Below are 111,609 nucleotides of genomic sequence, written 5' to 3' on the forward strand. Positions count from 1 at the left end.
CGCGACGATCTCGACAGGCGCCGCGCCGCCGAGGAACCGCGCGACCTCGTCGATCGGACGCACGGTGGCCGACAGGCCGATGCGCTGTGCGGGTTCGTCGTGGCCGTGGGTGCGACGCAGCGCATCGAGACGCTCGAGGCTCACCGCGAGGTGGGCTCCGCGCTTGGTCGCGGCGACCGCATGCACCTCGTCGATGATGACCGTGTGCACATCGCGCAGCGTCTCGCCGGCGCGACTGGTGAGCATCAGATACAGCGACTCGGGGGTCGTGATGAGGATGTCGGGCGGATCGGAGACCAGCTTGCGGCGATCGCTCGAGGTCGTGTCGCCCGAGCGCACGCCGACCGTCACCGAAGGGGCCTCCACACCCAGTCGCCTGGCCGACTGGCCGATGCCGATGAGAGGCGAGCGCAGGTTGCGCTCCACGTCGACGCCGAGCGCCTTCAGCGGCGAGATGTAGAGGATGCGCGTGCGCGAGGCGTCGGCGGCCTTCGTGCGCTTCGCGGGAGGGGTGGGCTGCTCGATGCGTTCGCGGAACACGCTGTCGATCGCCCAGAGGAAGGCCGAGAGCGTCTTGCCCGAGCCGGTCGGTGCGACGACGAGCGCGTGCTTTCCGGCCGAGATCGCATTCCAGGCGCCCGACTGGGCCGGCGTGGGTTCGGGAAACGCACCCCGGAACCAGTCTTGCGTGGCAGGGGTGAAGCGTTCGAGCACGTCGCTCATCCCTCCATCATCACCCGTGCCACCGACATCGGGGTCGGCATTGTCCGAGGGTGCGGGCATGCTGTAGGCATGGCGACGCACACCACGAACTACGCGAGCACGTTCATCGAGGTCGCAGAAGACTGTCCCCTCGACCACGCCGAAGAGCCGCCGACGGGTGAGAGGCCCACGATCGCCGCACTGCACTATCGACTGATCGCGCAGGAGCCGTATGCGCGCACCTCCGACGACGTGATCTTCACCACGCATGCGCTGCGTGCCGGGATCGACCCCGACGACTCCGCCGCACGCGAGGCGTTCTTCTCGAAGGGGCAGCCCTGCCTGCGCTCATCACCGCTGGGAAAACGCTACGGGTGGGGGATCGCCCACGACGCCGAGGGGCGGGTCGCGCTCGTCCCTCGAGAATCCGCGGACTACACCCTGCTCGCCGCCGACCCGCGATCGCCCATACCCGGGCGATGCGGAGCCGACGGGCGTGAGCTCACCTCGCGGTCAGTGAGCCGTCGACGTCGATCTCGAGCGTGAGTCCCAGGTCGAGACGCGCGAGGAACGCATCGTCATGACTCACGACCAGCACCGCCCCGCGGTATGCCCGGAGCGCCTCGACCAGCTGATCGACCGTGTCGATGTCGAGGTTGTTCGTCGGCTCGTCCAGCACCACGAGGTGGGGTGCGGGGTCCGAGAGCAGCAGTTTCGCCAGAGCCACGCGGAACCGCTCCCCGCCTGACAGAGCGGCGACAGGTCGCTCCGCGGTGGCCCCTCGGATGAGGAACCGTGCGAGGCGATTGCGCAACTCCTTCTCGGGCACCTGCGGTGCGGCATCCGCGATGTTCTCGAATACCGACCGGTTCTCGTCGAGCCCGTCGACGCGCTGCGGCAGGTAGCCGATCCGGTCGGTGAGAGCTGTCGCGACGAGGCGCGCTCCGGAGCTCCGGAGATCCGCGTCGTCACCTGACGGATCGGGCCGGTCCGCGTCGAGCGGCAGCGCTTCTCCGGAGTCGTGGCCGACGTCGGCCACGAGCCGTTCGAGCAGCGTGGTCTTTCCGGCGCCGTTGCGCCCGATCAGCGCGACCCGGTCGGGGCCCTGGATGATCCACGACCTCTCGCCGTCGCCGATCGTCGCGATGCGACGACTGCGTGACACCTGCGGATCCGGCAGCTCGATCTTCATCGACGCGTCGGACCTCAGGCGCCGCCCCGCCTCGTCGAGCGCGGTGCGGGCGGCATCCTCCTTCGCCCCGACCTCCGTGCGCAGCCTGCCCGCCGACACCTCGGCCGCCATCTTGCGCCCGTGGGCCACGATCTTCGGCACGCGCTTCTCGATCTCGGCCTTCTTGGCGGTGCGCGCTCGGTGGGCGAGCTTGACCTCGGCCTCGATGCGCTGGCGCTTCTCCTTGCGGAACTCCTGTTTCGCCGTCACCTCCGCCTGCCTCGCGGCATCCTGCTCGGCGTCCAACCAGGCGCGCCATTCGGAGTACGGCCCGCCGAACACGCTCAGCGTCTGGGCGTAGAGCTCGGCGGTGTCGTCCATCAGTTCGAGCAGCGACAGGTCGTGGCTGACAACGATGAGTGTGCCCTTCCACGAGCGGACCATCGCCGCGAGTCTCGCGCGGGCGTCGCGGTCGAGATTGTTGGTCGGTTCGTCGAGCAGGGTGATCGGCGCGCGCCGGAGACGGATGCCGGCGATCGCGACCAGCACGGCCTCACCACCCGACAGCTCGCCGACCCTCCGGTCGAGGAACTCGGGGGCGAGCCCGGCGTCTGCCAGGGACATCTCGGCGCGCGCTTCGATGTCCCACTCGTCGCCGACCGTGTCGAAGTGCACCTGATCGACGTCGCCCGCGCCGATCGCACGGACGGCATCGAGGGCGGGAGCCACTCCGAGAAGATCGGCGACCCGGCGGTCGACGTCGAGTGTGAGCTGCTGCGGCAGGTAGGCGACCTCGCCGGTGGTGGTGAGGTGCCCGGCCGTCGGGGTCAGCTCGCCCGCCATCAGCCGCAGCAGCGTGGACTTGCCGGCGCCGTTGCGACCGACGAGGCCGGTGCGACCGGAGCCGAATGATCCGGAGACCGAGTCGAGCGCTGACGTGCCGTCGGGCCAGGTGAAGGTGAGTCGATCGAGGGTGACCGATGAATGAAGAGTGGGGACTGACATGGTGTCTCCTGTCCAGTGCGAGGGTGCACTGACACCGGTCGCCCGATGGGCCCGTCTGAGCGGGTCGCTGTCGAAGGACAGCGGGCGGTGGTCTGCCGTGGAGTCGGCGATCGTCGGGTCAGCGCGCGGAAAGATGAGCGCGGAGGCGACGGATCAGATCAAAGGACTTCCAGACACGGCGGACAGGACTCAACGACGATACCCGGGCGTGTCGGAGTTTCGCAACCCCGGGCGTGTCGCGGCTGCGTGCGGGGGCGGTCACGCCTCGACGGCGCGCTCCAACCACTTCGTGAGGAACGCGCGCACGTCTCGGAGCTCCTCCTCCGAGATGCTGTGCGTGAGCCCGGTGTAGACGCGTCCGGACAACTCGGAGTGCGCCGGAAGCCACTCGGCGGTGTGCGCGACCAGCGCCTGGGGGATCACCTGGTCGTTCGTGCCTCGGCCCCAGAAGACGTGCGGTCGCGCCTCGGTCAGCGCATCGTCGCCCGGCAGCTCGCCGTGCGCGGCGTAACCGCTGAGGGCCACCACGGTGTCGATGCTCCCGGGCGCGAGTCGCATGGCCTGCAGGGCGACGGCGGCACCCTGCGAGAACCCGAGAAGGGCCACGGCAGGGGCGTCGGCCATGACATCGTCGAGCCAGCGCAGGAACGCCTCTGCCGCGACGGTGACGGATGCCGAGCTGCGGCCGTCGAGACCCTCGATGGCGTACCACGAGCGCCCGGGCATCGGCCACGGGGGAGTGAGCGGGGCGGCGACGGACGCGACCACGATGCCGTCCGGCAGGTAGGGGACGAGCCCGAACAGGTCGTGCTCGTCGGCGCCGTATCCGTGCAGCAGCACCAGCAGCGGCATCCCCGCGCGATCTTCCGTCGACCAGCGCGTGAGGAGCCCGTCGATCATCAGTTCTTCGCTCACGGTCCCATCCTGCCAGCGCCGTCCGACACCCGCAGGAGACGATCATCGGATCGTATGCCGGTCGTGGCCTCAAGTCGGTGTTCGCCGGAGGGCGCTGCTGGTAGAAAGGAGACATGGCCGTCCGCACACCTGATCCCGACCCCGAGCCCGACGACGGCATGGAGGGCTTCGGCGCCGCACAGCCCTCGCGTGACTCCAACCCGGGGTGGTTGAGCGACTTCGAGCTGGCGGAGGCGAGACGCCATCTGCCCATGCTCTACGTCGAGGCGATCCCGGTGAGGACCGATGGCTCCGGGCAGGTGACCGAGATCGGCATCCTGCTGCGTTCGACGCCCATGGGCGAGATGACGCGCACCATCGTCTCGGGCCGAGTGCGGTTCGGCGAGACGATCCGCGATGCGCTGTTCCGCCATGTCGAGAACGATCTGGGCCCGATGGCGTTCCCCCTGCTGCCGCCGCAGCCGCTGCCCTTCACGGTCGCCGAGTACTTCCCGATCCCGGGGGTCAGCGCCTACCACGATGACCGTCAGCATGCCGTCTCGCTCGCATTCGTGGTGCCGGTCACCGGCACGTGCGAGCCGCGCCAAGATGCACTCGAGGTCACCTGGTTCTCGCCCGAGGCCGCGGCCTCGGACGCCGTCGCCGCCGAGATGGAGGGCGGGCGAGGCACCCTCATCCGCCTGGCGCTCGCGAACCTCGGTCTGCTGCGCTAGCCGCTCCGCTCAGTTCCGCTCAGCTCAGCGTGTCGTGAGGCGCGCGAGCTCTGCGACGAACTCGTCGACGTCGGACTCCTCGGTGTCGAAGCCGCACATCCACCGCACCTCGTTGCGCGCGGCATCCCAGTCGTAGAAGCGGAACTTCTCGCGCAGCTGGTCGGCGATGCCATCGGGCAGCTGCGCGAACACGCCGTTCGCCTGGGTCGGCTGCGTGAACGAGACGCCGGTGATCTCACCGGCCGCGATGCCCGCCTCGATCGCCCCGCGCAGCCGCTGCGCCATGGCGTTCGCGTGCTGGGCGTTGCGCAGCCACAGGTCTCCTTCGAGCAGCGCGATGAGCTGGGCGGAGACGAAGCGCATCTTCGACGACAGCTGCATGTTGAACTTGCGGGAGTACTGCAGTCCGTTCGATGCCTCGGGGTTCAGCACCACGATGGCCTCGCCGAGCATGGCGCCGTTCTTCGTGCCGCCGAAGCTGAGCACGTCGACGCCGGCGTCGCGGGTGAACGCGCGCAGCGGCACGTCGAGGGCTGCGGCCGCGTTCGAGATGCGCGCGCCGTCGAGGTGCAGGGTCATGCCGCGTTCGTGCGCGTGATCGGCGAGAGCCCGGATCTCGTCGACGGAGTAGAGGGTGCCGAGCTCGGTCGACTGCGTGATCGAGACCACGAGCGGCTGCGCGCGGTGCTCGTCGCCCCAGCCCCAGGCCTCGCGGTCGACGAGCTCGGGCGTGAGCTTGCCGTCGTCGGTCGGGACGGCGAGGATCTTGAATCCGCCGATCTTCTCTGGCGCTCCGCCCTCGTCGACGTTGATGTGCGCGGAGGATGCCGCGATGACGGCTCCCCAGCGGGGCAGCATCGACTGCAGGCCGGTGACGTTCGCACCCGTGCCGTTGAACACCGGGAACGCCTGGACGCCCTCGCCGAAGTGGGCGCGGAACACCTCCTGCAGACGGGCGGTGTAGGCGTCCTCGCCGTACGCGACCTGGTGGCCGCCGTTCGCCGCTGCGATGGCCGCGAGGACCTCGGGGTGGACGCCGGAATAGTTGTCGCTGGCGAAGCCCCGGACCGCGGGGTCATGCTGAATAGTCACCGCACAAGCCTACGGGCGGATGCCGAGCCCGGCGTCCCCCGGCCGGCATACCGCTCTAGCGAATGTCCGAGGCCCCGCCTACCCTCTAATTCATGGAGCGCAGCGCTGCGAAGACCGCCTTCGCGAACGTCCTCGTCAACACGCTCATCGCGAACGTGACGACGAGCTTTCTGTGGTTCGCGCTGACCTTCTGGGTCTACATCGAGACGCAGTCCGTGCTCGCGACCGGCGTCATCGGCGGCGCGTACATGCTGTTCATCGCCTTCTTCGCGATGATCTTCGGCACCATCGTCGACCGCAATCGCAAACACACGGTGATGCTGCTCTCGAGCGTCATCTCGGCGGTCGCCTTCCTGATCGCCGGCGTTCTCTACGTCTGGCAGCCGGAGGCGGCGCTGCTCGACCTCGGCGGTCCGTGGTTCTGGCTGTTCTCGGCGATCATCCTGTTCGGCGGGGTGATCGAGCAGCTCCGCAACATCGCGCTCTCGACGACCGTCACGCTGCTCGTCCCCGAAGATCGACGGGCCAACGCCAACGGCCTGGTCGGCACGGTGCAGGGTCTGGCCTTCCTCGTGACCAGCGTCTTCTCCGGGCTGTCCATCGGCTTCCTGGGCATGGGGTGGACGCTCGCGATCGCGATCGGCGCGATGGTGCTGACCTTCGTGCACCTGCTCTTCATCCGCATCCCCGAGGGGGCGCCGCAGCCAGACCCCGATGCGAAGAGCGCCCTCGACTTCCGCGGCAGTGTGGCGGCGATCCGGCTGGCCCCCGGACTGTTCGCGCTGATCATCTTCTCGACGTTCAACAACCTCATCGGCGGCGTGTACATGGCGCTGATGGATCCGTACGGTCTCACGCTCTTCGACGCGCAGATGTGGGGCTTCGCGCTGGCGTTCGCGTCGACCGGGTTCCTGATCGGCGGCGGGCTCGTGGCGAAGTTCGGCCTCGGGGCGAAACCCATGCGCACCCTGCTGCTCGTCGTGATCGCGATGGGCATCCTGGGGTCGGTGTTCATGCTGCGCGAATGGTGGCCGCTCTACGTCGTCGGCATGTGGATCTACATGGCCCTCGTGCCGCCCGTCGAGGCGGCCGAGCAGACCATCATCCAGAAGGTCGTCCGCTATGACAGGCAGGGGCGTGTGTTCGGCGTCGCCGCGGCGATGGAGGCCGCAGCCGCTCCGATCACGGCATTCCTCATCGCGCCGATCGCGGAGTTCCTGATCATCCCGTACATGAGGACGCCCGAGGGGCAGCAGCAGTGGGAATGGCTGCTGGGTGAGGGTGAGGCTCGGGGCATCGCCCTGATCTGCCTGTTCGCGGGCATCATCATGGTGATCGCCGCGACGCTGGCCTTCTTCACGAAGTCGTATCGCAAGCTCACCGAGCGCTACGCGAACGCGCCGGAGCAGAATCCCGGCGACGGCGAGCCCGACGGCGACGGCGACGGCGCACCGGACGACGCAGGCGAGAACACGGGCGGCGGCACGGGCACCGGCGCCGAGTGGAACGCGGACGCGGTGGCCGAGGGCCGAGCTGATTCCGCGGAGGACCGCAGCGTCGATGCGCGCGTCGCGGATGCTCCGCCGCCCCTCCGAGGGCTCCCTCCTGAGGTGCCGGAGGCGCGCCGCTAGCGGAACGGCGTCACCAGCCGAACGCGTCGGCAGCGGAACGGGCTGCGGCGTTCAGTCGAGCGTGATGATCCGGTCGTTGAGATCGGCGGCGTCCGCATCCCACAGCGCGAGCACCTGCGGCGCGAGCGAGTCCGGGTCCAGTGCCTTGGCGCGGAAGACGACCGATGCCGCGCGCAGGGGCTCGACGGCATCCCGCGCTGCCTTCGCGAAGCCCTGCGCCACCGCGCGCGTCCACCCCTCGCTCGCGGCCTTGACGGCGGCGTAGTTCGCGCCTCCCGCCAGAGGGCGACCGACCGCTGTCGACGAGACGATCGCGAAACGTCCGGCGTCAGAGGCGCGCAGCAGGGAGTCGAAGGCGCGGCTGGTGGCGCGCACCGCATCGAACGCGGGCATAAGCGCGTGCAGGTCGTCGTCGGTCTGCCCGGCGAGGCCCCCTCCGCCGCGCCAGCCGCCGACCAGCGGGATCACGGCGTCGATCGCCTGCAGGCGGGAAGCGAGTTCCGTCATCGACGCCAGCGAGGTCGCGTCGGCCACCTCGACCTGTGCGCCGAGTGCGTCGAGCGCGTGCAGCCGTTCTGAGGATCGGCCGGTGGCGACGACGCGCGCCCCGGCGTCGACGAGTGCTCGCGCCAGGGCGAGGCCAGACGGGCTGGTGGCTCCGGCGAGGAGGATCGTGCGGTCGGTGACGCTCATGTGCTCAACTCTCGTGAAGAAACAGTTCTGCGGCCACCCCGGGCAGGAATGGCCGCAGACGCTGCGTCCGGTCGCACCACACGATCGGACCCCAGAAATGCGCGATTCGAGTCAGTCGTCGGTGCCCCGGATGCCGACGGTCGACTCGATGACCGCCTTCATCTTCTTGTCGAGGGTCTCGAAGAACATCGACAGCGGGAACTCGTCGTCCATCACGGCATCCGTGTAACCCTTCGGCGCGCCGGCGAGGATCTCGTCCGACAACCCGCGGGCCCACTGCGATGCCGGGTGCGGCGTGAGCGTGCCGCGCACGAGGTCGTACGCGGCGAGCCAGTGCGCGACCTTCGGGCGGTCGATCGAGTGCCAGTACAGGTCGTCGATCGCGTCGCCCAGAGCCACGACGGCATCCGGCACGTTGTCCCAGTCGAAGGTGAGCGCCGTGTCGGTCCAGTGCAGCACGCCGCGCTGGTGCAGCCAGGCGAACAGCAGCTGTCCGCCGACGGCGTCGTAGTTGCGCGTGCGGGTGCCGGTGATCGAGAAGCGGAAGATCCGGTCGAAGATCACCGCGTACTGCACGAGGTGCGCGTAGTCGTGCATCTCCTGCTCGGTCTCGGTGAGCTCCTCACCCGCGGCGATGCGGGCCGCGAGGGTGCGCTCGATGTTCACCGACTCGCGGAACGCCGTCATGTCGCAGCGCATCTCCTCGAGCGAGTAGAGGAAGAACGGCATCCGCTGCTTGATCATGAACGGGTCGAAGGGCAGGTCGCCGCGCATGTGGGTGCGGTCGTGGATGATGTCCCACATGACGAAGGTCTTCTCAGCCACCTGCTGATCGTCGAGCATCGCGCTCGCGCGCTCAGGCAGGTCGAGGTTGGTGATCGCGGCAGCGGCGCGGGTGACCCGGCGGTAGCGTGCGGCCTCGCGGTCCTGGAAGATCGCGCCCCATGTGAACGAGGGGATCTCGCGCATCGCGACGGTCTCGGGGAACAGCACGGCCGAGTTGGTGTCGTAGCCGGGCGTGAAGTCGACCAGACGCAGCGAGACGAACAGCTTGTTGCCGTAGTCGCCGGCCTCGAGGGCGGCGATGAACTCGGGCCAGATCGTCTCGACGATCAGCGCCTCGACGAGTCGGTCGCTCGATCCGTTCTGCGTGTACATCGGGAAGACGACCAGGTGGCGGATGCCGTCGACGCGGTGCTGCTGCGGCTGGAACGCCAGGAGCGAGTCGAGGAAGTCCGGCACGCCGAAGCCCTCCGAGACCCAGCGGTCGAAGTCGACGACGGAGGCGGCGAGGTACTCGGCGTCGTGCGGGAAGGCGGGAGCGAGTGCGCGGATGCCGGCGGTGATCGCGGCGACGAGGTCGCGCGCCGCGGCGTGGTGCGCGGCATCCGGGATCGATCCGTCCTTGATCTGCATCTCGCGGATCGCGATCGCGGCGTCCTTGAGCTGAGCCCAGGCGACGCTCTGCTCGGCGATCGATGCGTCCTCGACGACCTCGGGTTCGCCGACGATGGCCTGAACAGCGGTGCTGTGGGCAGAAATGATGGACATCGGGACCTCCGATCGGAGAGTTTGACGGAAAGATTCCGGCATATACGGAATCCTGACGATAATATTACATCTATGGATGACTCTGTCGACCGCGCGATCCTGGCCGAGATCTCACGAGACGGCCGTGCGACACTGTCCCAGTTGTCCGATGCTGTCGGCCTCTCCGTGTCGGCCGTGCAATCACGTCTGCGTCGCCTCGAGACGCGCGGGATCATCACCGGCTACCGCGCGATCCTCGACCCCGAACTCGTCGGCACGCCCCTGTCCGCCTTCATCGAGATCACGCCGCTCGACCCGGCGCAGCCCGACAACGCCCCCGAGCTTCTCGAACACCTCGACGCGATCGAGGCGTGCCACTCGATCGCGGGAGACGCCAGCTACATGCTGTTCGTGCGGGTCGCCTCGCCCCGCGCGCTGGAAGAGCTCGTGCGCGACATCCGGCTGGCCGCGAACGTGAGCACCCGCACCACGGTCGTGCTGCAGACCTACTACGAGCACCGGCCGATCATCTCGGTCGCGCCGGACGCATCCGCATAGCGCGGACGCGCGGTGCTCACAGTGCGGCGCCGACCATCGCCTCGCCGAGGGGCGTGCGCAGATGCAGCATCCTCGCGCCGTCGCGCTCGCTCGAGATCAGTCCTGCGTCGCGCAGCACGGTGAGGTGGTGGGATGCGGTCGACACCGCGATTCCCGCGTCCTGAGCGACCTGCGAGGTCGTGCGGGACGTGCCGGCTCCCAGGAGGATGCCGGCGCGAGCGGGGCCGAGGAGGGCGCCCAGCGCCCCGGAGATCTCGGCGGCGTCCCTCGACCAGCCGGCGGTCACCCCGCGCGCCGGGTAGAACAGCGTGGGTTGCGCCGGCGGCTCGGTGAGCACCATGCACCCCCATGTCGACATCACCGACGGAACGAGCACCAGCCCGCTTCCGTGGCAGTCGACGACCTCGCTGTGGCGGCGCAGCGAGACGCGCACGGCCCCGTCGCCCCAGGTCACCTTCGGGTGGAGGCCCCCGGCCATCTCTCTGATCCCCGACGTGGCGATCACTCGCGATCGGACCGCGATGTCGGCTCGCAGCAGCCGATCCAGCTGCGGCCAGACCGGCGCCAGTGCGGCATCCCACATCTCCGACCAGGCGTCTGCGATCATCGCCCGCGCTCGTTCGGGCTGCTGCTGCATGTCGCGCAGTGCGCGTCGGCGAGCGCCGGTCGAGCGGATGACCATCTTGCCGAGGTCGACGCGCAGTGGATCGAGGGGTGCGCTGCGCAGCGCCGACAGCTCGGTCTCCGGTGTCATGTCCCATGCGGGGGCGGTCGTGAAGAAGTCGGGAAGATAGCCGTCATCGCCGACGACGACGGCGAGCAGGCGGAAGCTCTCGCGAGGCAGCCGATCGCGCACGGCGCGCAGCCATCCCCACTGCAGGGGATGCTGGGCCGGCCGCAGCAGCACGCGCACGGCGTGGGCGAGCTCATGCCCGGGGGATATGCCGAATCGCACCGCCTGGATGTCTCCGGGGCTCAGAAGGAACTCCACGCGGTGGTCGGGGTGCTCGACGCCCTCGCGTGGCGTGCCGGCACCTGCGACGACAGAGTTTCGATCCACATCGAAACTCTAGGTCGTCCATCGCGGCCTGTCGAGACTGGGCTCATGAACACCACGTCATCTGCTCTCGCAGCCGTCGCCGCAGCGGACATCCGCATCGGAACCGGGAACAGCCGACGCTTCGTCGGCGCGGATCACGGTGCGGCCATCTCCTACTTCTACGTCGAGAATCAGCCCGGCGACGGGCCCGGGCTGCACTGGCATCCCTACCCCGAGACGTGGGTGGTGCTCGAAGGCACGGCGCGCATCACGGTGGGCGCGGACACGATCGTCGCCTCCGCCGGTGACACGGCCACGGGCCCGGCCTTCGTGCCACACTCCTTCACGAACATCGGTCGCGGAACGCTGCGCCTCATCGGCATCCATGCGTCCGCCACGATCATCCAGACCTTCCTCTCCGACGACTGACCCACGACACACCAGGAGCACCCATGTCCTTCCAGGCATACCTCGACAAGGTCGAGACGCAGACCGGCCTCACCCCGCGGCAGTTCATCGAACTGGCGAAGGAGCAGGGCTTCGACGAGACGACCAAGTCCACCGTCGTCCTCAACTGGCTCAAGCAGGACTACGGCCTCGGGCACGGGCATGCCCAGGCGATGGTCCACGTGATCCTCAAGGGGCCGAAGATCAGCGACAAGCATGTCGGCAAGGGCGGCGCGCACGGCGATGCGTCCGACACGCTCTGGCTCGACGGCAAGGACAGCAACCCCGACGGCTGATCCCGCCCGCCACCGCACGACCGAGAACACCCAGAACACCGCACCGAGGAGCCCACATGGCAGTCCGCATCGATCTCAACGTCTCTCTCGACGGATTCGCGACGACCACCGACCAATCACCCGAGAATCCGTTCGGCGAGGACTGGTCGCGTCTGGTCGCGGCGTACACCGCGACACGGACGTTCCGCAGCCGCGTGCTCGGCGACACGTCGGGTGCCGGCACGACCGGCGTCGACGAGAGATACGCCCAGGAGTACTTCGAGGGCGTCGGCGCCGAGATCATGGGTGCCGGGATGTTCGGTCTGCACCAGAACCCCGATGACACCGAGTGGCGCGGATGGTGGGGCGACGAGCCGCCGTTCGAGGTGCCGGTCTTCGTGCTCACGCATGCACGGCGCGAGCCGATCGAGTTCGCCAACGGGACCGTCTTCCACTTCCTCGAGACGACCCCGGAGGAGGCGCTCGCCCGGGCTGCCGCGGTGGCCGGCGACCGGGACGTGCGCGTCGGCGGCGGCATCGACGTCGTGCGGCAGTTCCTGCGCAGGGGCCTGGTCGACCGGCTGCACCTTGCGGTCAACCCGCTCGTGATCGGCAGCGGGCAGCGCATCTGGGACGGACTGCGCGGCATCGAGAACGACTACGAGCTGCGTTCCGAGGTGGCCGAGAGCGGTGTCATCCATCTGAACTTCCGCCGAGACTGAGGCGCAGAGGGGGCGTCCATCGGCGCCCCCAGTAGGATTCCCTGCGTGGCAGCATCCTCGAAGCGCAAGAAGAATCAGCCCCGTGTGAGCGGCAATCCCGCGAAGCGGGCGAGCGGCAATCCGGCGACCCAGACCGCCATCGACGCCGGGCCCGTCACAGTCCGCGACTGGATCGGCGCCGCACGGCTGCGCACTCTTCCGCTCGCCGTCGCCCCCGTCGTCATCGGCACCGGCGCCGCACGCAGCACCGGTCCGGAGTTCCACTGGGTGATCGCGCTCGCGTGCCTCGCGGTCGCCGTGCTGCTGCAGGTCGGCGTCAACTTCGCGAACGACTACAGCGACGGCATCCGGGGCACCGATGCCGTGCGCGTCGGCCCGGCCCGCCTGACGGCATCCGGTCGGGTGAAGCCCCGCACCGTGCTCGTCGCCGCGTTGGTCTTCTTCGCGCTCGCTGCGGCGGTCGGCGTCGCGATCGTGGTCCGCACCGAGCAGTGGTGGATGCTGGCCATCGGCGCCGCGTGCATCATCGCCGCGTGGTTCTACACCGGCGGCAAGAGGCCCTACGGGTACAACGCTCTCGGCGAGGTGTTCGTCTTCATCTTCTTCGGCCTCGTCGCGACGCTCGGCACGACGTGGGTGCAGGCGTTCGAACTGCCCCAGCAGGCGTGGCTCGGGGCGATCGCGGCGGGCCTCTTCGCCTGCGCCGTGCTCCTCGCCAACAACCTGCGCGACATCGATCAGGATCGCCTGGTCGGCAAGCGCACGCTGACGGTGCTGATCGGCAAGCGCGCGACCCAGGTGCTCTTCACGCTGTTCGTGATCGTGCCCTTCGGCATCCTCGCGTTCATCGCGCTGCTGTACCCGATCGCGTGGATCGGGCTGCTCGCGCTGCTCGCCGGGCTCCCGGCCATCCTGATCGTCTGGACCTATCGTCAGGCGAAGGAGCTCGTCACGGCCCTGGCGCTGACATCGCTGACCGCACTGCTCTATGCCGGTGCGTTCTTCTGGGCCCTCGCCGGCTGAGCCGCCGATCGAACCGGCTGGCGCTGTGCGTCAGGCCCTCTCGGCGCCGTCGATCGCGTCGTCTTCGACGTCGGCGTCCTTCTGCGCGGCGGAGCTCTTGCCTTCGCGGCGCTCGACGATCCGGGCCGAGGCGTCGGTGAGCGGCCGGCGCAGGAACAGCATCGAGATGCTCACGCCGATGAGCGCGGCGAAGATCGCGGCGAGCCACCAGTACTCGCGGAAGATCGGGAAGAAGAACCACATGATCGCCAGCGGCACGAGGAAGGCCAGCAGACGCAGCACGGTGTAGACGAGGAAAGGTGCACGGTTCTTCACCTGCTCAGTCTACGTTCGCGACCTGAGGGGTCAGCTGTGTCAGCCGTCGATGCCCAGCGTCCGGAACGGGATGCCGCGCACGACGCGCTTCCACGGGTGCTCGCCGAGCGACCACAGCAGCTTCTCGTCGAGGTCGAGTGCGAGGTCCTCGCAGCCGACGGGCAGCGGCACCCGGTCGCGTGCCAGCGAATCGCGGTTCCCCGTCCACAGGACGCCGGGTCGCATGTGATCCGACTGCGAGACGAAGTGCCGGTCACCCCAGCGGACGGCGCCCTGCATGTGCGTGATCCCTGGCGAGAAACGGCTGATCTCGCGGAACTCGTCGCCATCGCCGTCCGGCACGGAGAACTCGCCGATGCGTCCCTCGTCGTCGCGGGTGTATTCGCCGATGAGCACCCTCCGTAGGGGCACTCCCTCGTCGTCGTAGACGCGGCCGAGGTACGAGCAGCGCAGGTCGAGCGGGTGCACGCGGGTGCGCACCGCGACGAGCGCGGTGGCCCGCAGGCCTCGTCCCCGCGCGCCGGCGAGGCGTCGCGCATCCGAGCCCCGGACGCGACGGATGTCGGCGAGGTCGAACTCCCAGATGCCACGGCCGGTGGCTGCGACGAACAGGCGGTCGTCGAACCACGCGAGTCCGCCGGCGTGGATCCGGGCGGGCTGGAGCTCGCCGTCCTCGTCGATCGCGAGCAGCACGTCGAGATGTCGGGAGCGCTCGAGGTCGACGAACGCGACCCGCGATGCCAGATGGTGTCCGTCGAGCTGCTGCCGGAACCAGCTCACGGCGAGAGTCCGACGGCCCTGCCACAGGCCCAGGTCGATGCCCTGCGGGTACCAGCGGCGGGTCCAGGTGCGGGCGCTCAGCCACCGCAGGTCGACCGTGCTGCGGCGCTTCTGCCGCACCGGGCGCCACGTCGTTCCGAACGGCCAGAGCATGCTCCCATCGTCGCCGATCCCCGGGCGCGGTGCGAATCCGGCATCGCCACGCCCGGGTCGACCGAGATCACGTCACCGCGCGTTCACCCGCAGGCCGCCGACCGGCAAGGAGCGCCTGAGAGCATTCCGACACCGTCGACCCGGGGGAGTTCTGTGCGCACACCGCTCGTGACCGTCATCCTGCCCGCCAAGGACGCAGGCGCCTACATCGGCACGACGCTCGAGACGCTGACACGGCAGTTCGACGATCCCGCCGCGCTCAAGCTGGTGGCGATCGACGACGGCTCCCGTGATGACACCGGCATGCTCATGCGTCGATACGCCGAGCGCTTCCCGCACGCCGAGGTCATCGTCAACGCCCGGCCGAAGGGGCTCGCGAGCGCCCGCAATCAGGGGCTCGAGCGGGTCGACGGCGACGCGTTCTGCTTTCTCGACGGCGACGACTGGATGCAGCCGGGGCGGCTCTCGGTGCTGGTGCGCCGACTGCATGAGCTGCGCTGCGACATGCTCCGCACCGATCACGTCACCGTGAAGGACGGCGTGCGCACCCTGGTGCCGGCGCCTCACCCGTGGCGCGAGGCGGTCGGCTCTCCGCGCGACGCGATCCTGCCCGAGAACGAGCCGACCATGGTCGACTATCCGTTCGCGTGGGCCGGCGTCCTGCACCGTCGCCTGATCGACGAGGGAATCGCGGGGTTCACACCCGGCCTGTTCACCGCCGAGGATCGTCCGTGGATCTGGCGTCTGCATCTGCTGGCCCGGTCGTTCGCGGTGGTCGACGCTCCTGCCCTGCTCTACCGCCGGGGGGTGTCGACATCGCTGACCCAGGTGCGCGACCGCCGCCAACTGGACTTCGTGCGGGCGATGGGCGAGGTGCTCGACATCGTCGAGGCGGATGCCGAGGCCGACCGCTTCCTCCCGAAGGCGGTGTGGAGCGTGATGGCCCTCTCGTCCCGGCACCTGGTGCGATCGAGGCGGATGACGCCGTCGCTGCGCGCCGAGATGCGCGCCGGCCTCCGCGGTCTGCTGGCCCGCCTGCCCCAGAGTGAGACGACGGCCGTGCTGTCGCGCCTCGACGGGCCGCGTCGCCGAGTGCTCGCCCCGCTGCTGCGTGCGGTCGGACGTGCGGCATGACCCAGCTCTTCGCGGTGCACAGCGCCTATGGGCTCGCCACCGTCGCCGCCGCGCTCGACGGCGGGCTGCTCGGCGAGCATGGCGAGCGCGTGCTCGTGCCGTTCGTGTCCTCGCGGGTGCCCGAGACGTCCGTGGGCATCGTCGCCGACCCGGCGCTCGCGAGCCTCCGCGACCGGTTCGACCGGATCGAGGATCTCGACGCGCTGCTCGGTCCGCTGCATCCGAGCTCCTGGAAGCCGGATGCCGGCGACCTGCCGCTGCTGCGGCGACTGCTGACGAGGGCATGGGGGATCGACCCCGGCGACCTCGAACTGCTCGTGCAGAGCCCGCAGGTCGCCCCGGCGCGCGTCCTGATGCAGATCTTCCCTCATGCGCATCTCACGATCATCGGCGACGGGCTCATGACGTACTCGCCGATGCGGGTGCGGATGCCGCACACGATCACCGCTCGGATCGGCCGCGTCGTGCACGTCGACGTGGTGCCGGGGGTCACACCGCTGGTGGGCTCGCCCGTCGCGACGCCGGTGCCGGTCTCACCCGATCTGTTCCGGGCGGTGCTCGCCGAGACCGCCGAGGCGGTCGACGACACGGCGGAGCTCGAGAGCGCGCTCGACGGAGAGCCGACCGTGCTCGTCCTCGGCCAGTACCTGTCCGCCCTCGGCCTGGTCGGCGAGCGCGAGGAGATCGCGCTGCAGAAGGAGATGATCGATCGTGCGGCCGGCCGGCGACCGCAGCACATCGTCTTCAAGCCGCACCCCTCGGCGCCGCCTCGGCTCAGCGACGCACTGCGCGACCGAGCAGCGGTCCACGGCATCGACTTCCGCGAGTACCGCGGCGCGCTCGCCGCAGAGGCGCTGGCCGAGCGGGTCGATGCCAGGGCCGTCATCGCCGGATTCTCGACGGCGCTGCCGACCGTCCAGGCCCTGTTCGGTCGAGAGATCGAGGCGGTGGGCACCGACACCGTGCTCGCACGTCTGACCCCGTACGAGAACAGCAACCGGGTGCCTGCGACGATCGTGGACGCGCTGACCAGGCCGGACTCCCCGTATCGCGATCCGGCGCGCATGCAGCTCCTGATCGACGCGGTCGGCTACGTCATGCAGCCCGTCGTCGCCGCACACCTCCGCGAGCGTGCCGAGCAGCTGCTCTCCGGCATCCGCCCGTCCGATCGCGATCGCTACTTCGCGCCCGAGAGGCTGATCGAACTGCGGTTGCCCGGGGCGCCGCGCGAGACGGCGATCCGTCGCGTGCTGCGCCCGGTGGGCGGCATCGGTCGAGTCGAGCAGGTGCGGCTCACCGTGCTCGCCGCGCGGCGCAGACTCTCGCGTGCCTGGCGCGTGCTCAGAGGGCGATGACGGACGATGACGGGCGATGACGGCGAGGGGACGAGCGGCATGATCGAGCAGCAGCAGCAGCAGAGGACGGATGTCGGCAGGGTCGTCGCGATCATCCCGGCACGTGGCGGGTCGAAGGGCGTGCCGCGCAAGAACCTGCGCCGTGTGGGCGGTGTGCCTCTCATCGAACGCGCCGTGCGCACGGCGCTGGAGGCCGAGGGCATCGACCTCGTGGTGGTGTCGACCGACGACGACGAGATCGCGGCGGTGAGCGAGGCGGCCGGGGCGCGAGTCGTGCGGCGTCCGACCGCGATCTCCGGCGACACGGCGTCGTCGGAGTCGGCCATCCTGCATGCTCTCGACGAGCTCGCCGCCGGGGGAGACCGCGCTGACGTGGTGGCCTTCCTGCAGGCGACATCGCCGTTCATCCCGCGCGAGGCCCTGTCTCGTGCCGTGCGCGAGGTGAGCGAGCGTCGGGCGGACAGCGTGTTCGCGGCCCATGAGACCTACGGATTCCTCTGGGCACGCAGCGCGGATGCCGACGCAGCCGTCGCACTCAACCACGACGCCGCGCGTCGCCCGCGTCGCCAGGATCGCGAGCCGCACTACCTCGAGACGGGCGCGTTCTACGTCTTCCGCGCTGACGGCTTCCGTGAGGCGGAGCACCGCTTCTTCGGCCGCATCCGCGTCGCCGAGGTGCCCGAATGGACGGCGATCGAGATCGACGACGAGCAGCAGCTCCGCATCGCCCGAGCGCTCGCCGCCCTTCACGAGAGCCCGGACCGGGTGCCGGTGCGAGCGATCGTGACCGACTTCGACGGCGTGCACACCGACGACACGGCGACGGTCGACGCCGACGGCATCGAACGGGTGCGGGTGAGCCGGGAAGACGGCATGGGGGTGTCGCTGCTGCGGCGGGCCGGCATCCCGATGCTGATCCTCTCCACCGAGGTCAACGCGGTGGTGCGGGCTCGGGCCGACAAGCTGCGCGTTCCGGTGCTGCACGGCATCGACGACAAGGAGTCCGCGCTGCGCGGGTGGGCCGAGGAGGTCGGCATCGCGCTGGCCGACATCGCGTACCTGGGCAACGACGTGAACGACCTGCCGGCGCTGCGCATCGTCGGCTGGCCGGTGGCGGTGGCCGACGCGCATCCGCTGGTGCTCGAGGCCGCCAGGGTCGTGCTGACGCGCCGGGGCGGCCACGGCGCCGTCCGCGAGCTGATCGAACGGGTGTTGCCCGCCTGACCGGTGCCGGTAACCCTCCTGTCGTTCGGCGTTCACCCCCGGCGCGTACTCAGGAGAGAAGGCCATTTCGACGACCGGAGGAACCATGACTGTCAGCATCGGCTCACGCGTGATCGGCGGCGGTCACCCCGCCTATGTCATCGCGGAGATCGGCCTCAACCACAACGGCGACGTCGACCTCGCCAAGCGCCTGATCGACGTCGCGGCGAAGGCGGGAGCCGACGCCGTGAAGTTCCAGAAGCGCACCCCCGAGATCTCCACCCCCGAGCACATGCGCGATGTTCCGCGCGAGACGCCATGGGGCACCATGAGCTACCTCGACTACCGCCGCCGCGTCGAGTTCGGCCGTGACGAGTACATCGCGATCGGCGATCACGCCACGATGCTCGGGCTCGACTGGTTCGCGTCGCCGTGGGACGTGCCGAGCGTCGCCTTCCTCGAAGACCTCAACGTCGTGGCGCACAAGGTCGCCTCCGCGAGCCTGACCGACACCGAGCTGCTCGTCGCGCTGCGCGAGACCGGCAAGCCCGTCATCCTCTCCACCGGCATGTCGACGATCGAGCAGATCGATCGCGCCCTCACGACCCTCGGCACCGACCGGGTGGTGCTGATGCACGCCACCTCGACGTATCCGCTCGAGCCCGAAGAGGCCAACCTGCGCGCGATCGCCACCCTGCGCGACCGCTACCCCGGTGTTCCGGTCGGATACTCGGGCCACGAGCGGGGGCTGCAGATCTCGCTCGCCGCCGTCGCGATCGGAGCGGTGGCCGTCGAACGCCACATCACGCTCGACCGCACGATGTGGGGCTCCGACCATGCGGCATCCCTCGAACCCACCGGACTCGAGCACCTCGTGCGCGACATCCGCGTGATCGAGATGGCTCTGGGCGACGGCGTCAAGCGCGTGTTCGACAGTGAGCGGGCGCCGATGGCCAAGCTGCGCCGCATCCCGGCATGAGCGGATCCGGCTCGCTGCGGGTCGTCGCGATCGCCGACGCCGACTCGTTCGTGAAATGGTCGGCGTCGCTGCTCGGCAGCGTGCCCGGCATCCGTCCGCACCTGCTGCTCGTGCAGACGCCGCTGACCGCCAGCCTCGACCAGCAGCGGAGTGCGCTGGCGGGCACGGGGATGCTGTCCGACGATGTGACCCGCCTGTCCTTCGCGCGCGTGAGCGCCTGGCTCGAGGGGCAGCGTCCTGACGTCGTGCTGCTCGCCGGCCGCGGCCCGTTCGTGCGCCTGTTGGGCCGGGTCGTCGACGGGCTCACCGTGCGACCGGTCGTCGTCGCCGGACTTCCGGGCATGGCCGTTCCCGCGCAGCGCGGTGCCCTCGAGTACCGGCGGAACGCCGATCTGCTCGTCGTGCACTCGCATCGGGAGGAGCGTGCGTTCGCCGAGCTCGGTCGCCGGATCGGCGTGCAGGTGCCGACGGCGCTCGCGACCCTGCCGTTCGCGAGATCCCGATCGCGGATGGTGGCGGCTGATCGGGCACGGGTGATCGCGGCCGAGTCCGGAGGATCGTCCGGAACCCTCGTCGCCGAGAGGCCGGCCGAGCCCCGGGCGGTGCGGATGCCGGCGACCGACATCGTGTTCGCGGCCCAGGCCCTCGTGCCCACCGACCGGGAGGAGCGGGCCGAGATCGCGGCCACTCTCGTGCGCGCGGCGGAAGCGGACCCGAACCGCCGTGTGGTGGTCAAGCTGCGGTCGCGGCCCGGTGAGTCGGAGACGCATCTCGAACGCGACGCGTACCTCGATCTGCTCCCTGCGAGGCGTCCGGAGAACCTCGTCGTCTCGTACGGATCCATGGCACAGGCGCTGTCGACGGCGGCCGGACTCGTCACGGTCAGCTCCACCGCGGCGGTCGAGGCGGTGGCGCAGGGGGTGCCCGTGATCGCCCTCGACTCGTTCGGAGTGAGCAAGAGCCTGTTGAACACGGTGTTCGTCGGCAGCGGTCTGCTGGGCGGGCGCAGCGAGGTCGTGGCCGGGCGCTTCCGGCATCCGCACCCCGTCTGGCTGCGTGACAACTACTTCCACCCCTCGGCCGAATCGACCTGGTGGGAGCACGTCGAACAGCTCGTCGCGCTGCGCCGCGCGGGGGGACTCCCGGCGAAGCGCGTGCCGGCGGCCCGCGGTGGCGCGATGCACGAGGCGTGGCATCGCGCGAGTGTGCTCGGGGCGAACGACCGCACACTCCGCGGAACCGCGGCGCTCGCCGTCGGCGTGCCCGCCACGGCGCTGCTCGGCGCTCTGCGGCGGGGTCGATCGTCGGTGGGCAGCGGCACCTGGGCCGACGCGTCGACCGATTTCACGCTCGAGCCGAACCCCTTCCACGACTCGATCCGGCGCTGAGGGCGCTGCCGACCCCTCACACGGCCGAGCGCCCTCACGCGGCCGACGGTCGAGGCGCGGCGATCGACGGCGGGTTCGGGTCGTTCCACCGCTGGAAGGTCTGCACCCACCAGAACGTGGCGAACAGGATCAGTGCGACGGCCTCGCCGATCAGCACGACCGGAGTCTCACCGAAGGCCTGACGGAAGAGCAGCGCCACCACCAGCAGCACGAGGTCGGCGATCATCAGCCCCGAGATCCACCGATAGATCGTGCGCTGTCGGGGCGTGGGCGGCGTCTCGTCCGGGTCGAGCGGCCCTCCCGCGTAGAGGATCGGGACGGCTGCGAACACTCCGAAGAACAACAGGGTCGCTGCGAAGTGGATGCTGTTGACCGGCCAGAAGTTGAACGGGAAGTGCTCGTTGACCGCCGGAGCGAATGCGAGCGCCACGACCACGACCGCGGTCACGAGCGCGATGATCGAGACGAGCGTCGCCGAGCGATTCGGGGTGCGGGTGCGGCGACGGATCAGCGCCATCGTGACCACGACCGCCACGACCACCACGGCGTAGACGGCGATTCCCGCTTTCGCGCTTGCGACGGCGTCGACGGGGATGCACTCCTGCGCCGTCGGGCACGGCATCCGGTCGACCGCGCGCGGATCGGCGATGCCCACGGGAACGATCGCGATGAGCGGCGCGAACACCGCGCACACGTCGAGCAGGGTCGTCGCGTGACTGCGTCCCGAGAGCGCGAGCAGGGCCACGGATGCCGCGATCAGGGTGCCGACGAAGACGTCGCGGACCGGTGTGTAGAAGGCGTGGCTGATCGAGGGCGGCGGGTTCCAGCCGAAGATCAGGGGTGTCCACGACACGACGACGCTCTGCAGCACGACAGCGAGGATCAGCGCGACGACGATCAGAACCAGCGACAGACGCAGGTAGCGATGCGTCTTCTGTCCGGTCGTGACGGGGGCGTCTGCGGCTGCCATGATCGTGACGGTACACCGCCGGGCTGACGCCGACGTGTGACGCCCCGCGACGGCCCTTGTCATGCGCGGACTCACTCTGTCAATCCCCGCAACGTTCCTGGTCTTCCCGGTCGGGGCCGGGTAGCGTCGTTCCCATCGCGGCGATCCGGGCGGTCCCGGGCCTCAGCTCATACCTGATGGCGTTGCGGGTTCGACTCCCGCCGTCGCGTCCACTTCACCGGTGACGCAGTCAGTCCTCGCCGGTGATCCGCGCTTCGACCGGCGCCCATCCGTTCTCGAGCACGGTGAATCCGGCGGCGAGGATCCCGAGCTGGTCGTCGCTCTCGTTGACGAGCAGCTGCATCTGCAGCACGAACCGCGAGTACACGCGGATCTCCGGGGTGGCCAGGGTCAGTCCCAGTTCGACCGCGATCGCATCCGCGAGCGCGTCCTCGTGTCGCAGCCACATCCGGGCGGCGTATTCACGCAGCGCCGGCGTCTCGTTGAGGAACCGCGAGAAGACCTGCGACACCTCCGCGCCGTGCTCGGCGAGGTTCGCGTGCACCTCGGCCGTGTAGAAGTCGTGGATCGCGCGGTTGATGGTGACGCCCGCGGCGCGGTCGCGAACGGCGGAGACGAGCCGGTCCCGCTGCTCGTCGTCCTCGTCGAAGACGAGCGCCTCCTTCTGCGGAAAGTGCGCGAACACCGTCGTCGGGGAAACGTCGGCTGCGTCCGCGACCTCGCGGATGCTGACGTTGTCGAACCCGCGCTCGAGGAACATCATCGTCGCGACGTCGGAGATGTTCTTGCGCGTCGCGGCCTTCTTGCGCTCGCGGCGACCGATCGGCTCAGCGTTCGTCATGCGTCCACGATATCGCGAACCCGATCCAAAACTGGCTTGACAACAAAACTGGTATTGATACAGTTTCGGAGTGACTTCACTAAACACATCGCTCGCGCGCAGCGACAAGCGCGCCTGGACCATGCTCATCGTGCTGACGATGCTCACCGTCGTCGGCATGACCGTCGTGCTTCCCGTCCTGCCGTTCGTCGTGCTGCAGTACGTGTCGCATGAAGGCGACCTCGCCATCTGGGTCGGCATCCTCGAAGCGATCAACGGCCTGTGCGCCTTCCTGGTCGCCCCCTTCCTCGGTCGCCTGTCCGACCGCTTCGGGCGACGACCGGTGATCATCGCCGCCGCCTTCGGAGCGGCGTTCGCCATGGCGCTGTTCGGCATCGGGGGAGCGATCTGGGTGCTCGTGCTCGCGCGTGTCATCCAGGGACTGACCGCCGGCGACCTTCCGGCCCTCTTCGCCTACCTCGCCGACATCACGCCGCCCGAGAAGCGCGCTCAGCGGTTCGGTCTGCTCGGTGCGCTCTCGGGAATCGGCATGATGATCGGACCCGCGATCGGCGGACTGCTCGCGGCCGTCAGCCTGCAGCTGCCGGTCTTCCTCACCGCAGCCGTCGCCCTCGTGATCGCGATCCTCAGCATCTTCCTGCTGCCCGAGAGCCTCGCGCCCGAGAACCGGATCGAGCGCATCTCGGTGCGCGAGATCCAGCCGTTCGGCGTCTTCAAGGAAGCGTTCGGACGCAAGGAGCTGCGTGGTCTGATGATCGGATTCGGCCTCCTGGCGCTCCCGTTCGGCTTCTTCGTCAACAACTTCAGCGTGCTCGCGCTGGACTCGATCCAGTGGGGGCCGACGCAGATCGGTCTGCTCACGGCAGGCGTCGGCATCATCGACATCCTCATCCAGGGCGTGCTGCTCGGCATCCTGCTTCCTCGCATCGGCGAGCGCGGCGTGATCATCAGCGGCATCGTGGCGCAGGCGATCGGACTGGCCGGGCTCGCTGTCGTCGCGTCGATCTTCGCGCAGCCGTGGGTGTTCATCGTCGGTGCGCTGATGCTCGCTGCAGGGCAGGGCGCCTCGACCGCGGCGATGGACGGAGCCATGTCGAACGCGGTCGGCGACGACGAGCAGGGCTGGCTGGGCGGAGCGACGCAGTCGCTCAACGCCGCGATGAACACGGCGGCCCCTCTGATCGCCGGTGCGCTCTATGTCACGGTCAGCCATGCGGCTCCCTACTGGCTCGGCGTCGCGCTGATGATCGTCGCCGTGATCGTCGTGTCCCGTGCGCACATCGCGAACACGGCGAAGAAGGATGCGCGGACGCAGGATGCAGGGGCAGAAGTGGAGGCAGGCGCGAGAGGCGTCCTGGTCGCGGTCACGGACGCCCGCAGCTGAGACGCAGGCTCCGCAGCCGGGGGATGATGGACACATGCCCAGTCCTCATCGCCCCGGTCTGCGGGTCTCGTCGGGTCTCACGATCCCCGAGGCCGAGCTGTCGTGGCGTTTCTCGCGGTCGTCGGGCCCCGGCGGACAGGGTGTGAACACGGCGGACTCGCGGGTCGAACTCCTCTGGGATGCCGCGGGCAGCACGACGCTCACCCCGCACCAGCGTGATCGCCTCCTCAATCGGCTGAGCGGGCGTCTCGTGAACGGCGTGCTGACCATCGCCGCATCCGAGCACCGCGCCCAGCTGCGCAACCGTGACGCTGCACGTGAACGACTCGCGAGCATCGTCGCCGAGGCGCTGCGTCCGCCGGCGCCGCAGCGCCGCGCGACCAAGCCGAGTCGAGGGTCGAAAGAGCGGCGGCTCAAGGCGAAGCAGCGGCGCACCGATGTCAAGCAGCTGCGCAGGCGCCCGAGCGACTGACCCGCGCATCGCACCGACAAGGTGAGGTCCGCTTTCGCCACCCGCCCTCTGCGGGCACTCTGAGTTCATGACCGCACTCACCATCGGCACACCTCTCGACAGCGGGCTCGGAACCGTCACCCTCGATCCGCGGCGCTTCAACCGGCACACCTTCTGGTGCGGCCAGAGCGGCAGCGGCAAGACCTACGCGCTGGGCGTCGTGCTCGAGCAGCTCCTGCTCGAGACCGAGCTGCCGATGCTGATCCTCGACCCGAACGCCGACTTCGTGCGGCTGCAGAGCACGCGGCCGTCCGCGGCCCCGCATCACGCCGAGCGCATCGCGGACTCCGACATCCGGGTGTTCCGCTCGGGGCGCGTCGACGGCGAGCCGTTGCGCGTGCGCTACATCGATCTGTCGCCGGCATCCAAGGCAGCCGTGCTGCGGATGAGTCCGATCCAGGATGCCGAGGAGTACAACGTCCTCCTCCATCTCGATCAGAACGCGAGGCTGCTCGGCTCGGATCGCATCGTGCCCCACCTGCGCGACGGCGGGCACGACGCCCGCAACCGACTCGCCGACCGCATGGAGAACCTGCAGGTGCTGGAGTGGGAGCTCTGGTCCCGCGGCGAGGCGTCGGTCGTCGACGTGATCGAGCAGCGGCCGCGGGTGACGGTGCTCGACCTCGGCGGATTCGACCACCCCGCCGAACCGAAGGTCGCAGCCCTCGCGGTGCTCGAGCACCTGTGGTCTCGTCGCGAGGAGCGAAAGCCCCTGCTCATCGTGATCGACGAGGCGCACAATCTGTGCCCTCCCGACCCGCGCACCGAGGTCGAGCGGGCGCTCACCGAGCAGCTCGTGCAGATCGCCGCCGAGGGTCGCAAGTTCGGGCTGTGGCTGTTCCTGTCGACACAGCGGCCGACGAAGATCCATCCGAACGTGCTGTCGCAGTGCGACAACCTCGGTCTGATGCGCGTCAACGCGCCGCGCGACCTGGCGGAGCTGGCCGAGGTGTTCGGCTTCGCGCCGGAGGAGGCGATCCGCAGGTCCCAGACCTTCACGCAGGGTCAGGCCCTCTTCGCCGGGGGGTTCATCGCCGAGCCGACCTTCGTGCAGATGGGGGAGCGACTGACGGAGGAAGCGGGCGGCGACGTCTCGGTGCCGCTCCGCTCGACCCCGTAGCGCCACCCCTCGGGTGCGGGATCAGCTCGCCGTGAGCGCGGGGAACGCCCACGTGCCGTCCAGCACTTCGGGTCGAGGTCGGTAGAGACGCACCAGGTAGTTCCACCCTTGCGTGAGGGGAAGCACGTTGGGCAGTGCGGGGTCGCCGCCGAAGCGCACGGTGATCGACCCGTCCGGATCCCGCACGCCCGTCACGCTGTTGACGCTGTATGCACCGGCGTCGTTCGGAGCGAAATAGCCTTCCGCGTCGTACAGCGAGACGGACCAGAAGCCGTCCACCGGCACGTCGCCGACCCGCAGCGTGTACTCGCCGACCGGGAGCCGGGGATCGACGTTGATGTAGAAGGCCTCGTTCTCGGGCAGACCGCCCCAGGCGGCTGCGGTCCCCAGAAGGTGCCGCACGGGGTCGACGTCCTCGGCTCGACCGAAGCAGCGCTCCAGACCGCCGAGGCCCTTCGCGAGGGTGAGGATCGCCTGGCGGGTCTCGGCGAAGCTCGATTCGTCGTAGGACGGCGCAGCGAACTCTCGCGCGCCGGTCGAGCTCACAGCGAGTTCGTCCTGCAGGGCGTTCACGATCGAGACATCATCAGGATCCTCGGAATCCACCAGAATGCGAGTGGCCGCGAGCACGAAATCGGAACCGAGGTCTTCGGCCGAGAGCGAGTGGACGCCGGGCTCATGCAGCACCCGGTCGATGTAGTGACCCTCGTTCACCAGCATCACCGAGACGTACCGGTCGCCGGCATCCGGCACGGTGATCGTCGCCCCTTCGGAGATGTCGATGATCGCAGCGCTGTAGAGGGTGTCGCGATTCATCCTGATCACGGTCTGCTGGTCGATCGGCGTGGGCACTCGATAGTGGTTCCACCGGTTGGAACCGCCGGCCGACGCCGCGATCGCGGCGAACATGCGGGCGGTCTCGATCTCGGCGAAGTTCGCGAACGTGACGGGAACGGAGGTGTCGGTCATGGCTTCATCCTGGCGCTGCCGGTCTCGGCGAGCGCGGAATCATCACCTCAGGAAGGTGAGGCCTCAGTCCTTGCTGCCGCGCACCAGCTCCAGCCCCGCTCCCGCGAACTGCCTCAGCGTCGCATCCGGCAGGAACGCGCGGGTGAGCGCTGTGCCGATCGCCGCGAGATCGCTCTCGTCGCGGAAGAGCAGATACATGGTCTCGTACCGCGGGTGGAACTTCTGCTTGAAGCGGTGCAGCGAGCCGAAGCCGTACACGGGCTCGAGCGCTTCGGCGAGGCGTTCGCTGAGGACGGCGATGATGCCCGCGTCCGGCGGATAGTCGTGCGCGAGCGGAGCACCCGAGAGCGACATGATCTCGGCACCCTCCTCGGAGAACTGCTTCGCGGACGAACCGATCAGGTACTCCATGACCGGTGCGAAGCCGCCGTCGCGGCGGCGCATCAGGTCGAGCGTCCAGCCGCGCACGACGCCGCCTTCGCCATAGACCGGCAGCCACGAGAGGAAGCCGTCGACGTCACCGTTCGGGGCGATCGCGAGAGCGAGTCGCACCTCGCGGTCCTCCGCCTCATCCAGCGTGCCGAGAGTGAACCGCATCTCAGGCAGGTCCTTGTCACCGACCCATGCCTCGGAGATCGCACGCAGCTGCTGCCGTACTCCCCACGATTCGTCCGCCAGGCGCGTCATCCGGAAGGTCATCTCCTCGCGCCCCGCCCGATTGAGAGAGCTGCGCACCGAGTTCCAGCGCTTGCCGGTGAACTCCAGGCCCGGCAGGTCGACGATGGTGTCGTCGGCGACGACCAGGCTGCGCCAGCCGGCGGGCACAGCGGCCCGGGTGGCGTCGTCTGCACTGAAGAAGCACGGGACGAGGCCCACCAGCTCCGCCGTGCGGATGAACTCTGTGACGGCGACTGCGCGGGATGCGGGCGGTCCGATCGGATCCGCGAGCGCGAGCGCCACACCGGCCCGTCGCTGGTAGGCGACGATCCCGGCATCGCTGCGGGCGTAGCTGTTGCCCTCCCAGGTCGTCATCCACGACAGGGTGCCCCCGCCGTGCGCGCGCAGCTCGGTCTTCACGTCGTCGACCGTGGGGGCCGGCTGGATGCCGAGGAGAGACTTGCGCTTCGCCCGGAACGCACGGCGCACGGCGATCAGGTAGACGAGCAGGATCACCCAGAGGAAGCCGTTGGCGAGCGCGAGCTCCGTCTCGCCGTCCCACCGCAGATCGATCTGCGCCTGCGAGAACACCGTGATGAGGATGAGGACCAGAGCTGCGACCAGGATGTTGAAGAGCCCGAGCAGCATCACGAGAACCCACGCCCAGCGACGGCCGCGCAGGAGTCCGTTCACGAGAACGACGATGACGACGAGGTCGAGCGCGAGGTCGATGAACCCGCCCGACGCGGGCTCGGTCGGGCCGAACGGGCCGTCGGTGGCGACGAGAGTCGTGATGATCTCGACCGCTCCGAGCACCATGAGCGAGATCACGGCGATCAGACGCTGCTCTCGCACCGTGGTCCGCTGCACACGCAGGGTGCGGTCGACGACGAGGATGAGCAGCACCGCGAGCAGGTGCTCGAGATCGGCGACCGCACCCCAGAACAGCATCGCGATGAACACGAAACCGAGCAGCACGAGCCAGCCGCGCACTCGCCATGGCGGGCGGAAGAGCCCGATCGCGGCGGCGATGCACGCCATGGTGCCGCCGGAGGCGCCGACATCGAGCGCCTGGGCCTGCTCCTGAGCCCACGCCCAGGGCAGTTGCGAGGCGACGAACAGGACGAGCGCGGTGGCGAGGATCGCGAAGAGCTGTCCGACCCAGTAGTACGCGAGGGCGACCCTGGTGCCACGTCGGTATTCGAGATACGCCATGCCCCAGAATCCCGAGATCGTGAACAGGTACACCCACGGCTCGTTGACGAAGAACGTGCCGGTGAGCGGCGTCCACCACATCCCCTGCGCGAGGTTGGGCAGGCCGTATGCGACGGTGCCGAACAGGTCGGTCTTCTCGAACGGGGTCCACAGGCCCTGCCAGATCACGCCGACGGCGAGGATCACAGCCACCATCGTGAGGGTGGCAGGAATGCGCCGCAGTACGGCGGCGACGCGATGCGATGTGGGGGTTCGCGCCTCGGTCATGCGCTCAGCGTAGCGACCGACCGTCGCCTTCCGGAGTGGAACGTCGTGGCGCGTGATGGCTCCATGCCCAGCGGTAGCCGACGCCGCCGAACGTCATGAAGCCGGCGGCGAGCACCAGTCCGGCGACGATGCCGAGCGCGATCGCCCCGGCGAAAGCGCCGCCACCCGCGATCACGGCCGAGCCGACGAGCATCCCCACGACGCAGGCGTTCACGACGATCAGCAGCATGACCGAGCTGCCGAGCAGGATGCTCAGGCGACGGGGACGGAGGAACGAGTACGTGCGCTTCATCCCCGGTTCGTCGTCGTGCGGCGAGGCGAGGAAGACATCGGCGACCTCCGGATCCAGGTCGACGTACGCGCCGCGGATGCGGTTCATCGCGACGACGTACATCATGTCCTCCTCCGACACGTTCATCACGCGCACCTGGGTCATGAAGCCGATGACCGCGAGGAACGCGAGGATCGCGAGTGACGCGCCGCCGAACCACCCGCCGAAGTCCGACGCCTGCCCCAGCAGTCCGATGGTCACGAGTCCGGCGGAGACGAGGGTCAGGAAGATCGTGATGCGCGACAGCACCTCGCTCTGCGCGGTGCTGCGGGCGGCGAGAAGCCCCCAGTGCTCGGTGGCGAGAAGCTGCGCACGGCGGCCCAGCATCGCATCCGACTCCCCGCTCGTCCGTGGCGGCGCGACATCGTCGTGCGGCCCTGCCGGCCCCTCCGCAGGCACGGGCTGCTCCACGGAAGCGCCCTCGTTCATATCGGTATTGTGCTCCTGCATCCGACTCTCCGAAATGGGTTCATCGGCACGCACACCCGGTCGACGCTGTCGCTCGGCGTCGATTCCGCGTTTGCGCGACGTCGTCGCCGGACCGGACGGCATGCTCTGGGTGCTCACGAACAATACCGACGGACGCGGAAGCCCCTCGCCCGGCGACGACCGCATCCTCCGTCTCGCCGCCGACTGACGGAAGCCGCCCGACGCGGGCCGCCGCTCAGGCGAAGCCGTCGACTCCCGTCGCGGTGACCGAGAGCGCCCACAGCCGCTCGGCGGCCTCGGGATCGATCGCCCAGTGCTTCACGCCGCCGGTCGTCATGTCCGTGTGCTCGGGCGGGACGATGCCCTTGATCGAGCAGTCCTCGCAGTACGCGCCGCTGCGATCGGCCAGCTCGGGAGCCGTCGCGGCCCAGAGACCCGTCGACGCTCCCTCTGCCGGCGTCTTGAAGCGCGGGTTCGGCGTTCCGTCCTCGTCGATCCATCCGCGCGAGATCAGCTCCTCGCGGGGCACGTGCCGCTGCAGGTCGGTCATGATCCCGCCCGGGTGCACCGAGAAGGCGAGGATGCCGCGGGTCGCGCCACGACGGGCCAGCCCGACGGCGAACAGCGCGTTCGCCGTCTTCGACTGCCCGTAGGCGACCCACGGGTCGTAGGGCGTCGTCTCGAAGTCGATGTCCTCGAATCGCACGGGGGAGCGGAAGTGCCCTCCCGAGGAGTAGGAGACGACGCGAGCGCCCTCCGGCAGCAGGTCGGCCACTCCGTTGACCAGGGCGAAGTGGCCGAGGTGGTTGGTGCCGAACTGCGACTCGAAGCCCTGCGCGGTGTGACCGAACGGGGTGGCCATGATGCCGGCGACATCGAGCACGAGATCGATCGGGCGTCCGTCGCGACGGACGGTCTCGGTGAACGCTGCCACCGAGTCGAGGTCGCCGAGGTCGGCGCTGCGGACGTCGACCGCGTCGATCCCTGCGAGCGCCTCCTCGGCGGCGTCGAGGCGACGCGCAGGCACGATCACGCGCACTCCGGCATTCGCGAGCGCACGCACCGTCTCGAGTCCGAGTCCCGAGTACCCGCCCGAGACGATCACGGTCTTGCCCGAGAGGTCGACCTCGGCGATCACCTCGGCCGCAGTGGAGCGATAGCCGAACTCCGAGGCGAGGGGCTGCTGACGGGCGATCATGTCGAGAGGGGGGAGTGCATCTGTCATGCTCCGACCGTACGATCTAGAGTGCACTCGAAGTCAAGGAGGAGTCCTCGTGGAGGATGTGATCGACACGACGCGCACGTTCAGCATCGGCGAGCTCGCCCGTCTGGCCGGCGTGAGCGTGCACACGCTGCGCTGGTACGAGGCAGAAGGGCTCTTCCCTCGCGACGTGCCGCGCACCTCCGGCGGTCGGAGGGTCTACGCCCACGACTCGCTCGCGTGGCTCGCGCTGCTGGCGCGACTGCGCGAATCCGGCGCCCCCATCGCCCTGCTGCGTGAGTACGCCGCCCTGGTGCGCGTCGGCAGCGGCAACGAGGCCGAGCGTCTCGCCCTGCTGCGCGCGCACGAGCGCTCTCTCGACGCGCAGATCGAGACGCTGATCGCCTGCCGTCAGGTCGTCAGCGCGAAGGCGGGCGCGTACCAGGAGGCGCTCCTCGCCCGAGGACTCCTCTGACGACGGCTCTGCTGGCTACCTCTCCACGGCATTCTCCAGAGCCGCTTCGAGGTCCCCCCACGCCTCCAGCGACACGGGCTCGCCGTCGATGAAGAAGCTGGGGGTGCTGCGCACTCCGAGCCGCTCGCCGTCGCTCCTGTCGGCCTCCACTCGATCGAGTGTCGCCGGGTCGGAGATCGCCGCATCGTAGGCGGCCATGTCGAGTCCGAGCTCGGCCGCGATTCCCCGGAACACCTCGGGCGTCTCCTCGGACTTCTCGCCCCACTGGGCCTGCGTCTCGAAGAGGCGGTGGTACATGTCCTCGAAGCGGTCCTGCTGCGCCGCGGCTTCGGCGGCGAGAGCGGCCTGCGTCGAGTTGATGTGACCGGGCAGAGGGAAGTACCGCACGACGTAGGTGATCTCGCCCGAATACTCCTCGCGCAGGTCTTCGACGATCGGATAGAACGCTCCGCAGGCCTCGCATTCGAAGTCGAGGAACTCGACGACGGTGACGGCGTCCGGTCCTCCGTCGTCGAGGACGTGCGAGTCGGTGCGCACGGTCTGCCGCTTCTCGCCCTCGGGCGGCAGGGGGTCTGCGGGGCGCTGCGACAGGGCGTAGGCGACGCCGACGATCGCGAGGACGATCGCGGCGGCGACGGTGATCAGGGCCACCTTGGCAGGGGTCTTCATGGGTTCTCCAACGGTTCGGATCAGGCAGGGTGAGTGAGCCGCGACGAGCGCGGCCGGGGTCGCCGACGAGCGGCGTGCCTGATTCAGGTGCGGGAGACCGAGAGCTGAGCGAGGGTGAGCGCGGGGACGTGCAGACGAGGACCCGCGCGGCTCGGAGCCGATGCACGCACCACCGCAGCGCGACGGATCAGCGGCGCGCCTCTGACGGAGCGCAACGAGAGCAGCACGAGGAGGACGCAGCAGAGCGCCGCGACCATGACGACCCCGACGTCGTCCGATGGAGCGGACTCGACCACGCTCGTCTCGTCGTGGTGCGCCGTGACCGACGCGACGCTCGCGCCCGGAGCGAGGCACAGCGTCGTGTGCGCATCCGCCTTGCCGTGCGACGCCGACCACGCGCCGATGACGAGCAGCAGGGCGAGGCCGAGGGCGAGAGCGACCCGGAGGATCAGCATCCGCTCGACGCCCTGGTGACGCAGCGGCATCGACGGGGCAGGCATGGTCCGCGCAGTCTAACAATCGGGCATCGGCGCCCGCGCTGAGCGCCCAGGCAGATCCACGCGTCACAGACCCGCCTACACTGGAGGGGTGGCGAGACTGTTGATCGTTGGCGGCTTCCTGGCCGCCATATTCTGGGTGTACAGCATCGTCGACTGCGCAGTGCAGCCGCCGACGCGACACCGGGGCGTGCCCAAGGCCGCCTGGATCGCCATCGTCATCCTCATCCCGGTCATCGGGGGCATCCTCTGGTTCACGATCGGCCGACGCCGCGCGAACGACAACGGCGGAGCGATCACGATCATCGCGCCCGACGACGACCCCCAGTTCCTCCGCAGCATCAGCAAGAGCGAGCAGGATGCGCGCATCCGCCGTCTCGAGGAGGAGCTCGCTCGTCTCGAGGACGAGACCGACGACGGAGCCGCACCGGACGGTACGGCGCCGGACGCGCGTCCGTGACCTCATCGCCCGCGACGGATGCTGCGGCATCCCTGATCGCCGACCTGATCGGCCACGGCGTGCGCGATCTCGTGCTCTCGCCGGGGTCTCGATCTCAGGCGCTCGCGCTCGCCGCGGTGCATGCCGCGAATCAGGGGCAGCTGCGTCTGCACGTGCGCATCGACGAGAGGGTCGCAGGATTCACCGCGCTCGGTCTCTCGCGTGAGACGGGTGTGCCCGCGGCGGTGCTCTGCACTTCGGGGACCGCTGCCGCCAACCTCCTTCCCGCAGCGATGGAGGCCTTCCACTCGGGGGTGCCGCTGCTGCTCCTGACGGCCGATCGGCCGCCCGAGCTGCGCGGAGTGGGAGCTAATCAGGCCACCATCCAGCCGGGCATGTTCGCCTCCTGGGTGCGCGAGCAGATCGATGCCCCCGTGCCGGGCGACGGTGACTGGGCGGGTCTCGCGATGCGCGCCGTCGCCGCGGCGATGGGCGCGGATGCCACCCACGGTCTGGCCGGTGTCGCCGGCCCCGTGCACCTGAACCTGCCGTCGCGCGAGCCGCTGTCGGGCGACGTCCCGACCGTCGACATCGTGCCGGGCGACGTGCCCAGACCGGTGGCGGCAGAACCGCTCCTGCTCGAGCGGGGGCCGCGCACGGTCGTCATCGCCGGCGCCGACGCGGGACCGGATGCCGAAGAGATCGCGCACGCCGGATCCTGGCCGTTGATCGCCGAGATCGTCAGCGGTGCGCGCTTCGGCCGCCAGGTCGTGCACGGCTATCGTGCGCTGCTGCGCGACGACGAGCTGGGCGGCCGCATCGAGCGCGCCGTCGTGCTCGGGCACCCGACCCTCAGTCGTGAGGTGGCTCGCCTGCTGTCGCGGCCGGATGTCGACGTGATCGCCGTCCGACGTGGCGGCGAGGCTCTCGATCTCAACGGCCGCACGACGGCCGCGGCGTCCGTGTCGGTCGCACCCGGCGTCGCCGACCGCGAGTGGCTCGGTGCGTGGCTCACGTCATCCGCGGCTCACGCCGTCGATCTCAGCGAGCGGGCGCCCGACCAGGACGGTCTCACGTCGACCGATCCGTCGGCGCGGCGCGACGCGGTGAAGGCCGAGCTGGCGGCGGTGCGCCGGCCGCTCGACCGTGAGCTGCTCGCCGACGCCGTCTGGCGGGCGACCTGGCCGCACGATCGACTCGTCTTCGGCTCGTCGCGGCTCGTGCGGGTGGCCGATGCGGTGCTCGGTGGCAAGAAGGTCCCGGTGCGCGCCAACCGCGGGCTCGCGGGGATCGACGGCACGATCGCCACCGCCACGGGCATCGCGCTCGCCAGTCAGGCCGGGGGAGCGCCCGGGGTCACCCGCGTGCTGCTCGGCGATCTGACCTTCCTGCACGATGTCGGCGCCCTGCTGCTCCCGCCCGACGAGCACGAGCCTCGCATCCAGGTCATCGTGGGCAACGACGGCGGCGGCACGATCTTCGACGGCCTCGAGGTCGCGGGCACGGCGGATCGGGCCGATCTCGATCGCGCGTTCTACACGCCGCACGCGGTGCGGCTCGAGCAGCTGGCACTCGCCTACGGATGGGAGTACCAGCGCGTGACGACCCGCACGGCACTCGACCAGGCCCTCACCACCCCGGCCGGTGGCCGTCAGCTGATCGAGGTCCCGCTGTCCCGCTGAGAACCTTCGCCTCCGCTGCGGATATCCAGTGGCAGGATGAACGCATGACAGCGCATGAGTGGGCCAAGGCCCTCCAGGTCGGCGACGGATTCCGCCTCTCCGACCTCGATCCGCAGAGCACCCCCGGCTACAGCGGCGCGAAAGCCGACGGCAAGCGCGATCTCGAGGCGGGCCTCGACGAGCTCAATCAGCTGCAGGAGCGGCTCTTCGCCGAGAGCCGCGTCGGCGTGGCGAAGGACTCGGTGCTGCTGATCCTGCAGGCGATGGACTCCGCGGGCAAGGGAGGCATCGTGCGCCACGTGGTCGGCGGGGTCGATCCGCAGGGCGTCGCGCTCACGGCGTTCAAGGCGCCGACCGACGAAGAGCTCGAGCACGACTTCCTGTGGCGTGTGTCCAGGCGCCTCCCGGAGCCCGGGTTCATCGGCGTCTTCGACCGCTCGCACTACGAAGACGTGCTGATCGGCCGGGTGCGTTCGCTGGCCCCGGCGGACGAGATCGAGCGCCGGTACGACGCGATCAACGAGTTCGAGGCCGCGGTCGCCGCATCGGGCACGCGCATCGTCAAGGTCATGCTGCACATCTCGCCCGACGAGCAGAAGTCGAGACTGATGGAGCGGCTCGAGCGACCCGACAAGCACTGGAAGTACAACCCGGGCGATGTCGACGAGCGACTGCTGTGGGACGACTACATGGCGGCGTATCAGATCATGTTCGAGCGCACCTCGACCGAGCCGGCTCCGTGGCATGTGATCCCGGCGAACCACAAGTGGTTCGCCCGCCTCGCCGTGCAGGAGCTGCTGCTCGACGCGCTGCAGCGCATCGATCCGCAGTGGCCGGCGGCCGACTTCGATGTCGACGCGGAGAAGGAGCGCCTCGCGGCGAGCTGACCGCGGGCGGTCCGGGCGCGGGTCAGGCGAGCGCGTCGACCAGCGGACGGAACTTGACCCGGGTCTCGAGCAGCTCCGACTCGGGGTCGGAGCCTGCGACGATGCCTGCGCCCGCGTAGGCGGTGACGGCGATGTCGGTCTCGGCGGGGGTGAACTGCGCGCAGCGCAGCGCGATCGCCCACTCGCCGTTGCCGGCCGCGTCGACCCATCCCACCGGACCGGCGTACCGCCCACGGTCGAACGGCTCGAGCTCGCGGATAGCCGCGATCGCCGCAGACGTCGGGGTGCCGGCCACGGCGGCGGTCGGATGCAGGGCCCCGACCAGGTCGAGTGACGAGCCGCCATCGGCCAGCTCGCCCTCGACGTCGGTCGCCAGGTGGAAGAGGTTCGGCAGCTTGAGCAGGAACGGCTGCTCGCTCGCCGCCAGCGCGCGGGTGTGCGGACGCAGCGAGGCCAGCACGCTCTGCACCGCGTACTCATGCTCGTCGAGGTCCTTGGTGCTCGAGGCCAGGTGGCTGGATGCGACGGTGTCGGCATCCGCGTCGGCTCCGCGTCCGATCGTTCCGGCGAGCACGCGGGCGGTGACGGTGCGCTGCTGCACGGTGACGAGGGTCTCGGGACTCGCGCCGATCAGCCCGTCGACCGCGAACGCCCACGTGTCGGGGTATCCGGTCGACAGCGCGCGCACGAGCCGGCGCAGGTCGGAACCGGCCGGGATGCTGCCGGTGAGGTCGCGTGCGAGCACGACCTTGCTGAGCTCGCCGGCGGCGATGCGTTCGAGTGCCTGGCGCACCGAGTCCTGATAGCCCTGCGGGCTCTGGGCACCGGGGCCGACGGTGCCGGCCCAGTGCGGGCCGTAGGCGATCGTCGCCGCCTCAGGCTGCGGCTCGGTTGCGGGTGCCGACGCCGACGACGAACGGATGCGGGTGATCCAGGTGCGCCCGTGGTGTCGACCGATCACGAGCGCCGGCACGACGAGGATGCTGTCGGCGGCGGAGTCCTCGTCGAAGGTCAGCGCACCGAAGGCGACCAGTCCGGAGCCGGGGAGCCCGAGCTCGTCATCGATCTCGGCGTCCTGCGCGAGCTCTCGCCATGCCCGAGCGATCGCAGCGGATCGCAGGGCCGCTGCGCCGGCGGGGATGCGGACCGTCTCGACGATGGCGTCGCCGACGGCGACGATGCCGTCGCCGCGGCGCAGCCAGGCGAGAGGCCGCGACGGGTCGGCGTAGGCCAGGAGATCCTCGACCGGATCGATCTCACGGGTCTCCACGACCAGCCTGCTGCTCACCCCTCCAGCCTAGTTCGTCACCCGTCGACCGGGATGTGACAGGCCACGCCTACGCTGAGTGCATGAGCGACGTCCGCCCCGCACCCGGCACCGAGATGATCTTCCAGTGGCGCAAGTGGGACGGGTCTCCGCACTGGCGTCATGAGTGCGTGTACCTCGGCGCCGACGAGTGGGGCGACTGGCTCGGCCAGCCCGTCGGCTGGTCGAGCGCTCGACCGGGCGCGGGCTACATCGCCGAGGCCCCTAATGTCACGCTCGTGCCGAGGCGGTCCGACTTCGCCCTGACCGTGAACCGTGACCACCCGAAGGGCATGCGGATCTACATCGACATCGGATGGGAGGTGCGCTGGTCGGACGACCCGCTCCTCGCCGTCGGCATCGACATGGACCTCGACGTCGTGCGGGTCGAGGGTCCGCGCGGCACATGGGTCGACGACCGCGACGAGTGGGCCGAGCACAGCGTGAGCTACGGATACCCCGCCGAGATCATGGCCGGACTCGAGGCTCTGGCCCTCGATCTCGAGCGGCGGGTGCGAGATCGCCTCGCCCCTTTCGACGATGCCACGCCGGATCTCTGGCTCGACCGCCTCGACGCGCTGCACCTCGCGCCTAGACTGGGCGTGTGACCTCGAACGAAGCCAACCGCGCCGATCTCGGCAAGGACCCCGCCCGCGTCAGCGGCATGTTCGACCAGGTCGCCGCGGGCTACGACCGGACGAATACGGCGATGACGGTCGGCAACGACGCGCTCTGGCGCGCGGCCACGACGAGGGCCGTCGCCCCGAAGCCGGGGGAGAAGATCCTCGACCTCGGTGCGGGCACCGCGTCCTCGTCGGCATCCCTCGCCCGCAGCGGTGCGCAGGTCGTCGCCGCCGACTTCTCGCCGGGCATGCTCGCCGAGGGGCAGCGCCGCCACGGCAGCATCCGCAATCTCTCGTTCGTGCAGGCGGATGCCACCGATCTGCCGTTCGACGACGGCGAGTTCGACGCCGTCACCATGTCGTACGCGCTGCGCAACGTCAACGACCCGAAGAAGGCGCTGCGTGAGCTGCTGCGCGTCACGAAGCCGGGCGGTCGTCTGGTGATCAACGAGTTCTCGACCCCGCCGGGCTCGGTCTTCCGTGCCGCGTACCGGTTCTACAACTCGCAGGTGCTTCCTCGGGTGGCTCGCGTCGCCGGCACCAACGGCGACGCCTACGACTACCTCAACGAGTCGATCCGTGACTGGCCCGACCAGAAGAAGCTCGCCGCGTGGATCCGCGAGGCCGGGTGGACCGAGGTCGAATACCGCAACCTCTCGTTCGGGATCGTCGCGCTGCACCGGGCGTTCAAGCCCGCGTGAATGCGACGCGCGTACCCGCCCAGCTGACGACGGTAGGCTGAGACCGTGACTTCGAGCCGCGTAGCCCCGGGTTCGCGACTGGCGAGCCGTCTCGGTTTCAGCGACCGTGTCTTCATCGGCACCGCCGGTCGACGCATCGCGCAGGCGATCGAAGACGGGCTCGAGCTCGTCGAGACCGGTCTTGCCGACGACGTGCGTGTGGCCGATCCGCTCGCCGATGCCGCCAGCCGCTATCTGTACGAGGCGGGGGGCAAGCGCATCCGCCCCGTGCTGACGCTGCTCGCGGCCCAGCTCGGCGACGGCAACACCGATCAGGTGATCGATGTCGCGAAGGCGCTCGAGATCACCCATCTCGGCTCGCTGTATCACGACGACGTCATGGACGGTGCGGATCGCCGTCGCGGAGTGCCCGCGGCGCAGACCGTGTGGGGCAACAACATCGCGATCCTGACCGGCGACATCCTCTTCTCCCGTGCGAGCCAGCTGATGTCGCGTCTGGGTGAGCGGGCAATCCGGCTGCAGGCCGACACCTTCGAGCGCCTCGTCCTCGGACAGATGCACGAGACGATCGGCGCTCAGCCCGACGATGATCCCATCGAGTTCTACCTCCAGGTGCTGGCCGACAAGACCGGCTCTCTCATCGCCGCGGCGACGCAGGGCGGCGTGATCTTCTCCAACGCACCGTCGGAGTACGAAGAGCCGCTGCGCGTGTACGGCGAGAAGATCGGCGTCGCCTTCCAGCTGCTCGACGACGTGATCGACCTGTCGGCGAAGCCCGAGGACACCGGCAAGGTGCCGGGCACCGACCTGCGGGCCGGGGTTCCGACGATGCCGTACCTGCTGCTGAAGGCCGAGGCCGATGATGCCTCGATCGGTCTCGCCGCTCGCATCGACGACGGGGTGGCGCGCATCGCCGAAGGGGCCGACCCCGCGATCCTCGACGGACCGCTGACCGAGCTCCGCGACCACGTCGGAACGCAGAAGACCCTCGCGCTCGCGCACTCCTGGACTCAGGATGCGATCGACGCGCTCGCCCCGCTCCCGCGTGGCACCGTGCGCGAAGCGCTCACTCGTTTCGCAGAGACCCTCGTCGAACGCTCCAGCTGATCGCGTCGCGGCCCTCGGCCGCGTGCGCCGGGCGTGACGGCATACGAAAGGACCCCTTATGACCAAGCTCAGACTGGCCATCGTCGGAGCGGGCCCCGCCGGCATCTACGCAGCAGACATCCTGCTGAAGGCCGAGCGCAAGTTCGACGTCTCCATCGATCTCTTCGAGCAGCTCCCCGCCCCCTACGGCCTGGTCCGCTACGGCGTCGCACCCGACCACCCGCGCATCAAGGGCATCGTCAACGCGCTGCGCGATGTGCTCGACCGCGGTGACATCCGGCTGTTCGGCAACGTGCGGTTCGGCGAGGACATCACCCTCGACGACCTGAAGAAGCACTACAACGCGGTCATCTTCGCCACCGGCGCGATCCGCGACACGACGCTCGACATCCCCGGCATCGACGCGGTCGGCGCCTACGGGGCAGCAGACTACGTGAGCTGGTTCGACGGCCACCCCGATGTGCCGCGCGAGTGGCCGCTCGACGCCGCATCCGTCGGTGTGCTGGGCAATGGCAACGTCGCTCTCGACGTCGCCCGCATGCTGGCGAAGCACGCCGAAGACCTGCTCGTCACCGAGGTGCCGGAGAACGTCTACGAGGGTCTCAAGGCGAGCGCCGTCACCGATGTGCACGTGTTCGGACGCCGCGGACCCGCTCAGGTCAAGTTCACCCCGCTCGAGCTGCGTGAGCTCGGCGAGCTGCGTGACGTCGACATGGTCGTCTACGACGAGGACTTCGACTACGACGAGGCGTCGAAAGACGCGGTGGCCAGCAACAAGCAGGTCATGGTGATCGACCGCATCCTGCAGTCGTGGCGCAAGCGCGACTCGGTCAACAATGCGGGAGGCACGGCATCGCGTCGTCTGCACCTGCACTTCTGGGCCCGCCCGGTCGAGGTCCGCAAGGACGACGCCGGTCGTGTCGCGGCCCTCGTCTACGAGCGCACGAAGCCCGACGGGCAGGGCGGTGCCGTGGGCACGGGCGAGATGCGCGAGGTTCCGCTGCAGGCGCTCTACCGCGCCATCGGCTACTTCGGCTCGCCGCTTCCGGGCGTTCCGTTCGACAAGAAGCACGGCGTCATCCCCAACCGCGAGGGCCAGGTGCTGGCCAAGGACTCGAACCAGCAGATGCCCGGCATCTACGCGACAGGGTGGATCAAGCGCGGACCGGTGGGCCTGATCGGCCACACCAAGTCGGATGCCATGGAGACCGTGCGGCACATCATCAACGACCAGGGCTCGTGGTGGCACCCGGAGGACCCGTCTGAAGAGGCGATCCCCGCCCTGCTGCTCGAGCGCGGTGTGAAGTGGACCGACCTCGAAGGCTGGCACCGGCTCGACGAGCACGAGGTCGCTCTCGGTGCGCCGCACGAGCGCGCGCGCGTCAAGGTCGTGCCGCGTGACGAGATGGTGCGCGTCTCCCGCGGAGAGTGACCGACACCGGATCGTTGTCGGCACCCGGTGCGCCTGCGGGGCGGCATCCGTAGGGTGAAGGGATGCGACTGCGATCCCTGATCGTCCTCGGCACCGCCGCTCTGCTGCTGGTGTCAGGGTGCACTGCCGAGCCGGCCGCCGAGCCGAAGCCATCAGGTTCGCCGTCTGCGACGGCGTCGTCGACCGGCACACCGTCCCCGACGCCGGCGCCCATCGTCGAACCGGCGGCGGCGTTCGATGTGACGTGCGACGACGTCGCCGCCACCATGGCCGAACTCGTGGGGGAGCCGTCGACGCCGGTCGCACCGGCGCTGTCGCTGGTGTCTGCGACGGGCTGGCTGCCGGGCCCCGGGCAGTACATGTTCCAGCGCGCAGGGGGGATCGCGTGCTCCGCGGGTGACACGGAGCGCAGCTGGGAGGTCACGATCGTGCCGGATGCCCAGGCTGTGATCGCCGGCGCGACCGAGCGTCAGGGCTTCTGGGGTGAGCAGGCGAGTTGCGAGGACGGGCGCTGCGGCTTCGAGCTTCCCGACGGAGACGTGCTGCTGTCGGCCACCGTCGTCGACCCCGATCTGGGAGCGGATGACACCGCTCCGATCGAAGAGGCGCTGCGTCGGATCGCCGCCTCGGCGGCTGCGAGCCTGCGCGAGGTCGACTACGTCGAGAGCGACATCGTCGGTGCGCCGTGCGAGCGCTTCATCACACCGGAGCAGGTGAATGCCGAATTCGGAGTGACGGATGCCGCGCTCTTCTCGGACTTCGGCGGCTGGGGCATCCCAGCGGAGGTGTACGAGGTCGTCAACGGATCGCGCATCTGCTATTTCAAGTCGGCCGGGAGCGAGTACGAAGGATCCAGCTATCTGATGCTCACGACACTTCCCGCCGGGGCATGGGCGTTCGAGAAAATCGACGGTGAACCCGTCGAACTCGAGGGAGCCGATGCCGCCACGGCGAGCACGGGTGCGAACGGCGAGAAGATCGTCGACGTGCGAGTCGGTCCGGACTGGATCCGGCTGGTGACCTTCGACAACGGAGCCGGGGCCGCTGATCCGGCACCGCTCGCGCAGCAGGTCGTGCGCAGCCTCACGGTCGGACACACCGCTCCCCAGTAGTCGACACCGTTTCGATAGCCTGGCGGCATGCCTGAGTGGATACCGGACGTCCTCGGCGACGAGTTCGAGCAGCTCACGCTCGAGCTCGGCGAGGACGATGAGGGACCGCTCGTCGCCACGCTCGTGCGTGCGGTGCCGCGGGACCGGCCCTGGTGGGACCGGCTGCGCGGGCAGAGCCTCCCGCTGGACGATGTCGACGTGCTCTATGTGCACGGCTGGTCGGATTACTTCTTCCAGAAGCGGCTCGCTCGATTCTGGACGTCTCGCGGGGCGCGCTTCTTCGCGCTCGACCTGCGCAAGTACGGCCGGAGTCTGCGCGATGGGCAGACTCCCGGCTACATCACCGACCTCGTCGCGTACGACGAGGACATCGCCGCGGCTCTGTCCGCGATGGGGCACGGGACTGGAGCCGCGGCATCCCCCCGGCGGCTCGTGCTGCTCGGCCACTCGACCGGCGGACTCACCCTGAGCCTGTGGGCGTCGCGGCACCCCGAGGCGGCGGATGCCGTGATCCTGAACAGCCCCTGGCTCGAGTTCCAGGTCGCTTCCGCCCGCCCGCTCATCGCTCCGGTCGCCGAGCTGCAGGCCAGGTGGGCTCCTCGGGAGGTCGCGCCGCAGGTCGATCTCGGCTTCTACACCCGCGCGCAGCAGGAGGTCGCCGACCCCGACGATCCGGTCGAGGTGAACCTCCTCTGGCGTCCGGCGCAGACGATGGCCGTCCACGCGGGGTGGTTCCACGCGATACTCACCGGACACGCCAAGGTCGCGGCGGGGCTGACGATCGACGCGCCCGTGTGCGTGCTGCTGTCCGCGCGCTCAGCGACGCCCACGCGATGGTCGGAGGACCTCACCCGAGCAGACTCGGTCTTGGTCGTCGACGACATCGCGCGGGCGTCGCTGAAGCTCGGTCCGTCTGTCACTGTCGAGCGCATCGACGGAGCCCTGCACGACGTCTTCCTCTCGCGGCATGGGGCCAGAGAGGAAGCGTATCGCCGCCTCGACCGATGGGTCAGAGGCTGGACGGCCGCGCGCCGACAGTGATCAGGCGCAGTGTCCGACCCAGTGGTCAGACGTAGTGCATCAGACGTGCCTGCTGCTCGGCCTCGTCGGCATCGCCGCGCAGCACCGCGTCGTGGAAGTCCCGGTAGACCTGGAGCATGCGCTCGCGGTCGTTCTCGGGCACGCTCCAGCCGCGGAGATTGCGGAAGAGAGCCATGCTCGCGTCGTTGATCAGCACCTGGTGCTGCGCGTTACGACTGCGCGCGCTGAGGAACGAGAACACCGCCCACCGTGTGTTGGAGATGTGCACGTCGTCATCGAGCGCCGTGTACATCTCCTCGACCAGTGCGGCGAGACTCTCGCGGTCCTGCTGGCTCATCCGCGCGACGCCCATCCGCGCGGCCATCCCCGCCTGATACCCCGCGAACTCGAGCGTCTGCTCGACGGTCTCTGCCGTGACGGCGGTGACCTCGGTGTATCTGCTCGGGTACATCGTCACGAGCCCGAGACGCTCGAGACGCTGTAACGCCTCTCGCACCGGAGTCCGTGACACATGCAGTTCTTCGGCGACGTCGACATCGCGGATGCGATACCCCGGCTCCAGCACACCGTCGACGATCTGCGCGCCGATGTGCTGAAACACCTCCTCCGCCAAGAGCTGCTTGCTTTCTCGAATACTCGTCATCGAGTTGTTGGTGTTCATGGACTGCCCCCAGTTGCTTTCCAGATCCGGGCTCCCCATGATGTGCCCGGACGGCCACTACATCACGAAGTGGATCGCGATGCCAATAATCCACAGACGAGTTTTCCGACGATCACGCAGGCGCTTGTCGTCGGCGCGTCGTCGCAGGATTGAGTACGGGTGATTTTCTGTGGTCGGCGAGTGTTGGGACACTCGCCGACCACAGACGATGGCGTGCACGGAGCTGAACTGCGCCCAGTCCCCACAAGGCGGGAACCGCGATCCGCGAAGCGCGGAACCGTGGTTCGGCAGCGCGTCATGCATCGCCGCATCGTCTGTCGCGTCGGGACGCGACTGCATCCAGTCTCGGTCACTCCGACCCATATATCGGAATGGGATCCGAGGGCACAGAAAAGGGGACGGATGCGGCGGCATCCGTCCCCTGCGTTGTGGGATCAGCGGTAGTTGATGAACTGCAGGTCGAGATCGAGATCCGCGCCCTTGAGCAGCGCGATCACCGACTGGAGGTCGTCACGGCTCTTCGACTGCACGCGCAGCTCGTCGCCCTGGATCTGGCTCTTCACGCCCTTCGGACCCTCGTCGCGGATGAGCTTGTTGATCTTCTTCGCGTTCTCCGAGGAGATGCCGTCCTTGAGGGTCGAGACGATGCGGAACTCCTTGCCGCTGGCGAAGGGTTCGCCCGACTCGAGGCTCTTGAGCGAGATGCCGCGCTTGATGAGCTTCGACTGGAAGACGTCCAGAACGGCCTTCGCGCGCTCCTCGGTGCCGGCGATGATCAGGATCTGCTCGCCGCTCCAGGCGATGGAGGCGCCCGTGCCCTTGAAGTCGTAGCGCTGCTCGATCTCCTTGCGCGCCTGGTTCAGGGCGTTCTCGGCCTCCTGGTGATCCACTTTCGAGACGATGTCAAAGGAACTGTCAGCCATACGCAAAGTGTATCGACACCGCCGTTTTCACGCTCGCTTGGAAGCGCTTCCATCGACTCTCACGCACCAATCCGCGGTTACAGCTTGATATCGAAGGGCTTTTGCATTGCGATTCCCGTCGTTCTCGATGCATACTGTAAGCGCTTGCAGTCCTTGCAGGCCACCAGTACTCAGAGAGGCACACACCAATGAAGGTGAACAAGAGGGGCATCGTCGCCGCCGGCGTCATCGCGATCGTTTCGACTCTTTCCCTGGCCGGTTGCTCGACCGCGACCGACGGCGGCGACGCATCCGAGGGTGAGAACGGCGGCACGCTGACCGTCTGGGTCGACGCCGAGCGCGTCGACGCGCTGCAGAGCGCCGCCGACTCCTACGAGGAGAAGACCGGAGTCAAGGTCGAGCTCGTCGGCAAGTCCGTCGACGACATGAAGGACGACTTCATCCAGCAGGTGCCGACCGGCAAGGGCCCCGATGTGGTCATGGGCGCGCACGACTGGCTCGGAGAGCTCTCGACCAACGGCGTGGTCGCCCCGCTCGAGCTCGGCGACTCGTCGGCCGACTACCTGCCCGTCGCCCTTCAGGCGGCGACCTACGACGGAACCGTCTACATGCTTCCCTACGCGGTCGAGAACATCGCCGTGCTGCGCAACGCCGACATGGTGCCCGCCGCCGCGACGAGCTTCGACGACATGGTCTCGAAGGGCGCGTTCGTCGTCGAGCAGGGCACCGAGGGCAACCCGTACCACCTGTACCCGTTCCAGACGGCGTTCGGCGCTCCGGTCTTCGGCACCGACGACTCGGGCAGCTACGACTCCGCAGATCTGCAGCTCGGCAGCGAGGGCGGAACGGCCTTCGCCGACTGGCTCGCCGCTCAGGGCGCCGCAGGCACGCTGAACACCGACGTCGACGGCGAGATCGCCAAGCAGCAGTTCCTCGACGGCACCGCGTCCTTCTGGCTGACCGGCCCGTGGAACGTCGGCGCCGCAGTCGACGCCGGAATCAACGTCGCGATCGACCCGATCCCCAGCCCCACGGGTGAGACCGCGTCGCCGTTCGCCGGCGTCAAGGGCTTCTTCGTGAGCTCCGAGTCGAAGAACAAGGTCGCCGCGAACGACTTCCTCGTGAACTACATCGGCACCGAAGAGGTGCAGCTCGAGCTGTTCGAGGCCGGCAACATCCTCCCCGCGCTGACGGCCGCCGCCGATTCCGCCGCCTCCGACCCGATCATCGCCGGCTTCCAGGCCGTCGGTGCGGATGCCGTCCCGATGCCCGCGATCCCCGCGATGGGATCGGTCTGGGAGTTCTGGGGCGTGGCCGAGGCCGCGATCATCAACGGCTCCGACCCGGCGTCGACGTGGCAGAAGCTCGTCGACGACGTCACCGCAGCGATCAAGTAAGACACCCAGCACCATCCCTGCCGGGGCGGACCTCGTCCGCCCCGGCAGCTCGACGACGGGGACGAGATGACAGACACCGCCGAGCCCACGGCTCCACTCACCAAGCGCCAGCGCCAGGCCGCCGGCATCGCCGAGGCCGCATCCGGGCCGCTCGGCTGGATGCTCTTGAAGATCCTGCTGCTGGCCATCGTCGACGCCATCGCGCTGTATGCGGCGTTCGTCCTCTTCGGGCAGCAGGAGTGGCTGGTGCTCGGCCTGGTCGTGGCCGTCACCGTGCTCGTCAACTACATCTACTTCTCGCGCAAGCGCATCCCCGCGAAGTACCTCACGCCCGGCATCATCTTCCTGATCATCTTCCAGGTGTTCACGCTGCTGTACACCGGGTACATCGGCTTCACCAACTACGGCACCGGCCACAACGGCACGAAGGACCAGGCGATCTCGTCGCTCCTCGCCTCCGCCCAGGAGCGCGTGGAGGACTCCCCGACGTACCCGGTCACGGTCGTCGAGCAGTTCGGCACCTACGGCCTGCTGGTGACCGATCCCGACTCCGGCGACGCGCTGCTCGGCACGGCCGAGCAGCCCCTGGAGGAGGTCGACGCCGAGTTCGACGGCGACCAGGCTGTGGCCGTCGACGGCTGGACCACGCTGCCCCTCGCGAAGGTGTTCACGCTCTCGGAAGAGCTGGAGAAGCTCTCGGTGCCGTTCAGCGACGACCCCAACGACGGCAGCCTGCGTGCGCCCGACGGCCAGAAGGGCTACCTGTACGTCTCGACGCTCGAGTACGACGCGGATGCCGACACCATCACCGACACCACGACCGGCGCGGTGTACTCCGACACGGGGGAGGGCTCGTTCATCGCCGAGGACGGCACCGAGCTGCTTCCCGGCTGGCAGACCACCGTCGGGTTCGACAACTTCGTGCGCGCGGTGACCGACGACTCGATCCGCGGCCCGCTCATCTCGGTGACGATCTGGACTTTCGTCTTCGCGGTGCTCTCCGTGGCGACGACGTTCTTCCTCGGCCTGCTCCTCGCGCTGGTGTTCAACAACACGCGGATGCGGTTCCGCAACGGGTACCGGATCATCCTGATCCTCCCGTACGCATTCCCCGCGTTCCTCTCCGCCCTCGTCTGGGCCGGGATGATGAACGAGAGCTTCGGCTTCATCAACCAGGTGATCTTCGGGGGAGCGGACATCCCGTGGCTCACCGATCCGAACCTCGCGAAGGTCTCGGTGCTGCTGGTGAACCTCTGGCTCGGCTTCCCCTACATGTTCCTCGTCTGCATGGGCGCCCTCCAGGGCATCCCCGAAGACGTCAACGAGGCCGCGGTGATGGACGGCGCCAACCCGTGGCAGGTCTTCCGGCGCATCAAGCTTCCGCTGCTGCTCGTCACGGTGGCGCCGCTGCTGATCTCGTCGTTCGCGTTCAACTTCAACAACTTCAACCTGATCTACATGCTGACCAAGGGCGGGCCGCGGTTCGACGATGTCAGCATTCCGGTCGGGCACACCGACATCCTGATCTCGATGGTCTATAAGGTGGCTTTCACGGGGCAGTCCCGCGACTACGGCCTCGCCTCCGCGTTCACGATCCTGATCTTCATCGTGGTCGCGACGATCTCGATCATCAGCTTCCGCAAGACCAAGGCCCTCGAGGAGCTGAACTGACATGAGCACCACGGACATCGGCACCGCCGCCCGCACCGTCGCCGTCGAACAGAACCTCGCGCCGCGTCGCCGCAGCTTCGGCGCATGGTTCGCCGACACCGGATGGCGCCATGTGGTCGCCATCGTCGTGAGCGCCTTCGCGCTGTTCCCGCTGCTGTACGTCGTCTCGGCCTCGCTCAATCCGAGAGGAACACTGACCGGATCGAACCAGCTGTTCTCGGCGTTCGGCTTCGACAGCTACGTGCGCATCCTGAGCGACCCGCAGAACCCCTACGGGCTGTGGTTCCTGAACACGCTCGTCATCGCCGTGGTCACGGGAGCCGTGACGGTGTTCATCGGCGCCCTCGCGGCATACGCCTTCTCGCGCATGCGCTTCGCGGGTCGCCGCATCGGCCTCGTCACGATCGTCGTCGTGCAGATGTTCCCGCAGCTCCTCGCCGTGGTCGCGATCTTCCTGCTGATGTCTACGCTGGGGGACTGGTTCCCCGCGATCGGACTGAACACGCACACGGGGTTGATCCTCGTCTACCTCGGCGGCGCGCTCGGGGTGAACACCTATTTGATGTACGGGTTCTTCAACACCCTGCCGATGGAGCTCGATGAAGCGGCGCGCATCGACGGCGCCGGACACGCGCGCATCTTCTTCACGATGATCCTGCCGCTGGTCGCGCCGATCCTCGCGGTCGTCGCGCTGCTGTCGTTCATCGGCACGGTGAACGAGTACGTGATCGCGAGCGTCATGCTCGTCGATGTCGAGCAGCAGACCCTGGTCGTCGGTCTCACCAAGCTCGTCGCCAACCCTCGATACGCGGACTGGTCGGCCTTCTCGGCCGGCGCGGTGATGGCCGCCATCCCGGTGATGATCCTGTTCCTGTTCCTGCAGCGGTACATCGTCGGCGGACTGACCGCGGGCGCCACGAAGGGCTGATCCGCCATCATGGTCGTCGCGTTCGCGGCGTTGCGATCACCCGTCGTGGGACGGCGGCCGTAGCGTGATGGCATGACGCGTGTGGCCGGGCGGAACGTGGCGATCAGCTGGGTCGCCGGAGTGCTGTGCGCGGGAGTGATCGGCGCTCTCGTCTGGTTCTCGATGCCGATCGTGCCGGTCGTCGCATCGTTCGTCGGCGACACCCTCCGTTCGACGCTTCCCTAGCGATCACGGGCTGCACGACACGTCGGCACGCCTCCCTCGGGGTGCGGTCGGGCGGCGGTAATCTCGCAATGCACACATCCGATGAGAGGCGCACCCCCATGAGTGACCCCGAGGTTCCCCAGCCCGAGCGGCCGAAGGACGTCAACGACGTCGTCGACAGCGCGAACGCTGGACTCGACGCCGCCGCCGCAGCGGGTGCAGGCGTGCATGGCACGCCCGCGGACGCTGCGCACGACACGTCGGCTCCGACACCTGCCCAGCCCGCCGTCGACCCGGATCTCGCCGCGTTCGAAGCCGCCGAGAAGGATCACCCCGGCACCTTCGCGACGCCCGAGCTCAACGACCCGAAGTACCTCGACGCAGACGACACGACGACGTCGCGGAACACGGATGCCGACACGACGAAGTCGTTCGGCACGGATGCGGACGCACCCCCCGCCTACACGCCGCCGGTCGCGCACGAGCAGTCCGCTCTCGCCGGAGCCGCGTACTCGTCGGCCGACAACACCGAGACCCGGATCGTCCCGTCCGAGCCTGCCGCCGCCGAACCGGTCATCGCGCCGGTCCAGCAGCAGCCGATCTTCGTCCAGGCTCCCGAGCCGCCCCGCGAGCGGGGAAACCGCGGCACCGCCGGTGCGATCGGTCTGCTCGCTACCGTCGCCTTCGCGATCCTCTACCTGGGTGCGACGCTCGGCCTTCGTGCCGTCGCGGGTGACATCACGGGCGAGAACATCGGCGAAGCGGCTCTCGCTCCGCTGATGACCTGGGGCTTCTGGGTCCCCGTCGTGGTGTTCTTCCTCGGCTTCTGGCTTCTCGGAGCGTTCATCAACCGCGGACGCTGGGGACTCTGGGTGGTCTTCGGCATCATCGTCGGGCTCATCGCCTACGGCGGACACATCCTCGGTGCTCTCTTCGAGGCGCCGTTCTGGCTGCTCACGGCTCGGGAGGGGAGCGAGCTCATCGGAGCCCAGCTCTTCCACCCGCTCGCCATCGCGGCGTTCGTCTTCGGCCGCGAGCTGACCATCTGGTTCGGCGCGTGGGTCGCCCGCAGCGGGGCGCGCAAGACCGAGCTCAACGCCGAGGCGCAGCGTGAGTACGAGCGCACGCTCGAGGCCGGTCCGACGCTCTCGAGGTAATCACGAACATGTCATCGCCGAACCCCCGTGGACCCGCGTCCCCGGGGGTTTCGGTCATCCTGGCTCTGGTTCTCGCCACGATCAGCTTCTTCGCCCTGGCGGTGTTCGGCCTCGGCGCGCTGAGTGTGGCCACAGACCGGGACATCATCGCCGTCCCTGGCCTGGGGCAGGTGCCGGGAGCGGTCGGGATGCTCGCGGCGGTGGTGGCGTTCGCGCTGTCGCTCTGGGGGTCGCTGCGGCGATCGCATCCGTCGTTCCTCGCGGTGCCCGCCGTCGCGCTGGCCACGGCGCTCGCGCATCTGGTCGTCCTCTGGATCGCGGTCGCGGTCGCGAGCGGTGACCTGATCGTCGCGACGGTCGTCGCGGGCGATCTCGTCCGTGGCGGGGCGAGCGCGGTGCTGTTGGCCGCCGGGGCCATCGCCGCCTGGGGCGGCATCGCGCTGCGCCGCACGCGCGCGCAGCAGCCGCAGTGGCCCTGGGAGCGCGACGACGAGGAATGACGCCCCGCCGTCGAGACGAAATCTCGGCAGCAGCGGTGCACGCGCCGTACGCTCTACGTGTGGAGCGCTCGTTGGAGACGCAGGTCGACCAGGCCGTCGAGGCCTGGTTGCGGTGGGTGCCGCGCTGGGAGCCGGCGACGCATCGTGGTCGGGTCGCGCCCTGTCGGCGTTGCCTGGGCTCGCCGATCCTGTCGGCGGCGGGCATCGGATCGAACACGCCGCACGGCGTGCAGCACGGCCTCTCGACCCGGATCAAGACGATCGTCGATCATGCCGTGGCCGAGTACACCGCGAGGAACCTCCCTATGCTGCAGCGCGAGCTCGACCAGCAGGCCGCACGGAACCGGGCGCGCAGCTACCGTCCGGCCGACGGGCTGGATCCGGAGTTCGACGGCCTCCCGCTCGATCCTGAGCCGGTCCCCGGTGCGCCGTTCCTCTTCACGATCGCGGGACTGGCGGACGAGGCGGTCGACGATCTGCCGCCGTTGCCGCCGCTGAGCGACGAGGCGAAGGTGGCGCTGCGACAGGAGGTGGCCCTCGCCGACGAGTACGCGAACATGGTCGGCCGTGAGATCTGTGGCATCCTGCTGCGCCACCGCATCTACATCCAGGCCGCGATCTCGCAGCATGTCGAGCCGCAGATCGAGGCGCTGCTCGCCGAGCTCACCGATTCGCTCGACTCCCCGTTCGACTCGGACCAGGCCTAGCGACCGCCGCTGAGCGGCCTTCATTTGACCACCACGTTACGCGGCATTACACTTGATCAGGTGTGTGCACGTCTCGACGTGCGCGCTGGGCGTCGGCACCATGCCGGTCCGCCCCCACGGCATACCCACCACCACAAAGGCTCGTCGATTCCGGCGTGCCGGTGGGTCACTGATGTGAAACCCATCACGCTGTCACCGTGCAGCATTATGAGGAGAGAACGTGCCAACCATTCAGCAGTTGGTTCGCAAGGGTCGCTCGCCCAAGGTCTCGAAGACCAAGGCGCCTGCACTCAAGTCGAACCCGCAGCAGGCCGGGGTCTGCACCCGCGTCTACACCACCACCCCGAAGAAGCCGAACTCGGCGATGCGCAAGGTCGCTCGTGTGAAGCTCCGCAACGGCACCGAGGTCACCGCCTACATCCCCGGTGAGGGTCACAACCTCCAGGAGCACTCGCTGGTGCTCGTCCGTGGAGGCCGTGTCAAGGACCTCCCCGGTGTCCGTTACAAGATCGTCCGTGGCGCCCTGGACACCCAGGCCGTCAAGAACCGTAAGCAGGCTCGCAGCCGCTACGGCGCAAAGAAGGGCTGAGTCCAATGCCTCGTAAGGGTCCCGCCCCCAAGCGTCCCGTCGTCAACGACCCGGTATACGGCGCTCCGATCGTCAGCCAGCTGGTCAACAAGATCCTGGTCGACGGCAAGAAGTCCCTCGCCGAGTCGATCGTCTACAACGCCCTCCGTGGCGTCGAGGCGAAGAACGGTCAGGACGCCGTCGCCACTCTGAAGAAGGCGCTCGACAACGTGCGCCCGACTCTCGAGGTCAAGAGCCGCCGCGTCGGTGGCTCGACCTACCAGGTTCCGGTCGAGGTCAAGCCGCACCGCGCGAACACCCTCGCGCTGCGCTGGCTCGTCAGCTACGCCAAGGGTCGTCGTGAGAAGACGATGACCGAGCGTCTCCAGAACGAGATCCTCGACGCGTCGAACGGTCTCGGTGCAGCGGTCAAGCGCCGCGAGGACACGCACAAGATGGCCGAGTCGAACCGCGCGTTCGCTCACTACCGCTGGTAAACAGCTTCGCCCGCCCCCGATCACACATCGGGGGCGGGCACCCCCCTCTTCGCAGTACGACTGCACAAAAGATAAGGACACTCCTGTGGCACAAGACGTGCTCACCGACCTGAGCAAGGTTCGGAACATCGGCATCATGGCTCACATCGATGCTGGCAAGACCACCACGACCGAGCGCATCCTGTTCTACACGGGCGTCAACCACAAGCTCGGCGAGACCCACGACGGTGCCTCGACCACCGACTGGATGGAGCAGGAGAAGGAGCGCGGCATCACGATCACGTCTGCCGCCGTGACCTGCTACTGGAACAAGAACCAGATCAACATCATCGACACCCCCGGTCACGTGGACTTCACGGTCGAGGTGGAGCGCTCGCTCCGCGTCCTCGACGGTGCTGTCGCCGTCTTCGACGGCAAGGAGGGCGTCGAGCCCCAGTCCGAGACCGTGTGGCGTCAGGCCGACAAGTACAACGTCCCCCGCATCTGCTTCGTCAACAAGATGGACAAGCTCGGCGCGGACTTCTACTTCACCGTCGACACCATCATCAACCGCCTCGGCGCCAAGCCGCTGGTCATCCAGCTGCCCATCGGTGCGGAGAACGACTTCATCGGCGTCGTCGACCTCGTCGAGATGCGCGCGCTCGTCTGGGCGGGTGACTCCAAGGGTGACGTCACCATGGGTGCCTCCTACGAGATCCAGGAGATCCCGGCCGACCTCAAGGAGAAGGCCGACGAGTACCGTCAGCAGCTCCTCGAGACCGTCGCCGAGACCGACGACGCGCTGCTCGAGAAGTTCTTCGGTGGCGAGGAGCTGACCGTCGCCGAGATCAAGGGCGCGATCCGCAAGCTCACCGTGGCTTCCGAGATCTACCCGGTCCTCTGCGGTTCCGCGTTTAAGAACCGTGGCGTGCAGCCGATGCTGGATGCCGTCGTCGACTACCTCCCGAACCCGCTCGACGTGGGCTCGATCGAGGCGCACGACCCCAAGGACTACGACACGATCATCGAGCGTCACCCCGACGCGAAGGACCCGTTCGCGGCTCTCGCGTTCAAGGTCGCCGTGCACCCGTTCTTCGGTCGCCTGACCTACGTCCGCGTCTACTCGGGACAGCTCGACTCCGGCGCTGCGGTCATCAACTCGACCAAGGGCAAGAAGGAGCGCATCGGGAAGATCTTCCAGATGCACGCCAACAAGGAGATCCCGGTTCCCTCGGTCACCGCCGGCAACATCTACGCCGTCATCGGTCTGAAGGACACCACCACCGGTGACACCCTCACCGACCCGGCCTCGCCGGTCGTCCTCGAGTCGATGACGTTCCCCGAGCCCGTCATCGAGGTCGCGATCGAGCCAAAGACCAAGGCCGACCAGGAGAAGCTGGGTGTCGCCATCCAGAAGCTCGCTGAAGAGGACCCGACCTTCCGCACGGAGCTCAACCCCGAGACCGGTCAGACGACCATCAAGGGCATGGGCGAGCTGCACCTCGACATCCTCGTCGATCGCATGAAGCGCGAGTTCAACGTCGAGGCCAACGTCGGCAAGCCGCAGGTGGCGTACCGCGAGACGATCCGCAAGGGCGTCGAGAAGTACGACTACACGCACAAGAAGCAGACCGGTGGATCGGGTCAGTTCGCGAAGATCCAGTTCAACATCGAGCCGCTCGACCTCGACGACGAGAAGACGTACGAGTTCGTCAACGCGGTCACCGGTGGTCGCATCCCGCGTGAGTACATCGGCTCGATCGATGCCGGCTTCCAGGACGCGATGAACGTCGGCGTGCTCGCCGGATACCCCATCGTGGGTGTCAAGGCGACCATCGTCGATGGTGCTGCTCACGACGTCGACTCCTCGGAGATGGCGTTCAAGATCGCAGGATCGATGGGCATGAAGGAAGCCCTTCGTCGGGCGAACCCGGCGCTGCTCGAGCCGCTCATGGCGGTCGAGGTGCGTACTCCCGAGGAGTACATGGGCGACGTCATCGGCGACCTGAACTCGCGTCGTGGCCAGATCCAGTCGATGGAGGACGCCGCAGGCGTCAAGGTCGTCCGTGCACACGTCCCGCTGTCCGAGATGTTCGGCTACATCGGCGACCTGCGCTCGAAGACCTCGGGCCGCGCCGTCTACTCGATGGAGTTCAACAGCTACGCTGAGGTTCCCCGCGCTGTGGCCGACGAGATCGTCCAGAAGCACCAGGGCGGCGGCGAGTAACACTTTCCTGGGAGCCGGGTTCACGCCCGGCTCCCAGGTCCCCTACAACTTCACATTCCCTCTCTACTAAACTGAGAACCTAACCCGTAGAGATCCGGTCGCAATCCAGTGCCCGGTGACCTCTACACGACGTCCTGAGGAGGACCAAGTGGCTAAGGCCAAGTTCGAGCGGACCAAGCCGCACGTCAACATCGGAACCATCGGTCACGTCGACCACGGCAAGACCACGCTCTCCGCAGCGATCTCGAAGGTGCTTGCTGACAAGTACCCCTCCGACACGAACGTGCAGCGCGACTTCGCTTCCATCGACTCGGCGCCGGAAGAGCGCCAGCGTGGAATCACCATCAACATCTCGCACATCGAGTACGAGACCCCGAAGCGCCACTACGCGCACGTTGACGCTCCCGGCCACGCCGACTACGTCAAGAACATGATCACCGGTGCTGCTCAGATGGACGGCGCGATCCTCGTGGTCGCCGCCACCGACGGCCCGATGGCTCAGACGCGTGAGCACGTGCTGCTCGCCAAGCAGGTCGGCGTCCCTTACCTGCTCGTCGCACTGAACAAGGCCGACATGGTCGACGACGAGGAGATCCTGGAGCTCGTCGAGCTCGAGGTCTCCGAGCTGCTCGCCTCGCAGGGCTTCGCCGAGGACGCTCCTGTCGTCCGCGTCTCCGCTCTGAAGGCACTCGAGGGTGACGAGAAGTGGACCCAGTCCATCCTCGACCTCATGGAGGCCGTCGACAACAACGTTCCCGACCCCGTGCGCGACAAGGACAAGCCGTTCCTCATGCCCGTCGAGGACGTCTTCACGATCACCGGTCGTGGAACCGTCGTCACCGGCCGCGCCGAGCGTGGCACGCTGGCCATCAACTCCGAGGTCGAGATCGTCGGACTCCGTCCGACCGTCAAGACCACGGTCACGGGTATCGAGATGTTCCACAAGCAGCTCGACGAGGCATGGGCCGGCGAGAACTGTGGTCTCCTGCTCCGTGGCACGAAGCGTGAGGACGTCGAGCGCGGTCAGGTCATCGTCAAGCCGGGTTCGGTCACGCCGCACACCGACTTCGCCGGTACCGCGTACATCCTGTCCAAGGATGAGGGTGGGCGTCACAACCCGTTCTACACGAACTACCGCCCGCAGTTCTACTTCCGCACCACCGACGTCACCGGCGTCATCACGCTGCCCGAGGGCACCGAGATGGTCATGCCCGGCGACACCACCGACGTGACGGTCGAGCTGATCCAGCCGATCGCCATGGAGGAGGGCCTCGGCTTCGCCATCCGTGAGGGTGGACGCACCGTCGGCGCCGGTACGGTCACGAAGATCATCAAGTAAGCATCTGCTTCTCGCACAGGGGTCGGGCCTTCGGGTCCGGCCCCTGTGTCGTACCCGGGGCAGTGGGTCTCCGAGGCGGTTTCTCGGTGACTTCGCGGCGAGATGCGATCGACGATCGATAGCATGGCCCGAGTCTGTCCGCAGGCGTCGTCGCCCGGCCCCGGGCATGAGAGGAACGCGACCATGACACAGATCCACGTGGGACCGCCGCCTCCGCGAAGCCATGCGCGGCTGTGGATCTCGACGCTGCTGCTCATCGTCTACTCCGCCTTCGTGCTGCTGGTGACGATGTGGCCGCAGCCCGAGCAGCTCGAGTTCGACAGCATCGCCGGGCGGGTGCTCCGCGCACTGCACAACCTCGGGGTGCCCGAGCGGTTCGGCTACAACGAGCTGGAGTTCGTCGCCAACATCGGCATGTTCGTGCCGCTCGGATTCCTGCTCGGACTCGCGCTCGCGCGCAAGGCCTGGTGGCTCGCGATCTTCCTGCTGCCGGCTTTCTCCGGAGCGATCGAGTTCACGCAGGGCATCGCCCTGGACGAGCGCGTGTCGACCGTTCTCGACGTGCTCGCCAACACGGTCGGCGGATATGCGGGTCTGCTGCTGGCGATGATCCTGAGGGCGATGATCCACGCCAGGGATCGCACGATGATCGAACGCGAGCTGTGGGAGCGTCGCGCCGCCGCGGCCGAACTGCAACGGCAGAACGCGGCGCGAGCGGCGGCTCGTCACGCGTCACCGGTGCAGGCGGCGACGGCGTGGGCCGAGGAGCCCGATCCGGTGACCCGCGTGCTGGACGCGGACTTCTGGGAGACGGGGGACGCGCCTACGGTGCGGATCCCGGTCTAGGTTCTCGAAGAGGCTGCCGTATCCGAGATCTGGAACAGCGTGGGGGTTCAGTTCGACTGCGGGCAGGCCGATAGGATTTCGGGGGCTGGACAACCAGCATCTTGATCGGAGGAACGCCATGAACGCCAGAGATCAAGATCGAGGAACGCTCCCGAGCTGGCGGATCGAGAACGACGTTCTGGTCTCGAGCAGCGGAGTCGCCTTCCTGGCCGGGGGAAATCAGCAGCCTCTCCAATATGCGACCGGCGAGCTGAAACCGGCGCCGGAGTCCGTCCGAGTCTTCTCTCGCAATCTCGAGGCTCGCGCTGCCGACACCTTCGCACGAGGTGTGGGCTACGCGCATGTCGTGTTCCCGGACAAGCAGTCCGTCCTGACGGAAGAATTTCCGTTCCAGCCTGTCGTCAGGTTGGGCGAGACGTATCTCGAGCAGCTTCCAGCGACGATGGTTCCGCGCGTCGTCTACCCCGTGCGCGAGCTTCGCCAGGAGCCGAACAGCTGCCTGCCTCTCGACACCCATCTGTCGCACACAGGCTCGCTCGTCGTCCTGCGCGAGATGGTGGCGGCTGTCGGAGTGGAGGCACCCGAGGCACTCGATCGAGTGGCGAGCCGGATCATGCGACCACGCCGTTGGTCAGGAGACCTCGGGAGCAAGTTGAATCCAGAGCGCTTTCAAGAGGCGCTCCAGCTCCACCCCGATTGGGAGGTGCAGGAGTTCAACAGCGGGGGCGGCTTCAACGATGGGATGATCGACATCCTCCTCAGTCCGGACGCGCCGATCAACAAGACGGTCCTGTTGTTCGGAGATTCCTTCTTCCGGCTGATGCTGAAACACCTGAGCGGAGTCTTCACCCGGGTGGTGTGTCTGAGGACCAGGTTCTATCACCGCGAGATGGTGGAACTGATCGAGCCCGACATCATCTTCACGGGCAACGCCGAGCGCTATCTCTCCCGCGTGTACTCGGATGAGAACGCCCTGCCCTTCGCGCTGTACCGTGCGTCCCGAGGTATCGCAGAGCCCTTCGAGCCCGAGTTCCTGGAGGCCTGGAGAAGCATCAGCTCACCGCGCGCGGCACAGTCCAGAGCCTTCCTCGCGGATCGCCGGGTCCCGCCAGAGCGACGGATCGCATGAGTGGCGATTCCGCCGGAGCGACAGATCGCCGATGCCCGGAGGCAGCGCCGACCATCCCCAACGGTGGACTTCCCCGTAGGTAGGAGCCGTTGTCAGCCGGATCGTCGATCAGACGCTTGATCACACAGCGGGGGAATCGCGCTTGCGCAACGAATCCAGTTCGCGCCGTACGGCGCGCAGCTCCGTTTCGAGTTTGCGTCTCTCGTTGGCGACCTGCCGCAGCTCGAGATGGAGATCGTAGACGTCCGTGTCCCTCGCAAAAGCGGCGTCGTTCCCGGACGCGGCGTCGATGACGAGGTCGGGCGCGTCCGCTACGGGAACGCCGTCGAGCGCGTCGGAAGCGGTGAGATCGACAGGTGTCCCTTTCTGACGCCCGTCGAACAGCACAGCTGCGCCCGACTTCGCGCGCAATATCGTTCGCGCTTCGAGCGTCTCCGTTCCCGCCTCGGCGTTGAACTTGAGCGGGAGCTCATAGCCGTGCGCGTAGCACAGAGATGTCAGGAGTGAATAGAGCCGGGTCATCTTGATCGACGGGATGTCCGCGCGAGCGTCCGTGATGGCGGACCTCGCCTTCTCCTTGTCGAAGTAGTCCCAGAGGGGGCTCGATCCGCATTCGTCGATGATCTGAAGGAAGCGCCGCTGCAAGGGGGACTTGAAGAACAGGGCAGATTGCCAGCCCGACGCCGACACGAGCTGGCGGGTGTTCCGCACGGGAGGCACGTGGACGGCGCTGCACCCCGCATTCAGTTCCAATCCGCCGTGCCAACCGTGCTCGGCGAACGGCAGGTCGACCAGATCGAAACGACTCCGCTTGACGATCTCGTAATGGATACGTTCGTCGTTTCGCCATTCCGGCGGAGCCAGGAAGGAGAGATCGATCAGGTCCGGGTCGTAGAGAGGATGCACGGGGTGGCTCGCCCACAATGCTCCCTGGGAGAACTGTGCGCTCTCCCATGACTGCATGCCCTCGATGCGGAAGACGCCTCCGAGCTGGGCCACGCTCGCGCCGCTGTCGACGTAATAGCGTGCGCGCTCAACCAGCTGTTCCTTGAGGTCTGCGGCAGCGTCCGCCCGCAGGAGATCATTCGGATCGATGTTGGCTCCCGCGAACATCCGCTGAGCGAAATCTTCGGGAGAAGCGTACGGAGTGCTGAACCACTTGTCCCGATACACCTCACCCACGTGACCCTGGAGCAGTACCGCGGGCGAGATGCCCGCGCTCCCTCCGCCATCCCAGATCGGCAGCATTCCGTCGTAGCGGAAGACCGCGCCGAGGCGCTGCCTGAATATGTCTCCCGAGGAGAAGCTCGCGGGCTTGGGAATGTTGTTGGTGAACTCAGCGCCGATCGCCTCGGCGACACTACGGCCCACGACGACATCGGGGTGATCCGGGACACCGTTGGAGAACGCCGCCAGAGTGGCCGGGAGCGGACCGGTCATGGTCGCCAAGGCCGCGATGGCGCGAGAATCGCGGCCACCGGTGAGCGCCAGGTTCACCCTCGCTCCCGTATCGAACACAGCTCGAAGCGAGCCGGCCATCTCGCCGACCACCCGGTCCAACACCGCTTCGGGATCTCGCGCGAGTTCCGCGCGCATCTCGCCGCCGTCTTGACGGTTGAGATAAGAGAGAGGGCGCTCATGGACCAGAACGCCGCTGTCCGTGATTCCGAGCCAGCCACCCTGGGGCACGCGACGAATGCCGCTGACCAGGGTGTCCTCTCCCAAGGGCCAGAATGCGATCGCCTGCCAGGCGAGGCTTCGGTAGTCGAAGTCCAAGTGCGGCATCAGGGCCTGAATCAAACGCGGTCGCGTGGTGACGATGCATGTCCCATCCCCGGCCTCGTGGTAGAAGAGCGGGACCATGGACAGGGGGTCACTCACGAAGGTTGCGTCACTTCCATCGAAGTGACAGATCCCGTAGTCGCCGACGAGGCGTTCGCGCAGAGTCGGCGAGCCTCCGCCCGTGATCTCGCGGGCGATCGCCTCGGCGGTCAGGAGGTGGGCATCGTCCCGCCCGCGCCTGATCGCATGGCCCTTGAGCAGGGTCACCGCGCCGTCTAGGTCCGTGTGCCTCTGATCGCTCGCCCGATAGAGGTGAGTGGAGCGCGAGAAGTGCATGGCCGCCATGCGTCGGTCGGCTGAGACCAAGAGCTCCGCGCCTTCGGAGCGGTATCCGAGCGCCGCGATCAAGGAAGAGGACCGGTTGTTGAGGATCTGTGCACCCTGGCCAGTCCGGTCACTGATGAACACATAGTCGCTCATTGTCCAGCCACTCCCAATCATCTGCGCGCAGGCGCGTCTGCCTTCAGTAGCGTACATGCGCGCGCTCGCGCTGCACTTCTCGGTCTGAGCCGCCCGATATGACGGCGTGGCGACGGGGGCGTGCGGGGACCGGGGCCGCGCGGGGCGTTGCGATATCCTGGCATCGGCTCGTGATCCGCAAAGACAGGTTCTTTCTGCGTGCCGTACTAGGAGGGGTGTGGCTGCCGATATGACAGCACTGGTCGGAGTGATCGACGGGTTCAATGGACGAGGTGTGTTCGGGTGGGCTCGTCGCGACGGCGACGGCTCGAGTCTTCACATCGACATCGAGCTCGACGGCGTGCTCGTCGCGACGAACGTCCCCGCCGACAGGTTCCGGAAGGATCTCGTCTCCGCCGGTGACGCTCATGGCAGGCACGGTTACGTGTGGGAACTCCCCGCCTCCGCGACGTTCGGGGAGCGTGTGAAGGTCGCAGTCCTGGCGAACGGATCGGGCGAACTGATCGCAGAGCGCGAGTTCGCAGCGCCTTTCAGCGGCACGCCCTGGCGCGGTGCCATCCGCGAGCCCAAGAACCGGGCGCTGAACGGTTGGGTGAAGCTGAACGGCAAGAACGACCCTGTCGTCGCTGACATCTATCTCAACGAACACCGCGTCGCTGCAAGTCACAGGTGCGACCTCGCAGTTCCGGAACTCACCACGGGAGCCGGAACAGGATCGTGGGGATTCAGTGTTCCCACCGGCAAGTTCCGCCCCTCGGCAGACTCCGTCGTGGTGTCGCTCCGCGATCCCGCAGACGGGTCGATCATGCTCGAGAGAGAGGTGAGCACCGCCGCCCTCAAAGACTCGTACCGCGGCAGCCTCGAAGGCACCGACGACGCTGACGTGCGCGGATGGGCCATCAATGAGAACTGGCCGGATGACGTCTTCGATGTCGAAGTGCTTCTCGACGGCCATCCATATCTGACGGTCAAGAACTCGCTGCCGCGAAATGACCTGCGCAAAGCCGGCCTCGCCAACGGCCAGGGCGGAGTGAGATTCATCAATCCGCTGCACCGATGGATCTCCGACGGTGCTGAGCACGCACTCTCGCTGCGGTTCCCCGACCAGACGACGAGTAGCGAGTATCGCTTCAGCTCACACCCGCGCCAGTCACAGGGGGGAAGCGTCCGCTTCGAGGAGCCCTCGCGCCGTGGCGTGACCATCATCGTCCCGATCTACAACGCGCCGGACGATGTGGCGGTATGCATCGAGCGTCTCCTGGCTCACACCCCTGAATCCGCACGCATCCTGCTGATCGACGACTGCTCACCCGATGCACGGGTGAGAGAAGTGCTTGCTCGCCACCGCGACGAGACGAGGCTACGGATCCTCGGCAACGAGACGAACATGGGGTTCACGAGGACCGTGAACCGGGGGATCGTCGAAGCAGGGGACGACGACGTCGTGCTCCTGAACTCGGACGCGCGCGTGACGCCCGGATGGCTCGACGGCATGCTCGCGGCCGCCGCCAACTCGCCTCGGACCGCGACAGTGACCGCCATGTCGGACCGAGCCGGCGCGTTCTCGGCGCCGCGAATCGGGAACGACAATCCGCTGCCTGCCGGCGTCGATGAGATCGCGTATGCGCGTGCGTTCCGCCGGGAATCGGTGCGGGTGTATCCGAGAGTCCCCACCGGCAACGGTTTCTGCATGTGGATCAGCCGACTCTGCATCGAGGAGATCGGGCCGCTCGATTCGCAGGCTTTTCCGCGTGGTTATGGCGAGGAGAACGACTTCTGCATGCGCGCGGGCCGCGCCGGTTGGATCCACGTCATCGATGACAGCACCTATGTCTTCCACGATCGATCGAAGAGCTTCGGCGATACCAAGACCGAGCTGCTCGCCGCAGGCCGGGCCGTCGTAGACGCTCGATACCCCGAATACAAGCACGCGATCCGCGTTTTCCGAGAGAGCCCGGAGATCGCGATCGCGCGAAATCGTGCGCACGTCGCGCTGACCGTGGCGTCCAGGAGCGCTGTCGCGCTTCCTCGTGTTCTCTACGTCATCTCGACGACGACGGGTGGGACGCCCCAGACGAATGCGGACCTCATGAACGCGCTCGACGACGCCGTGGAGCCTTGGGTGTTGCGCTGCGATTCGCGCGAGATGACTCTGAGCCGGGTCGTCGACGGCGAGCTTCACGAAGTGTACCGACACGAACTGCATCACGAGCTCGAGCCGATCGGTCACATCTCGCCCGAGTACGACAGCGTGGTCGGGTCGTGGCTCAGACAGTGCGATTTCGACATCGTCCACATCAGGCATCTGCTGTGGCACTCGCTGTCGCTGCCGGGCATCGCGAGCCAGCTCGGGATGAAGGTCGTCGTCTCCTTCCACGACTACTACGCCTTGTCTCCCAACCTGAAGTTGATCGACGATCGGGGCACCTACCTGGGTGACGAGTACGTCGGGTCAGGTTCGGTGTACCGCGACTCCGGCTGGCCGGTGCAGCAATACCCGACACCGACAGGCGAATGGCTGCAATGGTGGCAGGACCGTTTCTGGCGGGCGATCCGGATGTGCGACGCATTCGTCACCACGTCGGACAGCGCCCGCGACCTGATCCTCTACCACTTTCCCGAGATGGATCCCGAGCGGTTCAGTGTCATCGAACACGGTCGGGACTTCGAAGTCCTCCGCTTCGTCGCCGCTCGGCCGGTATATGGCGAGCCCATCAGGATTCTGGTGCCAGGGGGGATCAACGCGGCGAAGGGCGCGGAGATTCTGCGATCGATGGCGGACGCCGATGCCCATGGGCAGATCGAGTGGCACATTCTCGGACCGATAAAAGAGAAGTTCGAATCCAAGGGGTCACGCGTCGTCTACCACGGCGCCTACAAGCGTGAGAACTTCGGCAAACTCGTCGAGAAGATCGCGCCCCATGCGGGAGCGGTGCTCTCGATCTGGGACGAAACCTACTGTCATACCGTCACGGAGATGTGGAGCGTCGGCATCCCCGTCTTCGTTCTCGACTTCCCCAACGTTGCGCAGCGCGTGAGACGCTTCAATGCCGGCTGGGTTCTCGACGGCCTGGACGCCCCCTCCCTGCTCACGCAGATGACGGAGGCGCTCTACGATCGTGAGGCACGCGTGGCGGCTCTGCGTGGTGTCCACGATTGGCAGAACGGTTGGGGCATCGCGTGGACGACGAAGCAGATGGCACTGCGGTACCTCGACGTCTACCGCCGGATTCTCGCCGGATCGGAAGGCGATTCGTCAGACACGCTCCGAGTCGGCGTCCTTTCCCGTTCTTCCCGTGACCTCACGCGAGCCCCCGCATCGACCTATATCCGACTGTGGGAACGCACGCGGAACTCTGTGGCCCGCGATGTGGACTTCGTGCGGGTCGCACCGGACGGCGCGATCGCATCCGTGCGGCAGGGCTTGATCGACGGATTGATCGTGCAGCGCGACGCGGTACCCGCCGCAGCCGTCACGGACCTGATCACGGCACTCAGCGCGGCCGGTGCGGCGCTCGTGATCGAGGAGGACGGCGATCTGATGCCGGCCGATTCCGAAAGCGACGCGCGCCTGAGAGATGTCGCGGATGCACCTGCATCGACGGCGCTGCTGCGCGGCGCGACGGCCTTCTCGGTGTCGACAGAGGCGCGCCGTGACCGATTGGCGGATCTGGATGTTCCGGTTGAGGTCTTCCCTGCCGCGCTGAGTGATCGTCTGTGGAGCGTGCCGGTCAGTCCGCGGGTACGAGATGGGAAGGTCCGCGCGCTGTACCTCGGAGACCGGACGCACCGCGCGGATCTCGACGTGGTGCTCCCGGCGCTCGATGCGTTCGCGGCCACCCGCCCCGACTTCGAACTCGTGTTGATCGGCATCACCGCTGAAGATGAGCTGGAAGAGCTGCGAGACGGCCGGCCCTGGCTGCAGGGCTTCGAGGCGCCGGAGAGCGTTCGGCAGTTCCCGCAGTCCGTCGAATGGCTGCATGAGTGCGCCGAACGAGTCGACTTCGCGATCGCACCGCTGGCGGGCACGGAGCTCGACGCGTCCCGGTCTGACCTCCAGCTCCTCGAACATCTCGCCCTGGGGATGCGTACTGTCGCCAGCGCCGTCGGGCCGTACCGGGAGACCTCGATCCCCGGGGTGACAGCCGTCGCGAACTCGGTCGACACATGGGTCGATGCGCTCCGTCGCACGACCACCGAGGTCGAGTCGGAAGGATCGCGTATCGAGGGCCGCGCCTGGCTGGTCGAGAACGGCATGCTCGCGGGTCAGCAGCCCCGGTTCGATCGGTTCCTGAGATCAGCGGTGGATACCGCGAGAACCCCGCACTAGGACGCAATGATCGCGGTGTGATTCCGTCGGCCCCGCTGCGCGGGGCCGACGGCGAGTGTGTCCGCCTCCTGGCGGACGCGCTGCTAGTGGGCAGCGACCGTCCGGGCAGCGCCCTGCAGTGCCCCTCGAAGCTCAGCCCAGTGATCGTCGATTCTCCGGAGGGCCGGCTCGATATCGACGGGGGTCAGTGCGGTCTGCCGGCCGCCGGCGCTGAGGACCTTCAGGGCCTCGTCCCAGCTCGAGACCAGGCGTTCTTCGGCGTCGAGGTGCGCAAGCAGCCCGCGGAACTTGTGCTGGGCGGCGTGGCTGGCGACGATGAGTCCGGGGACTCCGAACGACGCGGCAGTGATGAACCCGTGCATGGATGAGCCGATGTACGCGCACGAGCGAGAGATCACGTAGGCGATGTCCTCTACGGCCTTCGGCGCTCCGAACACGACCGGGTCAGAGTGCATCTGTGCAGCCACCGTCTCGGCGAAATCGTCGTCGCCGTGACAAGGACCGATGGCGATGAGGACGATCGTCGCTTGGAGCGTCGCGGATAGCTCATCGAGACGTCGGGCGAGCGACGCGACGTCGCCGCCCTTGTAGCGGGCATTGATGTGCACTGCTGCGAACCGGGAGTCCAACGTCTCCGTCAGCCGGGTCGGCGCGTCCAGGTTCGCAGGCGCGCTCGTGGTGAACATGTCGCGGAGTTCCAGTGCGGAATCGGGGACCACGGTGGCTCCCGGGACGCCGATAGACCGCAGTACCTCTTGGCTGTAGGTGTCGCGGACGGAGAGGTAATCGGCTCGGGAGGCGAAGCGACGCATCAGAGGTGCGGCCGTCCTGCCCGGCACCTTGGGAACTCCCGGGGCGTTCACCACCAGAGGGATCCGCTGTCTCGTTGCGAGTTGCGTGGCACCGAGCCACAATCGCGGGTACGCCACGCTTTTCACACTCTTGTAGGTGGCGAGGTTGGTCCCATTGTCATGGATGATGTTCCCGCCCCCGACAACGACGGCGTCGAACTCGGTTCCTGCTCGCTGCACGTCGGCCAGAGAACGGCTGACGGGAACATCCCGATAGATCCGTATGCCGCCTACCGGCGATATATGAACGACCTCATCTGAGATGTCTGCGAGTCGCCATTCCAGAAGACGGGGGAACAGGAGATCGCCGTAGTTGGCGACGTCGAATGTGCCGAAGTGAGCAATTCGCACTAGGTCTCCCAGTCTTCGTGCACGATGCGGGTATTCATGTCAGAGCAAGTCGAGGCGCCGGAGCCGCTCGTCGAACCGGGCGGGTACTCGACGGGCGCGGAACCTTCGGGTGGTCTTCTGACCGGCGACGCTGTCACGAACTATACAAGCGAATCGAGAGAGAAGGCGAGTAGTCGTGGACTCGCCTCGCCGGGGGTCGGGAAGCGTGCCGGCATCCGATGATCGATCCCATTCGGATACCCGGGCTGTGGAGGCGTGGCACGTGCCCTCACGTCAGCTACGCCGCGACAGCGCCGCGTCGAGAAGCGTACGGGCCCGCGAATCGAAGGAGTGATCCGCGCGGATTCTCGAGGCGATCTCGGCCATCCGCTCGGCCGACGGCATCCAGCTTCGATCGGTGACGAGCTCGCGCATGCGCTCCACCGAGTCCGCGACGACCACGGCACCTTCGAAGATCTCCAGGCCGTCGATCGCGTCGCTGATCAGCGGTGTTCCGCAGGCGAGGGCATCGAACGTGCGGTTGTTGATGAAGCCCCACTCCGCCATGTCGGAGAAGTGGTCATTGAGAACGATGTTCGCCGACCTGTAGGCGTGCGGCAGACGATCGGCATCGAGGTACCCGTCGCGCACATAGCGCTCGGGCGCGAACTTGTGCCAGCCGGGGCCCCAGAGGCCGACCGGAGCTTCGGCCTGCACGGCCATTCCCACGATGGCGCGTCCGAATTCGTGCCCGTGACTTCCTCCGACGAAGATCAGATCATCGGGCTCACTGACCGGGTCCAGGTCGGGCCGGAAGCGTTCAGGCGACGTCGCCTGCAGAAGCGGCTCGATGGTTCGACCGGAGCGTGCCGACATCCAAGCGGCCCACTTCTCCGAGGCGGCGTACACGAGGTCGTATCCGCGAACCTCGTCGACAGTCACCAGCTCCGGTCGGCTGATCACCCAGAGGATGTTGACAGCCCCGGGCTGCGGAGGGATCGCATGGCGTCCTCGCAGTGTCAGCACGACGTCGTCGAGGTACGAGGTCGACCGGGTCCAGGCCTCATGCCGATCCGTGACAACCTGCTGCCCCTGAGCCCTGAGTGCGCGTGCGAGATCGGACGCGAACGGGATGTCACCCCAGTGATCGCCGCCCCGCGTGCATGGAACGCCGGTCTTGATGGCCCAGCGCAACTGCGTGGGTGAGGTCGCGGATGCGGTCTCCAGACGACGCGACTCTCTCAGCAGCACTGGATTGGCCGACGGCTGCCCAGGGCTGAAGGTGGGCGCGAAGCCGGCGACCGTCATACCCAGAGCGCCGTAGCGGTATCGGTCGTCGGGTGCGCTCTGTCCGTGCCAACGCTCGAGATAGGTGCGGCGATTCTGCACCTGTCGGCGTTCGCGATAGGCACTGGTGCCCGGCTGATGAACGACGATCGCTTGCGGTTCGCATTCGAATCGAGCCGTGGGCATCTCGCGCTTCGCCCGACGGCAGAAGTCCATATCTTCGAGGCCGTTCGCATACATCGGGTCGAAGCCCGAGAGCTCGGCGAAGATCGCGGCGTCGAAAAGACTGGCGCTGGCGCTGATGGCGGTCAGGTCATCAGTCCGTACGACTGCGGCGTCGTCGATAGTGAGATTCGCGAGCAGCCCGCTCGGCAGGGGCAGCTGGTCGTAGAAGGCATAGCCGGCGTGCTGCACTGTGTAGTCCCGGTTCACCAGGAGGGCTTGAACACCGGCTGCCCCGCGCTCCCGCCGCCTCGTCGACAGGGCCTCGAGCCAACCGTCTCGGGCATCCGCATCAGGGTCGAGGAACGCGACCTGAGCGCCCGTGGTGAGGGAGAATCCGTAGTTGGCCGCGAGGGCGAAGTTGTTGTTCGCCGGGAGGCGGACGTACCGGACTCGCGGTTCGCTCATATAGCGGAGCGTCAGGTGCCGACCGACCGCAGCACGTGAACCGTTGTCGATGATGACGACCTCGAGATCGTCATCGAAGGAGTGCAGGAGGCGGTCGATGGACCGAGCGGCGTGCCCTGTCGATCCGGCGACGACAGTCACGAGGCTCGTGCGATCTGCGACGCGGTCATCGACGGACCGGCGCGTGGCCTCCCAGTCGATGAGGTTGCGCTCAGTGACGACCCACTGCCAGTGCTGTGACTCATTCTGAGTGATGCGCCCGTCGGCACTCTTGTTGTCGTATTCGCATCCGACGAACGGGAGGTATTCGAGTCGTCCCAGCTTCGCCAGTCGAAGGACGAGGTCGTAATCCACCCAGCGGCGCAGCGTGACGTCGAAGACGCCGGTCTCCTGCAGGGCCTGCGCCCGAACCACCAGCACGTTCAAGTCGATGGAGTTTGCGAGCTGAAGGTCGATGAGCTGTGCATCGCCGCCGCGATAGGCCACATCGTCGTCGCCGTGCAATCGCAGTCCAGCATGGGACGCGACGACGTCGGGAGCCGCGTCGAGGGCAGCCAACGACAGCTCGAGGAATCTGCGGGTCCAACTGTTGTCACTGTCGAGGAACGCGATGAACTCGCCCCGCGCCTGCTCCAGCCCGGTGTTGCGGCTGGCGCCGACGCCCGCGTGGGGACCTGCGAGAAGGCGCACCCGAGGGTCGGTGCGCACGTACTCTGCGACGACGTCACGTGTGGTGTCGGTCGACCCGTCATCGACGACGATCAATTCGAACTGGTCATGGGTCTGCGCGAGCACGGATTCGATCGCCACCCCCACGAGATCGGCTCGATTCAGAACCGGCATGATCACGGAGACGAGCGCGCGCGAGGGAGCGTTCGCCGAAGTGACGCCCGTGATCCACTGCTGAGTCTCTTTGTGGTCCCATGTCTTGCGACGAGGCGGCAGCGCGGCGGCCATCTGGTCCCGGTGGGTCTCTGCGAACTCGATGGCCGCCCTGCGCGCCTCGCCAAAGGTCGGGACGGCGCCCGCGAACCCCTCGGGGACAGGGAGAACCTGGTCGGGGCGGAGACGGGAGAGCAGGTCCAGGGGGTCTTCGTCGGTGAGGCGAGGATCGAACAACGGCCCCCAGGCATGTGTCCGCGCGTGGGGGCTGCGCAGGTAGCTGAGCAAGGTCGCCACGCCGTCTCGCGCGCGGGTCGCACTGCGGACGCTCGAGGGGAAGAACTCGATCTCGATCAGCGGGTGCGGAGAAAGCCCCGATCCGATGCCGTGAGCGAGATAGTGCTGCATCGCCTGTCGGGGTGTCTGCCCCTTCAGCTGGACGATCTCGGAGTAGTAGGAATGGTCGAATATCCCGCTCCTGAGCAAGGCGCCCGTGGCGTACACGCGGCGTGCCTCGATGTACTGAGCCCGCGCCGTCTTCTTCAATCCTGCTACCGACACTCGCGATTCCCCCTGATATATGGCGTTTTGTCTGATGCTATTCGATGTCGTCCGCGCTCATGCGGAGGTGATCGCACGCCGCACACGCTCGGCGGCGGGTCTCAGCCACGGCGCGCGCGCGAGCACAGCCCGCGCCGCCGGGATCGTCTTGCGCGAGAGGCGTCGTGCGAGCGTGCCCCGGCTGCTCGTCGTGGAGTCCTCGCCGCCACTGCGCACATTCGTGCTGCGCGAAGGAGAGCGCGTTGCCGCATGCTGCTCGGCGAACATGATGGACAGGTCCACGATCTGCCGGACATCGGCGAGAGTCGGTTCGGGCGACAGCTCGGACGGCAGCGTGCCGGAGACGAGTCCGCGATACCAGGACGCAAAGTCGTGGGAGAGTTCGCGCTCGGCCGCGACCAGCGATGCGTCCGACATGCGTGCGTAGCGGGTCGAATCAGCCACGATCTCGGCGACACGTCGGGCAAGCGCCTCGGCATCCCCCCATCTCGTCGTCGCGACGCCGCCGTTCTCGCGGGTCACGGCCAACCACGGCAGGTCGTACATCGCGACAGGGAGACCTCGCGACTGCGCCTCGGGGATGGTGAGCGGGTAGCCCTCGATGATGCTGGTGTTCACGAAGAGATCGGCGGAGTCGATCGCCGCGAGGAGCGCGTCGCCACGAAGCGGTCCTACGGCCGTGACTCGGTTGCCCAGTCCTCGTTCCTTGGCCGTTCTGTTCAGCTGCGCGGCAGTCATGTCTCGCCAGTCGGGACCGATGATCCGAAGGCGGAAGTCGACACCCATGCGATCGAGATGCTCGGCCATGTCGATCAGTTCGCTCACCCGTTTGGTGCGTTCCTGCAGTCGCCCCCACCAGACGAGTTCGGCCCGACGGCCCGCAGGTGCGCGCCTAGGCGCGGCCTCGATGCCCGCGGCGAGCAGGTTCGAGGACGGCGGATTGGGCAGGTAGGACACACGCGGCATCCCCCGCAGCTTCCAGAATGCGACGTCGAGCGGCGAGAGCACGACGAGATGCGAGAGCAGGGGAAAGTAGCGCGGGGCGGATTCGAGCCGTGCGAGACCCAGCAGCAGCGATCGACCGGCGAAGTTGTGCGACCAGCCGATGGTGCCGACGCCCTCTGCGCGAGCCGCGAGGGCGAAGGCCTGCCATGACGTCGAGTACTGCCACTGGTGATCGATCACGAGATCCACTTCGTGGAGCGCGCATACCTCGGCCCATTGCGCGAGCGCGCCGCCGAGAGTGTCAGTCGACACCTCGGCGAACCCCACCCCTGCCGGAAGGTTGGAGAGGTCGCTCCCCGGCTCACGCGCGACGACCGTGACCCGGAACCCGGACTCCTGCAGCACTCGCGCCTGAGAGATCACGACGCCCGAGATCCCGCCGGTGCGCAGATGGTTCGTTGCGAGCATGATGCTGCGCACCGGGCGAGCTGCGAGGTCGATCGCGTCACCGTGCGCGGCGAGCGTGTCGATCGCCTGGGGCCAGTGCAGCGCGGTGGACTGCACGATGTCGCTGGCGGACGCTCGCGTGTACAGGTCGGCGAACATCGCACTCCGCAGATCCGAGCGCGTGTGCTCCGCGAGATAGCGCGTGGTGTAGCCGATGATGGCGCGTCGGACGGACCCGTAACTCGTGAGGACGAGATCGGAGTCCGTGCTGGTGCTGGCGATCTGTCGAACCGCCGGCTCGATCGAATCGATGGATCGGATGGCGCCCGCGTAGAACGATGCTGTGCGGAGATCGCGCACCTTCTGACCGCTCCCACCGCGCCCGAAGTGATAGCGGTACAGACGGTCCGGGATCGACTCGAGGCGCGTGGCCAGCGCTGCGGCGAGGAAAGTGATCGGCAGGTCGTTGACCCTCGGCAGCACGAGATCTGCGGGCATGAGCGCGTAGGCATCGACGAGTAGGCGGGTACGGAACAGGTACCGCCACAGCTGCCCCTGGGCGGGACGATCGAGTGGGAACAGGTTGCGGAGCACATCGCTTCCGGCGAGCGACGAGTGCTTCGGTTGCAGGCGCGACTCGAACCGCCCGCCGGTGCGACCGTCGAGCTGCACGACCTCGACGCCGAACTGCACGAGGTCCGCACCGGTCGCCGTCGCCTTCTCGACCGCTGCCTCGGCTGCGGTGCCGGCGAGTTCGTCGTCGCCGTCGAGGAACAGCAGGTGGTCCGCCTTCGCCGCGAGGATCCCGGTGCGACGTGCGTGGTACGCCGACGCGTTCTTCTCGTGACGGATCAGCCGAACACGAGGGTCTCTCGCGATGTAGCGTTCGACGATCGCGGCGGTGTCATCTGTCGACGCGTCATCGACGACGATGATCTCGATCGCTGCGAGAGTCTGTCGAATGCAACTGTCGAGTGCGTCGGAGATCACGTCCGCGTCGTTGAAGACGGGGACGACGATGGAGACGAGGGGAGTCGCGGTCATGTGATCTCTCGTTATCGGCGCCGCAGTATGCGTGTGACCTTCGTCGCCGCCGGTCGCAGCCAGGGGGCCGCATCGATGACGCGACGGCCGATGGGGGTAAGCACGCGTTCGATGCGGATTCCAAGAGCCGGCCGCGATGAAGCGGCGAGCGCGGGTGCGCTCGTCGTGGACCGGGCCGGTGCGGGACGCGGGGGTGGCGTGCTTCGCTCGGCGAAGAAGACGAGCAGCTCGAGCACCTTGCGTCCGTCCTCGAGCGTCGGCTCGGGGGAGAGCTCCGGCGCCAGCTCCCCGCGCAGCAGCTGCGAGTAGAGCTGGGAGAAATCATGCGAAGTCGCCTCGACAGCAGCTGCCACCGAGGCGCGGGACATCGCCTCGTACAGCGCCGGATCCACGGCGAGGTCGGCGATCGCCCCGGCGAGAGCCTCGGGATCCTGCTGGGGGGTGGAGATGACTCCGTCGTTGCCCTGGATGAGCGAGAGCCACGGCAGGTCGTACATCGCGATCGGAAGACCGCGCGACTGCGCCTCAGGCAGCGTCAGAGGGTAACCCTCGATGATGCTCGTGTTCACGAAGACATCAGACGAGTCGATCACTTCGAGCAGATCGGCACCGTGCCGGGGGCCGATGGCTTCGACACGCTCCGAGACGCCGCGGGCCTCGGCGAGAGCCAGCAGCCGATCCGCACTCATATCGGCCCAATCAGGACCGACGATCCGCAGGCGGAAGTCGACTCCGAGCCGCTGCAGTGCCGCGGCGACCTCGACGAGCTGCGTGACCTTCTTGGTGTGCTCCTCGAGCCGGCCCCACCAGACGAGCTCCAGTCGCCGGTCGAGCGGCGCAGGCTTCGGGCCGCGCACTTCGCCGGCGGCGAGGAGGAACGGCGACGGTGGGTTCGGGAGGTAGCTGACATGACGGATACCCCGCAGCTTCCAGAACGCCACATCCAGCGGCGAGAGCACCACCAGGTGTGCGAGAGCCCGGAGGTGGGTGTGCAACAGCGTCTGCAGGTCGTTTCCGTTGTAGGTGGGCCGCCCGGCGAAGTTGTGCATCCACCCGACGGTCGCCGACCCCGCGGTGCGGGCAGCCAGTGCGAACGACGGCCAATCTCGGGAGTACAGGACGCGGTGATCGACGACCACATCGACGTCGAAGCGGCGGCAGAGCTGCGCCCACTGCATCACGCGCTGACGTCGGCTGATGCCGGTCAACTGCACGAGCGTCACGCCCTCGGGCACGAGCGACTCGGCGCTCCCCGCGCGGTGTGTGGCGATCGTCACACGATATCCGGCTCCGATCAGGATCCGCGCCTGCGCGAGCAGCACACCGGAGACTCCGCCCGTGGTCAGGACGTTGGTCGTCAACAGCACGCTGTGCACCGGAGTGCGACCGAGTTCGAGGCGTTCCCCCCGAGCGACGAGCGCGGGGATCGTGTCGGGAGCGAACGTCACGGCGGCTGAGATGAGGTCGAGGTCGGTGACGCAGGCACGCAGTGCCTCGTACCCGCGGGCGCGCATCTCCGGCGGCAGCGAGGTGAAGGCGTCAAGCGCTTCCCCGATGGCAGTGAGGTAGGCCGCGATGTGGCCGTCGAGCAGCGGTTCGGGGTCGGAGCTGTGACGGGCCTGCTCCCGGATGGTCGCCTTGATGGCCCGGAACGACGCGATGCGATGCAGTGCCCGATCGAGGCGGTGCTCCGGCTCGGTCTCGATGTCGCGACGGGATGACCGGTGCAGATACTCGACCGTGCTGACAGCTGCGTACGATGTGGCCGATGCATAGGCGAGCAGCACGGTCGCGCGGTCATCGAGCGGGTGGTCGGCGGCGGTCGCGGCGTACGCCTGTCTGAGCAGACTCGTCTCGAACAGGTGACGTGAGATGTCCAGTTCCGCCGCTGTGTCTCGCGGAACGAGGCTGCGCAGGATGTCGACTCCGCGGAGGGGGCGGGCCTCGACGGTGCGCTTCACACGGGAGCGGGCGCCCTTCGTCGCCGGGAGGGGGAACCCGACGAGCTGCGCACGCGACTCCACTGCGCGGCGGTGAAGGCGCATCGCCGTGCCACGCTGCACTGCGTCTCCAGGTTCGAGCACCAGCACATACGGTGCGCGCGCAGCTTCGATGCCGGCCCGACGCAGCTGCGCGTGAGCGGAATCCGACGGCTCGGTGATGATGACGACGCGTTCGTCGGAGAAGTGGGTCATCGCGCCGGAGCCGGCACCGCCTGCGCGGACGCACACGACCTCGATCCGGGTGAGCGACTGCGCGAGACAGGAGCGGATGCTGCGATCGACGGCGTCCGAGTCTGCGTCCGCAGCGATGATGAAGGAGACCAGGGGAGTCGAGGGCGTCGTCATGGGATCGGGTGGCGGTCAGCGCGCTGCCGCCGCGGCGCGATACACGGCGCGATACTGCGCGCTGATTAGGTTGGGTGCCCGCGATTCGAGGTTGGGTCGGCCGGTGGGGGGATCCGCTCGGAACGAAGCGAGCGTCTTCTCGAGCTCGTCGGCCGTCAACGGGCCGCTGTGACGCCGCACCCAGGACGGGCCGACCTCTTCGGCCAGCGACCGCGTCTGCTCGGTGTCTTCGACGAGCACCGGCCGGTCCAGGGACAGGGCGAGCATGAGGATGCTCTGGGACTCGTAGGCCTCGGCCGCTCCGACGATCACGATCTCGGCCTGACTCACCTCGGAGACGCAACTGGCATCGGAGAGGAGTTCGTCACGGAGTGACATCGAGTCGGGGTGGTCCGCGAGGGTTCGCATGTACGCTGCCTCGTGTTCGACTGGCACCTTGCCTGCGACGCGCAGCGTCCACGCGGGAAGGTCTGCGAGGCCGAACACCGTGAGAGCGGCTCGGCATGTCGGATGGAGCGTGGTGACCGCCGTGATCAGCACGCGCCCTGGCACGGACTCCTGCCGAGGAAAGCCGAGGAACCGGTCCCGCATGTGGCTGTGGGCGACGACCTGCGCCGATCGGCCATCCGCCGCAGTCGTGGGGTGCAGAGCGAGCACCGCAGCCGCGGCGCCGTCCACGATGACTTCTGCTCGAGAGTCGGGGCCGTTCGCCTCCTCGCCGCGGAGTGTGCGCACGAGTGCGATGCGTCGGCGCCGCAGAAGCCGGATGAAGCGCTTCGCACGCCTCGTGCGGTCGCGAGCACTGCGGTCTCCGAGGACGCTCGAGATGTCGGTGAGATGGATCACATCCGCCCCACGCGCGCGAAACGGGTCGGTGCGGAACTCCAGCACGACATCCTTCGGCGCCCGCCCCTCCGAGTCGTCGCCGATGAGCTGGTCGACGTAGTCGACCCGATATCGCGGGGGACGCGAGGTGACGAGCACCGTCGGAACGGAAGCCTCGGTCGCGCCCTGTTCAGTCGCTGCCCCGGTCCTGGGAACGGGCACGGAGAACACAGAGCCACCATATAGTGGGGTGCAGTGATTGTGAAACCGACTCAGCATGTCTTCGCCCATCTCAGCGGGCAGGACGACAACCTCGGCGACTCTGCCCTGCGGCTGGCGTATCTCGCCGCACTTCGAGGCCCGGGGCGGCATGTGCACCTGCACCTCGGGGAAGCGACGAGCGACTTCATGGCGGGGTTCGCACCTGCGCCCGATCTCACCATCTACAGCGCGAGAGCGCAGTGGTCAGCTGCCGAAGCCGCGACGGCTCGCCCGGTGCTGGCGTTCAACGCCGGTGAGATCAATCCGCGTACCGGCCACTTTCCCGTTCCGACACGTGCGGCCGAGTGTGCGCGCGCTCTCGACGCGGGCGGGACGGTGATCTTCGCCGGCCTCGGCATCAAGAACGTCGACAAACTGCAGGGTGTCGCCTTCGACCCGGTCATGCGCGAGGCCCCGGTGATGTCGTGGCGGGACCGGGGGTCTCGCGACGGCGCCGGCTTCGGTGATTTCGCGCCGGATTGGGCGTACTCGGAGGGAGCGGCTGTCGACGAGTGGGCGCCGGCTGCCGGGCGGCCGCTCATCGCGGTGACGATGCGCTTCGACCGGGCGTGGCCGGGGGAGGAGTGGCTCGCATCCGTCCGCGCGTTCGCAGCTGCGACGCAGACCCGAATCGTCACCGTGGCGCAGGTGGCGCGTGACGCGCCACGAGGCGTTCACCTCGCGCGCGCTCTCGGCGGCGAGTACGTGATGCCCTCGAGCATGCGGCACGACGTCCTCGACGAATACGTGCGCGCCGTGTACCGGCAGTCGCTCGCCGTCATCAGCGACCGGGCACACGGCCTCATCATCGGCGCGACTGAAGGCGCTCATCCGATCGGCTCGGGAAGCGACCCGAACAAGATCTCCCGCCTGCTGACGGCGGTGGGGCTCGGCGCCCTCGTAGGTGGGTACGACCAGTTCGACGACTTCGCCCGTCGATTCGAGACTCACCTTCCGACGCTCGCCCCCGCGGTGGACGCCGCTCGCGTCGATATCGCGGGCCTGACCGCGCGCATCCACGCGGCGATGGATGCTGTGGCGTAACGCCGGACATCACAGGTCAGCGCGCGCCGAGCCATCTCTTCGCGCGGTGCGCGAGCGGCTGCAGCCCGGGCACCCGTCGCAGCGTCGCGCGCCCGAGCGGTGCTGCCGACTGCCAGACGCGCGTGCCCCACGTCGATGAATCGGCGGATGCGACGGTGCGGCCCTCGGCGCGCTGGGCGAAGAACACCAGCAGACCGAGCAGCTGCCTGGCATCGTCGAGCGTCGGCTGCGGTGAGAACCTCGGCGGAAGCGCACCGGTGACCACGTCGCGGTAGAGCTGTGCGAAGTCGTACTCACGCGACCGTGACGCAGCATCCGACGAGGCCAGCGACAGCTGCACATAGCGCTCCGGATCCTCGAACGTCTCCGCGAGTCGGGAGGCGAGCCCGCGCCTATCGCCCTGGGGCACGGCGACGACACCCTGGTTGTCCTGCACGAGCGTGAGCCAGGGGAGCTCGTACATGAAGACCGGGAGCCCCCGGGCCTGTGCTTCGGCGATCGTGAGCTGATACCCCTCGATGATGCTGGTCGAGACGAAGGCATCCGCGGAGTCGATGGCCGAGACCAGCGCAGCCCCTCGCAGAGGCCCGACGGCGACGACGGCATCTCCGACGCCGCGACGACGCGCGAGGGCGTTGAGCTTCTTCGCGGTGACGTCATCCCAGTCCGGGCCGACGATCCGCAGTGTGAAAGGCACGCCGAGGGCGCGCAGCTGCACTCCGACCTCGACGAGCTCCCGCACCTGCTTGGTCCGCTGCTCGAGTCGCCCCCACCACACCAGCTCGAGACGGTCGGACGGCGGCGTCTTCGCACCTGTGTGAGCCGCCGACTCGAGCATCAACGGCGAGGGCGGGTTCGGCAGGTACGCCACGTTCTCGATGCCGCGCAGGCGGAAGTAGGCGACGTCGAGCGGTGACAGCGTGATGAGCTGAGCGAGCGTCGGACTGCAGTGCTCGATCAGGGTGAGCCGATCGTTGCCGTCGTAGACCGGTCGAGCGACGAAGTTGTGCAGCCAGCCGATCGTCGCCGCGCCCTCGGCTCGTGCCACGAGCGCGAACTCGGGCCAGGTGTCGGTGTAGAGCAGTTGGTGGTCGATGACCACGTCGACCTCGTGGGCGCGACAGATCTCGGCCCACTGCGTGAGCTGGGCGGGCAGTTGACGTGAGGTCAGCTCGACGAACGGGATGCCGGCGGGAAGAACGGTCGCGTCGCTGCCGCCGTTGCGGGCGACGACGGTCACCCGGTAGCCCGCCTCATGCAGATAGCGCGCCTGCGAGGTGAGCACGGCCGACACGCCGCCGGTACGGAGGGTCGACGTGACGAGCAGGATGCTGCGTGCGGGCCGGTCAGGCAGCCCCTGCCACGTCGTGTGGAACCTGAGAGCCTTGAGAGTCGCCGGATAGAACCGCGCAGCGGCATGGATGATGTCCGGGCCGCTGACGACCGTGTGCAGATGTGCGAGAGCGCCGTCGAGCATGCCCTCGTCGCTGTGCTCGACCAGCTGGAAGCACACGTATCCGATGATCGAGAAGCGCACCGACGCGTAGGTGTCGCGGACGAGGGTCGGATCGGCATGTGCGGTTGCGAGTGCCTCGACAGCCGATCCGATCACGTCGACCGAGCGGATCGCCCCTGTGTAGAACCGCGCCCGTTCGAGGGTGTCGACCCGGTGCCCGCTGCCACCGCGACCGAAGTGATAGCGGTACAGCTTGTCGGGGACCGCCGCGTAGCTCTCGGCGAGTATGGCCACGAGGAAGAGAAGCGGCAGGTCGTTGATGCGCGGGAGCACGAGGTCGTCGGGGACGAGGGAGTACGCCTCGCGCAGCACGCTCGTGCGGAAGAGGAATCGCCAGAGCTGACCCTGAGCAGGCTTTCCCACCGGGAAGAGGGCGCGCAGCACGTCATCGCCGGCGTGCGGATGCTGCGGCGGCTGCAGGCGCACCTCGTACGGGCTGCCGGTGCGGCCGTCGCGCTCGATCACCGTGACACCGAACCCGACGATGTCCGCGTCCGTCTCCTCGGCCTTCGCGACCGCGACCGCGGCGGCATCCGGGGTCAGCTCGTCGTCGCCGTCGAGGAACATCACGCGATCGGCGCTCGCCGCGAGGATCCCCGTGCGGCGAGCCTGGAAGGCCGACAGGTTGCGTTCGTGGCGCACGACGCGCACTCGCGGGTCCCGTAGCCGGAATCGCTCGAGCACGCCGGCAGTGCCGTCGGTCGAGGCGTCATCGACGCAGATGATCTCGATGTCGACGAGGCTCTGCGCGAGGGCGCTCTCGAGAGCCGTCGCGACAGTCGCGTCGTCACCCGAGACCGGTATGACGATGGAGAGCAGAGGGCGCGGTGTCATCGCGCACGAGTCTATCCGCGGGCCGGGATAGCCTGAGGGCATGAAGATCGCCATCGCCGGGACCGGATACGTCGGCCTGTCCAACGCCGTCATCCTCGCCCAGCACCACGAGGTGTTCGCCGTCGACATCGACCCCGCGAAGGTCGAGATGCTCAGCCGCAGAGTCTCGCCCATCGCCGATGTCGAGCTCGAGGACTACCTCGCCACGCACGAGCTCGACCTCACGGCGACGGTCGATGCCGACTCCGCCTACCGGGATGCCGAGTTCGTCGTCGTCGCGACGCCGACGAACTACGACGAGGTCACCAACTACTTCGACACCTCGTCGGTCGAGAACGTCATCGACACCGTGCTCGCGGTGAATCCCGACGCCGCGATCGTGATCAAGTCGACCGTGCCGGTCGGGTTCACCGCGCGTATGAAGGCGGAGCATCCGCAGTCGAAGATCGTGTTCTCCCCGGAGTTCCTGCGAGAGGGGCGCGCGCTGCACGACAACCTCTATCCCTCGCGCATCGTCGTCGGAGACCGAGGCCCCGTCGGGGAGCGCTTCGCCGCCCTTCTGCTCGAGGGCGCGATCGCCACCGACGTGCCGGTGCTGCTCACCGAGTCGACCGAGGCCGAGGCGATCAAGCTCTTCGCCAACACCTACCTGGCGTTGCGAGTCGCGTACTTCAACGAGCTCGACACCTACGCGGTGGTGCACGGGCTCGACACGAAGCAGATCATCGAGGGTGTCGGACTCGACCCGCGCATCGGGTCGCACTACAACAACCCCTCCTTCGGCTACGGCGGATACTGCCTCCCGAAAGACACCAAGCAGCTGCTGGCGAACTACTCCGAGGTGCCGCAGAACCTCATCGCGGCGATCGTCGACGCCAACAGCACCCGCAAGGACTTCGTCGCCACCGACATCCTCGCCAGAAAGCCGCGCACCGTCGGCGTCTACCGCCTCGTCATGAAGTCGGGGTCGGACAACTTCCGCGCGTCATCGATCCAGGGGATCATGAAGCGCATCAAGGCGAAGGGCGTCGAGGTGGTCGTGTACGAGCCGTCACTCGACGAAGACGAGTTCTTCCACTCGGAGGTCGTGCGCGATCTCGACGAGTTCAAGTCCCGGGCCGATGTCATCATCGCCAACCGCTCGACCGATGCGCTCGACGACGTCGCCCATAAGATCTACACGCGCGACATCTACGGCCGCGACTGACCGACGCTCAGACGACGGATAGTCGCTGGGGTAGCATGTTCCGATATGCCGCCCTGGCTCTTGGACGTCTCGCGTCAGGGTAGAGAGAGGTAGAGGAATCCGAATGGGAGCGATCGCTGCGCCCGCGGTTGCCGGTCTGACCGAGGTGGGAACCCGCCCTCGGCTTGGCGGCTATCTGGCAGAGTCATGGCGACTTCGCGCGTTCGCAGTGCGGCTGGCAGGCAGTCGCCTGATTTCGGGTCTGTTGCCGAATCGCCTCGGTGTGCTCTGGATCGTCCTCAAACCGCTCTCGCTCGCGATCACGTACGGCGTGATCTTCCACTTCATCCTCTCGGGCGCCGCCCGGCCCGAGAACTTCGTCCAGTTCCTCATCGTCGGCGTCTTCGTCTTCGAGTTCTTCACAGGCTGCTTCGGCAACGGCTCGAAGGCGATCACCAGCAACAGCAAGCTCGTGCAGAGCTTCGGCTTCCCGCGCGTCCTGCTCCCGCTCTCGGTGATCGTCGAGCAGGCGATGCGGATGATTCCCGTCGTTCTGCTCCTCGGCATCCTTCTGCTCATCCTGGGCGAGCCGATCTCCTGGTCATGGTTGCTCATCGTCCCGGTCCTCGCGGTCATGGGCGTGTTCAACTTCGGGGTGGCTCTCATCGTCGCTCGGATCTCTGTGCGCACGAGAGATGTGCAGCAGCTGATCCCGATCGTGACCCGTGTGCTGTTCTACGCCAGCGGCATCTTCTTCGACGTCGACGGAGCGCTCGCCGACTATCCGACGCTACTGACCATCGTGCACCTCAACCCCATCTACGAGTTCATCGCCATCGCACGTGACGTGCTGCTCGATGGGTACACGGCTCCGTTGCTCGTATGGGTCGCTGCTCCGATCTGGGCACTGGTGGTGCTCGTCGGCGGCATCATCTACTTCTGGCAAGCCGAACCGAAGTATGGCCTCAGTGACTGATCTTCTTCTCCCCGGCCAGAAGCCGGCCATCGACGATCTCGCGCCCCGAGCGATGATCGTGGCAGACGATGTGCACATCAACTATCGCGTCTACGCATCGGGCAAGCGGATGACCACCCGCGAATCGATGTTCAGCCTGCGCTCGCTCAGAGGGGGACGAGACCTTCAGACCGTCCCCGCACTGCGAGGAGTGAGCTTCACGGCCTCTGAGGGCGAGTCGATCGGCGTCGTCGGACACAACGGCTCTGGCAAGTCGACGCTCTTCCGGGCGATGACCGGGCTGATTCCGCCTTCGGACGGGCGCATCTTCGCCCGAGAGCGTCCTGTGCTCCTCGGTGTGAACGCGGCTCTCGTACCCGAGCTCTCGGGTGAGAACAACATCCGCCTCGGGCTGTTGGCGATGGGCTTCACACCTGAGGAAGCTGCCGAGCACGTCGACGAGATCGCCGACTTCGCCGAGCTCAACGACTTCATCTACCACCCCATGCGCACGTACTCATCCGGCATGGCGGCACGGTTGCGATTCGCGATCGCATCGGCGAAAGCGCACTCGATCCTCCTCATCGACGAGGCCCTCGCGGTGGGAGACCGGCGATTCCGGACCAAGAGCGAGAAGCGCATCAACGAGCTGCGTGCCAGCGCCGGTCTCGTGATGATCGTCAGCCACTCCACGAGCTCGCTGAAGGAGACCTGCGAGCGGGTGCTGTGGGTGCACAAGGGCGAGCTCATCGCCGACGGCCCCACCGACGACGTCATCGCCGAGTACATCGACTGGACGAAGAACCCGGGGTCCAGCGCCGTGGGTGCGGCCTCCGCGCCCAGGCCCTCGACGAAGAACGCCCCCGTGGCCGTCGGTTTCGATGCCAGTGACGTTGATGACCCGCAGGGTGCTCGGTCGACGAGCGGCGCGCCCGCGGCGGCCGCGATCTCCTCCGATGCCGGAGAGCCGCGCGCTCTCGCCCGGCGCGACAGGCACCGTCGGGCCGAAAGGCGCACGAGGAAGCGCAGCGCCCTGCTGATGGTGCTCTCCGGGGTCGCCGTGCTGCTCGCGGTCGCCGCCGGTGCGATCATCGGCACGCTCAGCAGCGTCGCGGCACCGGCCGGAGCCGAACCGTCCACGCGACCGACGCCGCAGCAGTCCACTCCTGCGGCGGACCCCGTGATCAAGAGCTTCACCGCGAATACCGCGACAGTCGAATGCGCCTCCGAGGAGGCCGAAGACGCACAGGTGCTGCTGAGCTGGCAGATCGATGACGCGAAGAGTGTCGCGATCGCAGCGGCCGAGACGCAGGTCGACGCGCTCGAGCTCCCACTCGCTGCAGCCTTGCCGGCGAATCTGACCGACCGAGCCGTTCCCTTCTCCTGCGCGACCGAGGCCGTCGTCTACACGGTGACCGCCGAGAACGAGGATGGCGTGAGAGTCAGCGCCCCCGTAACGGTCACGCGCGTGCTCCCGGTCGAGACCGAAGAACCCGACTACGAGGCGCCCCGGCCCGACCCGCGGCCCTCGCAGCCGAGCGAACCCGAGCCGGTCGCCCCGCCCGCCCCTGAGGTGCCTGTCGAGCCCGAGCCGACCACGCCGCCCACGGAGCCGACGCCGGAGCCCACGACGCCGCCGATCACCGAGCCTCCCGTCTTCGATCCGGGAACCGGCACGACCATCCCGTGAGCGTGCGGGGCGGCCGCACCGCATCCGAGAACAGCTCCCCTCGGGGAAGCGAGGAGATGTACCTCATGCGCCGCCGGGAATCACGATCGTCCAAGGCGTCCCGAGCGACCCGAACCTTCGTGTCGCTGACGGGTCCCGCCGGCAACATCGGTGACGCGCTGATCCGCCGCGAGACCCTCGGGTGGTCGCTGGGCACGAGCGACGAGCTGGTCGCGTACACGGGGGATGCGCCCGATGTGTGGCTGAGGCAACTGGGCCTGCCTGCTGAGGCCATCGTGCTTCGGAACAAGAAGTCCGTGCCGCGCTGGCTCCGGCTGCTGGTTCTCGCCCCTCGTCGCCCCGTGCTGGTGTTCGAAGCCGGTGAGATCCCGCTCGACCGAGGCAACGGTCTGCGAGAGCTGGTCTTCCTCGTCGAGACCCTCATCGTCCGTCTCAAGGGAGGGATCGTCGTCCGTCCGCCGCGCGGTATCCGAGCGCCGTCGCAGCCCGCGCTCGCCATTCATCGCCTGGCAGCTCGTCTCTCGCAGGTGACGCTGTGGCGCGACGAGGCGACGCTGAGGACCGCGCGATGCGGTCGGCTCGCTCCGGACATCGGATTCTCCGCCGGCTCGCGCCTCGGAATCCCGTGGGGCGAGCGCCCCGAGCTTCTGGTGAGTCTGCGCGGCGCGCGTCCTCTGCCGGATGCAGACTGGCTCGCTACGGTGCGTGAGGCCGCTGAGCGCGCCGGCCTCTCCATCCGTACCGTCGTCCAGGTGCGGGAGGACGAGAGCCGAGCGCGAGAGCTCGCACAGCTGCTCGGTGGTGAGTTCGAGGCCTGGGGCGACACCGATCCGCTGGCTCAGGAGGAGCGCCTCCGGCAACGCTACGACGCGGCGCAGGTCGTCATCAGCGACCGCATGCATGTGCTTGTGCTCGCCGCTCTGAGCGGGGCGGTTCCGCTCGAACTGGTTCCCGGCCCCACGATGAAGATCACGAAAGCCTTCGCCGCCATCGGACTGCACGGCGTCTCCGTCGACTCGTCTGCGAGCGATCCGACTCGTATGCTCGCTGCGCTTCTCCCGACGCCGGAGCGCGCATCGGAGGTCTCCGAACGCGTGCGTCACGCGGCGGCGACTCTCGAGGGCATCCAGCACGAGATCCGTGACGCCCTGCGCAGGGCGCGAGCATGACCGATGCCACGGGGCGAGCCGGCGCCTCGCCCGCGCGCATCCTGTTCCTCTCGCACAGCCATCCGTTCGGCGCCTTCCGGGTCGGCAGTCACCACTACGCCCGTGTGCTCTCCCAGCGTGGAGCGGACGTCGTGCATCTGAGCACTCCGATCTCCCTCGTGCATCGGCTGACCGGACGAGTGGACAGACAGCAGCTGGCACGCGTGCCGCGTCGCGCTCGGCGAGATGACGACGGGGTCCTCCAGGTCGTCCCGCGCACGATCCTGCCGGCGCCTGTCGGAGCCCCCAGTGTGGCTCGGATGCTGCAGCGTGAGGGCATCTCCGCAGGATTCGACGCCGTGCTCATCGATCAGCCACTGCTCTGGGACCACTCCGTGCGATCGCTTTCGGAACGCGTGATCTATCGACCCACCGATCTGTACCCCGGTGGGCTGAAGAATGCGCTGCAGCGGCGCATACTCGCCGAGGCCGACGGTGTCGTCGCCACCTCTGACGAGGTCCTGCGAGGGCTCGGAGCGCTGCACGTCCCCTCGCTCGTGCTGGGCAACGGGGCTGAGGTCGCGCGCTTCGCACAGCCAGCTGCCGAGGCTCGTCCCCGTCCGGCGCGGTGCGTCTACGTCGGGGCGCTCGACGATCGCTTCGATTGGGAGCGCGTCGAGGCCTGGGCCCGAGCGCGACCAGAGGTCGAGTTCGTCATCGCCGGCCCCGACGGCCGACCGCCGCGGCCCGTGCCGTCGAACGTCGACGTCGTCGGCCCCGTCCCCTACGCCGACGTTCCGGCGTTGCTGCACACGGCGCGCGTCGGCCTCCTGCCGTTGTCCGACAGTCCCCTCAACGCCGGTCGAAGCCCGATGAAGCTCTACGAGTATCTCGCGGCAGGTCTCGCCGTCGTGGCGCGTGAGACGCCCGGCATCCGCGCCTCACCCGATCTCGGCATCGAGGTGTACACCGACGTCAGTGACGCGGACGCCGCGCTGGAGCGCGCCCTGGGGCACCCGTCACCGAATCGTGCCGGTGGACAGGCCGCGTCCTCCGCCTCGTGGGAGCACAAGACCGATTCGCTGGAGGAGTTTCTCCCGTCGGTCCGGCGACGCAGAGCGTAGTCAGTCGAGCAGTCTGGTGATCGTGTCCGAGATGATCGCCGCGGTGCGGTTCCAGTCATAGCCGTCGGGCGGAACGACCCGTCGCTCGGTGGCCACCGCCTCGGTCAGCGCGCTCGCCCACTCCTGCGCATCGTCACGGGAGGTCACCGCGTGACCGCGATCTTCGACGATCTCCGCGACCGATTCGCACCCGGCCCAGTACACGACGGGCGTTCCGCAGCGAATCGACTCCAATGCGGGAAGACCGAACCCTTCCAGGGTCGAGGGCATCACCGTCGCCGCGGCGCCCCGGTAGAGGTCCGCCAGCTTCTCGTCGTCGACGCCACTCACCCAGCGCACTCTCGTGTCGACGCGCCGGTACGCCGCCCTGGCGTCGAGGTCGGCGATCTCGCGCTCGGGCACGACGGCGACCAGGCGAACGTCGCGCGCCGAGACCAGGGCGTCGAGCACGACGTCGAGGTTCTTGTGGGCACGGCCGTTGCCGACGAACAGGACGTAGGGGTCGGACTGCTCCGACGTGCCTGCGCGCGGGTGGAACGCATCCGAGCATCCGTTGCCCGCGTTCACGATCTCGACGTCGTCGTCGTCCACCCATGAACGGAGCGCTCGAGCCGATGTCTCGGAGACCGTCAGCACGACGCCGGCTCTGCGCACGACGTTCCTGACCGGGCCGGAGTAGTAGGCGGCGAACTTCCACCCTCCGAGCCCCGGACTGCTCAATTGGATGAGATCGTGCAGGGTGAGCAGCTGCTTTCGAGCGCGCAGGAGCGCGCCATAGCCGGGCGAGTAGACGAGGGCGTCGGGAGCGGTGGCGGCACCCACCGAGCGGAACGCATCGACCGCGGAGAACGGGGTGCCAGCGAGGTGCAGGGGCTTCCAGGGCAGGCTCAGCCGGGGGAGGACCTCCGCGGCGTATCGGCCGATGCCGTGTGCGCCGCGGTATCGGTCATCCACGAGAACGGTCATGCGCTCCTCGCTTCCGACGAGTGTGCGCCATCGACCGACTCCGCCACCCACGCCCTGATGCGATCCGCGAACACCGCTTCGGAGAACTTCATCGCCTGCGCGCGGCACGCGTCGGGTGAGACACCGGCGGCCACCTCGACGGCTCGGCGCAGCTCGTCGCGCGTCCAGCTCTCGACGAAGGCGCCGGTGGTGCCTTCGACGATGGTCTCGGTCGTACCGCCCACGGGTGCGGCGATCACCGGTCGACCTGCCGCCATGGCCTCGACCGGGACGATGCCGAAATCCTCGACCGCAGGGAAGACGAGCGCGATGCAGCGCTGCAGCAGCGCGCGGTAGAGCTCCGCTCCGGGCGACCTCACGAAGAAGACCCGACCCGGCGCGCGCTCTTCGGCGAACGAGCGCAGACGATCCTCATCCGGTCCCGCACCCGCGAGCACGACCGGCATGTCGGCGGCGTTGCCGGCCTCGATCACGAGATCCAGTCGCTTGTAGGGGATGAACCGCGAGAAGCCGAGGAGGAAGGTCTCGGGCAACTGCGCGAGCGCGTCCTGATCCCGTTCGTCCGGTTGAGGTGCGCGGAGGAAGCCGGTCACATCGACGGGAGGGTGGATCACCGTGCTCTCGCGATGCCATGCCTCGGCGATGCGCTTCTGCACGAACACGCTGTTCGCGGCGATCGCGACGGGCTCCTGGGCCCTCCGGCGATCCAGCCCCTTCAGCAGCGTCGCAGCGGCCCTCGCGGCGAACGTGTTGCCGCGCACATCGAGCTCGGGGTTCCAGATGTAGCGCGCCGGGGTGTGGGCGTAGACGAGCTTCGGGGCGCCGCGCCCGGAGCCCCCGAATCTCGCATGGTGCGCGAAGAGATGCGAGCTCGTGAGGATCCAGTCCGCATCGACGCTCGGAAGAGTCCGCCAGGCGAGCGGCATCAGACCGACGGCTGCGGCCTTGCGTCCGCGCAGCGGTGTGCGGGCCAGCCATGTCTCGCCATCGACGACGAAGCGGCCTTCGCTTTCATTCCACAGGCAATAGCGCGCTGCGTCCGGGAAGACCCGGCTGAGTGCCTCGAAGACGTTCTCGGAGCCGCCTCTCGGAGCGAGCCATTCGTGCACCAGCACACCGCTCACAGCGCCGACCTCGCACCACAGGGCACGCGGGCGCGCAGTGTCGGCTGGGCCTCTGCAAGCATGCGTCGAGTCTAGGGAAGTTCTCGGCGGGCGGGCCCAGGGCGGCTGTCAGGTTCGTCCCGAGTACGACCCGATACATTGGAGACGAACACTCGGGGGAAAGGACATGATGGCTCTGCGCGCGACGAAGAAGACGATCATCATCGCGAGCGCGGTCACCGTGCTCCTTGTCGGAGGAGGTGCCGCTGCTGCGATGGTCATCTCCGGGCAGCAGGCGCAGCCTCGCGCCGATGCCTCTCCTGAGGCTTCTCCCGAGCCGGTCGTGACCGAGTCGCCGGCCGTGGTTCCGGTGACGAATGTGGCACGCGCATCGGTCGACGGATGGACACTCGCAGACCGCCGAGTGGTCGGCACGGTTCTGCCCGAAGTTGGCGACGCCGCGCAGGGCGCTGTGTCTCTGCGAGTGGATGCCCCGGCTGATGATGCGGACATCGTCGCCGCGACCGCTCCCGTCGCACTCGCGCCGGACACGGAATACACGCTCACCGCTTCGGTGCGGGTGCTCGCAGAGGAGAAGACCGAGACCGGTGTTCGCCTGACCGCGGGAGGCCAGACCTTCACGCTTCCCGAGCTGGATGCGGAATGGGAGACGATCGAGTTCCCGTTCACCTCGACGGCCGATCAGCCCGCCGCATCGACGTTGGACGTCGTGCTCTCCGGTGCCGTGCGCGGGTTCGGGATCGACGACGTGTCAATCACCGCGGCCGGCACCGACAACCTCGTGCCCAACGGCTCCTTCGAAGCCGTGCAGACTCCGGCGGGCATCGTCAACGACTCACTCGTCATGACGGATGAATCCGCGGTGCTCGCCGTCTCTCTCGCTGAGGGGCCCGTGCAGTGGAGCGCCACATCGACGGCCGGCGGTGAGCCGATCACCGGCGAGTTCGAGTCCGCAGGCCCTCTCTCGGCCCTGCCGTTGACCGGCGTGACTCAGGGGCACTACACCGTCGCCGTCAACGACTCCTCCGGGCGGCAGATCCAGACGGACGTCGCAGTGATCGACACCGACGGCTTCTCCGTGAGCCAGGACGGGCGCTTCGGCGTGGGAGCGCACGTCGAGAAGGAGGCCTTCATCGGCACCGGATCTCTGGCGGCCGCGATCGGCTTCGCCGAGGTGCGCAACGACATCTCGTGGGAGCGGAACGAGAAGGTCGCCGGCCAGTACGTGTGGGACGAGAACTATGTGCGCGAGTTCGAGCGCATGCACGCGAACGACGTGAAGCTGCTGGGCCTCGTCGTGTACGGCAACAGGCTCTACGGTGCCAGGAAGGCGCCGGGCAACGAGGCGGCGATCCAGGCATACGGCGCCTATGCGAAGGCCGTCGCCGACCGGTTCGATCTCGTCGGTCTCGAAGTCCTGAACGAGTTCAACCATCGCGAGAACGACACGGCCTGCGGGCCGGCGCCCGCCTGCTACGTGCCGATCGCGCAGGCCGTCCGCGACCACGTCAGCACGGCGTATCCGGACCTCCCCATCGTCACGGGCTCCACCGCCCTCTACGACAGCGAGTGGTTCACCGGGTTCTGGCAGGCCGGCGGCATGGCCGTGACCGACGCGGCGAGCTACCACCCCTACGAGTCGTGGATCAATCGCGACGCCGATCTGATCGCCGGCACGGTGCAGCAGTCCTACGCCGACATGCAGGAGTTCGCGGGGGAGACGCGGCCTGTGTGGGTCACCGAGATGGGATTCCCCACGCATTACGACGGGGTCTCCGTGCTCGAGCAGGGGCAGATGATGGTGCGCAACCAGGCCCTTGCCTTTGCAAACGGCGTGGAGAAGTACTTCTGGTACGACCTCGTCAACGACGCTGCCGACCCCGCCGCGGGGGAGTCGAACTTCGGCCTTTACGAGAACTCGCCGCGCCCGGACGTCGTCGCTCTGGCTCCGAAGCCCGGGGCCTTCGCTCAGGCTCTGATGATCACACAGCTCCGCGACAAGGCCTTCGCCTCGGATGAATCCGACGACACGACCACGGTGGAGGTGTTCGGGACGGAAGGCGACGAGACGCGAATCGCGTGGGCGAAGCAGGGCGAGGTGCAGCGCACCTTCGCGTCCGACGTCCCCGTGACGGTCACCGACATGTCCGGGCAGACGCAGTCGATCGTCCCCGAGGGCGGCGAGGTCACTCTGACCCTCGGCGCGTCTCCGATCTTCATCTCATCGGAAGCGGAGTGAGCGCCGCGAAGACGGTCTCAGGTGTCGCCAGTACAATTCACCAGATCACTCCAGCACGAAAGGCAAGTCGACCATGAGCGCAGGTAGTCAGGATGCGCAGAGCATCGACGAGCAGAAGTCGGGCCGTCAGCGTCGACGACGTCGTGTCTGGGTGATTCTCGCTCTCGCCGTCATAGCGTTCCTCCTCGCGGTGTGCTGGGTCGGGCTCCGCGCCATCACCGTGAAGGACGGGCTGATCCAGAGCCAAGAGCTCATCGGTCAGATCCAGGACGGTGGCGCCGAGGTCGACGAGGTCCTCCCCGAGCTGTCCGAGAGCGCTGCGAGCGCCGGTGCCGCGGCATCCGATCCGGTGTGGTGGGTCATGGAGTGGGTCCCCGTTGTGGGCGACAACCTCAAGGGGGTGCGCCTCGCGGCACAGTCGCTCGACGCGCTCGTCAACGGTGTCGCACTGCCCGTGATGGGCGATGAGGATTCGACGGGATCGATCACGGAGCGGCTGCTCGAGGCCACCGACGATCAGGCGACGCACATCACCGAGCTCGCGGACGGGCTGGAGTCCGTCTCGCAGTCTCCCTTCCTCGTGTCGGTCGTGCGCGAGGGCGTCGACCAGGTCGACGAGGTGATGTCGGCGGCCGCCCCCATGATCGGAGTGCTCCCGACGCTGCTCGGAGGCGAAGGCGCGCGCAACTATCTGCTCGTCTTTCAGAACAACGCCGAGACACTCGCCCTCGGAGGCAGTGCTGCCGCGCAGACCCTCGTGCGGGTCGAGAACGGCACGATCTCGATCGGCGCGCAGGGCGACAGCGGCAACTACCAGAACGGCGTCGCGGTCGACGTCGACGTCCCCCCGAGCGCCATCGAGCTGTACACGAGCTACCTCGTCGACCACATCAACACGAGCATGAGTCGCCCCGACTTCCCCACCGCGGCGAAGATCATGCGCGCCTGGTGGCAGCGAGACATCGCTGACGACGAGATCGCCGGCGTGGTCTCGATCGATCCGATGGCGCTGTCGCGCATCCTCAAGGCCACAGGTCCGATCGAGCTGGCCTCGGGCGAAGTCCTCTCCGAAGAGAACGCGGTCTCGCTGCTGTTGAGCGAGGTCTACGGACGCTGGGATTCCTACAAGGAACCCGAACTCGTCGATGGATTCTTCGCCGACACCGCCGCGGCAGTGTTCGACCAGATCGCGTCCGGGGACTTCGATCTGAAGGACATGATGTGGGCGATCACGGAGAGCGCGTCGCAGGGCAGCGTGCTCGCCTGGAGTGATGACGCTCAGGTCGCCGCCGCGATCGAAGGCGAAAGGATCAGCGGCGTTCTTCCGACGGACAACTCCGATGCGACGACTGTCGGCATCTATTTCAACAACAGCAACGGCTCGAAGATCGACTACTTCACGGAGACCGCGACGACGGCCACGGCGATCTGCGAGGCGGGCAACACGACGTTCACAGCCACGGGTTCGCTCACGCTACCGCTGACCCAACGTCAGGCCGAGGCGCTGCCCCGTTATGTGCAGAGCATGACCTTCGGCGCCCGGTTCCGTGACTGGATCTTCATCTACGGTCCTCCGGGAACGACGCTGAGCGACGCCACCTTCAACGGCGACGAGGTGTCGGTCATGCACCGCGACATCGATGACCTCGGCCGACCGGTCGTCGCGTTCGAGGCGTGGTTCGACCCAGGGGACTCGATCGACGTGACGGCGACGTTCGTCGGATCAGACGGCGATTACGGACCGCTCGCGGTGCAGACGAACCCGATGGTGCGGGGAGAGAAGCCCGTCGTCACCGACGACTGCGCCGGCTGAGGTCTATCCCCGGCTCGGCGGCAGCCCGATATACTTGCACGCGTTCTGACGTCAGCGCGGTCAAGGGGGGTGAGTGTCGTCGTCGTTCAACTCGAGCACGGTGGCTCCAGCGCCGCGCGTGAGCCGAGGAACACCGCCCCGGTGCAGATGAAGAAAGCCCGGCGAGTCGCATGGACTCGGCTCTACGCGAGTCGTCTCTTCTACAACGACGTCGTCGTCGTCCTTCTCGCACTCATCATCGCGGCGATTATCGTGCTTCCGGGGCTGCTGACCGGTGTCTCCTGGCCCGGCGGGCCCCGAGTGTCGTATCTCCTGGTGCTCGCGCTGATCGGCATCCTGTGGTTGATAGCTCTCGACGTGACGGATTCCCGCGACCGTCACACGGTGGGGCACGGGGCGGATGAGTACCGCAGAATCGTCAACGCGTCGGTCGCCGTGTTCGCGGTCACCGTCGCCATCGCGTTCTTCCTCGGCATGGAGCTTTCGCGCGCGCTCGTCGCAGTCGTCTTCCCCCTCGGACTCGTGCTGCTCCTCCTGTCGCGGTGGATGTGCAGGCAGTGGCTGCGTGGGCGGCAGAAGACGGGGCGGTATCTGCACAGGGCGGTGGTGATCGGCGAGCCGTCGAAGGTCGCCCTCGTGGGGCGCGAGATCCGGCGTGCCAAGAGCAGCGGGTATGAGATCCTCGGAGTGATCACCGAGACCACCTCCGCTGCGGACATCTCGGGCTTCGAGGTGCTCGGCGACATCGCGAACGTCGAGAGAGTGCTCGACGAGGTGCGCTTCGATGCGCTGATCATCGTCGGGTCCGATGATCTCGACCCACTGACGATGCGCCGCCTGGGGTATTCGGTGTCCGACCGCGACATCCAGCTCATCATGGCCCCGGTGCTCACGGACATCGCCGGACCTCGCATGCATGCGACGCCCGTCGCCGGTCTGCCTCTCGTGCACGTCGACTTCCCGCGGATGGAAGGTGCCAAGCGCTTCCTCAAGCGGGCCTTCGACATCGTCGGCTCCTCGCTGCTGCTCGTCCTCATGTCGCCGGTCTTCCTGATCGCCGCCATCGCGATCCGTATCGACGGACCCGGGGGCATCTTCTTCCGTCAGGAACGGATCGGCCGCGGAGGGCGCACCTTCGGCATGCTGAAGTTCCGATCGATGGTGGCGGATGCCGACGACCAGCTGGCGACCCTCCTCGATCTGCAGGGGGATGCAGGAACGCCGCTGTTCAAGATCAACGACGATCCGCGCATCACCAGAGTCGGACGCTTCTTCCGCAGGCACTCCATCGACGAGCTGCCTCAGCTGGTCAACGTTTTCCTCGGGCACATGAGCCTGGTGGGTCCACGGCCTCAGCGCGCCACGGAAGTCGCGCTGTACGACGACTTCGCGCATCGCCGCCTGCTGGTGAAGCCCGGCATGAGCGGGTTGTGGCAGGTGAGTGGACGCTCTTCGCTGTCGTGGGAGGAGACCATCCGCCTCGACCTGTACTACGTCGAGAACTGGTCGCTCATGCAGGACCTCATCATTCTGTTCCGCACCGTCCGCACGGTCGTTGCCCCCGGTGCCACGGCGCACTGAGCGATCGTCGCGAAGATTCCCCGCGACTGTCCGCGTCGCATCCACGGCTGACGCCAGGCGCTGGGTACATTCAAAATCATGAGATCCCCCCTTGCTCGGTGTGTCGCCGCGAGTGCTCTGGTCGTCTTCCTCGTCGGTGGTGCCTCGGGTTGCGCTGCGCTGCCGAGCGCGTCGAGCCCGGTGCCGACCTCGACGGCCTCGACTCCCGATCCCAGCCCGTCGGCCGCAGACCCCACTCCCGACCCCTCGGTCAGCCCGGAGCCCACGGCGACTCCGTCCGACGGCTTCGGTGGTTTCGAGAGTGGAGAGCTGGCGCAGATCTGCATCGACGCGACGCTCTCGGCATTCCCCGCCGACGTCGCCTTCACCATCGAAGACACCCGCATCGAGAAGCGGTCGGTCGCTCCAGAATGGCTCGTGCTGGTTCCGGCGCAGGCCTCCGGGCTCGAGGCGCAGGCCCAGTGCACGATCGGAGGCTCGCCCTCCGCGCCTGAGCTCGGCATGTCGTCGGCATCACTCGAGCCACTCCCGGAGGAGCAGATCGAGAACCTGATCCGCGGCGAGAACGAAGGCGGCGACCGCTAGTGTGCGACGCGGGGGACGCTGAGCCCTCGGCCAGCCGCTCACCACAGCCGCTCCTCTCTCGGCGCGCGATGCTGATCGCCGCCGGCGGGGTCGTCGGGGCTTCCGCCGTGGGGTGGGACCTGTTCTCGCCGGGTCTCAGCGCGACCGCGGCGGGGACCTACCTTCGGCCGTGTGGAGACGTCCGCATCTCAAGCTCCTGGCAAGGGCACAAGAACCGGAATCCGCCCTCGGGCGAGCCGGGCACCGATTATGCGGTGATCACCGGCACGCAGATCCGGGCGGCCGCGAACGGAGTGATCGTCGATCGGAAGGATTCGACGACGACCGCGACCGGACGCTACCTCGCGCTTCGGGCCGACGACGGCAACTACATCCGTTATCTGCACCTGCAGTCGAGCACGGTTCCCCTGGGTGCACGTGTCGCTCGCGGACAGGTGATCGCCTACTCGGGCGCGTCCGGTTTCGGCAGCGATGCCGGTTACGGCCCCCATGTCCACGTCTCCCTCTGGATCGGTGGCACGCCGCTCCAGCTGGGATTCACCAACTCGGTCGACTTCGAGAACTACGTCGAAACCGGTCCCTACCAGCCCCCAGCGGAGGATCCTGTGCCCACCCATAAGTCATCGACACTGTCGTGGAACGCTGTCTTGCCGGAGGGGGCGTGGGCTCGCATACCGGTTGCCCCCGGTGCCTTCTGGCTGGCTGAGAGCAGCGCGACCATCAAGGAGACGGGCGAGCTCTCGCTCTATCTCACGGCGACCGGGGTCACCAAGGGATTCCAGGTCCGCGTCGTGGCACAGACCCTCAATGGCAGCGGAGGGGTTGTGAGCACATCCCCGCAACCGATGCTCGAGGTCCCGGCGACGAAGGCAACCGCAGCGAACTCTCCGACATACGGCCTTTACACGCTGCCGTACTTCCTGTCGGGTCCGCTGCGCCTGTATGCCGATATCCGTGCTCTCAATCCGGGTATCAGGGTGCAGCAGGTCGTGTTCAAGAAGAACTACTGGCAGTCGTAGCCGCACATCCTCCGCTCGAGTGTCGGTGTCGCAGCCGCGGGGGTCGTGTTCGGAGGACGTTCCCGTCCGCACGTCTTCCGCCGACCACCGGTTGCGTGCAGAATGAACGTGCGTCGGGGATCCGCCGCATCAGAACGGATACAAGGGGGCCCGCATGGGTATCGATGAGACTGTCAACAAGGGCAAGGATCTGTACGAGCAGAACAAGGACAAGATCGCCGAGGCAGTGAAGAGCGAGCAGGCGGAAGACATCAGCGACAAGGTGCTCGACGGCGTCGCCGACTTCGCCAAGAAGATCGCACCGGGTGCCGCTGACAAAATCGACGAGATCCGCGACAGCGCCGACAAGGCCGTCGGCAACGAGTGAGACCACGCGTCTGAGACGCAGAGCGGCGACTCCCCCCACCGGGGAGTCGCCGCTCCTCTGCGTGCGGCACCAAGTATTCGGCCCGCCGGTATCGCGTTTCACGACCGGGTTCCCTTAGAATGGATGACGATCGCCTGGGGAACTTGCGATCAGGGATGTCGAAGGGGTTCGACTTCCCGAATTCACGCGGTTCGCCGCGTCAAACTGGGGATAACGATTTTGGGGATCATCGTGCGACGCGCGCACTCTGTGCGCTCAGACGTCTTCCCGCCCGCGCGGCGGTCTTTTCGCCGCGCCCTCGGTCGAGGAACCCGGCGTCCCTTCACGCCGGAGTCCTCGCGTTCGGTGTGCCCCCTCGCACTGAACGCCCTCCCCAAGCGGGGCGAGGCATGGGGATGCCTCGCCCCGCTCTCCTCAGCGCGCTGAGGGGTCGTCGGCGGCGTCGATCAGAGGCGCCGATCCGACGGCTGGGGTGCGCACTCAGGGGATGCTCAGCGACTGCGACACGCCCGGGTTTGCGCAAGTGAAATCGGCCGTGGCAGAATAGACAGGTTCGACATTCCGGCGCGCTCAGCGTCAGCCGGATCACCATCACGACAGTGCATAGGCGGCGCAGACGCGCAGGGACCTAGGCCGCGGGTGGCAGAACGATCCCGACATCTTCATCACGAGGGCTTCGCCGTGCGCGGCGGAGGTCGGACATCCGCTCGCCGAGGCGTGCGGGATGACAGCAGAACAGTGGTGCAGCAGATCGACTCGCGAGAGCCGTTCGAGTGCCGAGGCGCGAACAGCGCCGACGTGCGTCCAATGCCCCTGGGTCACCCGGCCCAGGTCGGTAAGACGCTTAAAGAGAGAGAGCAGACAATGGCGGGACAGAAGATCCGCATTCGCCTGAAGTCGTATGACCACGAGGTCATCGACACGTCCGCACGCAAGATCGTCGACACCGTGACCCGTGCGGGCGCAACAGTCGTCGGCCCCGTGCCCCTTCCGACCGAGAAGAACGTCGTGTGCGTCATCCGGTCGCCCCACAAGTACAAGGACAGCCGCGAGCACTTCGAGATGCGCACCCACAAGCGTCTGATCGACATCGTCGACCCGACGCCGAAGGCTGTCGACTCGCTGATGCGTCTCGACCTGCCTGCCGATGTCAACATCGAGATCAAGCTCTGAGGTCGGACATGGTTGACATCAACTCCAAGATTTCCAAGGGCATGCTCGGCACCAAGCTCGGCATGACCCAGGTGTGGAACGAGAACGGCAAGCTCGTTCCCGTCACCGTCATCGAGCTCGCCTCGAACGTGGTCACGCAGATCCGTACCCCCGAGAAGGACGGCTACAACGCCGTGCAGATCGCGTACGGCCAGATCGACCCGCGCAAGGTGAACAAGCCGCTGACCGCCCACTTCGAGGCCGCCGGCGTCACGCCGCGTCGTCACGTCACCGAGATCCGCACCGCGGATGCCGCTGACTACTCGCTGGGCCAGGAGCTCACGGTCGACGGCACGTTCGAAGCCGGTCAGCTCGTCGACGTCGTCGGCACGAGCAAGGGCAAGGGCTTCGCCGGTGTCATGAAGCGTCACAACTTCAAGGGCGTCTCGGCTTCGCACGGTTCGCACCGCAACCACCGCAAGCCCGGCTCCATCGGCGCATCGTCGACCCCGAGCCGCGTCTTCAAGGGCATGCGCATGGCCGGCCGTATGGGTGGCGAGCGCGTGACCGTCCTCAACCTCACGGTGCACGCCGTCGACATCGAGAAGGGTCTGCTGCTCGTCAAGGGCGCCGTCCCCGGTGCTCGTGGTCGCATCGTCTACGTCCGCAACGCAGTGAAGGGTGCCTGATCATGGCTGACTCCACTCTCGCGCTTGACGTCCTCAAGGCAGACGGCAAGAAGGCTGGCTCGATCGAGCTTCCCGCCGAACTGTTCGACGCCAAGACGAACATCCCGCTCATCCACCAGGTCGTCGTCGCGCAGCTCGCGGCGGCTCGCCAGGGAACCCACTCGACCAAGCGTCGCGGTGAGGTCTCGGGTGCAGGCCGCAAGCCCTTCAAGCAGAAGGGCACGGGTAACGCCCGTCAGGGCTCGATCCGCGCGCCGCACATGACCGGTGGTGGAATCGTGCACGGCCCCAAGCCGCGCGACTACTCGCAGCGCACCCCCAAGAAGATGATCGCCGCAGCCCTCCGTGGTGCACTCAGCGATCGCTTCCGCGGGGACCGTCTGCACGTGATCGACACGTTCGGCACCGATGGCGCCCCCTCGACGAAGGCAGCCGTGAGCTTCCTCTCGCAGGTCGCCACGTCGAAGAACGTCCTGGTCGTCATCGTGCGCAACGACGAGCTCGCGCTCAAGAGCATCCGCAACCTCAGCAACGTTCACGTTCTGACGTTCGACCAGCTCAACGCCTACGACGTTCTCGTCTCCGACGACATCGTCTTCACCCAGGCCGCGATCGAGGGCTTCATCGCCTCGAAGTCCGGCGCCAACCAGGAGGTCTCCGCATGAGCGAGCAGGCATCTGTTCTCCAGACGGCCCTGAACAAGGACCCGCGCGACGTCATCCTGAAGCCGGTCGTGTCCGAGAAGAGCTACGGTCTCATCGACGAGGGTAAGTACACCTTCCTCGTGGACCCGCGCGCTTCGAAGACCGAGATCAAGCTCGCCATCGAGAAGATCTTCGGCGTCAAGGTCGCAGGGGTCAACACCCTCAACCGCGTCGGCAAGGCTCGTCGCACCCGCTTCGGCACCGGCAAGCGCAAGGACACCAAGCGCGCCATCGTGACCCTGAAGTCGGGCACCATCGACATCTTCACGGCAATCGGCTGATCCGGGGGATAAGGACAATAATGGCTATTCGCAAGTACAAGCCCACGACCCCGGGCCGTCGCGGCTCGTCGGTGGCTGACTTCGCCGAGATCACCCGATCGACGCCGGAGAAGTCGCTGCTGCGCCCGCTCTCGAAGACCGGTGGTCGCAACAACCAGGGCCGCATCACGACCCGTCACATCGGTGGTGGCCACAAGCGCCAGTACCGTGTCATCGACTTCCGTCGCAATGACAAGGACGGCGTCGACGCCCGCGTCGCTCACATCGAGTACGACCCCAACCGCACGGCACGCATCGCGCTGCTGCACTACTTCGACGGCGAGAAGCGCTACATCCTCGCGCCGGCGAAGCTGAAGCAGGGCGACGTCGTCGAGTCGGGTGCTGGTGCCGACATCAAGCCGGGCAACAACCTCCCGCTGAAGAACATCCCGACGGGTACCGTCATCCACGCGATCGAGCTCCGTCCCGGTGGCGGCGCGAAGATGGCACGTTCGGCCGGTGCATCCGTCCGTCTCGTGGCCAAGGATGGCAACTTCGCCCAGCTGCGTCTGCCCTCGGGCGAGATCCGCAACGTCGATGCGCGCTGCCGCGCGACCATCGGCGAGGTCGGCAACGCCGAGCAGTCGAACATCAACTGGGGCAAGGCCGGCCGCATGCGCTGGAAGGGCGTCCGCCCGACCGTCCGTGGTGTCGCGATGAACCCGGTCGACCACCCGCACGGTGGTGGTGAGGGCAAGACGTCCGGTGGACGTCACCCCGTCTCCCCGTGGGGCCAGGCTGAGGGTCGCACCCGTCACGCCAACAAGGAAAGCGACAAGTACATCGTGCGTCGTCGTAACGCCGGCAAGAAGCGTAAGTAGGAGTAAGAGAAGATGCCTCGCAGTCTTAAGAAGGGCCCCTTCGTCGACGATCACCTGCTTCGCAAGGTGGTCGTGCAGAACGAAGCCGGCACCAAGAACGTCATCAAGACCTGGTCTCGCCGGTCCATGATCATCCCGGCCATGCTGGGTCACACGATCGCGGTCCACGACGGTCGCAAGCACATCCCCGTGTTTGTGTCCGAGACCATGGTCGGCCACAAACTGGGCGAGTTCGCGCCCACCCGCACCTTCCGCGGCCACGAGAAGGACGACAAGAAGGGCCGCCGCCGCTGACGCGGTGGCGATAGAGGAGAGAGAAATGGTGGAGTCCATCGCACGCGTGCGACACATCCGCGTGACCCCTCAGAAGGCTCGTCGTGTCGTCGCGCTCATCAAGGGCAAGCAGGCCCAGGAGGCTCTGGCGATCCTGAAGTTCGCACAGCAGAGCGCCAGTGAGCCGATCTACAAGCTTGTCGCGTCGGCCATGGCCAACGCACAGGTCAAGGCGGATCGTGACGGCGAGTACCTCGACGAGCAGGACCTGTACGTGGCTAACGCCTACGTAGACGAGGGGACGACGCTCAAGCGTTTCCAGCCTCGTGCACAGGGTCGCGCTTTCCAGATCAAGAAGCGCACGAGCCACATCACGGTCGTGCTCTCGACGCCTGAGGCGGCTCCGGCCGCTGCAAGCGACAGCAACAAGAAGGCGAGCAAGTAATGGGACAGAAAGTAAACCCGTACGGCTTCCGCCTCGGCATCACCACGGACCACGTGTCGCGTTGGTTCTCGGACTCGACGAAGCCGGGTCAGCGTTACGCCGACTACGTCGCCGAGGACATCAAGATCCGCAACCTGCTGAAGACGCAGCTCGACCGCGCCGGTGTCTCGAACATCGAGATCGAGCGCACCCGTGACCGCGTCCGCGTCGACATCCACACCGCCCGTCCGGGCATCGTGATCGGTCGTCGTGGCGCCGAGGCCGAGCGCATCCGCGGCGACCTCGAGAAGCTCTCGGGCAAGCAGATCCAGCTGAACATCCTCGAGGTCAAGAACCCCGAGGCTGACGCTCAGCTCGTCGCACAGGGCATCGCCGAGCAGCTGTCTGCTCGCGTGGCGTTCCGTCGTGCGATGCGCAAGGGTCTCCAGGGCGCGCAGCGCGCTGGCGCCAAGGGCATCCGCATCCAGGTCTCCGGCCGCCTCGGCGGCGCCGAGATGAGCCGCTCGGAGTTCTACCGCGAGGGTCGTGTGCCGCTGCACACGCTGCGCGCGAACATCGACTACGGCTTCTACGAGGCGAAGACCACCTTCGGCCGCATCGGCGTGAAGGTCTGGATCTACAAGGGTGACCTGACCAACAAGGAGCTTGCTCGCGAGCAGGCCAACGCCCCGAAGTCCCGTCGTGACGACCGTGGTGGCGACCGCCGCCGCGCGCCGCGCAACGAGGCCCCTGTCGCAGAAGGAGCGTCTGCCTGATGCTTATTCCCCGCAAGGTCAAGTACCGCAAGCAGCATCACCCCAAGCGTGATGGCCAGGCCACCGGTGGCACGAAGGTCTCCTTCGGCGACTTCGGCATCCAGGCCCTCACCCCCGCTTACGTGACCAACCGTCAGATCGAGTCCGCTCGTATCGCGATGACGCGTCACATCAAGCGTGGTGGAAAGGTGTGGATCAACATCTACCCCGACCGCCCCCTCACCAAGAAGCCTGCCGAGACCCGCATGGGTTCCGGTAAGGGTTCCCCCGAGTGGTGGGTCGCCAACGTCAAGCCGGGTCGCGTCCTCTTCGAGGTCGCAGGCGTCAATGAGGAGCTCGCTCGCGAGGCCCTCACCCGAGCAATCCACAAGCTGCCGCTGAAGGCACGCATCATCAAGCGCGAGGAGGGCGACGCGTAATGGCGATCGGCACCAAGGAGCTCGCTCCGGCAGAGCTCGACACGTTCGAAGACCAGCGCCTCGTTGAGGAGCTGCGTAAGGCCAAGGAGGAGCTGTTCAACCTCCGTTTCCAGTCGGCCACCGGCCAGCTGGAGAGCCACGGCCGCATCCGCGCCGTCAAGCGCGACATCGCGCGCCTGTACACCGTGATCCGCGAACGCGAGCTGGGCATCCGTGCGACGCCCGCTCCGGTCGAGGCTCCGGCCAAGAAGGCGACCAAGTCGAAGGCGAAGAAGGCGGACTCCGCTGACGACGCCGTGAAGGAAGAGGCTGAGTGATGGCCACCAAGAAGGAAGCTGCCGTCGAGGCTGAGCACGCAGAGCACGATGTTCGCGATGCGGATGCCCGTGGGTACCGCAAGTCGCGTCGTGGCTACGTCATCAGCGACAAGATGGACAAGACCATCGTGGTCGAGGTCGAGGACCGCGTGAAGCACCCGCTTTACGGCAAGGTCATCCGCCGCACCTCGAAGGTCAAGGCGCACGATGAGGCGAACTCCGCCGGAATCGGCGACCTCGTCCTGATCAACGAGACCCGCCCGCTCAGCGCCACGAAGCGCTGGCGTCTGGTGGAGATTCTGGAGAAGGCCAAGTGATCCAGCAGGAATCCCGCCTCAAGGTCGCCGACAACACCGGCGCGAAGGAACTGCTCACCATCCGTGTGCTCGGCGGCTCGCGCCGTCGTTACGCCGGACTCGGTGACACGATCGTCGCGACCGTCAAGGACGCGATCCCCGGCGGCAACGTCAAGAAGGGCGATGTGGTCAAGGCCGTCATCGTCCGCACGGTCAAGTCCACGCGTCGTCCCGACGGCTCGTACATCAAGTTCGACGAGAACGCCGCCGTGATCCTGAAGAACGACGGGGAGCCCCGCGGCACCCGTATCTTCGGACCGGTCGGTCGCGAGCTTCGTGACAAGAAGTTCATGAAGATCGTCTCGCTGGCGCCGGAGGTTATTTAAGTCATGGCGAAGATCAAGAAGGGTGACCTGGTTCAGGTCATCACCGGAGCCACGCAGGAGCGTGGCGGCGACCGCGGCAAGCAGGGCAAGGTCCTCGAGATCCTGTCCGACAAGAACCGCGTCATCGTCGAAGGCGTGAACTACGTCACCAAGCACACGCGCGTCGGACAGACGCAGCGTGGCACCAAGACGGGCGGCCTCGAGACTGTCGAGGCCTCCATCCACATCTCGAACGTCGCACTCGTCGACCCCTCGACCAAGAAGCCGACCAAGGTCGGCCACCGGGTCGAGGAGCAGACCAAGGACGGCGTCAAGCGCACCGTCCGTGTGCGGTACGCGAAGAAGTCAGGTAAGGACCTCTGATGGCAACCACCGACGCTGCGGTGGCTGGCAAGATCCAGCCCCGCCTGAAGGCGAAGTACAAGGCCGAGATCCAGCAGAAGCTGCAGGATGAGTTCGGCTACACCAACGTGATGCAGATCCCCGGTCTGGTCAAGGTCGTCGTGAACACCGGTGTCGGTGAAGCGGCCCGCGACAGCAAGGTGATCGACGGCGCGATCGACGATCTCACCAAGATCACCGGTCAGAAGCCCCTCGTCACGAAGGCTCGCAAGTCGATCGCGCAGTTCAAGCTGCGCGAGGGCCAGGCCATCGGCGCACACGTCACCCTCCGCGGTGACCGTGCGTGGGAGTTCCTGGACCGTCTCGTCTCGCTCGCTCTGCCCCGTATCCGCGACTTCCGCGGCCTCTCGGGCAAGCAGTTCGACGGAAACGGCAACTACACCTTCGGTCTCCAGGAGCAGAGCGTGTTCCACGAGATCGATCAGGACAAGATCGACCGGGTTCGCGGTTTCGACATCACCGTCGTCACCACCGCGAAGACGGACGACGAAGGTCGCGCGCTTCTTCGTCACCTCGGCTTCCCCTTCCGTACGGAAGACGCCCAGGCGTAAGCGGTTTCGGGCGGGGCGCACAGCGCCCCGCCCGATCCCGTACAATTGAAGATTGCGTGTCATCGCAGGCCGTCTGTCGTGTAACGGCAGCCGGAACCTCATGAACAAAGGAAAACAACAATGACAATGACAGACCCGGTCGCAGATCTGCTGACCCGTCTGCGCAACGCGAACTCGGCGCATCACGACTCCGTGACCCTGCCGTCGAGCAAGCTCAAGACGCACATCGCCGAGATCCTCCAGCAGGAGGGCTACATCGCTGGATGGGAGACGACTGACGCTCGCGTCGGATCGAACCTCACCCTGCAGCTGAAGTACGGCCCCAACCGTGAGCGTTCGATCGCGGGCATCAAGCGCGTGTCGAAGCCCGGCCTCCGCGTCTACGCGAAGTCCACCGAGCTGCCCAGGGTCCTCGGCGGACTCGGCGTGGCCATCCTGTCCACCTCCTCCGGTCTCCTCACTGACCGTCAGGCAGAGCAGAAGGGCGTGGGCGGAGAAGTTCTCGCCTACGTGTGGTAATCGAAAATGTCGCGTATTGGACGACTTCCCATCGACGTTCCCGCGGGCGTGACCATCTCGGTCGACGGCCGTGAGGTCGCGGTGAAGGGCCCCAAGGGTGAGCTCACCCTGACGGTCGCCAAGCCCATCGAGGTCGCGGTCGAGGAGAACCAGGTTCTCGTCACCCGTCCCGACGACGAGCGTGAGTCCCGGTCGCTTCACGGCCTGACCCGCACGCTCATCAACAACAACATCATCGGCGTGACCCAGGGCTACACCAAGGGTCTCGAGGTCGTCGGAACCGGTTACCGTGTCGCTCAGAAGGGCAGCTCGGTCGAGTTCGCCCTCGGCTTCTCGCACCCGGTCCTCATCGACCCGCCCGCCGGTATCACGCTCACGGTCGAGGGCACCAACAAGCTCACCGTCAGTGGTATCGACAAGCAGGCTGTCGGCGAGGCAGCTGCGAACATCCGCAAGATCCGCAAGCCCGAGCCGTACAAGGGCAAGGGCGTGCGTTACGCCGGCGAGGTCGTGCGTCGCAAGGCCGGAAAGAGTGGTAAGTAACCATGGCTCTCAAGTCAAAGTCTGACGCCCGCGCGCGTCGTCATGCCCGCCTTCGCAAGAAGGTCGTCGGCACCGAGGCGCGTCCGCGTCTCGTCGTCAACCGCTCGGCTCGCCACGTCTTCGTGCAGCTTGTCGACGACAGCAAGGGTCACACCGTCGCGTCGGCATCGACGCTCGAGACCGACCTGCGTTCGCTCGAGGGTGACAAGACCGCCAAGGCCCGCAAGGTCGGCGAGCTTCTCGCCGAGCGTGCGAAGTCTGCCGGCGTTTCCGAGGCAGTGTTCGACCGTGGCGGAAACCGCTACGCCGGTCGTGTCGCCGCCATCGCCGACGGCGCCCGCGAAGGGGGTCTGGCACTGTGAGTGACAACAAGGAGAACGAAGTGACCGAAGCGGCAGCTGCCACTTCCGAGACTGCCACCGGCACCACGCAGGCAGAGCCGTCTCAGCGCGACAACCGCCGTGGCGGCCGTAGCGACCGCAACCAGGGTGGCCGTGACCGCAACTCCCGCGATCGTGGGGACAACCAGTTCCTCGAGCGCGTGGTCACCATCAACCGCGTCTCGAAGGTCGTGAAGGGTGGTCGTCGCTTCAGCTTCACCGCTCTCGTGGTCGTCGGCGACGGCAACGGTCTGGTGGGCGTCGGCTACGGCAAGGCCCGCGAGGTCCCTCTGGCGATCTCGAAGGGTGTCGAAGAGGCCAAGCGCAACTTCTTCCGCGTTCCGCGCGTCGGCAGCACCATCCCGCACCCCGTGCAGGGTGAGGCCGCAGCAGGCGTCGTCCTGCTCCGTCCGGCCGCCGCCGGTACCGGTGTCATCGCCGGTGGTCCGGTTCGCGCCGTGCTCGAGTGCGCCGGCATCCACGACGTGCTGTCGAAGTCGCTCGGCTCGTCGAACACGATCAACATCGTGCACGCGACGGTGACGGCCCTGAAGATGCTCGAGGAGCCCCGTGCGGTCGCCGCACGTCGTGGCCTCGAGTTCGACCAGGTCGCACCCGCGCGTCTCGTCCGTGCGGAGGCTGACGCCATCGCCGCACAGAAGGTAGGTGCCTGATGGCTGCGCGCCTGAAGGTCACGCAGGTCAAGTCCAAGGTGAGCGAGAAGCAGAACCAGCGTGACACGCTGCGCAGCCTCGGTCTGAAGCGAATCGGTGACAGCACCGTTCGCCCCGACGACGCGCAGACGCGCGGTTACGTCAAGACCGTCGCCCACCTCGTCAAGGTTGAGGAGATCGACTAATGGCTGAGAAGAACGAAGCCGCAGGCGCCGAGAAGGCCCCGAAGAAGGCTGCCGCTCCCAAGGCCGCAGCCGAGAAGAAGCCCGCCGCCAAGAAGGCACCGGCGAAGGCGACCGAGGCCAAGGCCGACGCCGTCAAGAAGCCGGCTGCCAAGAAGGCTGCGCCGAAGAAGGATGCTCCGGCATCCCGCCCCGGCGTGCTGAAGGTGCACCACCTGCGTCCGGTCCCCGGATCCAACACCGCGAAGACCCGTGTCGGTCGCGGTGAGGGCTCCAAGGGTAAGACCGCGGGTCGCGGTACCAAGGGCACGAAGGCTCGCAACACCGTTCGCGTCGGCTTCGAGGGTGGGCAGATGCCTCTGCACATGCGCACCCCGAAGCTGCGCGGGTTCAAGAACCCGTTCCGCGTCGAGTACCAGGTCGTGAACCTGGAGAAGCTCGCGGAGCTGTACCCCACAGGTGGCGACGTCACCATCAGCGACCTGGTCGCCAAGGGTGCCGTTCGCAAGAACGAGAAGGTCAAGGTTCTCGGAGACGGCGACATCGCCGTGAAGCTCACCGTCGCGGTCGACAAGGTCTCGGGTTCCGCCGAGCAGAAGATCGTGGCGGCTGGCGGATCCGTCAAGTAACCACTTCATGAGAGGGGTCGGAGATTCTCCGGCCCCTCTTATGGGTTAGCCTGTTCTTTCAGCCGTCCTTCAGGGATCGGCAACCTTTCAGGAGGACGTCCTTGTTTAGCGCCATCGCGCGGATCTTCCGCACGCCCGACCTGCGTCGGAAGATCGGTTTCACCCTCGCCATCGTCGCCATCTACCGGCTTGGCTCGAATGTGCCTGCTCCGTTCGTGAACTTCCCGAACGTCGAGGAGTGCCTCGCGCTGAACTCCGGGACGGAGGGACTCCTCGGACTCGTCAACCTGTTCTCGGGTGGCGCGCTCCTCCAGCTCTCGATCTTCGCCCTCGGCGTGATGCCGTACATCACTGCGACGATCATCACCCAGCTCCTTCGCGTGGTCATCCCTCACTTCGAGGCTCTGCACAAAGAGGGCCAGGCCGGCCAGGCCCGTCTGACCCAGTACACGCGCTACCTCACCATCGCTCTCGCACTGCTGCAGTCGACGACGCTGGTCACGGTGGCCCGCAGCGGTCAGCTCTTCGGCACCACCGACATCGCCGCGTGCCAGAACCTCCTCACCAACGACGTGTGGTGGGCGCAGCTGCTCATCATCATGGCGATGACCGCCGGCACGGGCCTCATCATGTGGTTCGCGGAGCTCGTCACCGAGCGCGGTATCGGCAACGGCATGTCGCTGCTCATCTTCACCTCGATCGCCGCGACGTTCCCCGGAGCCATGTGGCTCATCTGGGAGAGCAAGGGCTTCGAGGTCTTCCTCCTGGTGCTCCTGGTGGGAATCATCGTCATGGGCCTCGTCGTCTTCGTCGAGCAGTCCCAGCGCCGCATCCCGGTGCAGTACGCCAAGCGCATGGTCGGTCGCCGCACCTACGGCGGCACCAACACGTACATTCCGATCAAGGTCAACATGGCCGGTGTGATCCCCGTGATCTTCGCCTCGTCGCTGCTGTACATCCCGGCGCTCATCGCACAGTTCAACACCCCGCAGGACGGCTCCGAGCCGGCAGCGTGGGTCACCTGGATCAGCGCGAACTTCACGACCGGCAACAGCCCGATCTACATGGCCGTGTACTTCCTGCTGATCATCGGCTTCACGTACTTCTACGTCGCGATCACCTTCAACCCGGTCGAGGTCGCCGACAACATGAAGAAGTACGGCGGGTTCATCCCCGGCATCCGTGCCGGTCGTCCGACCGCCGAGTACCTCGACTACGTGCTCACGCGCATCACGCTGCCCGGATCGATCTACCTCGGCCTCATCGCGCTGATCCCGCTCATCGCTCTCGCCACCGTCGGCGCCAACCAGAACTTCCCGTTCGGCGGCGCATCGATCCTCATCATCGTGGGTGTCGGTCTCGAGACGGTCAAGCAGATCGACGCACAGCTGCAGCAGCGACACTACGAAGGGCTCCTCCGATGACTCGATCAGCTCGTCTCCTCATCGTCGGTCCGCAGGGCTCGGGGAAGGGCACGCAGGGCGTCCGCATCGCAGAGTCCTACGGCATCCCGGTCGTCTCGACGGGCGACATCTTCCGCGCGAACATCAAGGAGGGCACGCCGCTCGGCCAGCAGGTCACGGCGATCCTCGACAAGGGCGATCTCGTTCCCGACGAGCTCACCAGCGAGATCGTTCGCGATCGCCTCTCGCAGGACGATGCAGCCAAGGGCTTCCTGCTCGACGGATACCCCCGCAATGCCGCGCAGGTCGAGCACCTCGACGCGTTCCTCGGTGCCCGGGGGGAGTCCCTCGACGCCGTCATCCTGCTCGACGTCCCGCGCGAAGAGAGCATCGAGCGTCTCAAGCTCCGTGCAGCGGAGCAGGGTCGCTCGGATGACACGGATGAGGCGATCGCACACCGTCTCGACATCTACGAGCACGAGACGGCCCCGATCCTCGAGGTCTACGGCCCCCGTGGGATCGTCGACCGCATCGACGGCGTGGGCTCGCTCGACGAGATCACCGAGCGCGTGTTCGCGGCGCTGACCGCACGCGGTCTGCGCCTCGCGGCCTGATCACCGAACGATGTTCCGCAAGTCGATCTACAAGAGCGCGGCTCAGCTGCGTGCGATGGTGGAGCCCGGTCTCATCACGGCGGCTGCGCTCGACGCCGTGCGGCCGCTGATACGACCCGGTGTCACGACTCTCGAGCTCGACGCCGAAGCGAACCGTGTGATCCTCGCCCGTGGCGCGGAATCGAACTTCCAGCTCGTTCGCGGATACCGGCACACCACCTGCATCTCGGTGAACGAAGAGGTCGTCCACGGCATCCCGGGTGAGAGGGTCCTTCAGGCAGGCGACATCGTCTCGATCGACTGCGGCGCGCAGTTCCAGGGCTGGAACGGCGACAGCGCCATCACCGTCGTCGTCCCTGATGAGACGCGCCCCGAGCTGGTCGCCCGGCGCGAGGAGCTCTCGCGGGTCACGGAGGGCTCGATGTGGGCGGGGATCGCCGCCATGGCGTCCGCTTCGCACCTCGGTGACATCGGAGCCGCGATCCAGGGTTACATCGAGGCACAGGGCCCGTCAGCCGTCTCCGGCGAGACGTACGGCATCCTGCGCGAGTACGTCGGCCACGGCATCGGACGCAAGATGCACGAGGCGCCCAGCGTCTTCAACTACCGCACGCCCGACCCGGGCGCCGAGGTCAAGCCCGGTCTCGTGCTGGCGATCGAGCCCATGGTCACCGCCGGCAGCGACGAGACCTTCGTCGAGGACGACGACTGGACCGTCTCGACGGTCGACGGCACCGACGGCTCGCACTGGGAGCACAGCGTCGCACTGCACGCGGATGGGATCTGGGTGCTGACCGCGGCAGACGGGGGAGCGGCCGGTCTCGCCCCGTTCGGCGTGACGCCGACCCCGATCGCCTGAAGTCGGCGCTGTCGGTCACGGCGCGATCGGCGATCCAGCGCTCGATCACAACGTGCGCATAGGTTTCTCCGGGCACAATGGGTGTATGGGTGCGCGTGCGCCCGAGGACTTCAAGCCGGGTCCGCCATGGGCGGACCGCGACAGAAACGGAAAGCAATGGCAGCCGCGAAGAGCAACACCAACTGGTTCGTGATCGGCGTCTCGGCGGCAGTGGTGGTCGTGCTGGCCGTTCTGGCCTTCGTCGTCGTGTTCCTGAACAACCAGGCGACCTCCCCGGGCACGGCCCCGCAGAGCTCGATCGTGAACGAGGAGACCGGCGCCATCTCGTTCGGGTCGGGCGAGGACGAGATCGACACCTACGTCGACTTCATGTGCCCCGTCTGCGGGCAGTTCGAGGACGTCTACGGCGAGCAGCTGCAGGCGGCAGCCGCCGACGACAAGATCACGCTGAACATCCACCCGGTGTCGATCCTCAACCGCTACTCGACGACGGGGGAGTACTCCTCGTTGTCGGCCGGCTCGATGTACTGCGTCGCCGCCGAGGCTCCCGACTCGACTCTCGACTACTTCAACCTGCTCTTCGCGAACCAGCCGGAAGAGAACTCGGCCGGTCTCAGCGTCGAGGAGCTGAGCGCGCTCGCCGAGCAGGCCGGGGCAGGCGCCGCGGCTGACTGCATCGCCGACGGCACCTACAACAAGTTCGCCGACTCGCAGACGAAGACGCATGAGATCACCGGAACCCCGACCGTCGAGGTCAACGGGAACCGCATCGAGAACAGCGAAATCGAGGCGGAGTTCGCCAAGATCCTCGGCTGATCCCGTCTCATCCGATCAACGGGAGTTCCGGCATCCTGCTCAGGTTGCCGGAACTCCCGTTGTCGGATAACATAGATCCTTGGTGCCTTGCGCCTTGATTCGGCGTGTCTGAATCGGCAGAGGTATCGCAATCCAATCACCCACCGCAGATCGACCGGTCTGCAGAAGCGTCAGCGAGGCTATGGCTAAGAAAGACGGTGTCATCGAGATCGAGGGCGTGATCTCCGAGGCTCTGCCCAACGCGATGTTCCGCGTTGAGCTCTCCAACGGACACAAGGTCCTTGCAACGATCTCAGGCAAGATGCGGCAGAACTACATCCGCATCATCCCCGAAGACCGTGTGGTCGTGGAGCTCAGCCCCTACGACCTGACCCGCGGACGAATCGTCTACCGCTACCGCTGATCGGTCGAGAAGTAACACCCCAGGCACTCAGCCTGCCCGGTGAAGACAGCGAATAGGACACATCATGAAGGTCAACCCCAGCGTCAAGCCCATGTGCGATCACTGCAAGGTGATCCGCCGTCACGGCCGCGTCATGGTCATCTGCAAGAGCAACCCGCGCCACAAGCAGCGCCAGGGCTGAGCGCCCGTCGGCGATGCCGACGGACTCTTCGGATCTGACTCACAACTCAATACACACAACGGCAGGATCAGATCCCACGCGAGTGGGGGACACCTCGGGGCGGAGGCCCGAGCACCGATCCTGCTCCACACCTCCACAACACTCAGGAGAACCGCATGGCACGTCTTGCCGGCGTTGACATCCCGCGCGATAAGCGCGTGGTGATCGCCCTTACCTACATCTACGGCGTCGGCCGTACCCGCTCGGTCGAGATCCTCAAGGCTACGGAGATCGACGAGAGCATCCGCGTGAAGGACCTCAGCGATGACCAGCTGATCGCCCTCCGCGACTACATCGAAGGCAACTACAAGGTGGAGGGTGACCTGCGCCGCGAGGTCGCCGCAGACATCCGCCGCAAGGTCGAGATCGGCTCCTACGAGGGCATCCGCCACCGTCGTGGCCTCCCGGTCCGTGGTCAGCGCACCAAGACCAACGCCCGTACCCGCAAGGGCCCGAAGCGCACCGTCGCAGGCAAGAAGAAGGCCCGCTAAGCGCGGCCCCAGGGACTAGGAGAACACTTTCATGGCTGCACCCAAGGCCGCCGCGCGCAAGCCGCGCCGCAAGGAAAAGAAGAACATCGCGCTGGGCCACGCCCACATCAAGTCGACGTTCAACAACACGATCGTCTCGATCACCGACCCGTCCGGCGCTGTCATCAGCTGGGCATCGTCGGGTGGCGTGGGCTTCAAGGGCTCGCGCAAGTCGACGCCCTACGCCGCTGGAATGGCTGCCGAGTCGGCCGCCCGCCAGGCGCAGGAGCACGGCGTCAAGAAGGTCGACGTCTTCGTCAAGGGACCGGGCTCGGGTCGCGAGACCGCGATCCGCTCGCTGACGGCCGCCGGCCTCGAGGTCGGCTCGATCCAGGACGTCACGCCGCAGGCGCACAACGGCTGCCGCCCGCCGAAGCGCCGCCGCGTCTGATCCGGCTTGTTGAGCCGCTCGGTCCTTCGGGTCCGAGCGGCTCGACGCCCGCCAGCGCGGGCATCGACTCCCAAAACTCAAGACCTCACCCCACCACATGTCATATAGCGGGCATGTGATCGAAAGGAACACAGAGTGCTTATTGCACAGCGTCCCACACTGACCGAGGAAAAGATCGTCGAGAACCGTAGCCGGTTCATCATCGAGCCTCTGGAGCCCGGCTTCGGATACACGATCGGCAACGCGCTTCGTCGCAGCCTGCTGTCGTCGATCCCCGGCGCCGCGGTCACCAGCGTTCGCATCGACGGCGTGCTGCACGAGTTCAGCACCATCCCCGGCGTGAAGGAGGATGTCACCGAGATCATCCTCAACATCAAGCAGCTCGTGGTCTCGTCGGAGCGCGACGAGCCCATCACCGCTTACCTGCGCAAGACCGGTTCGGGCGAAGTGACCGCCGCTGACATCTCGGCTCCGGCCGGTGTCGAGGTCCAGAACCCCGAGCTCGTCATCGCGACGCTCAACGAGACGGCGAAGTTCGAGCTCGAGCTCACGATCGAGCGTGGCCGCGGCTACGTCTCGGCGACGCAGAACCGCAACGAGTACGCCGAGGCCGGTCAGATCCCGATCGACTCGATCTACTCGCCGGTGCTCAAGGTCAGCTACCGCGTCGACGCCACCCGTGCGGGTGAGCGCACCGACTTCGACAAGCTCGTCCTCGACGTCGAGACCAAGTCCGCCATCAGCCCCCGCGACGCCGTCGCTTCGGCTGCGAAGACGCTCACCGAGCTGTTCGGTCTCGCCCGCGAGCTGAACGTCGAGGCTGAGGGCATCGAGATCGGCCCGGCACCGGTGGAGGCAGTGAACTCCAGCGAGCTGTCGATGCCGATCGAGGACCTCGACCTCTCCGTCCGCTCGTACAACTGCCTGAAGCGTGAGGGCATCAACACTGTTTCCGAGCTCGTCGCCCTGTCGGAGACGCAGCTCATGAACATCCGCAATTTCGGCCAGAAGTCGGTCGACGAGGTGCGCGACAAGCTCATCTCGCTCGGTCTGTCGCTCAAGGATTCGGTGCCCGGTTTCGACGGCGCCCACTTCTACGGCGGCAGCGAAGACGAGTCCTTCTGATACCCGACCTTTCTGACCAGGAGTTAGACGATTATGCCCAAGCCCACTAAGGGTCCCCGCCTCGGAGGCGGCCCCGCACACGAGCGCCTGCTGCTTGCCAACCTCGCGGCGGCTCTGTACACCCACAAGTCGATCAAGACGACCGAGACCAAGGCCAAGCGCCTGCGTCCGCTCGCCGAGCGCCTGATCACCTTCGCCAAGCGCGGAGACCTGCACGCTCGTCGTCGCGTTCTCTCGGTCATCGGCGACAAGAGCGTCGTGCACACGCTCTTCGCCGAGATCGCACCGCTGGTCGCAGACCGTGAGGGTGGCTACACCCGCATCACGAAGGTCGGCAACCGCAAGGGTGACAACGCCCCCATGGCAGTGATCGAGCTCGTTCTCGAGCCCGTCACGCCCAAGGCGAAGTCCACCAAGAAGGCTGCCAAGGCTGAGAAGCCGGCCGAGGTCGTCGAGGAGGCTCCCGCTGAGGAGGCTCCCGTCGAGGATGCTCCGGCAGACGAGACCGTCGAGGCCGGCGCCGAGTCGCAGGCCGAGGGCGAAGCAGCCGAGGCTGCCGCCGAGGACGCTGTCGAGAAGAAGTCCGAGTAAGCACCTCGCTCACTCGAAGAAGCCCGCCGCCCCGTGAGGGGCGGCGGGCTTCTTCGTGTATCCGGCGCCTGGACTCAGCGTGCGCGCAGATCCTTGCGCAGGATCTTGCCGGATGCCGACTTGGGAATGGCGTCGATGAACTCGACCTGCCTCACCTTCTCATGAGGCGCGACATGGGCGGCGACGTGCGCCATCACCGCATCCGCGTCGAGGTCTGCTCCCTGCTGCGCGACCACGAACGCCTTGGGTACCTCCTGTCCATCCGCGTCGGGCACGCCGATCACGGCCGCATCGGCGATGGCCGGATGCTCGAGCAGGACCGCCTCGAGCACGGCCGGCGCGACCTGGTAGCCCTTGTACTTGATGAGCTCCTTGAGACGGTCGACGATCCGGAAGATGCCGTCGTGCGTCACCGTCGCCACGTCGCCGGTGTGAAGCCAGCCGTCGCTGTCGAGCATCTCGGCCGTCGCATCCGGCCGGTTGAGGTATCCGGCCATCACCTGGGGACCGCGGATCAGGAGCTCGCCCGGTTTGCTGGCGCCCTCGGCCGGTGCGGTGACATCGGAGCCGTCCTCCGCGACGAG

The 111,609-nt window shown here is 67.4% G+C and carries 112 protein-coding genes, 1 tRNA gene and 1 pseudogene (2 of these 114 only partly in view); 84 read left to right on the forward strand and 30 right to left on the reverse strand.

Annotated features, from left to right (window positions below; all coding sequences use genetic code 11):
- On the reverse strand, positions 1–723 hold the beginning of the coding sequence (locus ACIPV5_RS15010) for an ATP-dependent helicase (RefSeq protein WP_056279639.1). It extends 3,870 nt beyond the left edge of the window; the window shows 723 of its 4,593 coding nt (coding positions 1–723); it begins with the start codon at positions 721–723; the stop codon falls past the left edge of the window.
- Between the two features lie 69 nt (positions 724–792).
- Here ACIPV5_RS15010 and ACIPV5_RS15015 point away from each other — a divergent pair, with 69 nt between their 5' ends.
- Positions 793–1,248 (forward strand): DUF6157 family protein, encoded by a 456-nt coding sequence (locus ACIPV5_RS15015; protein ID WP_400341679.1) that lies wholly within the window; start codon positions 793–795, stop codon positions 1,246–1,248.
- Here ACIPV5_RS15015 and ACIPV5_RS15020 read toward each other — a convergent pair.
- Both ACIPV5_RS15020 and ACIPV5_RS15025 read right to left on the reverse strand, forming a co-directional pair.
- Positions 1,205–2,878 carry an ABC-F family ATP-binding cassette domain-containing protein gene (locus tag ACIPV5_RS15020; RefSeq protein WP_053097567.1) on the reverse strand — a complete coding sequence of 558 codons (1,674 nt, stop codon included), beginning with the start codon at positions 2,876–2,878 and terminating at the stop codon, positions 1,205–1,207. The genes ACIPV5_RS15015 and ACIPV5_RS15020 overlap by 44 nt on opposite strands.
- Before the next feature lie 258 nt (positions 2,879–3,136).
- Positions 3,137–3,793 carry an alpha/beta hydrolase gene (locus ACIPV5_RS15025; protein ID WP_400341681.1) on the reverse strand — a complete coding sequence of 219 codons (657 nt, stop codon included), beginning with the start codon at positions 3,791–3,793 and terminating at the stop codon, positions 3,137–3,139.
- A gap of 113 nt (positions 3,794–3,906) precedes the next feature.
- On the opposite strand from ACIPV5_RS15025, the gene ACIPV5_RS15030 reads away from it, so the two are divergent.
- Positions 3,907–4,506: a DUF4916 domain-containing protein gene (locus ACIPV5_RS15030; RefSeq protein WP_053097566.1), complete on the forward strand. Its 600-nt coding sequence runs from the start codon at positions 3,907–3,909 to the stop codon at positions 4,504–4,506.
- A gap of 24 nt (positions 4,507–4,530) precedes the next feature.
- Here the strand turns inward: ACIPV5_RS15030 and ACIPV5_RS15035 are convergent, their stop codons facing one another.
- Positions 4,531–5,598, reverse strand: a complete 1,068-nt coding sequence (locus ACIPV5_RS15035) for a low specificity L-threonine aldolase (RefSeq protein WP_053097565.1) — start codon at positions 5,596–5,598, stop codon at positions 4,531–4,533.
- 92 nt (positions 5,599–5,690) lie between these two features.
- Here ACIPV5_RS15035 and ACIPV5_RS15040 point away from each other — a divergent pair, with 92 nt between their 5' ends.
- Positions 5,691–7,229 carry an MFS transporter gene (locus tag ACIPV5_RS15040; RefSeq protein ID WP_400341684.1) on the forward strand — a complete coding sequence of 513 codons (1,539 nt, stop codon included), beginning with the start codon at positions 5,691–5,693 and terminating at the stop codon, positions 7,227–7,229.
- A 51-nt stretch (positions 7,230–7,280) separates the two neighbouring features.
- Here ACIPV5_RS15040 and ACIPV5_RS15045 read toward each other — a convergent pair whose 3' ends face one another.
- Complete coding sequence (locus tag ACIPV5_RS15045) at positions 7,281–7,922, reverse strand: SDR family NAD(P)-dependent oxidoreductase (RefSeq protein ID WP_400341686.1); 642 nt, start codon at positions 7,920–7,922, stop codon at positions 7,281–7,283.
- A 111-nt stretch (positions 7,923–8,033) separates the two neighbouring features.
- Positions 8,034–9,473 carry a DUF6421 family protein gene (locus ACIPV5_RS15050; RefSeq protein WP_053097562.1) on the reverse strand — a complete coding sequence of 480 codons (1,440 nt, stop codon included), beginning with the start codon at positions 9,471–9,473 and terminating at the stop codon, positions 8,034–8,036.
- Between the two features lie 72 nt (positions 9,474–9,545).
- Here ACIPV5_RS15050 and ACIPV5_RS15055 point away from each other — a divergent pair, with 72 nt between their 5' ends.
- Positions 9,546–10,010, forward strand: coding sequence for an Lrp/AsnC family transcriptional regulator (locus ACIPV5_RS15055; RefSeq protein ID WP_053097561.1), 465 nt, complete (start codon positions 9,546–9,548; stop codon positions 10,008–10,010).
- Positions 10,011–10,026: 16 nt separating this feature from the next.
- Here the strand turns inward: ACIPV5_RS15055 and ACIPV5_RS15060 are convergent, their stop codons facing one another.
- Entirely contained in the window at positions 10,027–11,070 is a 1,044-nt protein-coding gene (locus tag ACIPV5_RS15060) for a DUF5937 family protein (protein ID WP_285363947.1), read from the reverse strand.
- Between the two features lie 45 nt (positions 11,071–11,115).
- On the opposite strand from ACIPV5_RS15060, the gene ACIPV5_RS15065 reads away from it, so the two are divergent.
- From ACIPV5_RS15065 to ACIPV5_RS15080, 4 genes are read left to right on the forward strand one after another with little or no spacing between them, the layout of a single operon-like run.
- On the forward strand, positions 11,116–11,478 hold the full coding sequence (locus ACIPV5_RS15065) for a cupin domain-containing protein (RefSeq protein WP_400341689.1): 363 nt from the start codon (positions 11,116–11,118) through the stop codon (positions 11,476–11,478).
- A 23-nt stretch (positions 11,479–11,501) separates the two neighbouring features.
- On the forward strand, positions 11,502–11,792 hold the full coding sequence (locus ACIPV5_RS15070) for a DUF4287 domain-containing protein (protein WP_187250291.1): 291 nt from the start codon (positions 11,502–11,504) through the stop codon (positions 11,790–11,792).
- Positions 11,793–11,848: 56 nt separating this feature from the next.
- On the forward strand, positions 11,849–12,493 hold the full coding sequence (locus ACIPV5_RS15075) for a dihydrofolate reductase family protein (RefSeq protein WP_400341690.1): 645 nt from the start codon (positions 11,849–11,851) through the stop codon (positions 12,491–12,493).
- A 45-nt stretch (positions 12,494–12,538) separates the two neighbouring features.
- Positions 12,539–13,516: a 1,4-dihydroxy-2-naphthoate polyprenyltransferase gene (locus ACIPV5_RS15080; RefSeq protein ID WP_053097558.1), complete on the forward strand. Its 978-nt coding sequence runs from the start codon at positions 12,539–12,541 to the stop codon at positions 13,514–13,516.
- A 30-nt stretch (positions 13,517–13,546) separates the two neighbouring features.
- Here the strand turns inward: ACIPV5_RS15080 and ACIPV5_RS15085 are convergent, their stop codons facing one another.
- Together ACIPV5_RS15085 and ACIPV5_RS15090 are read right to left on the reverse strand one after the other, a co-directional pair.
- The gene (locus ACIPV5_RS15085) at positions 13,547–13,831 is read right to left on the reverse strand and encodes a DUF4229 domain-containing protein (RefSeq protein WP_053097557.1); all 285 of its coding nucleotides are present in this window, start codon (positions 13,829–13,831) and stop codon (positions 13,547–13,549) included.
- A 39-nt stretch (positions 13,832–13,870) separates the two neighbouring features.
- Positions 13,871–14,764, reverse strand: coding sequence for a hypothetical protein (locus tag ACIPV5_RS15090; RefSeq protein WP_394194617.1), 894 nt, complete (start codon positions 14,762–14,764; stop codon positions 13,871–13,873).
- Between the two features lie 153 nt (positions 14,765–14,917).
- Between ACIPV5_RS15090 and ACIPV5_RS15095 the strand changes: the two genes are divergently transcribed.
- The 5 genes from ACIPV5_RS15095 (at position 14,918) to ACIPV5_RS15115 (ending at position 20,823) form a co-directional block, all read left to right on the forward strand.
- Positions 14,918–15,898 (forward strand): glycosyltransferase family 2 protein, encoded by a 981-nt coding sequence (locus ACIPV5_RS15095; RefSeq protein WP_285363955.1) that lies wholly within the window; start codon positions 14,918–14,920, stop codon positions 15,896–15,898.
- A complete protein-coding gene (locus ACIPV5_RS15100; RefSeq protein WP_400341693.1) occupies positions 15,895–17,253 on the forward strand; it encodes a polysialyltransferase family glycosyltransferase in 1,359 nt (452 codons plus the stop codon). The genes ACIPV5_RS15095 and ACIPV5_RS15100 overlap by 4 nt, the downstream gene beginning before the upstream one ends.
- 6 nt (positions 17,254–17,259) lie before the next feature.
- Positions 17,260–18,477, forward strand: a complete 1,218-nt coding sequence (locus ACIPV5_RS15105; protein WP_400341695.1) for a cytidylyltransferase domain-containing protein — start codon at positions 17,260–17,262, stop codon at positions 18,475–18,477.
- An 85-nt stretch (positions 18,478–18,562) separates the two neighbouring features.
- Positions 18,563–19,435, forward strand: coding sequence for an N-acetylneuraminate synthase family protein (locus tag ACIPV5_RS15110; protein ID WP_056279662.1), 873 nt, complete (start codon positions 18,563–18,565; stop codon positions 19,433–19,435).
- Entirely contained in the window at positions 19,432–20,823 is a 1,392-nt protein-coding gene (locus tag ACIPV5_RS15115) for a DUF6716 putative glycosyltransferase (protein ID WP_187250295.1), read from the forward strand. Before ACIPV5_RS15110 ends, ACIPV5_RS15115 begins: the two co-directional genes overlap by 4 nt.
- Before the next feature lie 34 nt (positions 20,824–20,857).
- On the opposite strand, the gene ACIPV5_RS15120 is transcribed toward ACIPV5_RS15115, so the two are convergent.
- Positions 20,858–21,793 (reverse strand): hypothetical protein, encoded by a 936-nt coding sequence (locus ACIPV5_RS15120; protein ID WP_400341697.1) that lies wholly within the window; start codon positions 21,791–21,793, stop codon positions 20,858–20,860.
- Between the two features lie 136 nt (positions 21,794–21,929).
- Here ACIPV5_RS15120 and ACIPV5_RS15125 point away from each other — a divergent pair.
- Positions 21,930–22,005 (forward strand) — tRNA-Met (locus tag ACIPV5_RS15125).
- A 17-nt stretch (positions 22,006–22,022) separates the two neighbouring features.
- Here the strand turns inward: ACIPV5_RS15125 and ACIPV5_RS15130 are convergent.
- Positions 22,023–22,634: a TetR/AcrR family transcriptional regulator gene (locus ACIPV5_RS15130; RefSeq protein ID WP_187250297.1), complete on the reverse strand. Its 612-nt coding sequence runs from the start codon at positions 22,632–22,634 to the stop codon at positions 22,023–22,025.
- Positions 22,635–22,704: 70 nt separating this feature from the next.
- Here ACIPV5_RS15130 and ACIPV5_RS15135 point away from each other — a divergent pair, with 70 nt between their 5' ends.
- The 3 genes from ACIPV5_RS15135 to ACIPV5_RS15145 all read left to right on the forward strand — a co-directional run bounded on the left by ACIPV5_RS15135 (position 22,705) and on the right by ACIPV5_RS15145 (position 25,649).
- Positions 22,705–24,018 carry an MFS transporter gene (locus tag ACIPV5_RS15135; protein ID WP_400341699.1) on the forward strand — a complete coding sequence of 438 codons (1,314 nt, stop codon included), beginning with the start codon at positions 22,705–22,707 and terminating at the stop codon, positions 24,016–24,018.
- A 34-nt stretch (positions 24,019–24,052) separates the two neighbouring features.
- Complete coding sequence (gene arfB / locus ACIPV5_RS15140) at positions 24,053–24,490, forward strand: alternative ribosome rescue aminoacyl-tRNA hydrolase ArfB (RefSeq protein WP_400341701.1); 438 nt, start codon at positions 24,053–24,055, stop codon at positions 24,488–24,490.
- Between the two features lie 67 nt (positions 24,491–24,557).
- Positions 24,558–25,649, forward strand: coding sequence for an ATP-binding protein (locus tag ACIPV5_RS15145; protein WP_320490407.1), 1,092 nt, complete (start codon positions 24,558–24,560; stop codon positions 25,647–25,649).
- Between the two features lie 21 nt (positions 25,650–25,670).
- Here the strand turns inward: ACIPV5_RS15145 and ACIPV5_RS15150 are convergent, their stop codons facing one another.
- From ACIPV5_RS15150 to ACIPV5_RS15160, 3 genes are all read right to left on the reverse strand, one after another.
- A complete protein-coding gene (locus ACIPV5_RS15150; RefSeq protein ID WP_400341704.1) occupies positions 25,671–26,618 on the reverse strand; it encodes a DUF1214 domain-containing protein in 948 nt (315 codons plus the stop codon).
- A gap of 63 nt (positions 26,619–26,681) precedes the next feature.
- Complete coding sequence (locus ACIPV5_RS15155; RefSeq protein WP_400341706.1) at positions 26,682–28,757, reverse strand: bifunctional lysylphosphatidylglycerol flippase/synthetase MprF; 2,076 nt, start codon at positions 28,755–28,757, stop codon at positions 26,682–26,684.
- Positions 28,758–28,761: 4 nt separating this feature from the next.
- On the reverse strand, positions 28,762–29,517 hold the full coding sequence (locus ACIPV5_RS15160) for a hypothetical protein (protein ID WP_400341708.1): 756 nt from the start codon (positions 29,515–29,517) through the stop codon (positions 28,762–28,764).
- An 85-nt stretch (positions 29,518–29,602) separates the two neighbouring features.
- On the opposite strand from ACIPV5_RS15160, the pseudogene ACIPV5_RS15165 reads away from it, so the two are divergent.
- Positions 29,603–29,725 (forward strand): annotated as a pseudogene (locus ACIPV5_RS15165) (PQQ-dependent sugar dehydrogenase); the annotation flags it as partial.
- A 27-nt stretch (positions 29,726–29,752) separates the two neighbouring features.
- On the opposite strand, the gene ACIPV5_RS15170 reads toward ACIPV5_RS15165, so the two are convergent.
- Positions 29,753–30,742 carry an oxidoreductase gene (locus ACIPV5_RS15170; protein WP_400341709.1) on the reverse strand — a complete coding sequence of 330 codons (990 nt, stop codon included), beginning with the start codon at positions 30,740–30,742 and terminating at the stop codon, positions 29,753–29,755.
- Between the two features lie 49 nt (positions 30,743–30,791).
- On the opposite strand from ACIPV5_RS15170, the gene ACIPV5_RS15175 reads away from it, so the two are divergent.
- Positions 30,792–31,193, forward strand: coding sequence for a MerR family transcriptional regulator (locus tag ACIPV5_RS15175; protein WP_400341711.1), 402 nt, complete (start codon positions 30,792–30,794; stop codon positions 31,191–31,193).
- 15 nt (positions 31,194–31,208) lie between these two features.
- On the opposite strand, the gene ACIPV5_RS15180 is transcribed toward ACIPV5_RS15175, so the two are convergent.
- Both ACIPV5_RS15180 and ACIPV5_RS15185 read right to left on the reverse strand, forming a co-directional pair.
- Positions 31,209–31,862 carry a DsbA family protein gene (locus ACIPV5_RS15180; protein WP_400341713.1) on the reverse strand — a complete coding sequence of 218 codons (654 nt, stop codon included), beginning with the start codon at positions 31,860–31,862 and terminating at the stop codon, positions 31,209–31,211.
- 83 nt (positions 31,863–31,945) lie between these two features.
- The gene (locus ACIPV5_RS15185; protein WP_400341715.1) at positions 31,946–32,362 is read right to left on the reverse strand and encodes a hypothetical protein; all 417 of its coding nucleotides are present in this window, start codon (positions 32,360–32,362) and stop codon (positions 31,946–31,948) included.
- An 88-nt stretch (positions 32,363–32,450) separates the two neighbouring features.
- Between ACIPV5_RS15185 and ACIPV5_RS15190 the strand changes: the two genes are divergently transcribed.
- From ACIPV5_RS15190 to ACIPV5_RS15200, 3 genes are read left to right on the forward strand one after another with little or no spacing between them, the layout of a single operon-like run.
- Positions 32,451–32,819 carry a PLD nuclease N-terminal domain-containing protein gene (locus ACIPV5_RS15190; protein WP_053097541.1) on the forward strand — a complete coding sequence of 123 codons (369 nt, stop codon included), beginning with the start codon at positions 32,451–32,453 and terminating at the stop codon, positions 32,817–32,819.
- A complete protein-coding gene (gene menD / locus ACIPV5_RS15195) occupies positions 32,816–34,480 on the forward strand; it encodes a 2-succinyl-5-enolpyruvyl-6-hydroxy-3-cyclohexene-1-carboxylic-acid synthase (protein WP_400341718.1) in 1,665 nt (554 codons plus the stop codon). Before ACIPV5_RS15190 ends, menD begins: the two co-directional genes overlap by 4 nt.
- A 44-nt stretch (positions 34,481–34,524) precedes the next feature.
- Positions 34,525–35,367 carry a polyphosphate kinase 2 family protein gene (locus ACIPV5_RS15200; protein ID WP_320490394.1) on the forward strand — a complete coding sequence of 281 codons (843 nt, stop codon included), beginning with the start codon at positions 34,525–34,527 and terminating at the stop codon, positions 35,365–35,367.
- Between the two features lie 22 nt (positions 35,368–35,389).
- Here ACIPV5_RS15200 and ACIPV5_RS15205 read toward each other — a convergent pair whose 3' ends face one another.
- A complete protein-coding gene (locus ACIPV5_RS15205) occupies positions 35,390–36,655 on the reverse strand; it encodes an isochorismate synthase MenF (RefSeq protein ID WP_400341719.1) in 1,266 nt (421 codons plus the stop codon).
- A 62-nt stretch (positions 36,656–36,717) separates the two neighbouring features.
- Here ACIPV5_RS15205 and ACIPV5_RS15210 point away from each other — a divergent pair, with 62 nt between their 5' ends.
- From ACIPV5_RS15210 to ACIPV5_RS15235, 6 genes are all read left to right on the forward strand, one after another.
- Positions 36,718–37,281: a hypothetical protein gene (locus ACIPV5_RS15210; protein WP_056279688.1), complete on the forward strand. Its 564-nt coding sequence runs from the start codon at positions 36,718–36,720 to the stop codon at positions 37,279–37,281.
- A gap of 56 nt (positions 37,282–37,337) precedes the next feature.
- Positions 37,338–37,997, forward strand: a complete 660-nt coding sequence (locus ACIPV5_RS15215) for a ubiquinone/menaquinone biosynthesis methyltransferase (protein ID WP_222839434.1) — start codon at positions 37,338–37,340, stop codon at positions 37,995–37,997.
- Between the two features lie 45 nt (positions 37,998–38,042).
- Positions 38,043–39,104 carry a polyprenyl synthetase family protein gene (locus ACIPV5_RS15220; protein ID WP_053097535.1) on the forward strand — a complete coding sequence of 354 codons (1,062 nt, stop codon included), beginning with the start codon at positions 38,043–38,045 and terminating at the stop codon, positions 39,102–39,104.
- A 58-nt stretch (positions 39,105–39,162) separates the two neighbouring features.
- Complete coding sequence (locus ACIPV5_RS15225) at positions 39,163–40,536, forward strand: FAD-dependent oxidoreductase (RefSeq protein ID WP_053097534.1); 1,374 nt, start codon at positions 39,163–39,165, stop codon at positions 40,534–40,536.
- A 62-nt stretch (positions 40,537–40,598) separates the two neighbouring features.
- Positions 40,599–41,648: a hypothetical protein gene (locus ACIPV5_RS15230; protein WP_400341721.1), complete on the forward strand. Its 1,050-nt coding sequence runs from the start codon at positions 40,599–40,601 to the stop codon at positions 41,646–41,648.
- A gap of 27 nt (positions 41,649–41,675) precedes the next feature.
- Positions 41,676–42,689: an alpha/beta hydrolase gene (locus ACIPV5_RS15235; RefSeq protein ID WP_363521132.1), complete on the forward strand. Its 1,014-nt coding sequence runs from the start codon at positions 41,676–41,678 to the stop codon at positions 42,687–42,689.
- Between the two features lie 25 nt (positions 42,690–42,714).
- Here ACIPV5_RS15235 and ACIPV5_RS15240 read toward each other — a convergent pair whose 3' ends face one another.
- Positions 42,715–43,350, reverse strand: coding sequence for a GntR family transcriptional regulator (locus tag ACIPV5_RS15240; protein ID WP_053097531.1), 636 nt, complete (start codon positions 43,348–43,350; stop codon positions 42,715–42,717).
- Between the two features lie 434 nt (positions 43,351–43,784).
- On the reverse strand, positions 43,785–44,273 hold the full coding sequence (locus ACIPV5_RS15245) for a YajQ family cyclic di-GMP-binding protein (protein ID WP_053097515.1): 489 nt from the start codon (positions 44,271–44,273) through the stop codon (positions 43,785–43,787).
- A 188-nt stretch (positions 44,274–44,461) separates the two neighbouring features.
- On the opposite strand from ACIPV5_RS15245, the gene ACIPV5_RS15250 reads away from it, so the two are divergent.
- The 13 genes from ACIPV5_RS15250 to ACIPV5_RS15310 all read left to right on the forward strand — a co-directional run bounded on the left by ACIPV5_RS15250 (position 44,462) and on the right by ACIPV5_RS15310 (position 57,422).
- Positions 44,462–45,670 (forward strand): maltose ABC transporter substrate-binding protein, encoded by a 1,209-nt coding sequence (locus ACIPV5_RS15250; protein WP_053097514.1) that lies wholly within the window; start codon positions 44,462–44,464, stop codon positions 45,668–45,670.
- Positions 45,671–45,736: 66 nt separating this feature from the next.
- Positions 45,737–47,341, forward strand: coding sequence for an ABC transporter permease subunit (locus tag ACIPV5_RS15255; RefSeq protein WP_400341724.1), 1,605 nt, complete (start codon positions 45,737–45,739; stop codon positions 47,339–47,341).
- 1 nt (position 47,342) lies between these two features.
- Complete coding sequence (locus tag ACIPV5_RS15260) at positions 47,343–48,269, forward strand: sugar ABC transporter permease (protein ID WP_400341725.1); 927 nt, start codon at positions 47,343–47,345, stop codon at positions 48,267–48,269.
- Positions 48,270–48,341: 72 nt separating this feature from the next.
- Positions 48,342–48,494, forward strand: coding sequence for a hypothetical protein (locus ACIPV5_RS15265; protein WP_171821933.1), 153 nt, complete (start codon positions 48,342–48,344; stop codon positions 48,492–48,494).
- 98 nt (positions 48,495–48,592) lie between these two features.
- Complete coding sequence (locus ACIPV5_RS15270; protein WP_400341727.1) at positions 48,593–49,630, forward strand: ABC transporter; 1,038 nt, start codon at positions 48,593–48,595, stop codon at positions 49,628–49,630.
- An 8-nt stretch (positions 49,631–49,638) separates the two neighbouring features.
- Positions 49,639–50,130, forward strand: coding sequence for a hypothetical protein (locus ACIPV5_RS15275; RefSeq protein ID WP_400341728.1), 492 nt, complete (start codon positions 49,639–49,641; stop codon positions 50,128–50,130).
- A 59-nt stretch (positions 50,131–50,189) separates the two neighbouring features.
- Positions 50,190–50,837 carry a hypothetical protein gene (locus ACIPV5_RS15280; protein ID WP_053099216.1) on the forward strand — a complete coding sequence of 216 codons (648 nt, stop codon included), beginning with the start codon at positions 50,190–50,192 and terminating at the stop codon, positions 50,835–50,837.
- Between the two features lie 220 nt (positions 50,838–51,057).
- A complete protein-coding gene (rpsL, locus tag ACIPV5_RS15285; RefSeq protein ID WP_013584051.1) occupies positions 51,058–51,426 on the forward strand; it encodes a 30S ribosomal protein S12 in 369 nt (122 codons plus the stop codon).
- 5 nt (positions 51,427–51,431) lie between these two features.
- Positions 51,432–51,902 (forward strand): 30S ribosomal protein S7, encoded by a 471-nt coding sequence (gene rpsG, locus ACIPV5_RS15290; RefSeq protein WP_050722490.1) that lies wholly within the window; start codon positions 51,432–51,434, stop codon positions 51,900–51,902.
- Between the two features lie 85 nt (positions 51,903–51,987).
- Positions 51,988–54,108, forward strand: coding sequence for an elongation factor G (fusA, locus tag ACIPV5_RS15295; RefSeq protein WP_053097509.1), 2,121 nt, complete (start codon positions 51,988–51,990; stop codon positions 54,106–54,108).
- Between the two features lie 148 nt (positions 54,109–54,256).
- Positions 54,257–55,447 carry an elongation factor Tu gene (tuf, locus tag ACIPV5_RS15300; protein ID WP_053097508.1) on the forward strand — a complete coding sequence of 397 codons (1,191 nt, stop codon included), beginning with the start codon at positions 54,257–54,259 and terminating at the stop codon, positions 55,445–55,447.
- A gap of 183 nt (positions 55,448–55,630) precedes the next feature.
- Complete coding sequence (locus tag ACIPV5_RS15305) at positions 55,631–56,293, forward strand: VanZ family protein (protein WP_053097507.1); 663 nt, start codon at positions 55,631–55,633, stop codon at positions 56,291–56,293.
- A 118-nt stretch (positions 56,294–56,411) separates the two neighbouring features.
- Complete coding sequence (locus tag ACIPV5_RS15310; protein ID WP_053097506.1) at positions 56,412–57,422, forward strand: hypothetical protein; 1,011 nt, start codon at positions 56,412–56,414, stop codon at positions 57,420–57,422.
- Between the two features lie 120 nt (positions 57,423–57,542).
- Here the strand turns inward: ACIPV5_RS15310 and ACIPV5_RS15315 are convergent, their stop codons facing one another.
- Positions 57,543–59,684, reverse strand: a complete 2,142-nt coding sequence (locus tag ACIPV5_RS15315) for a hypothetical protein (RefSeq protein WP_400341734.1) — start codon at positions 59,682–59,684, stop codon at positions 57,543–57,545.
- A 229-nt stretch (positions 59,685–59,913) separates the two neighbouring features.
- Here ACIPV5_RS15315 and ACIPV5_RS15320 point away from each other — a divergent pair, with 229 nt between their 5' ends.
- The gene (locus ACIPV5_RS15320; RefSeq protein WP_400341736.1) at positions 59,914–64,014 is read left to right on the forward strand and encodes a glycosyltransferase; all 4,101 of its coding nucleotides are present in this window, start codon (positions 59,914–59,916) and stop codon (positions 64,012–64,014) included.
- Positions 64,015–64,097: 83 nt separating this feature from the next.
- On the opposite strand, the gene ACIPV5_RS15325 is transcribed toward ACIPV5_RS15320, so the two are convergent.
- The 5 genes from ACIPV5_RS15325 to ACIPV5_RS15345 all read right to left on the reverse strand — a co-directional run bounded on the left by ACIPV5_RS15325 (position 64,098) and on the right by ACIPV5_RS15345 (position 74,395).
- Positions 64,098–65,216 (reverse strand): polysaccharide pyruvyl transferase family protein, encoded by a 1,119-nt coding sequence (locus ACIPV5_RS15325; RefSeq protein WP_400341738.1) that lies wholly within the window; start codon positions 65,214–65,216, stop codon positions 64,098–64,100.
- 273 nt (positions 65,217–65,489) lie between these two features.
- Entirely contained in the window at positions 65,490–68,555 is a 3,066-nt protein-coding gene (locus tag ACIPV5_RS15330) for a glycosyltransferase (RefSeq protein ID WP_400341740.1), read from the reverse strand.
- Positions 68,556–68,612: 57 nt separating this feature from the next.
- On the reverse strand, positions 68,613–70,991 hold the full coding sequence (locus ACIPV5_RS15335) for a glycosyltransferase (RefSeq protein ID WP_400341742.1): 2,379 nt from the start codon (positions 70,989–70,991) through the stop codon (positions 68,613–68,615).
- Between the two features lie 11 nt (positions 70,992–71,002).
- Positions 71,003–73,339: a glycosyltransferase family 4 protein gene (locus ACIPV5_RS15340; RefSeq protein ID WP_400341744.1), complete on the reverse strand. Its 2,337-nt coding sequence runs from the start codon at positions 73,337–73,339 to the stop codon at positions 71,003–71,005.
- 15 nt (positions 73,340–73,354) lie between these two features.
- Complete coding sequence (locus ACIPV5_RS15345) at positions 73,355–74,395, reverse strand: hypothetical protein (protein WP_400341746.1); 1,041 nt, start codon at positions 74,393–74,395, stop codon at positions 73,355–73,357.
- 24 nt (positions 74,396–74,419) lie between these two features.
- Between ACIPV5_RS15345 and ACIPV5_RS15350 the strand changes: the two genes are divergently transcribed.
- Positions 74,420–75,469, forward strand: a complete 1,050-nt coding sequence (locus ACIPV5_RS15350; protein ID WP_053097498.1) for a hypothetical protein — start codon at positions 74,420–74,422, stop codon at positions 75,467–75,469.
- Positions 75,470–75,485: 16 nt separating this feature from the next.
- Here the strand turns inward: ACIPV5_RS15350 and ACIPV5_RS15355 are convergent, their stop codons facing one another.
- Positions 75,486–77,819: a glycosyltransferase gene (locus ACIPV5_RS15355; protein ID WP_400341748.1), complete on the reverse strand. Its 2,334-nt coding sequence runs from the start codon at positions 77,817–77,819 to the stop codon at positions 75,486–75,488.
- 40 nt (positions 77,820–77,859) lie between these two features.
- Here ACIPV5_RS15355 and ACIPV5_RS15360 point away from each other — a divergent pair, with 40 nt between their 5' ends.
- The 5 genes from ACIPV5_RS15360 (at position 77,860) to ACIPV5_RS15380 (ending at position 83,922) form a co-directional block, all read left to right on the forward strand.
- Positions 77,860–79,026, forward strand: a complete 1,167-nt coding sequence (locus ACIPV5_RS15360; protein ID WP_400341750.1) for a nucleotide sugar dehydrogenase — start codon at positions 77,860–77,862, stop codon at positions 79,024–79,026.
- 103 nt (positions 79,027–79,129) lie between these two features.
- The gene (locus tag ACIPV5_RS15365; protein WP_053097495.1) at positions 79,130–79,981 is read left to right on the forward strand and encodes an ABC transporter permease; all 852 of its coding nucleotides are present in this window, start codon (positions 79,130–79,132) and stop codon (positions 79,979–79,981) included.
- The gene (locus ACIPV5_RS15370) at positions 79,974–81,650 is read left to right on the forward strand and encodes an ABC transporter ATP-binding protein (RefSeq protein ID WP_400341752.1); all 1,677 of its coding nucleotides are present in this window, start codon (positions 79,974–79,976) and stop codon (positions 81,648–81,650) included. The genes ACIPV5_RS15365 and ACIPV5_RS15370 overlap by 8 nt, the downstream gene beginning before the upstream one ends.
- A complete protein-coding gene (locus tag ACIPV5_RS15375; RefSeq protein ID WP_400341754.1) occupies positions 81,647–82,819 on the forward strand; it encodes a hypothetical protein in 1,173 nt (390 codons plus the stop codon). Before ACIPV5_RS15370 ends, ACIPV5_RS15375 begins: the two co-directional genes overlap by 4 nt.
- On the forward strand, positions 82,816–83,922 hold the full coding sequence (locus ACIPV5_RS15380; protein ID WP_372983969.1) for a glycosyltransferase: 1,107 nt from the start codon (positions 82,816–82,818) through the stop codon (positions 83,920–83,922). The genes ACIPV5_RS15375 and ACIPV5_RS15380 overlap by 4 nt, the downstream gene beginning before the upstream one ends.
- Here the strand turns inward: ACIPV5_RS15380 and ACIPV5_RS15385 are convergent, their stop codons facing one another.
- Positions 83,923–84,888, reverse strand: coding sequence for a glycosyltransferase family 4 protein (locus ACIPV5_RS15385; protein WP_400341756.1), 966 nt, complete (start codon positions 84,886–84,888; stop codon positions 83,923–83,925).
- Positions 84,885–86,012 (reverse strand): glycosyltransferase, encoded by a 1,128-nt coding sequence (locus ACIPV5_RS15390; protein WP_400341758.1) that lies wholly within the window; start codon positions 86,010–86,012, stop codon positions 84,885–84,887. The genes ACIPV5_RS15385 and ACIPV5_RS15390 overlap by 4 nt, the downstream gene beginning before the upstream one ends.
- Positions 86,013–86,178: 166 nt before the next feature.
- On the opposite strand from ACIPV5_RS15390, the gene ACIPV5_RS15395 reads away from it, so the two are divergent.
- From ACIPV5_RS15395 to rplQ, 36 genes are all read left to right on the forward strand, one after another.
- A complete protein-coding gene (locus ACIPV5_RS15395) occupies positions 86,179–88,251 on the forward strand; it encodes a hypothetical protein (protein WP_400341760.1) in 2,073 nt (690 codons plus the stop codon).
- 73 nt (positions 88,252–88,324) lie between these two features.
- A complete protein-coding gene (locus tag ACIPV5_RS15400; protein ID WP_400341762.1) occupies positions 88,325–90,064 on the forward strand; it encodes a DUF4012 domain-containing protein in 1,740 nt (579 codons plus the stop codon).
- Between the two features lie 147 nt (positions 90,065–90,211).
- Positions 90,212–91,645 carry a sugar transferase gene (locus tag ACIPV5_RS15405; protein WP_150115189.1) on the forward strand — a complete coding sequence of 478 codons (1,434 nt, stop codon included), beginning with the start codon at positions 90,212–90,214 and terminating at the stop codon, positions 91,643–91,645.
- A 78-nt stretch (positions 91,646–91,723) separates the two neighbouring features.
- Complete coding sequence (locus ACIPV5_RS15410) at positions 91,724–92,230, forward strand: hypothetical protein (protein WP_400341764.1); 507 nt, start codon at positions 91,724–91,726, stop codon at positions 92,228–92,230.
- Positions 92,231–92,298: 68 nt separating this feature from the next.
- Entirely contained in the window at positions 92,299–93,249 is a 951-nt protein-coding gene (locus tag ACIPV5_RS15415; RefSeq protein ID WP_400341766.1) for a M23 family metallopeptidase, read from the forward strand.
- A gap of 154 nt (positions 93,250–93,403) precedes the next feature.
- Complete coding sequence (locus tag ACIPV5_RS15420; protein WP_053099214.1) at positions 93,404–93,616, forward strand: hypothetical protein; 213 nt, start codon at positions 93,404–93,406, stop codon at positions 93,614–93,616.
- An 864-nt stretch (positions 93,617–94,480) separates the two neighbouring features.
- A complete protein-coding gene (gene rpsJ, locus ACIPV5_RS15425; protein ID WP_017201594.1) occupies positions 94,481–94,789 on the forward strand; it encodes a 30S ribosomal protein S10 in 309 nt (102 codons plus the stop codon).
- An 8-nt stretch (positions 94,790–94,797) separates the two neighbouring features.
- Positions 94,798–95,457: a 50S ribosomal protein L3 gene (rplC, locus tag ACIPV5_RS15430; RefSeq protein WP_053097486.1), complete on the forward strand. Its 660-nt coding sequence runs from the start codon at positions 94,798–94,800 to the stop codon at positions 95,455–95,457.
- Positions 95,458–95,459: 2 nt separating this feature from the next.
- Complete coding sequence (gene rplD / locus ACIPV5_RS15435) at positions 95,460–96,122, forward strand: 50S ribosomal protein L4 (RefSeq protein ID WP_053097485.1); 663 nt, start codon at positions 95,460–95,462, stop codon at positions 96,120–96,122.
- Positions 96,119–96,442 (forward strand): 50S ribosomal protein L23, encoded by a 324-nt coding sequence (gene rplW / locus ACIPV5_RS15440; RefSeq protein WP_053097484.1) that lies wholly within the window; start codon positions 96,119–96,121, stop codon positions 96,440–96,442. Before rplD ends, rplW begins: the two co-directional genes overlap by 4 nt.
- A gap of 20 nt (positions 96,443–96,462) precedes the next feature.
- Positions 96,463–97,302: a 50S ribosomal protein L2 gene (gene rplB / locus ACIPV5_RS15445; protein WP_053097483.1), complete on the forward strand. Its 840-nt coding sequence runs from the start codon at positions 96,463–96,465 to the stop codon at positions 97,300–97,302.
- A 12-nt stretch (positions 97,303–97,314) separates the two neighbouring features.
- Positions 97,315–97,596 carry a 30S ribosomal protein S19 gene (rpsS, locus tag ACIPV5_RS15450; protein ID WP_017829205.1) on the forward strand — a complete coding sequence of 94 codons (282 nt, stop codon included), beginning with the start codon at positions 97,315–97,317 and terminating at the stop codon, positions 97,594–97,596.
- Between the two features lie 25 nt (positions 97,597–97,621).
- On the forward strand, positions 97,622–98,020 hold the full coding sequence (gene rplV / locus ACIPV5_RS15455) for a 50S ribosomal protein L22 (RefSeq protein WP_053097482.1): 399 nt from the start codon (positions 97,622–97,624) through the stop codon (positions 98,018–98,020).
- Entirely contained in the window at positions 98,020–98,775 is a 756-nt protein-coding gene (gene rpsC / locus ACIPV5_RS15460) for a 30S ribosomal protein S3 (protein WP_042538759.1), read from the forward strand. The genes rplV and rpsC overlap by 1 nt, the downstream gene beginning before the upstream one ends.
- On the forward strand, positions 98,775–99,194 hold the full coding sequence (gene rplP / locus ACIPV5_RS15465; protein WP_053097481.1) for a 50S ribosomal protein L16: 420 nt from the start codon (positions 98,775–98,777) through the stop codon (positions 99,192–99,194). Before rpsC ends, rplP begins: the two co-directional genes overlap by 1 nt.
- Positions 99,194–99,511: a 50S ribosomal protein L29 gene (gene rpmC / locus ACIPV5_RS15470; protein WP_017829202.1), complete on the forward strand. Its 318-nt coding sequence runs from the start codon at positions 99,194–99,196 to the stop codon at positions 99,509–99,511. Before rplP ends, rpmC begins: the two co-directional genes overlap by 1 nt.
- A complete protein-coding gene (gene rpsQ, locus ACIPV5_RS15475) occupies positions 99,511–99,828 on the forward strand; it encodes a 30S ribosomal protein S17 (RefSeq protein ID WP_053097480.1) in 318 nt (105 codons plus the stop codon). The genes rpmC and rpsQ overlap by 1 nt, the downstream gene beginning before the upstream one ends.
- Complete coding sequence (gene rplN / locus ACIPV5_RS15480) at positions 99,825–100,193, forward strand: 50S ribosomal protein L14 (protein WP_053097479.1); 369 nt, start codon at positions 99,825–99,827, stop codon at positions 100,191–100,193. The genes rpsQ and rplN overlap by 4 nt, the downstream gene beginning before the upstream one ends.
- Positions 100,194–100,196: 3 nt before the next feature.
- Positions 100,197–100,556 carry a 50S ribosomal protein L24 gene (rplX, locus tag ACIPV5_RS15485; RefSeq protein ID WP_045253837.1) on the forward strand — a complete coding sequence of 120 codons (360 nt, stop codon included), beginning with the start codon at positions 100,197–100,199 and terminating at the stop codon, positions 100,554–100,556.
- Positions 100,556–101,146, forward strand: coding sequence for a 50S ribosomal protein L5 (gene rplE, locus ACIPV5_RS15490; protein ID WP_053097478.1), 591 nt, complete (start codon positions 100,556–100,558; stop codon positions 101,144–101,146). Before rplX ends, rplE begins: the two co-directional genes overlap by 1 nt.
- Positions 101,147–101,266: 120 nt before the next feature.
- On the forward strand, positions 101,267–101,665 hold the full coding sequence (gene rpsH, locus ACIPV5_RS15495) for a 30S ribosomal protein S8 (protein ID WP_045253835.1): 399 nt from the start codon (positions 101,267–101,269) through the stop codon (positions 101,663–101,665).
- A 6-nt stretch (positions 101,666–101,671) separates the two neighbouring features.
- On the forward strand, positions 101,672–102,208 hold the full coding sequence (gene rplF / locus ACIPV5_RS15500; protein WP_053097477.1) for a 50S ribosomal protein L6: 537 nt from the start codon (positions 101,672–101,674) through the stop codon (positions 102,206–102,208).
- A 2-nt stretch (positions 102,209–102,210) separates the two neighbouring features.
- Positions 102,211–102,570 carry a 50S ribosomal protein L18 gene (gene rplR, locus ACIPV5_RS15505; protein ID WP_053097476.1) on the forward strand — a complete coding sequence of 120 codons (360 nt, stop codon included), beginning with the start codon at positions 102,211–102,213 and terminating at the stop codon, positions 102,568–102,570.
- A complete protein-coding gene (gene rpsE / locus ACIPV5_RS15510) occupies positions 102,567–103,262 on the forward strand; it encodes a 30S ribosomal protein S5 (protein ID WP_072591671.1) in 696 nt (231 codons plus the stop codon). The genes rplR and rpsE overlap by 4 nt, the downstream gene beginning before the upstream one ends.
- Positions 103,262–103,447: a 50S ribosomal protein L30 gene (gene rpmD / locus ACIPV5_RS15515; protein WP_042538783.1), complete on the forward strand. Its 186-nt coding sequence runs from the start codon at positions 103,262–103,264 to the stop codon at positions 103,445–103,447. Before rpsE ends, rpmD begins: the two co-directional genes overlap by 1 nt.
- Complete coding sequence (gene rplO, locus ACIPV5_RS15520) at positions 103,447–104,073, forward strand: 50S ribosomal protein L15 (protein ID WP_072591670.1); 627 nt, start codon at positions 103,447–103,449, stop codon at positions 104,071–104,073. Before rpmD ends, rplO begins: the two co-directional genes overlap by 1 nt.
- Before the next feature lie 101 nt (positions 104,074–104,174).
- Positions 104,175–105,497 carry a preprotein translocase subunit SecY gene (gene secY, locus ACIPV5_RS15525; protein ID WP_053097474.1) on the forward strand — a complete coding sequence of 441 codons (1,323 nt, stop codon included), beginning with the start codon at positions 104,175–104,177 and terminating at the stop codon, positions 105,495–105,497.
- Positions 105,494–106,090, forward strand: coding sequence for an adenylate kinase (locus tag ACIPV5_RS15530; RefSeq protein ID WP_053097473.1), 597 nt, complete (start codon positions 105,494–105,496; stop codon positions 106,088–106,090). The genes secY and ACIPV5_RS15530 overlap by 4 nt, the downstream gene beginning before the upstream one ends.
- Before the next feature lie 10 nt (positions 106,091–106,100).
- Positions 106,101–106,949, forward strand: coding sequence for a type I methionyl aminopeptidase (map, locus tag ACIPV5_RS15535; RefSeq protein WP_072591669.1), 849 nt, complete (start codon positions 106,101–106,103; stop codon positions 106,947–106,949).
- A 156-nt stretch (positions 106,950–107,105) separates the two neighbouring features.
- Entirely contained in the window at positions 107,106–107,765 is a 660-nt protein-coding gene (locus ACIPV5_RS15540) for a DsbA family protein (protein ID WP_400341777.1), read from the forward strand.
- 181 nt (positions 107,766–107,946) lie between these two features.
- Positions 107,947–108,168 (forward strand): translation initiation factor IF-1, encoded by a 222-nt coding sequence (gene infA, locus ACIPV5_RS15545; RefSeq protein ID WP_017201569.1) that lies wholly within the window; start codon positions 107,947–107,949, stop codon positions 108,166–108,168.
- 64 nt (positions 108,169–108,232) lie between these two features.
- Positions 108,233–108,349, forward strand: coding sequence for a 50S ribosomal protein L36 (gene rpmJ / locus ACIPV5_RS15550; protein ID WP_033106073.1), 117 nt, complete (start codon positions 108,233–108,235; stop codon positions 108,347–108,349).
- A 155-nt stretch (positions 108,350–108,504) separates the two neighbouring features.
- Complete coding sequence (gene rpsM, locus ACIPV5_RS15555) at positions 108,505–108,879, forward strand: 30S ribosomal protein S13 (protein ID WP_047524098.1); 375 nt, start codon at positions 108,505–108,507, stop codon at positions 108,877–108,879.
- Between the two features lie 31 nt (positions 108,880–108,910).
- Complete coding sequence (gene rpsK / locus ACIPV5_RS15560) at positions 108,911–109,309, forward strand: 30S ribosomal protein S11 (protein WP_045253826.1); 399 nt, start codon at positions 108,911–108,913, stop codon at positions 109,307–109,309.
- 135 nt (positions 109,310–109,444) lie between these two features.
- A complete protein-coding gene (locus tag ACIPV5_RS15565; RefSeq protein ID WP_042538798.1) occupies positions 109,445–110,434 on the forward strand; it encodes a DNA-directed RNA polymerase subunit alpha in 990 nt (329 codons plus the stop codon).
- A gap of 33 nt (positions 110,435–110,467) precedes the next feature.
- Positions 110,468–111,025 carry a 50S ribosomal protein L17 gene (gene rplQ / locus ACIPV5_RS15570; protein WP_400341780.1) on the forward strand — a complete coding sequence of 186 codons (558 nt, stop codon included), beginning with the start codon at positions 110,468–110,470 and terminating at the stop codon, positions 111,023–111,025.
- A 74-nt stretch (positions 111,026–111,099) separates the two neighbouring features.
- Here rplQ and ACIPV5_RS15575 read toward each other — a convergent pair whose 3' ends face one another.
- A protein-coding gene (locus ACIPV5_RS15575; RefSeq protein ID WP_400341782.1) for an AMP-binding protein crosses the window boundary here: on the reverse strand, positions 111,100–111,609 show its 3' portion. It continues 1,062 nt past the right edge of the window; 510 of the gene's 1,572 nt are visible here — the last part of the coding sequence; the start codon falls outside the window, past its right edge; its stop codon occupies positions 111,100–111,102.

Origin of the sequence: Microbacterium sp. NPDC090014 (assembly GCF_044748285.1) — a bacterium.
Classification (GTDB): domain Bacteria; phylum Actinomycetota; class Actinomycetes; order Actinomycetales; family Microbacteriaceae; genus Microbacterium.

Excerpts from the sequence above, each read along its gene's own strand:
- ACIPV5_RS15015 (WP_400341679.1), top strand. The coding sequence starts at position 793 with ATGGCGACGCACACCACGAACTACGCGAGCACGTTCATCGAGGTCGCA.
- ACIPV5_RS15020 (WP_053097567.1), bottom strand. The coding sequence starts at position 2,878 with ATGTCAGTCCCCACTCTTCATTCATCGGTCACCCTCGATCGACTCACC.
- ACIPV5_RS15030 (WP_053097566.1), top strand. The coding sequence starts at position 3,907 with ATGGCCGTCCGCACACCTGATCCCGACCCCGAGCCCGACGACGGCATG.
- ACIPV5_RS15040 (WP_400341684.1), top strand. The coding sequence starts at position 5,691 with ATGGAGCGCAGCGCTGCGAAGACCGCCTTCGCGAACGTCCTCGTCAAC.
- ACIPV5_RS15045 (WP_400341686.1), bottom strand. The coding sequence starts at position 7,922 with ATGAGCGTCACCGACCGCACGATCCTCCTCGCCGGAGCCACCAGCCCG.
- ACIPV5_RS15050 (WP_053097562.1), bottom strand. The coding sequence starts at position 9,473 with ATGTCCATCATTTCTGCCCACAGCACCGCTGTTCAGGCCATCGTCGGC.
- ACIPV5_RS15055 (WP_053097561.1), top strand. The coding sequence starts at position 9,546 with ATGGATGACTCTGTCGACCGCGCGATCCTGGCCGAGATCTCACGAGAC.
- ACIPV5_RS15065 (WP_400341689.1), top strand. The coding sequence starts at position 11,116 with ATGAACACCACGTCATCTGCTCTCGCAGCCGTCGCCGCAGCGGACATC.
- ACIPV5_RS15070 (WP_187250291.1), top strand. The coding sequence starts at position 11,502 with ATGTCCTTCCAGGCATACCTCGACAAGGTCGAGACGCAGACCGGCCTC.
- ACIPV5_RS15075 (WP_400341690.1), top strand. The coding sequence starts at position 11,849 with ATGGCAGTCCGCATCGATCTCAACGTCTCTCTCGACGGATTCGCGACG.
- ACIPV5_RS15090 (WP_394194617.1), bottom strand. The coding sequence starts at position 14,764 with ATGCTCTGGCCGTTCGGAACGACGTGGCGCCCGGTGCGGCAGAAGCGC.
- ACIPV5_RS15100 (WP_400341693.1), top strand. The coding sequence starts at position 15,895 with ATGACCCAGCTCTTCGCGGTGCACAGCGCCTATGGGCTCGCCACCGTC.
- ACIPV5_RS15105 (WP_400341695.1), top strand. The coding sequence starts at position 17,260 with ATGACGGGCGATGACGGCGAGGGGACGAGCGGCATGATCGAGCAGCAG.
- ACIPV5_RS15110 (WP_056279662.1), top strand. The coding sequence starts at position 18,563 with ATGACTGTCAGCATCGGCTCACGCGTGATCGGCGGCGGTCACCCCGCC.
- ACIPV5_RS15115 (WP_187250295.1), top strand. The coding sequence starts at position 19,432 with ATGAGCGGATCCGGCTCGCTGCGGGTCGTCGCGATCGCCGACGCCGAC.
- ACIPV5_RS15120 (WP_400341697.1), bottom strand. The coding sequence starts at position 21,793 with ATGGCAGCCGCAGACGCCCCCGTCACGACCGGACAGAAGACGCATCGC.
- ACIPV5_RS15130 (WP_187250297.1), bottom strand. The coding sequence starts at position 22,634 with ATGACGAACGCTGAGCCGATCGGTCGCCGCGAGCGCAAGAAGGCCGCG.
- arfB (WP_400341701.1), top strand. The coding sequence starts at position 24,053 with ATGCCCAGTCCTCATCGCCCCGGTCTGCGGGTCTCGTCGGGTCTCACG.
- ACIPV5_RS15145 (WP_320490407.1), top strand. The coding sequence starts at position 24,558 with ATGACCGCACTCACCATCGGCACACCTCTCGACAGCGGGCTCGGAACC.
- ACIPV5_RS15150 (WP_400341704.1), bottom strand. The coding sequence starts at position 26,618 with ATGACCGACACCTCCGTTCCCGTCACGTTCGCGAACTTCGCCGAGATC.
- ACIPV5_RS15155 (WP_400341706.1), bottom strand. The coding sequence starts at position 28,757 with ATGACCGAGGCGCGAACCCCCACATCGCATCGCGTCGCCGCCGTACTG.
- ACIPV5_RS15160 (WP_400341708.1), bottom strand. The coding sequence starts at position 29,517 with ATGAACGAGGGCGCTTCCGTGGAGCAGCCCGTGCCTGCGGAGGGGCCG.
- ACIPV5_RS15170 (WP_400341709.1), bottom strand. The coding sequence starts at position 30,742 with ATGACAGATGCACTCCCCCCTCTCGACATGATCGCCCGTCAGCAGCCC.
- ACIPV5_RS15180 (WP_400341713.1), bottom strand. The coding sequence starts at position 31,862 with ATGAAGACCCCTGCCAAGGTGGCCCTGATCACCGTCGCCGCCGCGATC.
- ACIPV5_RS15185 (WP_400341715.1), bottom strand. The coding sequence starts at position 32,362 with ATGCCTGCCCCGTCGATGCCGCTGCGTCACCAGGGCGTCGAGCGGATG.
- ACIPV5_RS15200 (WP_320490394.1), top strand. The coding sequence starts at position 34,525 with ATGACAGCGCATGAGTGGGCCAAGGCCCTCCAGGTCGGCGACGGATTC.
- ACIPV5_RS15210 (WP_056279688.1), top strand. The coding sequence starts at position 36,718 with ATGAGCGACGTCCGCCCCGCACCCGGCACCGAGATGATCTTCCAGTGG.
- ACIPV5_RS15215 (WP_222839434.1), top strand. The coding sequence starts at position 37,338 with ATGTTCGACCAGGTCGCCGCGGGCTACGACCGGACGAATACGGCGATG.
- ACIPV5_RS15225 (WP_053097534.1), top strand. The coding sequence starts at position 39,163 with ATGACCAAGCTCAGACTGGCCATCGTCGGAGCGGGCCCCGCCGGCATC.
- ACIPV5_RS15230 (WP_400341721.1), top strand. The coding sequence starts at position 40,599 with ATGCGACTGCGATCCCTGATCGTCCTCGGCACCGCCGCTCTGCTGCTG.
- ACIPV5_RS15235 (WP_363521132.1), top strand. The coding sequence starts at position 41,676 with ATGCCTGAGTGGATACCGGACGTCCTCGGCGACGAGTTCGAGCAGCTC.
- ACIPV5_RS15240 (WP_053097531.1), bottom strand. The coding sequence starts at position 43,350 with ATGAACACCAACAACTCGATGACGAGTATTCGAGAAAGCAAGCAGCTC.
- ACIPV5_RS15245 (WP_053097515.1), bottom strand. The coding sequence starts at position 44,273 with ATGGCTGACAGTTCCTTTGACATCGTCTCGAAAGTGGATCACCAGGAG.
- ACIPV5_RS15250 (WP_053097514.1), top strand. The coding sequence starts at position 44,462 with ATGAAGGTGAACAAGAGGGGCATCGTCGCCGCCGGCGTCATCGCGATC.
- ACIPV5_RS15255 (WP_400341724.1), top strand. The coding sequence starts at position 45,737 with ATGACAGACACCGCCGAGCCCACGGCTCCACTCACCAAGCGCCAGCGC.
- ACIPV5_RS15260 (WP_400341725.1), top strand. The coding sequence starts at position 47,343 with ATGAGCACCACGGACATCGGCACCGCCGCCCGCACCGTCGCCGTCGAA.
- ACIPV5_RS15265 (WP_171821933.1), top strand. The coding sequence starts at position 48,342 with ATGACGCGTGTGGCCGGGCGGAACGTGGCGATCAGCTGGGTCGCCGGA.
- ACIPV5_RS15270 (WP_400341727.1), top strand. The coding sequence starts at position 48,593 with ATGAGTGACCCCGAGGTTCCCCAGCCCGAGCGGCCGAAGGACGTCAAC.
- ACIPV5_RS15275 (WP_400341728.1), top strand. The coding sequence starts at position 49,639 with ATGTCATCGCCGAACCCCCGTGGACCCGCGTCCCCGGGGGTTTCGGTC.
- rpsG (WP_050722490.1), top strand. The coding sequence starts at position 51,432 with ATGCCTCGTAAGGGTCCCGCCCCCAAGCGTCCCGTCGTCAACGACCCG.
- ACIPV5_RS15305 (WP_053097507.1), top strand. The coding sequence starts at position 55,631 with ATGACACAGATCCACGTGGGACCGCCGCCTCCGCGAAGCCATGCGCGG.
- ACIPV5_RS15310 (WP_053097506.1), top strand. The coding sequence starts at position 56,412 with ATGAACGCCAGAGATCAAGATCGAGGAACGCTCCCGAGCTGGCGGATC.
- ACIPV5_RS15315 (WP_400341734.1), bottom strand. The coding sequence starts at position 59,684 with ATGAGCGACTATGTGTTCATCAGTGACCGGACTGGCCAGGGTGCACAG.
- ACIPV5_RS15320 (WP_400341736.1), top strand. The coding sequence starts at position 59,914 with ATGACAGCACTGGTCGGAGTGATCGACGGGTTCAATGGACGAGGTGTG.
- ACIPV5_RS15335 (WP_400341742.1), bottom strand. The coding sequence starts at position 70,991 with ATGACCGCGACTCCCCTCGTCTCCATCGTCGTCCCCGTCTTCAACGAC.
- ACIPV5_RS15340 (WP_400341744.1), bottom strand. The coding sequence starts at position 73,339 with ATGACGACGCCCTCGACTCCCCTGGTCTCCTTCATCATCGCTGCGGAC.
- ACIPV5_RS15355 (WP_400341748.1), bottom strand. The coding sequence starts at position 77,819 with ATGACACCGCGCCCTCTGCTCTCCATCGTCATACCGGTCTCGGGTGAC.
- ACIPV5_RS15360 (WP_400341750.1), top strand. The coding sequence starts at position 77,860 with ATGAAGATCGCCATCGCCGGGACCGGATACGTCGGCCTGTCCAACGCC.
- ACIPV5_RS15365 (WP_053097495.1), top strand. The coding sequence starts at position 79,130 with ATGGGAGCGATCGCTGCGCCCGCGGTTGCCGGTCTGACCGAGGTGGGA.
- ACIPV5_RS15380 (WP_372983969.1), top strand. The coding sequence starts at position 82,816 with ATGACCGATGCCACGGGGCGAGCCGGCGCCTCGCCCGCGCGCATCCTG.
- ACIPV5_RS15385 (WP_400341756.1), bottom strand. The coding sequence starts at position 84,888 with ATGACCGTTCTCGTGGATGACCGATACCGCGGCGCACACGGCATCGGC.
- ACIPV5_RS15395 (WP_400341760.1), top strand. The coding sequence starts at position 86,179 with ATGATGGCTCTGCGCGCGACGAAGAAGACGATCATCATCGCGAGCGCG.
- ACIPV5_RS15400 (WP_400341762.1), top strand. The coding sequence starts at position 88,325 with ATGAGCGCAGGTAGTCAGGATGCGCAGAGCATCGACGAGCAGAAGTCG.
- ACIPV5_RS15405 (WP_150115189.1), top strand. The coding sequence starts at position 90,212 with ATGAAGAAAGCCCGGCGAGTCGCATGGACTCGGCTCTACGCGAGTCGT.
- ACIPV5_RS15410 (WP_400341764.1), top strand. The coding sequence starts at position 91,724 with ATGAGATCCCCCCTTGCTCGGTGTGTCGCCGCGAGTGCTCTGGTCGTC.
- ACIPV5_RS15415 (WP_400341766.1), top strand. The coding sequence starts at position 92,299 with ATGCTGATCGCCGCCGGCGGGGTCGTCGGGGCTTCCGCCGTGGGGTGG.
- ACIPV5_RS15420 (WP_053099214.1), top strand. The coding sequence starts at position 93,404 with ATGGGTATCGATGAGACTGTCAACAAGGGCAAGGATCTGTACGAGCAG.
- rpsJ (WP_017201594.1), top strand. The coding sequence starts at position 94,481 with ATGGCGGGACAGAAGATCCGCATTCGCCTGAAGTCGTATGACCACGAG.
- rplC (WP_053097486.1), top strand. The coding sequence starts at position 94,798 with ATGGTTGACATCAACTCCAAGATTTCCAAGGGCATGCTCGGCACCAAG.
- rplD (WP_053097485.1), top strand. The coding sequence starts at position 95,460 with ATGGCTGACTCCACTCTCGCGCTTGACGTCCTCAAGGCAGACGGCAAG.
- rplW (WP_053097484.1), top strand. The coding sequence starts at position 96,119 with ATGAGCGAGCAGGCATCTGTTCTCCAGACGGCCCTGAACAAGGACCCG.
- rplB (WP_053097483.1), top strand. The coding sequence starts at position 96,463 with ATGGCTATTCGCAAGTACAAGCCCACGACCCCGGGCCGTCGCGGCTCG.
- rpsS (WP_017829205.1), top strand. The coding sequence starts at position 97,315 with ATGCCTCGCAGTCTTAAGAAGGGCCCCTTCGTCGACGATCACCTGCTT.
- rplV (WP_053097482.1), top strand. The coding sequence starts at position 97,622 with ATGGTGGAGTCCATCGCACGCGTGCGACACATCCGCGTGACCCCTCAG.
- rpsC (WP_042538759.1), top strand. The coding sequence starts at position 98,020 with ATGGGACAGAAAGTAAACCCGTACGGCTTCCGCCTCGGCATCACCACG.
- rplP (WP_053097481.1), top strand. The coding sequence starts at position 98,775 with ATGCTTATTCCCCGCAAGGTCAAGTACCGCAAGCAGCATCACCCCAAG.
- rpmC (WP_017829202.1), top strand. The coding sequence starts at position 99,194 with ATGGCGATCGGCACCAAGGAGCTCGCTCCGGCAGAGCTCGACACGTTC.
- rpsQ (WP_053097480.1), top strand. The coding sequence starts at position 99,511 with ATGGCCACCAAGAAGGAAGCTGCCGTCGAGGCTGAGCACGCAGAGCAC.
- rplX (WP_045253837.1), top strand. The coding sequence starts at position 100,197 with ATGGCGAAGATCAAGAAGGGTGACCTGGTTCAGGTCATCACCGGAGCC.
- rplE (WP_053097478.1), top strand. The coding sequence starts at position 100,556 with ATGGCAACCACCGACGCTGCGGTGGCTGGCAAGATCCAGCCCCGCCTG.
- rpsH (WP_045253835.1), top strand. The coding sequence starts at position 101,267 with ATGACAATGACAGACCCGGTCGCAGATCTGCTGACCCGTCTGCGCAAC.
- rplF (WP_053097477.1), top strand. The coding sequence starts at position 101,672 with ATGTCGCGTATTGGACGACTTCCCATCGACGTTCCCGCGGGCGTGACC.
- rplR (WP_053097476.1), top strand. The coding sequence starts at position 102,211 with ATGGCTCTCAAGTCAAAGTCTGACGCCCGCGCGCGTCGTCATGCCCGC.
- rpmD (WP_042538783.1), top strand. The coding sequence starts at position 103,262 with ATGGCTGCGCGCCTGAAGGTCACGCAGGTCAAGTCCAAGGTGAGCGAG.
- rplO (WP_072591670.1), top strand. The coding sequence starts at position 103,447 with ATGGCTGAGAAGAACGAAGCCGCAGGCGCCGAGAAGGCCCCGAAGAAG.
- ACIPV5_RS15530 (WP_053097473.1), top strand. The coding sequence starts at position 105,494 with ATGACTCGATCAGCTCGTCTCCTCATCGTCGGTCCGCAGGGCTCGGGG.
- map (WP_072591669.1), top strand. The coding sequence starts at position 106,101 with ATGTTCCGCAAGTCGATCTACAAGAGCGCGGCTCAGCTGCGTGCGATG.
- ACIPV5_RS15540 (WP_400341777.1), top strand. The coding sequence starts at position 107,106 with ATGGCAGCCGCGAAGAGCAACACCAACTGGTTCGTGATCGGCGTCTCG.
- infA (WP_017201569.1), top strand. The coding sequence starts at position 107,947 with ATGGCTAAGAAAGACGGTGTCATCGAGATCGAGGGCGTGATCTCCGAG.
- rpmJ (WP_033106073.1), top strand. The coding sequence starts at position 108,233 with ATGAAGGTCAACCCCAGCGTCAAGCCCATGTGCGATCACTGCAAGGTG.
- rpsM (WP_047524098.1), top strand. The coding sequence starts at position 108,505 with ATGGCACGTCTTGCCGGCGTTGACATCCCGCGCGATAAGCGCGTGGTG.
- rpsK (WP_045253826.1), top strand. The coding sequence starts at position 108,911 with ATGGCTGCACCCAAGGCCGCCGCGCGCAAGCCGCGCCGCAAGGAAAAG.
- rplQ (WP_400341780.1), top strand. The coding sequence starts at position 110,468 with ATGCCCAAGCCCACTAAGGGTCCCCGCCTCGGAGGCGGCCCCGCACAC.